The sequence below is a fragment of the Blochmannia endosymbiont of Camponotus pudorosus genome, assembly GCF_059934925.1.
This window is the reverse complement of record NZ_CP011793.1, coordinates 461,372-576,714: the sequence shown is the minus strand read 5'-3', so window position 1 is coordinate 576,714 and position 115,343 is coordinate 461,372. Positions and strand designations below refer to the sequence as shown.

The following is a 115,343-nucleotide window of genomic DNA, read 5'->3' as shown; positions in this document are numbered from 1 at the left end:
TATTATATGTGTTATAGAAATTCATTAATTCTATATTAAATTGTAATGATTTTAAATAGCAAGAGATAATATGTTGACAGTTATGGTCATGTGGGTTAATTGAAGGTTGGTTAATGAGTTTTTTGGTTAATTCTATTAATGAAATAGTCATATTATATTATATATTAATGCAATTAATGTTTAGATAATTTTTGTAATCATGTATATAATTATTCTTGTTTCAATTAATTTTTATTATATAATTTGATAAAAATATATAAATAATTGTAAAAATTTAATTTGATTTTAGTAATTTATATGATTCTTGTAATATATAATTTACAGTAAAATTGAAAAAATTGAATAATTTATGTGCTGGAGCAGATTTTCCAAATTCATTTATTCCAATTATTTTACCATACGGCCCTACATATTTATACCAAAAATCATTACTACCGGCTTCAATAGATAATTTATTTAGTATTTTTTTTGGTAATACATATTCTTGGTATGTAATATCTTGTTTATCAAAAATATTAGTGGAAGGCATAGAAACTACTTGTATTTTATATCCTTTTTCAGTAAGTATATGATATGTCTGAATTGCTAATTCAACTTCAGATCCAGTAGCAATGATTATTAAGTCAGGAATTTTTTGACAATTTTTTAATATATATCCTCCACGGGAAATATTAGTAATTTGTGTTGTTGTGTATTTTTGTTGTTTTAGTGTTTGTCTAGATAAAATTAAAGCGGTTGGGCCTTGATATTCAATTGCTGATTTCCAAGCAATTGTGGTTTCTATTTGATCACAAGGTCTCCAAACTTGTAAATTAGGAATAATACGTAAACTGGATAGTTGTTCTATAGGTTGGTGGGTTGGTCCATCTTCTCCTAATCCAATAGAATCATGAGTATAAATCATGATGTGATGATTATTCATAAGAGCTGCCATACGAATGGCGTTTCTAGAATAATCACTAAATGTTAAAAAAGTTGCTGTATAAGGTAAAAAACCTCCATGACTAGCTATGCCATTAGCTATTGCAGTCATTCCAAATTCTCGAACACCATAATGAATATAATTACCTGAGGGGTTTTTTACAATAGAAACAGACCGAGAACAAGTAGTCAGATTACTAGGGGTTAAATCAGCCGATCCTCCTAAAAGTTCTGGCAATTTTTTATATAAATATTCAATAACAATTTGAGACGCTTGACGAGTAGCAATATTTTTAGGATTTTCATTTATTTCTTTTATAATTTTTTGTATTTCTATATTCCAATTTTTTGGTAATTCATTTTTTGTTCGTCTTATAAGTTCCTGAGATAAATTAGGATAAGCAATTTGATATTGATAAAATATTTTGTTCCATTCATTTTCTTTGTTTTTTCCTGATTGAATAGCATTCCAAGCATGGTATATTTCTGGAGGAATTAAAAATGCTGTTTCTTCTTTCCAGGATAATGTACGTCTAGTTTCAGAAATTTCTGATATTCCTAATGGTGATCCATGAGCACTAGATTTTCCGTGTTTATTTGGAGATCCAAAAGCAATAATGGTTTTAAAAATTAATAATGATGGTTTATTCACTTCAGATCTAGCTTGCTCAATAGCGATTTTAATAGCATCTCTGTGATGGCCATTTATATTATCTATGACATGCCATCCGTAAGATTTAAATCTCATGGCTGTATTATCAGAAAACCATTCTTCAGTATCTCCATCAATAGAAATATTATTGCTATCGTAAAATACAATTAGTTTGTTTAAATGCATTGTTCCAGCTAATGAACAGGCTTCATGAGAAATTCCTTCCATCATACAACCATCTCCAGTAAAAACGTAAGTATAATGATCGATAATATTAAACGAAGGCCGATTGAATTGTTTTGCAAGCGTTCGTTCTGCTAATGCAAATCCTACAGCATTAGCTAATCCTTGCCCCAAAGGTCCTGTTGTAACTTCAACGCCATCGGTATGTTTGTATTCTGGATGACCGGGAGTTTTGGAATTTAGTTGTCTAAAATTTTTTAAATCTTCTATAGATAAATTGTATCCTGTAAGATGTAAAATGCTGTATAGTAGCATAGAAGCATGCCCATTTGATAAAATAAATCGATCTCTATTTATCCAATGTGGATTATTTGGGTTATGATTCATGTATTCTCTCCATAAAACTTCAGCAATATCAGCCATACCCATAGGAGCTCCTGGATGTCCAGAGTTTGCATGTTGTATGCAATCCATACTTAAGATACGTATGGCATTAGCTAAGGTTTTATATTTTTGTTCCATAGATATTTCCTCTTTTCTTATTTATTATAAAATAACATTGAATAATGTAGTTATAGTTATTTCGTAAAAAGTGTATTTAAATATTGTTGGTTTATAAAAAAATCTTTTGATATTTTCATTTAAGTTATTAATTTCCATTTTATCTTTTTTTATGTTTTAAAAAAAAGTTAATTTCAGAAGAAGGATTAAACGTTTAAGTATTTTTTTTTCAGAAGGGAATAATTGATGTTTAACAAATCTTGAATTATTGTATGATTTTCTTAATAAACTTGGAGAAATAGTTAAACGATCACAACTAGATATAGTTAAAGTTGGTTGAAATGCACGAAAACTGGTTTTCATAATCATTTTGCTATAATTGTATATTTGACAATAATGATATTTTTTACTGTCTTGATGTTAGTAGGGTTATTATCTATGCAATATGTTGTTAATAAATTATTTTTATTGCGCCAATCATAAATACGATTAATGACAGGTGATATTGAAAATATGTTACTTTTAGAGTATGTACTTGCTTGAATAAAATAGAATAATGATGTTAGCAGGTTGCATTTTGTTATAATTTTTTTTGATTTTTCAGTTGCTCTAATTTTTTTATGAGTAGATGAAATTTTTATTAATGTTAGTAATGATACATCTATATTTTTTTTTTGGTGTAATTTAATAAGTTTGTATGTTTTTTGTATTATTAAATCTTTTTTTAAAAAAAGATTTATATCTGTTTTAGTAAAAATATATTCTGTAATTTTTTTTAAAATTTTAAATCTATTATTTACTACTAATTTGTTGCTTCGATCATATATTAATTGTTGAGCATAAGTTAGATTATTTTTGAATAACGCAGAATATGTAGTAAATAATAGAGATTTTAAGGTAAGAGATAGATTAATTATAGCATATTGAGTTTTATATAATAAAATATCTTCAATATTTTTAGTGTTTACTGAAATTATAGAATTTTTTTTTAAACTATTTAATTCGTTCATTATAATTTATGAGTTCTATTGTATATGTGTAGTAGAAATCATCGAAAATCATTTAATTATTTTTTATTTATTATATATAGTATGATTAACAATTCACATGCTATAATATAATACTAGTTATTAATGTAATTAATACATTAATATAGCATATATTCATAAAAATACTAAGTGCGTTTTATTTAAAATAATAGAAATATCGTATATTAAATGAATAAATTTATTGTTGCAAGTAAAGAATTATTTTTTCAGAAATTAATTGTAAGAAATAAATTATTATGTTTAATTAAAAAGAAAAATGTATCTAATATATTTTTTATATATATAATCATATATATGTTAGTATACATCAATTATGATGTATTTTGTAATTTTAAATAAAATTTAATAAATTAATTTGTGTTGAAAATTATTTTATGTAATTGGTGTATAGTTAATTAACTAAGGTCAATTAAATTGTATTATTTATTAAATATCTACGAGATGTAAATAAATAAAGTTTGTTTATCTGTAGTTATGTATATATATTTTATGTATAGTTTTATATTGTATAAATGGACACTAGTAATAGCTAATGGCTATTATGAGTAGTAAAGGAGAGTTGTATTATATGATAAAGATCCACAGTTATAAATGAAAAATGAAATTGTTTGTGTAAGGCTATTGATACTATAATTATAATAAGTTATATATTATCTGCAAATTAGTAAATATTTTCTATTTAATTATAATTTTTATATTGAAATCCCCTATGATTGTTGTAGGTAGTTTTTTTCGAATAATAAAAATAACAATATTGTTATATTATATAATATGTACTTCAGTTTATAGTACTATTTTATTAAATAGTTCGTACGATGTGTCGAGAGAATTATTTTCAGAAATTAATTCTAATTTTATTTTATATTGGAAAAATAAACATCCTGAAGATACAGTGATTATTCGTCAGTCTCACGCAGGATCTACTAGGCAAGCAATAGCTATATTACAAGGATTACGTGCAGATGTAGTGACTTATAATCAAATTATAGATGTACAAATATTACATGATCGTGGACATTTAATACCTAAAGATTGGCAAGATAGATTACCAAATCGTAGTTCTCCTTTTTATTCAATAATGTCGTTTTTAGTTAGACAAGGAAACCCAAAAAAAATCTACAACTGGAATGATTTGACACAAGATGGATTGAAAATAGTATTTCCCAATCCGAAGACATCTGGAAATGGACGTTATACTTATTTGGCTGCTTGGAATGCTTTTTTAAAAGATAGCGATAACAACATGGAGTTTACTCGTGAAAAAATGCGAAAAATTTTAAAAAATGTAATGATATTTGATTCTGGAGGACGCTCTTCTACTGCTACTTTTGTTGATCGTAATCAAGGTGATGTATTAATAAATTTTGAGTCAGAATCAAGATTTATACAAGATCAGTTTAAAGATAATAATTATGAAATTATTATACCTAATCCAAATGTTCTCGTAGAATTTCCAGTCACTTGGATAGATAAAAATGTTTTTAGGAATGGTACTCAAAATATAGCTAAGGCTTATTTAGAATATCTTTATACTGATGAAGCTAAAAAAATTATTGGTAAATTTGGATATAGAGTTAATATGACTAATTCTACACAAATAGATCAAAATGTATTTTCTTCCATTCAGTTGTTTAGAGTAGAGGATCAATATGGAAAAGATTGGAATATTATTATGCATACTCATTTTAAACGTGGTGGAGAATTAGATCAATTATTATCATCTATAGGAAAGAATTAATTATGTTGTTTGTTGGTAGTCAAAAATTACCTGGATTTGGTATAGCTCTTGGAAATAGTCTATTATTTATTTGTTTAATTTTACTATTACCTTTAAGTGCATTAATAATTCAATTATTTCAAATTAGTTGGATTCAATATTGGAATATAATTACAGATCCTGCATTGTTAATGGCTTATAAAGTAACTTTTTTATCTGCAGGAATAGCAATGTTATTTAATTCAGTATTTGGGATAATGGTATCTTGGGTTATTGTTAGGTACAAATTTTTTGGTCATAGATTATTGGATGCCGTAATAGATTTACCTTTTGCTTTACCGACAGCTGTAGCTGGACTAACTTTAGCTGCATTATTTTCAGAGTCCGGATGGTATGGTAGTTATTTAATGACTCATTTAGGAATATCGGTGTCTTATACATGGATAGGCATTGCAATTGTAATGGTTTTTACAAGTATTCCGTTTGTGGTAAGAGCCGTTCAGCCTGTTTTAGAGGAAATTTCTATAGAATATGAAGAATCGGCAAAAATTCTTGGAGCAAATAATTGGCAGGTTTTTTGTAATATCATTTTTCCAGAATTAGCTCCAGCTTGGTTATTTGGTACAGTATTGTCATTCATACGTAGCTTAGGAGAATTTGGAGCAGTAATTTTTATCGCTGGAAATATTTCTTGGAAAAATGAAGTTATATCATTAGTTATTTTTGTTAGATTACAAGAATTTGATTATCCTGCAGCTAGTGCGATTTCTTCTGTAATATTGATTATATCGCTATTATTATTAATCTTTATTAATATATTTCAGCTACGTTCGCAACAAAGATTTAAAGGGTTTTAATAATGGTCAATGTTTTTTCTACTAGATATATTAAAAGAATAAACAATAATGTTTTTTCATCTATCGAATTAGGGAAATGGACGTTAATTTTTTTAAGTGTATTTATTTCTATAGTATTGTTAATTATTCCTTTAATTATGATTTTTATATCTGCTTTTTCAGCAGGGTTACATGTAGTAGTATTGAATCTTTTAAATAAAGATATGATTCATGCTATTTTTTTAACAATTATTGTAGCATTAATGGTAATTCCTCTGAATGTAATTTTTGGAATATTTATGGCATGGTTAATAACACGATTTAATTTTTTTGGAAAACAATTTTTGTTAGCTGTTTTAAGTATACCTATAGCTGTATCTCCTGTAATCGCTGGTTTGTTATATTTGTTATGTTATTCAAATAATAGTATTATTGGAGATTGGTTAGATTTATATAATATCCAAATTATGTTTACTTGGACTGGTATAGTATTAGTTACAATTTTTATTACTTGTCCATTTGTTGCTAATGAATTAATTCCTGTTATGATTAATCAAGGCAATCAGGAAGATGAAGCAGCTATTTTATTAGGAGCTTCAGGTTGGAGGATGTTTTGGAACGTTACTTTTCCAAGTATTCGATGGGCTTTATTATGTGGAATAATCATTACTAATGCTCGAGCTATGGGAGAATTTGGAGCATCTTCTATTGTATCAGGTTTAATTAGAGGAGAAACATATACTTTACCGTTATATATAGAATTATTATATCAGGATTATAATACTGTAGGTGCATTTATAGCTGCATCATTGTTAGCATTAATATCAATTATTATGTTGTTTGTAAAAAATTATTTTAAATACTATCATGAAAAAAATAGTATGTAGTATATTTTTTTATTAGTATAGTATTGATAAGGTCAAGAAATGAATATTGAGATTAATAAGATTACTAAATTTTTTGATTCTGAAGTGGTATTGACTAATATTTCCATATATATTAAATCTGGAGAAATAATAGCATTATTAGGGCCATCTGGTTCTGGTAAAACAACATTATTGCGTATTATAGCGGGATTAGAGAATCATAATAGTGGATGTTTACGTTTTTATGGTAAAGATGTAGGTAAATTAAGTGCTCGCGATCGTAAAGTAGGTTTTGTATTTCAAAATTATGCGTTGTTTCGGCATATGACAGTAATAGATAATATTTCTTTTGGTATTCGTATGCTTCCACGTAATAAAAGACCTGATAAGCATATTATTAGTAATAGAGTTATGCAATTGCTTAATATGGTACAATTAGATCATGTAGCGCATAGATATCCTGCTCAGTTATCCGGTGGACAAAAACAACGTGTAGCGTTAGCTCGTTCTTTAGCTATTGAACCAAGAATTTTGTTGTTAGATGAACCATTTGGAGCTTTAGATGTAAAAGTACGAAAAGAATTAAGACGTTGGTTACGTGAATTACATCGTGAGTTAAAGTTTACTGGAGTTTTTGTAACTCATGATCAGGAAGAAGCGATGGAAGTAGCCAACCGTGTAGCAATAATGAATCATGGCAGTATCGAGCAAATAGGTACTCCTGAAGATATTTGGTATATGCCAGCAACTCGTTTTGTTTTAAGATTTTTAAGTGAAGTTAATTGTGTGCATGGAATAGTGTATGGTAAGCAGATATTTATAGGTCCTTATCATTGGTTTTTGTCTTATGTGCCGAATATTCAAGGAAAGATTGAATTATTTTTTAGACCTTGGGAAATGGAATTAAAAAGAGAGTTTAGTATTTTTTCTCCATTACCAGTAAAAATTATAAATGTCAGTTTACACGGATATTATTGGCAGTTAAGTGTGGAACCTTTAGGCTGGCATGTTGATTTATTGACTGTTATTTTAGGAGTTAAAGATGTATTTGGTGTACCAAAATCTGGTATATATTGTTATGTAAGCGGACGTAATGCTCGTTTGTATCCAGAAGATCCGGTATTGAAATAATTATTATATCTATATATAAACAGATGAGTGTTATTTAATATAAATATTGAATTACCGTATTTATTACTTTTACGATATAAAAGTATATAAAAATTTTTATGTTTTAAATTTATATTGATGAATAGAAGAGATTTAATAAATTATTTTGGTGTATTCATTTTTATTCAAATTAAATAAATTTAATGATAATTAATTAAATTACTATATTTAAGCTGTTTGATAATTATTTTTGTTTTAAATAAATTATTGTATATAATGAGTTTAAACTTAAATATGTTTTTATATTTTTATGTAGTTTGAAATATTTTATTATTATAATTTTTTAGAAATTGCATTAAAGATTCTGTAGTGGAGTAAGTTAATGCTTTTTTTGCTAATTTTTTAGCATCTTTGTATTGTATATTACGTATGATGTTTTTTATTCGTAGGATAGATGTAGAGCTCATACTAAATTCATCTAATCCCATTCCTAATAGTAACGGAATAGTAAGATCATCGCTTGCCATTTCTCCGCACATAGCAGTCCATTTTCCTGCAGCATGTGATTCTTCAATGACTTTTTTTATTAAAATTAAAATGGATGGAGATACAGGATTATATAAGTGAGAAATTAATTTATTTCCTCGATCTACAGCAAGAGTATATTGAGTTAAATCATTAGTACCGATGCTAAAAAAATCTACTTCTTTAATTAAGTGATGTGAAATTATTGCTGAAGCAGGAGTTTCTATCATAATTCCTACTTTAATATTTTCATCGAATTTTTTTCCTTCATTTCGTAATTGAGTTTTTAATAAATTTAGCTCTATATTTAATTTTTGTATTTCTTCTACTGAAATAATCATGGGATACATAATGAGTAATTCACCAAAAAAAGATGCTCTAAGAATAGCTCTTAATTGAGTATGTAATATATCTTTTTTATCCATCATAATCCTAATCGCTCTCCATCCAAGAAATGGATTTTCTTCATACGGAAGGTCCATATAAGGTAAATTTTTATCTCCACCAATATCCATGATGCGTATGATAATAGATTTATTAGACATATATTCTGCTGCATTTTTATAAACTTGAAATTGTTCTTCTTCAGTAGGTAATTCATTGCGATTCATGAATAGGAACTCAGTTCTATATAAACCTACTCCTTCAGCTCCGTTTTCTTGAGCTTTAATAATATCGTGTGTAGTACCAATATTAGCGCATATACGGACATGATGTCCATCTATAGTAGTGGATGGAAAGTGTTTTAATTTTTTTAATGCATATTTTTCGGAAATATATTTTTTTTTTGATACATGTATTGTAGTGATAATGTTTTTATCAGGATTAATATAAATTTTGTTATTTAAAGCATCTAAAATAATATAATCTCCATTATTAATTTCTTTTGTTATTGAACCTGTTCCTACAATTGCAGGTAATTCTAAAGAACGAGCCATAATAGAAGTATGGGATGTTTTACCCCCTAGATCAGTAATAAATCCTAATACTTTAGTTAAATTTAATTGAGCAGTTTCAGAAGGAGTTAAATCTACTGCTATGATGATCACTTCTTCAGTAATTGAATTAAGATCAATTATTGGTATATTTAAAAGATTTTTTAATAATCTATTGCCGATATCACGTACATCAATTGCGCGTTCTTTTAAATATTCATCATCTAATTTTTCTAAAGCTTTTGCTTGAGTCTCTATAACAGAGTATACTGCAGCATCAGCACTAAGTAGTTCTTCTTTAATAAGTGTTGTGATATCTTGCTCTAGTTCTTTATCTTCTAATAATAAGATATGTCCCTCAAAAATAGTTTCTTGTTTAGGTTTTAATTCTTTTCTTATTTTTTGTTTAATTTCTTTTAATTGTTCGATAGTTTTAAATCGAGCAGAAATAAATTTATTAATTTCTTTGTTGATGGAAGATACAGAAATTTTTTTTGTGTTGATAATGATTTTTTTTTCTTTTAAAAGCAATGCTTTTCCAAAAGCAATACCTGGAGATACTGAAATCCCTGAAATTGTAATTTTTTTTGTATTCAGATTACAAGTTGAATTATTTTTCATGTTAGATTGTTATTCTAGAGTTGAGATTAATTTGATTAAATGTTGTACCGCTTGTTTTTCATCTACACCGTGAGCAGAAACAGTAATTATGGAGCCTTTACTTAAACCTAAAGTTTGTAATTTAAATAAACTTTTTGCATTGGCTTGTTTTCCATTAGAAATAATTGTAATATCTGAGCTGAAATTGTTTGCTTCTTTTACGAACTTGGTAGCAGGACGTGTATGTAATCCATTAATTGCAGTGATCATGATTTCTTTTTGGAACATTTTTATCTCCATAATTATATTTAACAATTACATATAGCATTAAAAATAATATTTTTAATTAGTATTATTTTTTATCTACATATTTTAATAAACTTCTATTTTTGTATAAATAATTTTTTATAAGGATAAACATCAATAAAAGATTATTTATTTTTATATCATTTTGATTATAACAGAATCAATATTTTATTATATAATGTAATTAATTCAATGTTTTTTAAAGATTTCATAATAAATAAAACGCACAATATTTTTGTATAAAAGTAAATATAAAAAAAGTACATTGATAGTATGTATATTTCTTTTATTTTTTATTGAAATAAAATAGTGCTTAAATATCTTTCTCCAGATGATGGTAATATTATTACAATATTTTTGTTCATATATTTTTTTTGTTTTTGTAATTGCATTGCTGCTGCTAATGCTGCTCCTGAAGAAATTCCTGATAAAATTCCTTCTTTTTTCATTAAAAATCTTGCATAATTGATTGCATCATTTTCATCTACTGTTTCCACATGATCAATTATATTTAAATCTAAATTTTTAGGAATAAATCCTGCTCCAATGCCTTGAATTTTATGTGGTGATGGTTTTATTGGTTTTCCGGACAATGTTTGAGTGATTACTGGAGAGTTTTTTGGTTCTACTGCTACAATAGAAATTTTTTTATTTTGGATTTGTTTTAAAAATCTTCCTACACCTGTTATAGTGCCTCCGGTTCCAACTCCAGACACAAATACATCTATTTCTCCATTTGTATCATTCCAAATTTCTGGTCCTGTGGTTTTTTCATGAATTTCTGGATTGGCTGGATTATTAAATTGTTGTAATAATAGATATTGATTAGGGTTGTTAGAAACAATTTCAATTGCTTTATCAATAGCACCTTTCATTCCAAGATTTCCAGTTGTTAAAACTATCTCTGCTCCTAATGCTTTTATTAATTTTTTACGTTCAATGCTCATAGTGTCCGGCATGGTTAAAATTAATTTATAATTTCTAGAAGCAGCTACATATGATAAAGCTATTCCAGTATTTCCACTGGTTGCTTCTACTATAGTGATGTTAGGATTTAATAATTTTTTTTTCTCTGCATCCCAAATCATGTTAGATCCGATTCTACATTTAACACTGAAGCTTGGATTTCTAGATTCAATTTTAGCTAAAATATATTTTTCCCCAATGTGGTTGAGACGTACTAGTGGAGTATTACCTATAGTGTAAGAATTATCTCGATAAATTTTATTCATAATTTTTATATGTCCTTTTGATATATAAAATAGAATGTTTTGTATAGATTTATTGTGTTATTGTAATGAGTATATATAATATATATGCATATGGCGATTTTCGGGTATAAATAAATTGCAATTATACACTATAGTTACAATTGATACATCATAATTTGTAAATATGTTGATTTATATAAATTTTATTGTTTTTGTAGGAAGAGATAACTGGCATGATTTTATAAATACTATATTATTATATAATTTTTCATAGTTTTCAGTATTTCGATTAGTTTGACTGTATATCACGGTATTCAAAGTGATTTAGATAAATAATTATATATTATGAAACTTATTAAAGAAAAGATACAAGATTTAATAAAAAAATTACGTCAATGGGAATATGCATATTATTTAAAAAATGAATCTGAAGTATCTGATGAAGAGTATGATAATACTTTAAAAAAATTAAGTCAATTAGAATATCAATATCCACATTTAATTACTGAAGATTCTCCTACTCAGTCTTTTGGAAGAATGCTGAAAGATGGTTTTAGTCAAGCATATCATTTAGTACCAATGTTATCTTTAAATAGTATTACGAATCAATCTCAGTTATCATTATTTAATGAGCGAATAGAATATAAATTATGTTGTAATAACAAAAAATGTAGATTTATTACATATTGTTGTGAATTAAAAATAGATGGGGTAGCAATCAGTTTATTGTATCGATCAGGGAAATTATTGAAAGCATCTACTAGAGGAGATGGAAAAATTGGAGAAGATGTTACTAAAAATGTTCGAATGATTACTTCAATACCTAAATTTTTAAAAAAAAACAGTCGTATAAAATTACCATTTTTATTAGAAATTAGAGGAGAAATATTTATATCAAAGTTATGTTTTTTAAAATTAAATCAAGATATATTGAATTCTGGAAAAAAATCTTTTTCTAATGCAAGGAATGCTGCTTCTGGTTCATTAAGGCAATTAAATCCCAATATTACTGCATCGAGATCTTTAATGTTCTATTGTTATGGGATTAGTTATTATATTGGAGATGATGAGTTACCGAATAGTCATTGGGATCGGTTACAATTGTGTTCTAATTTAGGTATACCGATAAATGATCACGCGCAATTAGTTAATGGAATTAATAAAGTTTTTCAATATTATAATCATATAAAGTGTATACGGTCTGATTTAGAATATAATATTGATGGAATAGTTGTAAAGGTAGATGATTGCAGTTTCCAAAAAAAATTAGGTTATGGGTTAAAATCGCCGTATTGGGCTGTTGCATATAAATTTCCTCCAGAATCAAAATTAACGAAATTAAATAATATAATGTTTACGGTTGGGCGTACAGGATTAATTACCCCTGTAGTTTACATTGATCCTATAATAATTAATGATGTTACTATTAGAAAAGTAAATATGCATAATATTAATGAAGTTAAACGATTTGATTTAATGCTTGGTGATACAGTTCTAGTGCAAAGATCAGGAGATGTTATTCCTAAAATTGTAAAGGTAATTACATCCAAACGTACTAACGAGATGACAGCTATAGTGTTGCCTAAATTTTGTCCAGTATGCAATACTTTACTCAAAAGATTGAAGATTAAATCTCCTATATTACGTTGTCCTGCTAAATTGACATGTTTAGCGCAACGAAAAGCAATGTTGAAACATTTTGTTTCTCGAAAAGCTATGAATATTCATGGTATGGGAGAAAAAATTATTAATCAATTAGTTGATAAAAAATTAGTATTTGCTCCAATAGATTTTTTTTATTTAAATAAAAAAAATCTATTGTTTTATTTAAATGGATACGGAATAAAATCTATAGAAAAAATATTAAAGTCTATTGAGTTATCAAAAAAAACTACTTTGATGAATTTTATATATGCATTAGGTATTTCTAATGTTGGAGAATCGGTGGCTGATAGCTTAGCCGTTAAGTATAAAACTATTGAGAATTTAATGTCTGCAGATTTTCAGTCTCTATCTAAATTGCCATATGTAGGAAATACTGTAGCTTCGAATATATATTCTTTTTTTCAAGATCCGGTAAATTTTAAAAATATTAAAGATTTAATACATCCAGATGTTGGAATTCAATGGATTTCAAAAAAATGATTAAGTTAAATTTATTGAAACTATTGCATAGAATTTAAGTTACATAATAGTAAATAATTACCTATTTAAGTATTTTTTTGATTGACTAAATATTTTTATAATTAAAATTTTGTATATAATATAAATATGGGTCGTACAGGATTCGAACCTGTGACCAATTGATTAAAAGTCAACTGCTCTACCAACTGAGCTAACGACCCCTTAGAGAAATTTAAAAAATTAAATAACATATATGGTTTTTATACAAAATAATCATTAGTAAATAAATATAGGTGATGGCGGATTTGAACCGCCGACCCTCTCCTTGTAAGGGAGATACTCTACCACTGAGCTAATCACCTATCACTTGAATTGAAATTATATAAATTCATAATGTATAGTCAATGGTTTTTATAAAAATAGTTTTTTTAATTTATTCAATATATGATATGTTAAATTATTTTTTATCAATATTCCATTAATATAGTTGGTATTATTTTTATGATTATAAAAACTCGATTTGCACCTAGTCCTACTGGTAATTTACATATTGGCAATATTCGGACTGCTTTATATGCTTGGTTATTTGCTAAACAACAGGGAGGTAAATTCATATTACGTATTGAAGATACTAATTTTAAAAATTTTGTTAATAATGATGTTGTTAAAAATATTTATTCTATAATGCGTTGGCTTCATTTAGATTGGGATGAAGGTCCTTATTTTCAAATGGACAGATTAGATCGGTATAAATATATAATAGGTGATATGTTAAAGAATAATATGGCTTATAAATGTTATTGTTCTACAGATCGGTTGAATATGATTAGGGTAAATCAAATAAAATGTGGTAAAAAACCTAAGTATGATGGTTATTGTCGTATGAAGCATATATGTTCTAATTATAATAATGGTACTAATAATAGTGATTCTTATGTAGTACGATTTTGTAATCCATTAACTGGAAAAGTAACATTTTGTGATCAAATTCGAGGTATGATTTCAATTAATAATGAAGAGTTAGATGATTTAATTATTTGTAGAGCTAACGGAGTTCCTACTTATAATTTTTGTGTTGTAATAGATGATATGGATATGAAAATTACTCATGTTATACGAGGAGAGGAACATATTAACAATACTCCACGGCAGATAAATATTTTAAAATCATTAAATGCTATGATACCGCAGTATGCACATGTACCGATGATTTTGAATAGTAATCGACAAAAATTATCTAAGCGCCATGGAGAATCAGGAGTTATTAAATATAAAAATAATGGATTTTTGCCTGAAGCAATGTTGAATTATTTAGTTAGATTAGGATGGTCTTATGGTAATCAGGAGATTTTTAGTATAGGTCAAATGAAGAAATATTTTAGTTTGAATAGAATTAGTAAATCTGCTAGTGTTTTTGATCTGAAAAAATTAATTTGGTATAATAACTATTATATAAATCATTTACCGGTGGATTGTATAGAAAAGTATTTATTAATATACATGAAAGAACAAGGTATGGATTACATGTCTATTAAATCGAAATTATCGGATATAATCAGATTGTTTTCAAAACGTTCTAATACTTTAAAAGAAATAGTGTTAAATTATTTTTCTGTGTATAAAGATTTTAATATTTTTGATAAGCCATTAATTGCTAATAAATTTTTAACTCCTTTTATTTTATCTCCGTTAGAATTTTTTAAAAAAAAGATAGGTAACATAAACGATTGGACAATAGATTCTATTAAGATAGCAATAAAGGAAACTATTGATGAGCTTAATGTGAATATGAATGTCATAGGTATGCCGTTTCGTGTTGCCTTAACTGGATCTGATAAATCTCCTGATTTAGGGGGGGTTATATATATTATTGGAAAACATCAGGTGCTACATCGTCTTAGTAAAGCAGTAGATTACATACATAATAAGTAATAATTTTTAATTCAAACTGTCTTGATTGTATGATTGCATAAAAATTTGACTAAAAATGTATTGTATATATTGTGTTAATTGTAAATATTATGTGGAATTAGATTACATATTTATATATTTAATTTTTTTATTTGGTTTAATAAAAATATTCATATGAAAGAGGATTATTATTTTTGTTGTGGTGTTGTGTTTTTTATTATTCTTAAGATAAATAATCAATTATTGTGTTATGGGGCTATAGCTCAATTGGTAGAGCACTTGTATGGCATATAAGAGGTTAGCGGTTCAATTCCGCTTAGCTCCATAGTTTTTATATAAGAAGACAATATGATTAAGAGGTGTTTTAAAATTAATAATACAAACAATATTGTTTCAGATGACATCTTTTATTATTAGCAGTGATGAAATTTGTTACTATAGTTAATTTTGAAACTAATTAAAATGAATTTATGTGTTGGTTTTGATATATATTATTATACTGTGTAGTATAAGTCTTTTATTTAATATTTAAATATTATTAGTTATAATTTTGCTATCAAAATTGAAAGATAATACTAAAATGGATAAAATTTTTATAAATTGTAGAGATAGTATTATTATGCTTAAGGTATCACGTAAAATTAATTATCATAATAAATTTTATTACAATTACATAATGCTGATGATTTTATTAAATTTAATAGAAGTATGTTTTGATTATTTTAAAGGTTATGATGCTTACTTAGAGTAAGTAGTTGTAGTTATATATAAATTTTTTGATTTTGTATAAAAATAATGCAAGATTGCATATATACTATAAATAGTGTTAGATATTTTGTATAGTATATTGGTTTGTTTATATATGTTGTAAAAACTTAATGTTTTATTATATCTTTAGTATAAGATGTAGTAATACGCTGAGTGCAATTATTACAATTATAGTGTAAATTTTTAATTTGAATTATATATTGATAATATTTTGAAAGCTATGCAATTTATAATTTGATTAAATAAGCTGATAGATTTTTTGTATTAAAAATTTTTTAATTTTCTATATTATTTATTATTTTAAAAATACTATAATTAATATATTTATTTAAATAAAATTAATTGATCTTTTAAGATTTTTATTTAATACTAATGAGTTCAGAAATAAAAATGGTAAAGTATTCAAATGTAATGTGTTAGTGAAATAAATATTTTTATGTGTAAATATTCTATTAGTAATAAATATTTATGATTTTTTAGTTTAAAATAATGTCGTTATTAAATTATAGAAATGAGTGGTATATAAATTTTTACTTAGTTTTTGAAATATGAAGTAAAATGTTTAAAAATTACCGTTGTTAAAATTGTGAAAGTTATAGTATATACATGGTGTTATGTGTTAATTTTTTATTAATTTATAATAAATAAAATAAGCTCGTATTAAGTGTTTAATGGCAGTAAATCATTGATGTGAAATTAATGATCGTATTTATAGTATTTATGTTTTGTATATAATCTGATTACGTGTTTTAATTATTAAAAGTTATAATATAGTTGTTATTTTTTTAGATGTATTGAATATAATGTATATTATATTCACAATTTATTTGAAGAGATTTTTAAAATTAATTGGGATATACTAGGTATATGTTTAAAAATAATATTTGTATTGCTGAAATTAATATATAGCAATATATTCTATATGAGAGGTTGAATGCTGAAAAATAAATCTGATGCAGCGGAAAGTTATGCTAAAAGAAAAATAAAACTTACGTTGCTTGGTCCAGCCTTTATAGCAGCCATTGGTTATGTTGACCCTGGGAACTTTGCTACTAATATTCAAGCTGGAGCTACTTTTGGGTATAAGTTGCTATGGGTGGTGGTGTGGGCTAATGTAATGGCTATGTTGATTCAATTGCTCTCTGCAAAATTAGGTATTGCTACTGGAAAAAATTTAGCAGAACATATTAGAGATCAATTTCCTAAATCTATAGTATGGATGTATTGGATACAAGCAGAATTAATTGCTATGGCAACAGATCTAGCAGAATTTATAGGAGCTGCTATTGGATTGCAAATACTGTTAGGAATTTCTTTATTAAAAGGAGCTATATTAACTGGGTTAGCTACTTTTTTAATTTTAACCTTACAGAATTATGGTAAAAAGCCATTGGAAGTGATTGTAGGTGCTTTATTATTGTTTATAGCAGTTGCATATGTGATTGAACTATTTTATTCTAAACCTGAATTGTTAGCATTAGGTATGGGTATGTTGTTTCCTGTGTTACCGAATAAAGAGTCAGTGTTTTTATCTGCTGGAGTATTAGGTGCAACTATTATGCCCCATGTTATTTATTTACACTCTTCGCTTACTCAAGATGAAGTCAATGAATCAACTAAATTAGAAAGATATGATTCTACTAAGTTAGATGTTGCTATTGCCATGACTATAGCGGGTTTTGTAAATTTATCAATAATGGCTACAGCAGCAGCAGTATTTCATTTTAGTGGACATACTGGTGTTACTAGTTTAAATGAAGCTTATTTGACTCTTTCTCCATTATTGAATCATACTGCTGCTGTAATTTTTGGATTAAGTTTAACTGCAGCAGGTTTATCATCAACAGTGGTAGGCACTTTAGCTGGTCAAGTTGTAATGCAGGGTTTTGTTCGTTTTTATATCCCGATGATGTTACGTCGTATTATCACTATGCTTCCGTCATTTATAATTATTGCTTTAAAAATTGATCCGACTCGTATTTTAATTATGAGTCAAGTGTCATTGAGCTTTGGAATTGCTTTAGCGCTTATCCCATTGTTGTTGTTTACTGGAAACATTAATATGATGAATGAGTTAGTAAATTCTTCATGGATTAATTTTATTGGTTGGATGATTACAACTGTTGTAATTGGATTAAATATATATTTATTGATAGGTATTTTTACAGAATAGAAAAATTACTATTATTATAGTAATGTAATATTATTCATATATTAATATTGAGTAGTTGTGATTGTATGAAGATTGTATCGTTATATATTAATATTAGTTTTTTGAAAAACAGCTATTTTCAATAAAAATTGTATAGAAATAAGATATAAAGTATTTCTAATAACGTAAATGTTGTGTTGTTTATAATGTTTTATATATAACGATATTTATTATATTATTGTAGTTTTACAGGTTTGTCCTCGACAGGAATCGAACCTGCAATTAGCTTTTAGGAGAAGCTTGTTATATCCATTTAACTACGAAGACTAAATGAAGAAAAATATAGTATATATTATTAAAATTTTTTGAATAGTATTTTATGATAAATAAAGCATATTAAGTAGCAGTTTATACATTTGTTAAATTTAATAAGTGTTGTGTGGATTTTAAGTAATGTTTTAAATTAGTTAAAAATAAGTGTGTATGTCCGTCCCATGTTACTAATATGATTATTTATTACCACATTGAGCTCGATACCTTAACAGATGATCCATTAATACAATGGATACCATTGCTTCTGCAATAGGAACAACCCTAATGCCTATACAGGGATCGTGTCTACCTTTTGTAGTAATTTGTATTGCTTCATTATTATTTGTTATAGTTTTTCCTGGTATTGAAATACTAGAAGTTGGTTTAATAGCTATATTTATAATAATTGGTTGTCCAGTGCTTATTCCTCCTAATATACCTCCAGAATGATTGCTTTTAAATCCTTGAGGAGTAATTTCATCACGATGTTCACTTCCACGTTTAGTGATAACTGCAAAACCATCTCCGATTTCTATTCCTTTTACAGCATTAATACTCATTAATGCATGAGCGAGATCTGCATCTAAACGATCAAATACTGGTTCTCCTAATCCAATAGGTAAATTATCTATTATTATTGTTACTTTTGCTCCAATAGAATCTCCAGATTTTTTTAAATTACGTATTAATAAATCTATTTTTTTTAATTGATCAGAATCTGGGCAAAAAAAAGGATTATTATTTATTTGATCCCAATCTTTTAAATCACAACAAATATCGCCTATTTGAGCTAAGAATCCTCGAATTTTAATATTTTTAATTTTATAAAGATATTTTTTTGCGATAGCACCTGCTGCTACTCGAATAGCTGTTTCTCGAGCAGATGAACGTCCTCCTCCACGGTAGTCTCTTAATCCATATTTTTTTTCATAAGTATAATCTGCATGACCAGGACGATATAAATTTTTTATTTTTTCATAGTCTTGTGGTCGTTGATCAGTATTTTTAATCATTAATCCTATGCTGGTTCCTGTTGTTTTACCATTAAAAACTCCAGATAAAATTTTTATGATATCTAATTCTATTCGAGGACTAGTATATTGAGATGTTCCTGGTCGTCTTCTATTTAGATCGCATTGTATATCTTTTTCCTGTAAAGGAAAACCAGGTGGTACTCCATCAACAATACCGCCTATAGCGAACCCGTGAGATTCTCCATAAGTTGTAACTTTGAAATATAGTCCAATACTATTGCCAGCCATGATGATACCTTAGTGATATGATTTATAATTTTTGTTTAAAAATATCAGTTGTTTGTAAGTTAATGCAAACACCCCTGTTCCGCCATTTTTAAGATTAAACCAATAAAATGGAATGTTTGAGTAGTATTTTTTTAATTCATTTTTTGTTATTCCTACTTCACATATTAATATACCATCAATATTTAAATAGTCAGTAATTTTTTTAAAAATTTGATGAATTATTTCTAATCCGTTTTGTTTAGCAGATAAAGATAATATAGGTTCATGGAGAAATTCTGTAGGTAAATTACATATATCTTCATTATTTACATATGGAGGGTTTATTATAATTAAATCATATTTTTTGAGTTTAGGAATATTATTAAATAAATTTGAATGTATAGGAATTATTTTGTTTTCTAAATTGTATAATTTGATGTTGTATTCTGCAATTTTTAAAGCTTCTATAGAAATATCTGAAGCATCTATTTCTGATTTTGGATATATTGTCATGGCAATAGCGATTGCTATGCATCCACTTCCAGTACACATATCAAGTATGTATTTAGGAGAAATGGGTAAAATATTATAAAAATTTGATATAATTAGTTCTCCTATAGGAGAACGAGGGATAAAGACGTGATTATTTACATAGAATTCTAAGCCGCAAAACCACGCTTTATTAGTTAAATAAGGAACTGGTATTCTTTTGTGTACACGAAGATTGACTAATTTAGTGATTAGCGATCGTTCTGTTTTAGTTAAATAAGCAGAAAACATTTTGTCTGGTGTATTTATTGGAAGTTTTATACTATTTAAAATTAAATGTAGTGCTTCATCCCAACAATTATCAGTACCATGGCCATAATATAGTTTCGTGGAATTAAATTGACTTATAGACCATCTTAGCATATCTAATATAGTACGCATTTTATCATTGTTTTTAATATTGATGTAATTAATAATTTATATTATATATGTATATAAGTAAAAAATATACAATGATATTAACCTAAAATTATATAGGTCCCAGATAATAAGAATTTTCATTTTTAAGTGATAAAGTATGTATCAATTAAACTATTATAGTTATGTTTGATATTTAATTATATAAATATCACATATTTATATATGATATAAATTATCTGTATTATTATTGTTAATAAATATAATAATATTATATGTAATCTGATTCATATAAAGTGTAATATAATTTATTAAAATTTAGGGGGTAAAAGTACACATAATAAATAGTATTAGTTATTTTTATATTTATTTGTATGTATTTAATAAATAAGTTAAATTATTTGTAGAACATAATAGTAGATTATTTTTTTTGGATGATATATATATTCTATTTTATATATTCTATAAAATAGAATATTGTTTAGTAGTGGAGAATAGTGTTGTTAATATGGAGATTATGGATAATTCTTGTAGGTTTATTTTTTTGATTAGGCAATTTTGTCGCCATTACTGGATATATTTTGTTTAAAAAGTTATATCATATATATAATATGTCTGTAATGCTCAAACTATTATTATATGAGGTATATTAAAATGAAACGTGTTGTTATTACTGGTTTGGGAATTATATCAAGTATTGGTAATAATCAAAATGAAGTTTTATATTGTTTAAAACATGGACAATCTGGCATAACTTTTTCTAAAGAATTAAAAGAATCAGGTATGCGTAGTCATGTTTGGGGAGATATTAAATTAAAAACGGAGGGGTTAATTGATCGAAAAATTGCTCGATTTATGAGTGATGCTTCTGTATATGCGTATTTATCTATGGAACAAGCTATAAAAGATTCTAAATTATCTGATGAAATGATTATGCATGATAGGACTGGTTTAATTATTGGTTCTGGTGGGGGATCTCCTCGTAATCAAGTACTTGGATCTAATGGAATGAAAATAAGAGGGCTAAGAGGAGTTGGGCCTTATATGGTGACTAAATCTATGGCTTCAGGTGTATCAGCATGTTTAGCAACTTCATTTAAAATTCGTGGAGTTAGTTATTCTATTAGTTCTGCATGTTCTACATCTACTCATTGTATTGGGAATGCATTTGAGTTAATTCAATCAGGAAAACAAATTATCGTTTTTGCAGGAGGAGGAGAAGAATTATGTTGGGAAATGGCATGCGAATTTGATGCTATGGGTGCTTTATCTACTAAATATAACACAGTTCCTACAAAAGCATCTCGTCCATATGATTTAAATAGAGATGGGTTTGTAATTTCAGGCGGCGGAGGAGTAATAGTATTAGAAGAATTAGTACATGCTTTAAATAGAGGAGCATCTATTTATGGTGAAATTGTAGGATATGGTGCTACTTCTGACGGATTTGATATGGTCGCTCCATCTGGAGAGGGAGCGGTAAGATGTATGGATATGGCATTAAAGGATATTGATGATTCTATAGATTATCTTAATATGCATGGAACTTCTACTCAAATAGGAGATTTAAAGGAGTTGTGGGCTATTCGTGAAATTTTTGGAGATAAACATCCATATTTTTCTTCTACTAAATCTATGACTGGACATGCTTTAGGAGCAGCAGGAGTTCATGAAACTATTTATTCTTTGCTTATGTTAAAATACAATTTTATTGCGCCAAGCATTAATATTGATCAATTAGATCCATATTTAAACAATATGAAAATTGTAAGAGAACCGCAATTTCTGCAGTTAAATACGGTTATGACAAATAGTTTTGGTTTTGGTGGAACAAATGCTACATTAGTTATTCGGAAGTATGTTTAAGTTTCAATAATGATCTAATGGTTAATTTTAAAGGTGTGATAAAAATTGTTATTAATTTTGATTATATTAAGATATATTACAGTGTTATTTTTTTAAATTAAAAAATATTTTTGATTAGATCAATTAACTAAAGTTATATAGAAGAATTAAATGTAGTTGATAATGTTTTTATTTTTTGATAAAGATAAAAAAATCTATGTAATTTATATATTAAATATATGATGTTAATAGTTTTTAATTTGATTGTCTAATTATATTAGATGTTGGGTTGGTAATACAACATAATCAATTTTGTATACTATTTAAGAAGATTGTTGTTAAAAAATTAATTATTGAAATATGGAGTATAATATTTGAAAATTTTAGTAGATAAAGAGATACCTTATGTTAATAAATTATTTGGATTAACTAATCAAATACAAACATATGAAGGACGTTTTATTTCTGCTAAACATGTAAAAAATATAGATATATTAATAATACGATCAACTACTAAAGTAAATTATTCTTTATTATATGATAGTTCAGTAAAATTTATTGGGACTGTTACTGCTGGAATAGATCATATTGATCACGATTATTTAAAGAAACGTAGTATTAAATATGTTTCTGCTCCGGGTAGTAATGCTATTTCTGTTGTAGAATATGTTTTTTCAGCATTATTTTGGTTAGCGAAACGTGATCATTTTTTTTTACGAGATAAAATTATTGGTATAATTGGAGTAGGACATATAGGAAATTTATTGAATCAAAGATTAAATAGTTTTGGAGTACAAACTTTATTGTATGATCCTTATTTATCAAAGACAAATATTAACAAATCATGGAAATCTTTAGAAATTTTAGTTGCTGAATCGGATATTTTAACTTTTCATACACCTTTAACTTACACAGGAAAATATCCTACTTGGCATATGGTAAATAAAGATGTGTTGGAAGCATTGCCATCTAATAGAACGTTGATTAATACTTCCCGAGGGGAAGTATTTGATAATGATGCTTTATTAAAAGTTTTACAACGCGGGAAAAAGATAAATATTATTTTAGATGTATGGGAGTTTGAACCAAAATTATTATTTCCGTTATTATTATATGTAGATATTGGAACTGCACATATTGCTGGATACTCTATTGAAAGTAAAATAAGAAGCATTATTATGATATATAATGCTTATTGCGAATATTTTAATATTTCTGATAAAATTAATGTATTAAATTTATTTCCATCTTTTGTTAATTTTGCTTCTATAAAAAAAATAGATGAATATATTATATTTAATTTAATTAAAACTTTATATCATATATATAAAGATCATATGTTATTAAAAAGTTATGCGTTAAATTTAGGAGGATTTGATATGTTACGTAAAAATTATTTTTTTCGTAGGGAGTGGTCTGCTATATTAGTAAATTCTGGAAAAGATTATATTGACGAAATATTAAAAAATTTTGGTTTTAGTATATTTTAGATTTGTATTGTAAAAATGATTATTTATTTTTATTTATATAAAAAGTGGGAAAGAGTTTTTGTTTTAGTAAAATATCATTACTTATTATTTGTTCTTATTATTATTAGTTAAGTATATAAGATATATATGCCTAAATTAGCTTTAGGAGTTGAATATGATGGATCTAGATATTGTGGCTGGCAAAAGCAAAAATATGGAACTAGTGTACAAGATTGTATAGAAAAGGCTTTAAATATCGTTACATCAGAATCGGTGACAGTATTTTGCGCAGGTCGAACAGATTCCGGTGTACATGCCTTGGGTCAAGTTATACATTTTGAAACTAATTTGAAATATCCAAAATCTGCTTGGACTTTAGGGGTGAATCGTCATTTACCTAATAATATTTGTGTACGTTGGGCTAGTTTAGTGAAAGAAAATTTTCATGCTAGATTTAGTGCGATTTCTAGACGTTATTATTATTGTATTTATAATGATGTAATGAGATCTGCTGTTTTTTTTAAAAAAACTTGGCATTACTCAAAATTATTAGATATTTGTAAAATGACTAGGGCAGCTCAATATTTATTAGGGGAGAATGACTTTTCAGCATTTCGAGCATCAAGATGTCAGTCATATTCTACATATCGAAATATATATCATTTAAGAATTGTTCGTGTAGGTTGTTATGTAATTATAGATATTAAGGCTAATGCATTTTTATATCGTATGGTTCGTAATATTGTAGGAAGTTTAGTAGAAGTGGGATGTGGAAATCAACCGGAAGTGTGGATTTTAGAATTATTAAAAAATTGTAAAAGATCATTAGCAGGAATTACTGCTCCTGCATATGGTTTGTATTTAGCTGAAGTAAAGTATCCTAACCATTTTTTTATTATTGACACTAAAAAATAGAAAATTTTTTAAAGATTAGCAAATAGAATTAATTTTTATGAATGTATTACATGTAGTGAAATATATTTTTACATAGAAATATTTTTATAAAAATAAAAAATATAGTTATTTGTAAGTTGCGATTGTTTTAGGTATAAAATGTTTTATTGAATATAGTTGAATATATTATGTCATTTAATTATACAATTGGATTTGCATTATTAGTAATAATATAATTAATTTTTAATTAAGAGTGAATAATGAGTTGGATTGAACGGATTATTCGTAAAAATAAGATATTGTCTGAACAAAAAATCAATATTCCGGAAGGAATATGGACTAAATGCAGTCATTGTTCTCAGTTGTTATATACTAAAGAATTAAAACGTAATTTAGAGGTATGTCCTCGATGTGATTATCATATGCAAATTTCTGCTAGAACTCGTTTACTTGCATTTTTAGATCAAGGTAGCGCTTTAGAATTAGGAAAGGAGTTTATACCAAAAGATATCTTAAATTTTAAAGATTCAAAGAGATATAAAGATCGATTGATTTCTGCTCAAAAGATAACTAAGGAAACAGAAGCTTTGGTTGTTATGCAGGGAACTTTGTATAATATGGTTGTTGTTACTGCTGCTTTTGAGTTTAATTTTATTGGAGGATCAATGTCTTCAGCGGTGGGATCTCGTTTTGTTAGCGGGGTGAATCAATCTTTGAGATTTAAGTGTCCGTTTATTTGCTTTTCTGCAAGTGGAGGAGCTCGTATGCAAGAAGCTTTTATATCTTTAATGCAAATGGCTAAAACTAGTGCAGCTTTATCACTTTTATATGATGAAAATTTACCATATATTTCTGTTTTAACTAATCCAACTATGGGAGGTGTATCTGCTAGTTTAGGAATGTTAGGCGATCTTAATATTGCTGAACCAAAAGCACTTATAGGTTTTGCTGGTCCTAGAGTTATTGAACAAACTGTTCGAGAAAAATTACCAACAGGATTTCAACGTAGTGAATTTTTATTGGAAAGAGGAATGATTGATTTAATTGTACGTAGGCCAGATATGCGGATAAAGTTAGCAAATTTGTTGTCCAAGTTGACTAAACAAATGATATCATATTAGATTATGATATAAAGTTATATGTTTTTAATTTTATTTAATTTCTTAAGGTGATTCATGAGTTAGAGTTAATAAGTTTTGTTGAGAGTGTAAAAAGTAATAGGTATTAAATATTTAATATATGTGTAATTACTTAAAGTTAATTAAGAAAAAGTATTCATTAAGAGAGTGGTTGGACTATGTTCAAAATTTAAGTCCTGTTTTAGTGAATTTAAATTTAGATAGAATACAAATGGTAGCTATGGCTTTAAACTTAATACCTTTTAGGTTTTATAGCATACTAGTAGGAGGTACAAATGGTAAAGGAACTACATGTTGTTTATTAGAACAGATATTGTTACATAATAATATTAAAGTAGGTTTATATACTTCTCCTCATTTATTATCTTATAAAGAACGAATTCGTGTGCATGGTAAGCAATTACCTGATGATATACATGTGAAATCAATGTCTGTAGTTGAAAGTGCACGCAATGGAATTCCTTTAACTTATTTTGAATTTATAACATTATCTGCATTATATATATTTAAACAATTTAAATTAGATTTAGTGATTTTAGAAGTTGGTTTAGGTGGTAGATTAGATGCGACTAATATTATAGATCCAGATATTTCTGTAATTACAAACATTGCAATAGATCATATTGATTTTTTAGGTGGAACTCGACATAAAATTGCTATAGAAAAATCTGGTATTTTTCGTGCAAATAAACCAGCTATAATTGGAGAATTGAATCGACCATTAATTATAGATAAAGTAGCAAAAGATCATTCATCAATTTTATTTGCTCGAGGAAAGGATTGGGATTTTTATTGCTGTAAGAATGGTACCTGGACATGGATACGATATAATAAATATCGTAGATTTTTAATAAATTTACCTATGCCTTTTTTTATTCCACTGGAAAATTCAGCTGTTGTTTTAAGCATATTGTATTGGTTACCTTTTAGAGTATCCAAAAAATCGATTAATTATGGATTGCGTAATGCTATTTTATTGGGTAGATTACAAATAATTAATCATCATCCATTGATGATATTGGATGTAGGACATAATCCTCATGCTGCTTTTTATATAACTAATAGATTATATCCAATAATTTCAAAAAGAAAAGGGATAGTAAGGGCAGTAATTGGCATGTTAAAAAGTAAAGATATTAGAAATACTGTGCGTTATTTAAGTAACTTAATTAATATTTGGTATTGTGCTAATTTGGATACACCATTTTCTGCAAATATGAAAGAGATATTTAATAGTTTTGTTATATTTGATGTTAAATATTTTGAAGATATAACTAGTGCTTGGAATCAAGCTGTTGCTGATTCTAATATTAATGATTGTATATTAGTATTTGGTTCATTTTATGCGGTTAATCCTATTATTAAATTAATGTTTAAAATGAATTAATGTATCTATACCTCTCTATATATTAGGTGATTTAATTGATGGTGTAATAATGAATTGGAATATTATATACCACATGTATGTATATAATATTTTGTTGTTATTTTTAGTTTTGTTTTAAAAGGATGAATAAGTAAATATATGCATTATTTAGGAATATTTCTTTATATAGTAAGCGCAGTATTTTTATGTATTTTTATGTTATTATGTGGATATTTTTTAGGTGGTAGATCTGATTCTCTAGCAAAAAATGTTCCTTTTGAGTCAGGTATTAAATCTACAGGACAAGTTCGGGTAAAATTTTCTATTAAATTTTATTTGATTGGAATGCTTTTTGTGATTTTTGATGCAGAAGGAATATATTTATATGTTTGGTCTATATCTATTCGAGAATCAGGATGGGTAGGGTTTACTGAGATAATTATTTTTATTTTTATTTTATTAATAAGTTTAATATATTCCATGCGTATAGGAGCATTTAATTGGATAAAAAATCCATTAAAAAATAAGAATGATGACAATATCCACATTTGTTTGAGTTTAGATAATATTTTAAAATTTCTTAAAGAGCGTGATAAATAATTATGAAATATACTTTAACATTAGCCCGTACAAAGAAAAATGATCATGATAAATATCCACTACAAGATCAAAAAGTAGTGTCTGACCCATTAAAGAAATATGTTCAAAGAAGTATCTTTTTTGGAAAATTAGCTGTTTTGTTACATAAAATGGTGAATTGGGGTAGAAGTAATTCTTTATGGCCTTATAATTTTGGGTTATCTTGTTGTTATGTGGAAATGACTACTGCTTTTACTGCTGTACATGATGTTGCTCGGTTTGGATCAGAAGTATTAAGATCATCTCCTCGTCAATCAGATTTTATGGTTATTGCTGGAACTCCATTTATTAAAATGGTTCCTGTAATTCAACGTTTATATGATCAAATGTTAGAGCCGAAGTGGGTAATTTCTATGGGTGCTTGTGCAAATTCTGGAGGGATGTATGATATTTATTCTGTGGTACAAGGAGTGGATAAATTTCTTCCAGTAGATATTTATATTCCTGGATGCCCTCCTAGACCTGAAGCGTATATCCAAGCTTTATTATTGTTACAAAAATCTATTAATAAAGAACGTAGGCCTCTTTCTTGGATTTTAAAAGATAAAGGAGTATATCGAGCAAATATGAAATCTGAAAAAGATCGAAAACACGATGTTCGTGTCAAACAAATATATCATACAGAAACTTAAATAAATTGTATATAAACAAATAAATGTTATTGTTTTTATTTCATGGCTTGTTTATGTTTAATACTAATTAATTTATGTAATTAAAATGTAAAATTATGAATGGTAATAATGAACATGTTGATAATAATTCGTTTTTTTGTAAAGAAAATTCTATATTAAATAGTTTGATTATTGAGTTTGGATCATCTAATTTCACAGTACAATTTTCTTATACTGATGCTTTGATGGTTTGGATATCACGTGAAAAAATTATACCTATAATGGTATTTTTAAAAGAAATAGAACCGCATGTTATGTTGTATGATTTACATGGAATTGATGAAAGATTACGAATACATCGTTCAAAATTGCCATCAGCTGATTTTACAGTGTTTTATCATATAATGTTTATATCAACTAATGTTGATATAATTTTAAAAGTTCCTTTGTTAGAAGGATCTATGCATGTTCCTACAATTACTTCTGTATTTATTAATGCTAATTGGTATGAACGAGAAACTTGGGAAATGTTTGGAATAAAATTTGATAATCATCCAAATTTAACTCGTATTATTATGCCGAAAAATTGGGAAGGTTTTCCATTGCGTAAAGAATATTCAGCTCGAGCTACAGAATTTTGTCCTTCTTTTACTCTTACGAAGCAGAAAGAAGATTTATCTATGGAAGAATTATTATTTAATCCAGAAGAATGGGGAATGAAAAGATATAATAATAATGAAGATTTTATGTTTCTTAATCTTGGTCCGAATCATCCATCAGTACATGGAGTATTTCGTATTATTTTACAATTAAATGGAGAAGAAATTATTGATTGTGTTCCAGATATTGGATATCATCACCGAGGTGCAGAAAAAATGGGAGAACGTCAATCGTGGCATAGTTTTATACCTTACACTGATCGAGTTGAGTATCTAGGTGGATGTATTAATGAGATGCCTTATGTATTAGCTATTGAAAAACTTGCTGGGATTGTTGTTCCGGATCGAGCAAAAGTTATTCGTATTATGTTGTCTGAATTATTTAGAATTAATAGTCATTTACTTTACGTTAGTACTTATTTACAAGATGTAGGAGTTATGACTCCAGTTTTTTTGGCATTTACTGATAGACAAAAAATATATGATGTAATAGAAGCAATAACCGGGGCTAGAATGCATCCAGCTTGGTTTAGAATTGGAGGAGTAGCTTATGATTTGCCTGATAATTGGCATGATTTATTGACGCAGTGCTTATCTTGGTTACCTAAGAGAATTTTGTTTTACATTGAAATGGCTTTAAAAAATGGTATTTTTAAAAAACGTACTTGTGGAGTTGGATCATACGGGGCAAAGGAAGCGTTAAATTGGGGGGTAACAGGAGCTGGATTACGTGCGACTGGCATTGAATTTGATGTACGAAAATTACGTCCGTATTCTGGTTATGAAAATTTTGATTTTGATGTTCCTGTAGGAAATGGTGTTAGTGATTGTTATAATAGAATTGTTTTAAAAATAGAAGAAATGTATCAGAGTATACGTATTTTAGAGCAGTGCTTGAATAATATGCCTGTAGGTCCTATTAAATCTGATCACCCTTTAACTACTCCTCCTGAAAAAACGCATGTATTGCAACATATTGAAACTTTAATTACTCATTTTATTCAAGTATCTTGGGGTCCTGTTATTCCTCCTAATGAATCATTACAAATGATTGAAGCTACTAAAGGTATTAATAGTTATTATTTAATTAGTGATGGTAATACTATGAGTTATAGAACTCGAATTCGTACTCCAAGTTTTCCTCATTTACAACAAATTCCATCAGTTATTAGAGGGAGTTTAATATCTGATTTAATTGCTTATTTAGGAAGTATAGATTTTGTTATGTCAGATGTGGATCGTTGATATAGAAAACAATAATATTTAAAGATAAAATAATATGCAGAAATTATAGTAAAATATTATCAACGGTATATTATTAATTGTTATAGAGTGAGTGAAATATTATGCAGTTAACTAAGGAGGAATTAAATATCATTCGCGCAGAGTGTGATTGTTATGAAAATACTCAAGCAGTCTCTATAGAAGCATTAAAAATAGTTCAAAAGAGTCGTGGGTGGGTGTCGGATGATGCAATTGTATCGATAGCTCAAGTATTGCATATCTCTGTATCTGATGTAGAGGGAGTCGCTACATTTTATAATCAAATTTTTAGACAACCAGTAGGTAGGAATATTGTACGATATTGTGATAGTATAGTATGTTATCTTAATGGATGTGATAGAATTAGGGAGAAATTAGAAGATATTTTAAATACAGAAATTGGAAAGACTACTAAAGATAATGAGTTTACTTTATTGCCTACTTGTTGTTTAGGAATGTGTAATAAGTCTCCTGTTATTATGATTAATGAAGATTTATATTCATGTGTTGTTTTATCAAAAATAAATAAAATTTTAGAACTATATCAATAAAATATTTCATAATGAAAAAAAAATATCAAAGTCCAGAAAGGTATCCTTTAACTTGGAGGATGAATTTAGAGAATGATGAACCGGTGTGGTTGAATGAATATCAATCTAAAAATGGATATGTTGCTTTGCGTAAAGCGATTACGTGTTTATCTAAATCTGATATTATTGAGTTGGTTAAAGAATCAGGATTAAGAGGGCGTGGTGGTGGCGGTTTTTTTACTGGATTAAAATGGTCTATGATGTCAAATAGTCAATCTTCTGTTCAAAAAGTTCGTTATTTAATATGTAATGCAGATGAAATGGAGCCTGGGACTTATAAAGATCGTTTTTTAATGGAAAGATTGCCACATTTATTATTAGAAGGAATATTAATTGCTGGATATGCTTTAAATGTTTCTGTAGCTTATATTTTTTTGCGTTATGAGTACATTTTGATTGCTAAGTATTTAAATTTTGCTATCTCTGAATTGAGATTATCAGGATTATTAGGTAAAAATATTTTAAATACTGAGTTTAGTTTAAATGTATTCTTGCATAAGGGAGCTGGTAGGTATATTTGTGGAGAGGAAACTGCTTTAATTAATGCTTTGGAAGGAAAACGAGCTGTTCCTAGATCTAAACCTCCTTTTCCTGCTCAGTCAGGGTTGTGGGGTAAACCTACTTGTATCAACAATGTTGAAACATTGTGTAATATTCCTGGAATTATAGAACATGGAGCGAATTGGTATAAAACTCTTTCTAATAGGAACAGTAAAGATACTGGAACTAAGTTGATGGGTTTTTCTGGTAAGGTGAAAAATCCTGGAGTTTGGGAGGTTCCATTTGGTATTACTGCTCGAGAGTTGTTAGAAAATTATGCGCAAGGTATGCATGATGGTTTGTTTTTAAAAGCATGGCAACCAGGCGGTGCAAGTACAGATTTTTTAACTCAAGATCATTTAGATACTCCTATGGATTTCGGAAGCATTAGTGCTGTAGGTAGCAGATTTGGTACTGGGATGGTAATAGCTATAGATAATACTGTTAGTATGGTTAGTTTAGTGCGTAATTTGGAAGAGTTTTTTGCACGAGAATCTTGTGGCTGGTGTACTCCGTGTAGAGAAGGATTGCCTTGGATAGTAAAGTTGCTTTTATCATTAGAAAAAAATAATGGTGTTTCTGGAGATATCGAGATTTTAGAGCATTTATGCGATCTATTAGGTCCTGGAAAAACTTTTTGTGCTCATGCTCCTGGAGCAATAGAGCCTTTAAAAAGTGCTTTAAAATATTTTCGTAATGAGTTTGAATGTGGTATCAATTTAAATAGTTTAAATATTGATAATAATATCAGCAGTATTCAAATTATTTAAATTAGTATTTTTATAATTAATTAATTTTTAATATTTTATATATGTGTGTCTTTGAATAATAATGGATATTAACAGATATGATAGTTCCTATTTATATAGAAGGTAAGCGATATTTTGTAAAAAAATCAAAAAATATTTTAGATGTATGTTTGTCATTGGGGTTTGATATTCCTTATTTTTGTTGGCATCCTGCGTTGGGAAGTGTTGGCTCTTGTAGACAATGTGCTGTGAAACTGTATGATAATGATAACGATACTACTGTTGTAAGTTCTGGTAGGTTAGTTATGTCTTGTATGACCCCGATAAAAAAGGATATACGTATTTCTATTTTTGAGAAAGAACTAAAGGAATTTAGAAAAAATATATTAGAATTATTAATGATTAATCATCCTCATGATTGTCCGGTATGTGAAGAAGGAGGTAATTGTCATCTTCAAGATATGACTGTAATGACTGGTCATACTTATAGGCGTTACAGATTTACTAAGCGTACTCATTATAATCAGTATTTAGGTCCATTTATTACTCATGAAATGAATCGTTGTATTACTTGTTACAGATGTATTCGTTATTATAAGGATTATGCAGGTGGTGATGATTTAGGTGTATTTGGCATTCATGATAATATTTATTTTGGACGAGTTCAAGATGGTATGCTTCAAAATGAATTTTCTGGAAATTTGGTAGAAATATGTCCTACTGGGGTATTTACTGATAAAACACAATCAAAAAATTACGCTAGAAAATGGGATGTAACTTTTGCTCCTAGTATATGTCAACAATGTAGTGTGGGATGTAACATAATCGTAGGTGAGCGTTATGGTAAATTATGTCGAGTGGAAAATCGTTATAATAGTAAAGTAAATAGTTATTTTTTATGTGATCGAGGAAGATTTGGATGTGGTTATGTTAATATTAGTGATCGACTTACAAATCCATTAAAAAAGAATAATAATCACTATATTAAAATTGATTTAGTTAACGCTATAAAAGATTCTGTGAAATTTTTTAAAAATAGTGACAAAATAATTGGAATAGGATCATCTAGAGCAAGTATTGAAAGTAATTTCGCTTTAAGGAATTTAGTTGGTGCAGATAATTTTTATTCTGGAGTTAATTCTTCTGAGCAAGAAAGATTATCATTAATATTAGAGGTATTATACAATAATGGCATTTATGTTCCGTCTGCATGTGAAGTGGAAAATTATGATGTAATATTAATTTTGGGGGAAGATATTACTCAAACTGGAGCACGTATTGCGTTATCAGTACGGCAAGCAATGAAAGGTTATTCATATCAGATGGCAGAATCTGAAGGAATTTTTAATTGGCAATCTATATCTGTTATTAATTTTACTCAAAATATTAAATGTCCATTATTGATTATTGGTTTTGATAAAACAAAATTAGATGATTTAGCTATGGTAACATATCATGATTCTGTGTTAAATCAAGCTCGGTTTGGTTTTGCTATTGCTCATGCTTTAGATAATTCATTTCCTAGAGTTAAGGATTTTAATCCTGTATTGAATGATAAATTAAATATAGTAGTACAACAGTTAAAAAATTCCCGTAAGCCATTAATTATTTCTGGAAGTAATGCAGGAAGTAAGGAATTAATTGCAGCTGCTTCTAATATTGTTTGTGCTTTAAAAAAAATAAAAAATGATGTGGGAATTCTTTTAGTTACTCAAGATGTTAATAGTATTGGATTAGCTATGATGACCACTAAAAGTTTAGATGATGCTATTGATTCATTATGTGCTGATAGTAGTAATAGTAGTACTTTAATAAAAAAATCACCAATGCGTACTAGTGTTGTGATATTAGAAAATGATTTGTATCGTTATGCTAGTATGGAAAGAATTAGTAATATGTTAAATAATATTAATTATCTGATTGTTATTGATCATCAATATAATTCAATTCAAGAAAAAGCAAATTTAGTTTTTCCAGCTGCTAGTTTTGTTGAGAGCGATGGTACTGTAGTTAATTATGAAGGAAGGGCACAAAGATTTTTTAAATTATATGATCCTAATTTTTATAATAATAATGTCAATATTTTAGAAAGTTGGAGATGGTTATATTTAATACGTGATTCATATACTAATTATGTTAGAACAAAGGAGTTACATATTGATCATGTAATAGAATCTGTTGTACGTTGTTTTCCAAAATTGATTGGAATTAAATATGCTGCTCCAGATGCTAGTTTTAGAGTACATGGACAAAAAATAGCTCAATCTACGCATCGTTATAGTGGACGTACTTCTATGTATTCAAATTTAAATGTACATGAACCTTGTGCCTTGAAAAATGATGAAACAATGTTTACTTTTTCTATGGAGGGTAATCATCGTCATCAGAAATCATTATATAATCAAGTAGCATTTGCTTGGTCTCCTGGTTGGAATTCTCCTCAATCATGGAATAAATTTCAAAAACAAGTGGGAGAAGAACTATATCCGGAAGATCCTGGGATTCGATTATTTGATGCAATATCTCACAAAGACTGTGATAATAATCATAGCAATAAAAAAATAAATTGGGTTAAATTAATTTCTTCTGAATATTTATCAGTTAATAGTAGTGATAATAATTTGCGCAGGTGGTTAATAGCTCCTTGTTGGCATTTATTTGGGAGTGAATATATGTCGCAACGTACAAAATGTATTCAAGATTGTATGCCTTCTTTATATGCAAAGATTAATGTATTAGATGCCATTCAATTAAATTTGAAAGAAGGTATGTTGATTAAGTTTGTATGTTTTGGGCATAGTTTATGTTTGCCGATAAAAATTAGCACTAATTTGCCTATGAAACATATTGGATTACCAATAGGTTTTCCTGGAATTCCTATGTTTTTTTTGGGAATGTATGTAGAAAATGTAGAAGGAGTTTTAAATCGTCATGATAGTTAGTGTTGCAGAATCGTTAAAATTTTTTGATATTTTTATTCGTTCGATATTTGTTTTATTTATTATAGTTGTATGTGGAGCATATATGAGTTTTTTTGAACGTCGATTATTAGCTCTTTTTCAAAATCGATATGGTCCAAATAGAGTGGGTTGGAAGGGATCTTTACAATTATTAGCAGATTTAATAAAAATTATATTCAAGGAAGATTGGATACCTATTTTTTCTGATCGATATATATTTGTATTAGCTCCAATGATTGCGTTTATTATATCTGTAATGATTATGCCTATTATTCCATTTTTTCCTAATGTAGTTATATTTGATTGTAATATTGGAATATTGTTTTTTCTTATGATATCAGGATTATCAATATATTCAGTATTGCTTGCAGGTTGGTCAAGTAATAATAAATATGCTTTAATTGGAGCTGTAAGAGCTATTGCACAAACATTAAGCTATGAAGTGTTTTTGGGGTTATCTTTGATGGGAGTAGTTGCTCAATCTGGATCATTTAATTTGTTAGATATAATAAAAGCTCAAGAAAATGTATGGAATATATTTCCTCAATTTTTGGGATTTATTATTTTTTTTATGTCAAGTTTAGCTTTATGCCATAGACATCCATTTGATCAGCCAGAATCAGAACAAGAATTAATTGCAGGTTATCATATTGAATATTCTGGTATGAAATTTAGTTTATTTTTTATTTCTGAATATATTAATATTATATCAATGTCAGCATTTATGGTAGTTTTATTTTTTGGAGGTTGGTCAGGTCCTTATCTTTCTCCAATAATGTGGTTTATTAGTAAAACAAGTGTTATTATATTATTATTTATATTAATTCGAGCTTCTTTGCCAAGGCCTCGTTATGATCATGTTATGTTTATTGGTTGGAAGTGGTTATTGCCTATGGCGTTATTAAATCTGTTAGCTACTGCGTTTTTTATTTTAATATAATTAATTTAATTTTCATATTGGTGAAATATATTTATGATAAAACTGAAACAATTTTTTATAAATGTTTTTTCTATAATACGTAGTGTATGGATGGTTGGAAAACAAGCATTTAATAAACGAGAGACACATTTATATCCTGATATTTCTTGTAAATTATCTCCTAGATATCGTGGGCGTATTGTTTTGACTAGAGATCAATTTGGTAATGAACGTTGTGTAGCTTGTAATTTGTGTGCAGTATCTTGTCCGGTAGGTTGTATTTCTTTAAAAAAATCGGAAACTGCTGATGGTCGATGGTATCCAGAATTTTTCAGAATTAATTTTTCTAGATGTATTTTTTGTGGTATGTGTGAAGAAGCTTGTCCAACTGCAGCTATTCAGTTAATTTCAGATTTTGAAATGAGTGATTTTAAGAGAGGTAATTTAGTATATGAAAAATCTGATTTATTAATAGAAGGATCAGGAAAACAGTCAAAGTATGATTTTTATCAAGTTTCTGGAGTAACATATGCTAATAAAGGTAAAGGAGAATCTCAAAATGAAGAAAAACCCATTAATGTTAAAACTATATTGCCTTAATTAAATATTATAATAAGGAGAATAATGTAGAATGGTAGTTTTATTTTATATTTCTGGGTGTATGGCAATATTATCAACTATTTGTGTTGTATTAAATAATAATTCTGTACATTCATTGTTATATTTAGTGTCCTCATTATTTTTTGTATCGTGTAATTTTTTTGTTTTAAAAGCTTCTTTTGCTGGAGCTATAGAAATTATTATTTATGCTGGAGCAATTATGGTGCTTTTTTTATTTGTAATGATGATGTTTAATATGAGTAATAGTGATTCTTATTGTTTCAGGAATAGAAGTTGCATATTTTTGTTTAAAAAATTTAATTTAGGTGTTTTATTTATTATGAGTAGTTTGTTATTCATTTTGTTCTATTCTGTTTTCAGAATAGAAAATCAATTTATTGATATAATAAAAACGACAATACCTATTAATTTGATTGGTACTACTTTATTTGGAGGAGAAGGAGAGTACCTACTGATTGTAGAAATAGCTTCATTGTTATTATTAAGTGCATTAATTTCTGTATTACATATAGCTCAAGAAAGTCAATCTATTTGTAATAATGTTGTTTTCATAAATAAGAATGATAAGAAAAGTAAATAAATGATTCCTTTATCGCATGGTTTAATTTTATCTATTATCCTATTTATATTAGGATTAATAGGAATAACAATCAAGAAGAATTTTTTCTTCATGTTATTAGGATTAGAAATTATCATTAATTCTTCAGCGTTAGCGTTTGTAGTAGTAGGTGCATATTTAGGTCAGGAATATGGACAAATTATATATATGCTAGTTGTCACTGTAGCTGCTTCTGAAGCAGCGGTTTCATTAGCATTATTGTTGCATTTGTATCGGTGTTATGGCACTTTAAATGCTGATGATGTAACGTAAAATTGAGATACCTAAAAAAAGATATGAATGTATTTACTTTAACTATGTTATTTCCATTATTAAGTTTTATTGCATTAATAATATTTCAGGAAAATCATGGAAAGAATATTACGGCAATAATAGGAAGTAGTGGCATTGGAATATCAGCATGCATTACTACTTTTTTAGTATTGAATTTTTATTATTGTTTGTATGATAAGGTTGATTTTGTAATTATTCAGGAGCTATGGTCATGGTTAAAAATAGATGCCATGAATATTGGGATAAAATTTAAATTAGATCGATTGTCTTTATTGATGTTATCAATAATTACTGGGGTTGGTTTTGTAATTTGTATATATTCTATTTGGTACATGCGTGAATCTGAAGGGTATGCTCGTTTCTTTATTTATATTAATTTATTTATATTTAATATGATTCTTTTAATATTGTCCGATAATTTATTATGTGTATATTTTGGTTGGGAAGGAGTAAGTTTATGCAGTTATTTATTAATTGGTTTCTATTATTATAACAGTAATAATGGATTTCAAGCCTTGAAAGCATTCATTATTACTCGATTTGGAGATATATGTTTAATGTGTGGCTTATTTATGATTTATTATCAATATCATACATTGAGTTTACATGAATTATTACAGTTATCTCCACAGTATTTATCAACTACTACTCTATCTATTTGGATTTCTGTTGCTTTTCTAATAGGAGCTATAACTAAATCAGCTCAATTTCCTTTGCATACATGGTTAGTTAGTGCTATGGTTGGTCCAACCCCTGTATCTGCTTTAATTCATTCAGCTACTATGGTGACTGCTGGAGTATATTTAATTTATCGTTTAAATAATTTTTTTTTAATTGATTCTTGTATTTTATATGTAGTAGGCGTTGTAGGAGCTATTACCTTAGTTACAGCTAGTTGTTCTGCACTATTTCAAAATAACATTAAAAAAATTTTAGCATATTCTACTGTTAGTCAAATTGGATACATGTTCTTAGCTTTAGGAGAAAAAAATTGGTATGGAGCAATATATCATTTAACAACGCATGCTTTTTTTAAAGCTTTATTATTTTTATCAGCAGGTTCTTTGATACGTTCATGTCAAGGTGAGCAAAATATTCTAAAGATGGGTGGATTATTTAAATCAGCACCTTTTCTTTATGTTTGTTTTTTAGTAGGTGGAGCATCGTTGTCTGGATTGCCTATAGTTACTTCTGGTTTTTATTCTAAAAAATTAATTTTATTGAGTATATTTAATAATCATAATTATCTTTTTTTAACTTTTGGATTAATAGGAGTGTTTTTAACTCCTATTTATATTTTTCGTATGATTTTTGTAATTTTTCATGGACATCAATCAATTAATCCGAAAATTAGTTTTGAAATTAACCAATATCTTCCTTTAATTATTTTTTTATTTTTATCTACTGCTATAGGGATAAAAATACCATCATTTTTAATAAATGATTTTTATAGTAGTTATTTTCATGAATTTGATTATAGACAAATGTATTTTCTTATAACTTCTGAAATTTTAGTATTTTTAGGGATATGGATAGCATATGTATTTTGGTTTAATAATACTATATTTACAATACGAAATGAAATCTTTAAAGGGCAATTGTCATCGGAGTTTATAACACGATATTTAATTTTATTATGTCATTATGGGTGGGGATTAGATTGGTTATATAAAACTATATTTGTGAAACCGTATTTTTATATAATAAATAAGTTACTTTATTATAATGATTTTATTGGATCTGGAATTAATGTGTGTATATCTATTTTTAATTGGTTGGGTCAATGTTTTTTATATACTGAACATAGAAAAATAAATTGGAATATATTGTCAATAAATATTGGTGCAATTATTGCGTTGCTTATGGTTTTAATGAATTCAAATATATAAGAGATATTGACAATATAAATTATAAAGTTGTATTGTTTTTGGAGATGAAGAAATATAATGTTATTGTTAATTTTAGTATTAATTCCTTTTGTTTTTGGTTTATTATCTTGGCAATCAGAGCGGATTGGTGTATTCCGTCCTCGATGGGTTGCTTTATTGGGAGCAAGTATAGAATTATTTATTAGTGTAATATTATGGTTATCTGACATGGAGTGTTTTAAATTAATATTAAATAAATTTTTAAAAAGCAATCAGTCTACTTCTTTATGGCAATTAGAATATTTATGTTCTTGGATTCCAAGATTTGGGATTAATTTTCATTTAGCGTTAGATGGTCTATCATTATTAATGTTAGTGTTATCTGGAATTTTGGGAGTTTTATCAATATTAGGTTCTTGGGATAATATACGTAAATATCAGGGTTTATTTTATTTAAATTTGTTGTGTGTTTTAGGTAGCGGAATAGGAGTTATTTTATCAGTAGATATGTTTTTATTCTTTTTTTTCTGGGAAATTATATTAATTCCAATGTATTTCTTAATATCTGTCTGGGGTTATGTAGAATGTAATAATAAAAAATTGCGAGTTATTTCTGCTACTAAGTTTGTTATTTATACTCAATTTAGTGGGTTAAGTATGTTGGTGTCTATTATAATTATTGTTTATTTTAATTATAAAATGAATGGAATTTGGTCATTTGATTATGATATTTTATCAAAAGTTATATTACCAAAAAATATAGAATATTTATTGATGTTAGGTTTTTTTTTATCTTTTGCAATAAAAATGCCAATTGTTCCTTTTCATTCTTGGTTGATAGACATTCATAGTTCTTCCCCCATGATGGGATCAGTCGATTTAGTAGGTATTTTATTAAAAACCGCAATTTACGGGTTCTTTAGATTTGTTCTTCCGTTTTGTCCTTGTGCTGTACGGGATTTTTCTTTAATTGCAATGTTTTTAGGATTATTAAATATTTTTTATGGATCTTGGATGGCTTGCGCTCAAATTGATATGAAAAAAATAATTGCATACGCAAATATATCTCATATGGGATTTATATTAATTGCAATTTATAGTAATAATCAATTATCTTACCAAGGAGCTATTTTACAAATGATTTCATGTAGTTTATCTTCAGCTGGAATGTTTATTTTATGCGGACAATTGTACAAAAGATTAAGTACTCGTAATATTACTGAGATGGGTGGTTTATGGAGCAATATGAATTTTATTCCTGCCTTTTCTTTATGTTTTGTGGCAGCAATGTTAGGTATTCCTGGAACTGGAAATTTTGTGGGGGAAGTAGTAATTTTATTTGGAACTTTTCAAGTAGCGCCATTTATTTCAATAATGGCTGCTATAGGTGGAATATTATTTGCATCTATTTATTCTTTAGTTTTAATGCAAAAAGTGTATTATGGTTCTTCAAAAAAAGTATATGGGCTATTAACAGATATAAAATTTCATGAAAAATTTATTAGTATAATATTACTTTTATGTATTTTTATAATTGGGTTATTTCCTCAGTTTATTTTAAATACATCATATAACACTACTAAATATGTATATGAAATTATAAGGATTTAATGATTCATAATATCTATTATTGTGACCTTATATTATAAAGGATAGCTATTTTATTATGATAAAAATTTGGAGCGATATAATTATTTTATCACCCATATTAATTATAGGTGTAACAATTATTATTGTTATGCTATCTATAGCATGGAATAGAGGGAATTTAAAACATGCTATGTTTACAGCAATTGGATTGATTTTATCTATGATGTTTGCTTTGAAAATAATGTCATGGATTGATATTCAAGAAAAATTAAGTATTTTTCAGTTAATACATATTGATAATTTTTCTATATTGCATGTATCGCTTGTGATATTAGCAAGTTTAGCTAGTGTTATATCAGGATATTCATGGTTGTTATCATATCCCAGTCATCGTAAAGATGAGTTTTATTTGTTATTATTACTTTCTACTATGGGTGGAGTATTATTGACGATGACGAATCATTTAATAATACTATTTTTGGGAATGGAATTACTTTCTATTCCTATGTTTGGCTTGATTAGTTATGCTGTTTTTCAGAAACGATCTATAGAATCAGGCATTAAATACATTATATTATCTGGAGTATCGTCATCTTTTTTACTTTTTGGAATAGCTTTTATATATTGTGGGTCAGGTTGTTTATCTTTTGTTGAAATTAAGAAATTATTATTAACTTATTGTAACGGTACTGAAATAATTATTTATCAATTATCACCAATACTATTAGTCATTATAGGGTTAGTAATGATGATGATTGGAATTGGTTTTAAATTATCTTTTGTTCCGTTTCATGTATGGATTCCTGATGTATATCAGGGAGCACCTACTGCAATATCTATGTATTTAGCTACTGGTAGTAAAATTGCTGTAATCTCTGCGTTAATACGATTTTTATTGATATTTCCAGATCAATATAATGAAATGATTTATGTTTTTTTGTCAGGTTCAGCATGTTTATCTATGTTATTTGGCAGTATGATGGCTATTTATCAAAATAGTATTAAGCGTATTTTGGCTTATTCTTCGATAACTAATTCAGGGTATTTATTAGTAGCGTTGATTGCATTATACATAAATAGTGCAATGACTCAAGAATCTATCAATGTGTATCTTATAAGTTATTTAGTTTCTAATATAGGAGTTTTTGGAATAATCAATGTTATATCAAATTCTTGTATAGAAAAAGAGAAAAAAAATATAGATTTGGTTTGTTCATATAGTGGTTTATTTTGGAATTCACCTGTGTTATCAATAATATTTGCAATAATGATATTGTCATTAGCAGGAATACCTTTAACGTTTGGTTTTATTGGTAAATTTTATTTATTATTATTAGGAATAAGTAGTAAATTATGGATAATGACTATTTTTATAATTGTTAGTAGTATAATTAGTACATTTTATTATTTAAAAATTTTGACTAATTTATTTTGTCATAATTCTATGCATAATAGTAATAATGTATGTATTGATTTTAATCATCTTTCTAATTGGATGTATAAAATAGAGGGATTGATGATAATAATTATGGTGATCATTATATTGTATAGTGGTTTATATCCGCAGTTTATAATTCATTTAATTCAATTAATGATATAAAAGTTGCATGAATAGAATATTTAATGTGTACAAAATATTTTTGTTAAAAAATACCATATTTATTTTTGTTCTGTTTCTGTTATTATGTAGGTTTATTAGTATTGAAAATGATTTCAAAGTAAGTATAATATAGAAGATATCATATTTTTAATATGATATCTTCTATAGGGAAACAAGAGCAAATAAAAATTTCTTCAGAAAAAAGACAAGATGCTAGAGGTTTATTATAGTATTTTATTTTTCCTTTTATTAAAGTAACTCGACAACTCCCACAATAACCCGATTTACATTGATAATTTACCGGTATATTATGGTATTTTAATATTTCTAATAAAGAGTGAAATACTGAATTGTGATAAATAAATGATATATTACGAGATGTATTATTATTTATAATAATTTTACAATTGAAAGTTATTAAATTCATCATCATCAATATTAGTATTTATTTGGCCTACTAAATAAGAACTAGATTCTACTTCTTGAGGTGCAACTTGTACATTATCTGAAGATAACCATGAATTAATCCAAGGTATGACATTTGATTTAGTATTATTAAAAGGGGCTTTTAGTCCAATTGCTTGCATACGTGTATTTGTAATATACTCTATATATTGACATAATATTTCTTTATTTAATCCAATCATAGATCCATCTTTAAATAGATATTGAGCCCACATTTTTTCTTGTTCTGCAGCCATTAAAAATAAGTTATAACTTTCTGTTTGATACATACAGCTGATATCAGCCATTTCAGGATCATCTGATCCAGAACGCATAAGATTCAGTATGTGTTGGGTTGCACTTAAATGTAAAGATTCATCTCGAGCAATAAAACGTATAATTTTAGCATTACCTTCCATGAGTTTTCGTTCAGCAAATGCAAAAGAGCAAGCAAAACTAACGTAGAATCTGATTGCTTCTAATACATTAATACTGATTAAGCATAAATATAGTTTTTTTTTAAGTTCATGTAAGTTTACAGTAACGGTATTTTTATTTATTTTATGTATTCCTGGTCCTAAAATATGGTAATAACTGGTTAATTTAATTAAATCATCATAATATATTGAGATATCTTTTGCTCGTTGTAAAATTTCTTTATTAGTTACAATATCATCAAATACTGATGATGGATGAGTTACAATATTTCGAATAATATGAGTGTAAGATCGAGAATGGATAGTCTCAAAAAATGACCAAGTTTCTACCCAAGTTTCTAATTCTGGAATAGAAATTAAAGGTAATAAAGCAATATTTGGGCTTCTTCCTTGTATAGAATCAAGCAATGTTTGATATTTTAAATTACTAATGAAAATATGTTTTTCATGATTAGGCAGAGATTGGTAATCTATTCGATCTTTAGAAATATCTATTTCTTCTGGTCTCCAAAAAAAAGATAATTGTTTTTCAATTAATTTTTCAAAAATAACATGTTTTTGTTGATCAAATCGAGCAATATTTACTGGTTGACCTAAAAACATTGGTTCTAAAAGTTGATTGTTTTTTTTTCTAGAAAAAGTTGTGTATATCATATTTATCCTTTTATCTCTTAAAATAACAGTAAGTAAAATATTTTATATTATACAAGCATCACTTGAACAGGTGTTCGACTGGCTATTATTATATTCTATTTTTTTTTGTATTTCTGAGGATCCATCTCGAGTATTATGATAGTATAATGTTTTAATTCCTAATTTATATGCATATAGTAAATCTGATAATAGTTGTTTAATTGGAATTTTAGATTCTGGAAAACAAGATGGATCATAATTCATGTTCGTTGAGATAGATTGGTCGATGAATTTTTGCATAATGCTTACTAATTCTAAATAACCTTGATTATTTGGAATATTCCATAATAATTCGTAATTAGATGATAATTTTTCATATTGAGGGACTACTTGTCTTAAAATACCGTCTTTTGATGCTTTAATGCTAATATATCCTCTAGGAGGTTCAATACCATTTGTAGAGTTAGAAATTTGTGAAGAGGTTTCTGATGGCATTAAAGCAGATACGGTAGAATTCCTTAATCCGTATTGTTTAATTTGATTACGCAATTTTTCCCAATCATAGTATAATGGCTCATTAATTATACAATCTAGGTCTTTTTTATATGTATCAATAGGTAATATTCCTTGAGCGTACGAAGTTTCGTTGAACCATGCGCAAGGACCTTTTTCTTTAGCTAGAAGATTAGAAGCTTGTAGTAAATAGTATTGAATAGCTTCAAATGTGTGATGTGTTAGTATATTTGCACTGCCATCTGAATAACGTACTCCATGTTTTGCTAAATAATAAGCGTAGTTTATTACTCCGATTCCTAAGGATCGACGGTTTATAGCGCTGTATTGCGCAGCGAGTACTGGATAACTTTGATAATCTAATAAAGCATCTAGAGCACGTACGATTAAAATTGAAAGTTCAGATAAATCATCTAAATTATTGATATTACCAAGGTTAAAAGCAGATAATGTACATAAAGCTATTTCTCCATTTGTATCATTAATATTATTTAACGGTTTAGTAGGTAATGTTATTTCTAAGCATAAATTAGATTGTCGAATTGGAGCAAGCGTGCTATTGAATGGACTGTGAGTATTACAATGATCTGTATGTTGAATATAAATTCTTCCAGTAGAAGCTCGTTCTTGCATCATTAAAGAAAATAATACTATTGCTTTAATCTTACGTTGTCGAATTTTATGGTTATTTTCATACTTATGATATAAGCGTTCGAAGATATTTTGATCGGAAAAAAAAGATTCATATAAATCTGGTACATCAGATGGACTAAATAATGTAATATATTTTCCTGTTATGAGTCGCTGATACATTAATTTGTTAATTTGCACTCCATAGTCTAAATGACGTATTCTGTTAGATTCTACTCCTCTGTTATTTTTTAGAACGAGTAGATTTTCAATTTCTAAATGCCAAATAGGATAAAATAAAGTAGCTGCTCCACCTCGTACTCCTCCTTGAGAACATGATTTAACTGCTGTTTGGAAATGCTTATAAAAAGGGATGCATCCTGTATGAAATGCTTCCCCATTTCGTATTGGGCTGCCTATTGCTCTAATTCGTCCGGCGTTAATACCAATTCCAGCTCGTTGTGCAACATATTTTACAATAGCACTAGACGTTGCATTAATAGAATCAAGACTATCATCACATTCAATTAATACACAGGAACTAAATTGGCGAGTTGGTGTGCGCACCCCAGACATAATAGGAGTTGCTAAAGAAATTTTAAATGTTGATACTGCGTTATAAAATTTTTTTATATAATTCATTCTAGTATTTTTAGGATACTTAGAAAATAAACATGCTGCAGTTAATACATATAAAAATTGAGCACTTTCATAAATTTCACCAGTTATTCGATTTTGAACTAAATATTTTCCTTCTAATTGCTTGATAGCAGCATATGAAAAATTCATATCTCTCCAATGATCAATAAATTCATCCATTTGGTTAAATTCATGATAATTATAATCATCTAATAAGTGTTTATCATATTTTCCAATTTTTACGAGTCGTAATACATGATTATATAACTTAGGAGGTTCGAATTGTCCATATGCTTTTTTACGTAAATGAAACACTGCTAAACGTGCTGCTAAATATTGGTAATCTGGCGCCTCTTTGGTAATTAAATCTGCTGCTGCTTTGATAATAGTTTCTTGAATATCAGAAGTTTTTATTCCATTATAAAATTGTATATGAGAGCGTAATTCAACTTGTGAAACTGAAATTTTTTCTAAACCCTGAGCTGCCCAGTTAATTACTCGATGGATTTTTTCTAAATTAATAGGTTCTTGATGTCCATCTCGTTTAGTAACCAATAAAGTTTGATTCATATTGATATATTTCCTTATTAAAGTTATATGGTAATAATTAATATGTGTGATTGTAATCAATAAAATTTAGTTTTTATAAAAGAGGTGATTAAATTTATTTAATTATATTCCCTTTTTTGTATAGATTTAGAATAATTTTTAGTGTTATTAATAAGTATAAGATAAATATAATTAAAAGTGTTATCAATGATGTTTAATTGAATCATTGTGTCATTATTTGATAAAAATTTTTTTAACCATAGTATCATAACAATCAATCATTGTTTTTATTTTTTGTTATTAATAATAAATTAATAACTTTATTAGTTGTAATGTTGTGAACATATATGTATTTTTTATAAAAATATTACAATGAATTTATAGTTTTAAAATTGTGTTTATTATTACTTGTTTATAATGCTTTATATGTGTGTAAAATATAGTTTATGTTTATATCTTCTGTGATCATGCAATTATTAGTAAAAGGATTATAGTATATTCCAGAAATATTATTTGCTTGTAGTGTAGTGATATCAATCCAATCTAATAATTCTGATGGTGTAATAAATTTTTTTAGAGTATGAGTGCCTTTAGGAATAATATTAAAAATATATTCAGCTCCAATTATCACTAATAACCATGCCTTGAAAGTGCGATTTAATGTAGAAAAAAAAACTGATCCTCCTGTTTTTACCATAGAAGAACAAGCATGTATTACTGATACTGGATTAGGTACATGTTCTAAAACTTCCATACAAGTTATTATATCGTAATAATTAGTATAATTAATTGAATGTTGTTCTATCGTTTCTAATATATAATTGATTATTAGGTTTTGAGATACAGCATGAGATCTAGCTATGTTTAATGAATTAAAACTTAAATCTAGTCCAGTAACTTTTGCTCCTTCTATAGCCATACTTTCTGCAAGAATCCCTCCTCCGCATCCAATATCTAATATTTTTTTCTTGAATAGTCCTCCGTTACTGTATTTAAGAATGTAATACAAACGCGTTGGGTTTATATAATGTAAAGATCGAAATATACCATTAGTATTCCACCATTGTGAGGCAGATAGATTAAATTTTTTAATTTCTTCAGGATCAATGTTTTTTATTGATTTTTCAATAAAATTTTTGTTCATTATGTAATATTTTTAATTAACTAAGATTTATACTTTATAATTTCAATTGTTTTATAGTATTGCTTTTTTTGTTATTAATTACATTTTTATTGTATAATGTATATTATTTGTTAGTAATGTATTTTTATTTCAAAAATAATACTAAATCATTCTTAATGTATTATTAAATATCAAACAAGAGTATAATATTAAAAATTGTTTTTGAAAATAGTTTATTATATACGATATATATATATCCAAGGATATTATTGTATGGATAATCGTGCTAAAGAAATTACACAGATTTATATAGAAGAAGAATTAAAACGTTCTTATTTGGATTATGCTATGTCTGTAATTATAGGTCGTGCATTACCAGATGTGAGAGACGGATTAAAGCCTGTGCATCGTCGGGTGTTATTTGCCATGCAAATTCTTGGAAATTATTGGAATAAAAATTATAAAAAATCTGCTAGAATAGTAGGAGATGTTATAGGAAAATATCATCCTCATGGAGATTCTGCTGTGTATGAAACTATTGTTCGTATGGCACAGCCTTTTTTAATGCGTTATGTCTTAATTGATGGACAGGGAAATTTTGGGTCGGTAGATGGTGATTCGGCTGCAGCTATGCGTTATACAGAAATACGTATGTCTAAAATTGCAAATGAATTGTTATCTGATTTAGAGAAGGAAACAGTTGATTATGAATTTAATTATGATGGAACTGAACAGATTCCTGAAGTATTACCTACCAAAATTCCAAATATTTTGATTAATGGTTCATCTGGCATTGCTGTGGGAATGGCTACAAATATTCCACCGCATAATCTTTCTGAAGTAATTAATGGATGTTTAGCAGTGATAGATAATGAAAATATTACTGTTAATGAATTAATGAGACATATACCTGGACCGGATTTTCCTTCTGCTGCTATTATTAATGATTGTAGTGAACTAAAAAAAGCATATGAAACAGGTAGAGGTAAAATTCATATTCGAGCTCGTGTAGAAATTGAAACTGATATTAAAACTGGTCGAGAATCTATAATAGTATATGAAATTCCATATCAAGTTAATAAATCTAAATTGTTAGAAAAAATTGCAGAGTTAGTAAAAACAAAACGAATTGATGGAATACATAGTTTACGCGATGAATCTGATAAAGATGGGATGAGAATTGTTATTGATATTAAACATGATGCTATTAGTGAAATAGTAATAAATAATTTATATTCTTTGACTCAATTGCAAGTATCTTTTGGAATTAATATGGTTGCCTTATCTCATGGGCAACCAAAAATTATGTCATTAAAGGATATTTTATCTGCTTTTATATGTCATCGGCGTTCGGTAATAACGCGTCGTATTTTATTTGAGTTAAAAAAAGCTGGCAATCGAATTCATGTTTTGGAAGGATTAGTAATAGCTTTATCAAACATAGATGCTATTATTGAATTAATTCGTTGTGCTAATAGTTCTATTAATGCTGGTTATTCTTTAATATCTAAAGTTTGGTTAGCAAATGATGTAATGGATATCAGACAAAAAATGTCTGTTGATTTATTAAATTCTGAATGGTTATCTAAAAATAATTTTACTAAAAATAATGGGTGTTATCTTACTAAAAATCAAGTACAGGCTATTTTAGATTTACGATTACATAAACTTACTACTTTGGAACGTGAAAAATTATTAATAGAATATTACAACTTATTAAAAAAAATGGAGGATTTGATTTTTACTTTGAAAAATCCAAGTTCTTTAATGAAGGTAATTCGTCAAGAATTAATTTCTATTAAAGAAGAATATAATGATGCTCGTCGAACTGAAATTAGTGATACCGTTCCTAATATTAATATAGAAAATTTAATTAATCAAAAAGATGTCATGGTAACTTTATCTTATCAAGGTTATGTAAAATATCAGCCATTAACTGATTATGACGCTCAAAAACGAGGAGGTAAAGGTAAATTAACTACTCGTATTAAGGAAGAAGATTTTATTACTCGATTACTTATAGCAAATACTCATGATACTGTTTTATTATTTTCTAATTATGGTCGAATATATTGGATGAAAGTATATCAATTACCAGAAGCCAAACGTGGATCCCGTGGAAAACCAATTATTAATTTATTACCTTTAGATATAAATGAACGAATCACTGCTATTTTGCCGATTCAAAAATATACAACAGGGTATCAAATATTTATGGCTACTAGTAGTGGTTTTGTAAAAAAAACTGCACTTATGGAATTTAGTAGACCAAGAAATGTTGGTATTATTGCGCTGAACCTTAATGAAGGAGATGAATTAATTGGAGCTGATATTACTAATGGGAATGATGAGGTTATGTTATTTACTGCTTATGGAAAGGTTGTTAGATTTATGGAAACTCAAGTTCGTAGTGTGGGTCGTTCCGCAGTGGGGGTGAAAGGTATTCATTTATTAAAAGGAGATCGAGTAGTGTCTTTAATTATACCAAAAAATAAAAGTTCTATTTTAACTACAACAAAAAACGGATTTGGTAAGCGTACAAATCAATCAGAGTACCCATTAAAATCTCGTGCTACTCAAGGCGTGATTTCTATTAAAGTAACAGAGCGTAATGGCAATGTAGTGGGGGCTGTTCAAGTTAATCAAGATGATCAAATAATGATAATCACTGATGCTGGTCGATTGGTTCGTATTCGTGCTTCTGAAGTGAATATTATTAAGCGCAATACTCAGGGAGTTATGTTGATCCGTACTGCACATGATGAACATGTAGTTGGATTGCAGCGTGTGGTAGAATCAGTAGAAACTAATTAATTAACAAGTGTAAATATTATTACCTATATAATAAAGTGATAGTTTATGTGAAAAAATTATGTTTATAATTTTTCAGTATAGATAAATTTTTTATTTTATTGCATAAAGAATAATTATTAAGATTAGGAATAGTTGTATGTTGTTAGGGAATGAGATATATTAGTATAATCAGTTACTTGAAAAGTTCTATGTTATTTAGTATGATACAAATAATGCGGTATGTAATTAAGTTAAAATATAACAACAATTATTGTTTAATAAATAAATTTGAATTTTTCTATAATGAGGGTGGTAGATATGAAATTATGGTGTTTTGTTAACCTGATTATAACTATGGTGATGGCAACAAGCGCTTTTGGAGCTTCTGAAGTTTACAATAAGAACGGAAATATATTGAGTATGTATGGGAATATATCAGGAGGTCAATTTTTTTCAAAAAATTCTGATAATGGAATTAATTATTTTTTTGTAAGGTACGGTTTATTTGGAGAAACTTGTTTAAATGGGGATAAAATTGCAGGTTTTGGAAGATGGGAGTATGAGTTTCCATTAAGAAATGTTGAAGAAGGAATTAATTTAGTGGATAATGGTCGGGCACTTCTAGGTTATCTAGGAATAAAACTAGGAAATTTTGGAAGCTTCGATTATGGAAGAAATTATGGAATATTGTATGATGTGAAATCTTGGACAGATTTATCGTCAGAATTTGGAGGTGATACGTCTTTATCCGATAATTTTTTATCTGGCAGGTCATCAAACTTGGTTACTTATCGTAATAAGAATTTTTTTGGGTTATTGAATGGATTGAATTTTGCTATCCAGTATCAAGGAAAGAATAATGTTGATCAGAAAACTGGTCGTACTGTAAAAACTGCTAATGGAGAGGGATATGGAGTTTCTGCATCTTACAATTTAAGTAATGGCATTGCGGCATCTGTATCTTACATGAATAGTCAACGTACTTTTGAGCAAAGAAGTTTAGATAGTAGTTATAATACAGATCCTGCTGAGGCATATTTTTTTGGTTTAAAATATAATGCTTATGGAGCATATTTGTCTGCAGTTTATGGAGAGACTTATAATATGACTCCTTTTGGTAACTTTAGTGATGTTTTAAATCCAGAAAGTATTTATGGTTTTGCTAATAAAACAAGAGATGTATCAGTTATAGCTCAATATAGATTTAGTTGTGGAGTAACTCCTTCTATATCTTACTTACATTCTAAGGCTAGTGATGTAGAAAATGGATATGGAAATTATTTGAAGCAATATGTCACTTTTGGTAGTAGTTATTCTTTTAATAAAAAAATTTCAGCTACTATAGATTATAGGTTAAATCTTTTAGTTAAAAATGATTTTACTAATGCTGCTAAAATTTGTACCGATGATATGTTTTCAGTAGGATTGTCCTATTTATTTTAATGAAGTTAAGATTTTTTATTACTTCATAAATAAAAGTTATTTTACAAAAAACAAAAAAAGCTTTTACTAAATTTAGTAGATTTAATTTAGCTTTTTTGTTTTTTGTAATATGTAAAGTATTATAAAACAAGTTTTGAAACAATAATTATTATTGTTAGTGCTGTTGTGATTGTTATATTATGATAATGTAGTATTGAAATATCTTGTGTATGGAATTAAATAATAAATTACGAGTTGGATTGATTTGTGGTGGGTTTTCTAAGGAACATGAGGTTTCACTGAAATCAGCAAATTATATTTTCAAGCATATAGATAGAAGTCTTTTTGAGATAGTTGTATTTTGGATTAGTAAAAATGGTGGCTGGTATGTAATTCCTAATGATATATGTTTGAATATTTTTTTTAATTCTAATAATCAACAGTATAAGTATTTTCCAATTTTAATAAAACAATTTTCTGATAAATTTGTTTTTTGTACTAACCACACTTCTAATCATGTATTTAAAATTGATGTAATTTTTCCGATAACCCATGGATTATTAGGAGAGGATGGAACTTTACAAGGATTTATTCGTATTATGACTTTACCGTGTGTTGGATCCAGTGTTTTAGGATCTGCGATTTGTATGGATAAGGACATCACTAAGCGTCTATTACGTGATGCAGGATTACCTGTGGGTTTATTTAAAACTTTTTCGAATTATGAAAGATCAAATATAAAATTTAATAATTTGGCTGATATGTTCGGAGTACCTTTTTTTATTAAACCAGTAAATCAAGGTTCTTCAATAGGGGTTTCTAAAGTTGTCAATAATGCTACTTTTAACCAGGCATTAGATATTGCTTTTTTGTATAGTAACAAGATTATAATAGAACCATGTATTGCAGGCAGGGAATTAGAATGTGCAGTTTTAGGGAATACAAAGATAAAAACTAGTGTATGTGGGGAAATTATTATTGATAATCATTTTTACACGTATCATAAAAAATATATAAGTTATAAGGTTAAAACAATAATACCAGCTGAAATTAGTGATGCAATTAGTAATAAGATTAGAAATTATGCTATGCGTGCATTTCAAATTTTAAATTGTGTTGGTATGGCTCGTGTAGATGTATTTTTAAAATCAAATAATCAGGTTATTATTAATGAAGTTAATACCCTACCTGGATTTACTAGTAATAGTATGTATCCTAAATTATGGGAAGCAACTGGTTTAAATTCTACTTTGTTATTAACTACGCTTATTAAGTTAGCTTTAGATTACTATTTAGCAGAAAAAAGATAATGCAGTTTATTTATATAGCAATAAAACAGTATATATAATATTTACAATAAGATTATAATTTAGTAATTAATTTAAATAAAAAAACTCATATAAATTATATATTTGTATGGTAGTGTTATTATTAATACTTTATTTGCATGCTATTTATTATTAAATGCACATAAAATCTATATGTATTATGTTTGGTTTGTAAGGATGGTATTGTATTTCTTTTATTTTTACAGTTAAAATTGATTTGTCACGTATTATTAATTGTAAAATATTATTTTTGTAAAAATGAACTATAGATGTAGGATGTTGTATATCTATATTACTTAATTCTATGGGTAAATTTGTAAATTTAGTATTTTTGTATACTATAGCTGGGCACTTATTTTTTTTACGCAAACGACGAACTGCAGCTGTTTTAATAGAAACACGTAATTCAGCTTGTATTTTAAACATATAACTATACACCTAATTAATATATTTATATATAAATAGAATTGGAAAGATTATACATAATATTTTAAAAAAATTCAATTTAATGCATATTAATTATGCACTGAAAATATATTATATAATATATTTTTTATTTGAAATAATTAATTTTATTACTTTGATATATATGTATTGAATAGTGAATTATATTATGTTCTAAAATATTATTTATTTTGCTTTTAAAATAGTTGATCATATTTAATAAATATTGTAATACTGTTGATTATCATGAATATGAGTATATTATTTTTATATATAGTAATAGATATAAAAAATTATTTAGAGAAAATTATATGTCTAAATTAACGCAAGAATCGTTATTAGTACGTGCTGCTTTATTACATCATGGATTAGAAAATCCTGTAATTGAATTAAATATAGATAATGAAATTCGTATGAATAAAATTAAAGATCACATAGCATCTATTATGTATCTTCTTAAATTGAATTTAAATCATGACAGTCTTTTACATACTCCAAGTCGTATTGCAAAAATGTATGTAGAAGAAATTTTCTTTGGTTTAGATTATTTAAATTTTCCTAAAATTTCAATAATAAAAAATACTATGAAAATGAATGAAATGATTACAGTACGTAATATTAATATTACTAGTGTGTGTGAACATCATTTTATTGTGTTTAATGGAAAAGCTACTGTGTCATATATCCCAAAAAATAGTGTAATTGGTTTATCAAAAATTAATAAGATAGTACAATTTTTTTCTAAAAGACCTCAATTGCAGGAGCGATTAACGCAACAAATTTTTTTAGCATTAAAAACGTTATTAGATACTAATAGTGTTGCAATATTTATTAATGCTGCACATTATTGCGTTAAAGCAAGAGGAATACACGATATTGCAAGTACTACAAATACTACAGCAATGGGTGGATTATTTAAATCAAATGAAAATATTCGAAGAGAATTTCTACATACTATTACGTATAGTAATGACTGAATGAATATATTTTAGTTTTATGTTAATTTTAGAATTTATGAAACATATTCTCTTATGTTCAACAGGGGATATATACAAGTATATGCAATATATTATTATTGATATGACATTTTATTATGTATAATCTTTTTTTAAAAAATGAAGATGGATTTAGTTCTTTTTTTTTAAAAGAAATGCTTATTAAGATTATTGATGGTTTAATAAGTTTGTTAAAGATTTGATTTGATTGTCATGAATACGATGAAATATTATTTGGAATTTATTAATTTTATGATTCGTTAAAGGAATATTAATTGTGTCCCATGATAAATGAGTGTTTAAAAATTTTTCGCTATATCTTGATAGTATAGGTAAAACAGGTTTTAAATAAGTCATTAAAATTTTAAATAGATGAATTCCCATAGAAGAAATAGATAATGCATTTTTTATTCCGCCTATTTGATGAATAGTATGCCATGGGGAATGTTTATCAATATATCGATTAGCTTCATCTGCTAATAACATAATATTACGCATAGCTTCACTAAATTCTCTATTCTTAAAGGATTTTTCGATAGAATATCGAGAATTTGTAAAGAAATTATATAGATTGGGATCTGCTATATTAGAAGATAGTTGTCCGTGATTATATTGATTTATGAAACTTGCACTTCTAGCTGCTAGATTTAATATTTTATTTATAATATCTGAGTTGATTTTAGTAGAAAAATCATTAAAATTTAAATCAATATCATTAATTTTAGATGATAATTTTGTAGCATAATAATATCTTAAATAATCTGAATTTAAGTGTGATAGATAAGTATTGACTTTGATAAAAGATCCTTTAGATTTTGATATTTTAGAGCCATTTAACGTAACGTGTCCGTGTACAAATATTCCCGTTGGTTTACGGAAGCAACTACCTTCTAAAATTGCTGGCCAAAATAAACTATGAAAATAAGTAATATCTTTACCGATGAAATGATATAATTCATTTTCTGAATTTATATCCCAAAAATCTTTGAAGGATATATTTTTATTTTTTTTACACAAATTTTGAAAAGTTCCCATGTATCCTACAGTTGCATCCATCCAAACATAAAAATATTTCGAAGCAGTATTTGGAATTTTAAAACCAAAATATGGAGCATCTCTAGAAATATCCCATTCTTTTAAACCCAATTTAAACCATTCTTCTATTTGATTTAGTATTTCTTGTTGTAAAACTCCTGAATATATCCATTTTTGTAGGTTTTTCGTAAAACTTGGTAAGTTAAAAAAGAAATGTTTAGATTTCTTTATGATTGGCGTAACACCTGAAATGACTGATTTGGGGTTAATTAAATCAAGAGGAGTATAAATAGTGCCACATTGATCACAATTATCTCCATATTGTTGAGATGAGTGGCATCTTGGGCATACCCCTATAATAAATCTATCTGGTAAAAATATTTTTTTTTTAGGATCATATAACTGAGAAATAAATTGAGATTTAATTAATCCATTATTTTTTAATTTAAAATAAATATTGTATAGTAAATCTCGGGTTTCTTTACTATGTGTAGAATAATAATTATCATAACTGATATTAAAATCACAGCAATCTCTATAGTGTTCTTTTTGAATTTTTGATATCATTATTTTTGGCGTGATATTAAGTTGTCGAGATTTTAACATAATGGCTGTACCATGGGCATCATCAGCACAAATAAAGTAAACTTCATTATTTTGCATGCGTTGATAACGTACCCAAATATCTGCTTGTATATGCTCTAGCATATGTCCAATATGCAAAGATCCATTTGCATACGGCAATGCACAAGTAACTAAAATTTTTTTTGACATGACAAATACTTATTTTCAATTACTGTAAGATTTTTATTGATTTAGTATATACTAAATCAATATGTATTTCTAGTTTATTAATTCATTAGGAGGTATAATACATTGAAATATATACACATAATAAGTATATTATTGATTTAAATCTTATGAGTATATTTTAAAATATCTGATATTAATTGATGTGTTATTTTAGTTGATTAATAAAAATTGAAGAGAAGTTTTGGGTGAATTGATTTATGTATATACAATAATATATATATTAATATATATATTGTATGTTATATTAGTATATAATTATATATGCAATATGGCCTGTATGTTCGTATATGATGATTTTATTATATAAAATATGAAAATTATTTATTTTTATAAATAAATATATAAATAGGGGTGTTTTTATGTTAGAAAAACAAGAAGTTGGTGTTATTGGTATGGGGACTATGGGTCGAAATTTGTCATTAAATATTGAAGATAAAGGTTATAGTGTTGCAATTTATAATCGTTCTTCAGAAAAAACTAAAAAAATAATTCAAAATAATTTAAACAAAAATCTTATTCCATATTTTTCTTTGGAAAAATTTGTTTTTTCATTAAAAAGACCTCGATTAATATTTTTAATGATTACTTCAGGAGTATGCGTGGATCATATGATTGAAGATTTATGTAGTTATTTAGATGATGGTGATGTGTTAATTGATGGAGGAAATTCGTTTTACAAAGATACTATTCAACGTGGTTTAAAGTTGTTAAGAAAAAAAATACATTTTATTGGATTAGGAATTTCTGGAGGAGAAGAAGGGGCTTTAAAAGGACCGTCTTTAATGCCTGGCGGATCAGAAGATGCTTATAAAATTGTGTCTTTTTTATTTAAAAAGATTGCTGCTTGTGTTGATAATGAATCGTGTGTTGAATATATAGGTCCAAATGGTTCTGGACATTATGTAAAAATGGTGCATAACGGCATAGAATATGGTGATATGCAAATAATTGCTGAAATATATTTTTTTTTAAGACAGGTGTTAAATTTAACTTATGATCAATTAGTACAAGTTTTTAATGATTGGAATAAAGGAGAATTAAATAGTTACCTTATTGATATAACCAGTAAGATTTTTTTTCAAAAAGATAAAAAAACAAATCTTCATATTTTAGACTGTATTCTTGATGTTGCAAAAAATAAAGGAACAGGAGCTTGGTCTATTAAAGATGCATTAGATTTAGAGGTACCAGTAACTATAATTACCGAGTCAGTGTTTGCGCGTTATTTATCTATGTTAAAAAATCAACGTGTTCAAGCATCTAAAATATTATCTGGCCCTATTATTAATAAGATGAATATTATTTCTACAAGTAGTATTGAGAGTTTAATTGAAAAAGCTCGACAAGCTTTGTATTTAAGTAAAATTATTTTGTATTCGCAAGGTTTTTATCAACTTAAATTAAGTTCCAAACAGTATAATTGGAATTTAAATTTTAAAAAAATTGCTAAAATTTTTAGATCTGGTTGTATTATTCGTTCAAAATTTTTACAAAAAATTATTGATATTTATTCTATGAATTCAGAAATTGAAAATTTACTATTAGCGCCGTATTGTATACATATTGCAAGTAACTATCAACAATCTTTAAGAGAAATTGTTGCTAATGGGGTTAGTTATGGTATTGCTATGCCTGCATTATCTTCTGCAATATCATACTATGATAGTTATCGTAGTTTTGAATCACCTGCAAATCTTATCCAAGCACAAAGAGATTATTTTGGAGCTCATACTTATTCTCGTCTTGATAAGTCTGGAGTATTTCATACTCAATGGAATCAATAGAGATAAAATATAGGAAGGACTACAGTTTTAATTAATTTTTTTTATTGAATATATTTATTGTATTTTTATGTAAATATATTTGATTCTTCTGTTATAGGGTATAATTAAATATATCAGTATATTCCTACACTGATATATTTTTTTACTTGTATAGAGATATTATTTTATTTTTTAAATAAAAGATTTGTAATTTTTGAAATTTAGGTTGTCTTGATAAGAAATATCTTAAATTTTTTTAAATATTTTTAGATCTATTTATATAAAATAATTTTTTAATTTGATTAAAAATGTTGTAACCATGAAAAGTTCATCATATAGATAAAAAAATCTTGAATTTTAATAAAATTGAGTTTAATTAATTTTTTTATTCTTTAAATTATTTCTATTTCGTAATTCTTGAATGATTTTATTAAAGGTTAGTGATTCATATTGCAATAAAACTAATAAATGATAAATTAAATCTGCTGATTCATTAATGAGCGCAGTTGAATTACGAGATACTGCAGCTAAAGCAGTTTCTAGTCCTTCTTCTCCAACTTTTTGAGCTATACGTTCAATACTGTTAGAATAAAAATTAGATGTATACGATGAGTCTTGTTGGGTTTTAACTGATGTATAATTATGATTTTTTTTCATAAATATAATACTTTCTAATTGATATAAAAAACTAAAATCAGTAGTTGCAGGATGAAAACAACTGTTGGTATTTTTATGACAAGTGCTACCATTAGGTAATACTAAAATAAGTAATGAATCATAATCACAATCTGGATACCAATTTACTAATTTTAATAAATTTCCAGAACTTTCTCCTTTCATCCATAATCGATTTTTGCTTCTTGAAAAAAAAGTAACATATCCACTTTTTTCTGTTGCAGATATAGATTCCTTATTCATATATCCTAGCATTAATACTTCTCCTGAAACTGAATGTTGTACAATAGCTGGAATTAATCCGTGATGTTTATCCCAATTTAATTTTTGATATTTATCATTATTTGTTAACATAATCTAATTTTTACTCCTTTGTTAAATAAAAATTCTTTTAATTCATTGATTTTGATAATTTTTTTATGAAAAACGGAAGCTGCTAGAGCTCCATCTACTTTCGAATAATTAAAAACATCTAAAAAGTGCTGAAAGGAACCTGCTCCTCCAGAAGCTATTAGTGGGATTTTACAGTATTGTCTAATTTTTAATAATTGTTGTAGATCATAACCATCTTGCATACCATCTTGATTCATCATATTTAATACAATTTCACCAGCTCCATATTCTTGTATTTTTTTAACCCAATCTAATAACTGCCATGATGTGGATTTAATGTGATGACTATCTCCACTAAAACATTTTACTTGATAAGTATTATTTATAGAATTAAACCATGCATCAACACCAACTACAACACATTGAGTTCCTAAATGATCAGCTAATTCTCGAATTAATAATGGATTTATTAAAGCTGGAGAATTAATTGAAATTTTATCTGCTCCAAAATTAAGTATTTGTTTAGCTTGATGTATAGTTGTAATTCCTCCAGCAACGCAAAATGGAATATCAATAACTTTCGCTACTTTTAATATCCATTTTTTGTTTACTACTTTATTTTGAGGAGATGCTGTTATATCGTAAAATACTAATTCATCTGCTCCTGATTTTGAATAGTATTCAGCTAAAGTTATAATATCACCCACTATTTCATGATTTTGGAATCGGATTCCTTTAATAACTTGATTATTTTTTACATCTAAGCAAGGAATGATTCGTTTTGCCAACATAATATGGCCTCATTAAGAGTAAATTTTTTTTCTAAAAAGGCTCGTCCAATAATAATGCTATTAACTCCAGCCTGTTTTAATTTGGGTATTTCAGTTAATTGAGTAATTCCACCGGAAGCTTGAAAAGATATGTTTGGCCAATTTCGGCATATTGATTTATACAGATTAATATTACTTCCTAAAAAAGCTCCATCTCTTAAAATATCTGTACATAGCACATGTTTTAATCCTACTGAGTTATAATCTTCTATTATTTGTTCTAAGTGTATATTAGTTTTTTTTTGCCATCCTTGAATTGCTATTTTTTTATTTTTATGAGAATCAATATATATATCACAAGCTAAAATTAAAATATTAGGATCAAAATATTTAAACCACTTTTTTGTTTCTGTTGGATGTGTAATAGCTGTAGATCCTAATACTATACGATTTGCTCCTAATTTTAATAGATTTTCTATATCTACAGCGCTTCTTATACCTCCTCCTATTTGTATTTTTAATTTAGTATTATTAGATATCATAATTGTTTGAATTAATTCATTGATTAATGTAATTTGTCTATTTTTTGGATTTTTCGCTCCTGATAGATCTACTAAGTGAATTATTTCAGCACCTTGTTGTATATATTTTTGTAAAATATGAATAGGATTTCCATAATTAGATTGAGTTTGATAATTACCTTGATATAATCTTATTGTGTTTCCATTAAAAATATCTAAAGCAGGAATAATCATATATATTAAATCTCCAAAAAATTTTTAAGTAATTGTTTACCGGAAGTACTTGATTTTTCTGGATGAAATTGCACTCCTAAATAATTTTTATGTGCTATAACTGAGCTAAATAATTTTCCGTAATTAGTATAAGCAATAGTTGATTGGTTTATTTTCATGATATAACTATGGGCAAAATAGAAGTAATGATTATTTTTTATTCCATAAAATAAGGGATGTTGTTTTAAAAAGATAACTTTATTCCAACCCATATGAGGTATTGCTAATTTTTTATCATAACATTGTATTCGTGTGACAGAAGTATTAATAATTCCCAAAGTTTTTATGTTATCATTTTCTTCACTTGAAGATCCAAATAATTGCATTCCTAAACAAATACCTAATATTGGTTGCGTACAATTTTGTATTAATTGAGTAAGATTTTTTTTTTCTAATTGTTGCATAGCAGCAAAAGCAGTTCCTACTCCTGGTAAAAATAGTTTATTTGCTTTTAATATGATATCAGGATTATCGGTAATTTTTGGATTACATCCTATTTTTTTTAGCATAGTTTTTACAGAGAACAAATTTGAACATTTAGTATTAATAATTACAATTTTCATATTAAGGTACCTTTAGAACTTGGTATATAATTGTCTCGTATATGAATTGCTTGGTATAATGACTGACCGAAGGCTTTGAATAAGCTTTCTGCTTTGTGATGATCATTTTTTCCAATTACTTTTAAATGTAGTGTGCATTCCATTTTTGAAGATAGCGATCGGAAAAAGTGTTCTACCATACTACTGCTAAAATCTCCAATTTTTTGAAAAGTATATTGTGCTTGATAATCTAAATATGCTCGTCCAGATAAGTCTAATATGCATTGAGCAATACTTTCATCCATTGGTAAAATAAATCCAAAACGACCAATACCTTTTTTTTCTCCTAATGCTTGTTTAAATGCTTCTCCTAAAATTGATGCAGTATCTTCAATAAGATGATGGTCATCAACGTGTAAATCTCCTTTCGCTATAATATGTATTCGTATTTTTGCATGAATGGCTATTTGTTCTAGCATATGATTAAAAAAGTTAATTCCAGTGTTAATATAATTGTTTTGACATTGATCAATCCATATTTTTATATCGATATTAGTTTCATTAGTAATACGATGAATATGAGCAAATCTATAGCTATTTTGAATTATGTAATTTTGTATTTTTATCCAGTTAAAATTTTTTTGATGATATTGTATTCCACGAATTTTCATGTTAGCGGCTAATTGCAAATCGGTATCTCTATCTCCGATAACATAACTATTAAATTTATTTAATAGTTTGTTATCTAACCATGAAGATACCAATCCAGTTTTTGGTTTACGACAATTACATTGTTTTTCAGGTAAATGAGGACAAATTAGTATTTGATCAAATGTAATGCCTTGTGATTTAAAAATTTGAATCATTGATTGATGAGGTTGATTGAATTTTTTATAGGGAAATTTAATAGTTCCTAATCCGTTTTGATTAGTGACTATTATAAATTTAAAACCAATTTTTTTTAATGTTATAAGTGCTGGAATAACATAAGGTTCTAGTGATAATTTTTTTAATGAATCAATTTGAAAATTGTCTTGTGGTTCATGAATTAAAGTACCATCTCGGTCTATAAATAATATTTTATCATTATTCATAATAACTCCGTATTTTTATTTCGTCAGATATAAAATCATTTATTTTTTAAAATAGAAATTATTTTTTGGCATTCTTTATTTGATCCAATGGTAATGCGTAAACAATCTGTTAGTCCTAATTGATAACTTTGATCTCTTAATATGATACCGTGATGTAATAATTTATTAAATACTTGATATTGAGGATAAAATCGAACCAATATGTAATTGGTGTGACTAGGAAAGATTTTCTGTACACAGGAGCATTGTTTTAAACCTTTTATTAATATATTACGATTAGTATAAATCTTTTTTATTCTCGTTTGAGTATATTGTATACCTTCAGGAGTGAGTGCTTGAGTAGCGATATCAATAACTGGAGTAGGTATTGGATAAGGAGCAATTACTTTTTTTAATAATTTTATTATTTCTGGATTAGCTAAGGTAAATCCACAACGTAATCCTGCTAACGCAAAAGCTTTTGATAGTGTTCTTAAAATAATTAAATTTGGATATACCGAGAGTAATTTTACTAAGCTAGCATTGGGACAAAAATCGATATAAGCTTCATCACTTACTAGTAAGGCTTTATTTTTAATAATTTTTAATAATTTTTTTAAGCTATGTAAATTAATAATATTGCCAGTGGGGTTATTTGGATTGCATACATATATTAATTTAACATTATTTAATTTTGATTTAATAGATGATAAATCTAATTGCCAGTTATTTATAGTAGGAATCATTTGATAATCAATTCCTAAAATTTCTGCACTAGTTTTATACATACCATAAGTTGGAGGGCAGAAAATAATAGTATCTTTATTTGGGTTGCAGAAAACTTTCATTAATAATTCAATGCTTTCGTCAGACCCCCTAGAAACTAAAATTTGATTAGTTTGTATTCCAGCATAAATTGCGTAATTATATATTATTTCTTTTGGTTGGCACATTGGGTAACGATTTAAATTATCTATATATCGGTATTTATAATGAGGAGATATAGGATACTCGTTGGCGTTTAACCATATTTTTCCTGAATATTTAAATGTTCTGGCTGATTGATACGGTTTTAAGGTCAATATTTGATTTCTAACCAAACAGTGAATATTCATGTTATTTATATTTCCTTTTTATTTTTAATATAATTTATTCGGTGTGTTATGGCATATTTATGGGCTTGTAATTGTTCAATTTGTGCTAATGTTGTAATAGTTTCTGATAATTTTAACAATCCGTTTTGAGTTAATTCTTGAACTGATATTCTTTTTTGAAAGTCAGTTACGCCTAATCCAGATGTAGTAATGGAACTTCCATATGTCGGTATCACGTGATTAGGTCCACTTGCATAGTCTCCGGCAGATTCTGGAGACCAATTTCCTAAAAATATTGATCCAGCATTAGTGATATATTTTAAATAATTATTAGCATTTTTAATTTGAATAAGTAAATGCTCTGGAGCATAATTATTACTTATTTCAAAACATTCCATAATATTATCAGTAATTATTATACATCCGTGTGTTAAAGATTTTTTAATCATATTAATACGAGAAAGTTTTTTGATCTGTTTATTTATTTCATTTCTTGTTTGTGTAGCAATATTTATATCAGTAGTAATAAGAATAATATGAGAATCTGGTCCATGTTCGGATTGAGATAAAAGATCTGCTGCAATAAAAATTGGATTAGCTGTATCATCAGCTATTATTAGTATTTCAGATGGTCCAGCTAACATATCTATAGATACATCATGTGTTCTGAAACAAATTTGTCGTTTAGCTTCAGTAACCCAAATATTTCCAGGTCCGAAAATTTTGTCTACCTTTGGAATGGATTGAGTACCAAATCCCATAGCAGCAATAGCTTGACTTCCTCCTACTTGATAGATTTCTTTAATATTACAAAGTTGAGCAGTATATAATATTATATTAGAAATAGGAGGTGGGGAGCATAATATTATTCGTTTGCATTTTGCAAGTTGGGCAGGAATTCCTAACATCATCACTGTTGAAGGTAATGGAGTGGAACCTCCTGGGACATATAGACCAATTGTGTTTAATGGTCGAATAATTTGTTTACAATACACTCCAGGTGTAGTTTCAATATTTATTTCTGAAAAATATTGTTTTTGATGAAATTGACTAATATTATTAAATGCAGAATGTATTGCTTTTTTTGTCGTGTATGATAGATATTTATTTGAATTATCGATGTCTTTTAATGGGATTTTTAAAAATTTTGTTTGAATATGATCAAAATGTGAATTGAATTGTATCAGGGCATTATCTCCGTATTGAGATACTTGATCTAGTATATTTTTTACATCTGAATATATGCTATTTTTTTTATTTTTTTGAATAGGTCGTTTAAGTAGCATATTTTTTTCAGATACAGAACAACGATTCCAATATATAGGTATGAGATAATTATTAAAATTCATAAAATTTTTATTCCATCATTTTTTCAATTGGTAATACTAGAATAGAACTAGCTCCTAAATGTTTTAAATTTTCCATAGTTTCCCAAAATAATGTTTCATTACTTACCATATATATAGCTACACGATCTTGATTACCTGCTAATGGTAACACTGTAGGACTTTCTGCTCCAGGTAGTAAATTAATAATTTCTTCTAATCGTTCAGCGGGAGCATGTAACATTATATATTTAGATTCTCTAGCTTGAATAACTCCTTGTATTCGAATCATTAATTTATTTATTAGTGATTGTTTATTATGTGATAAATGACCAGGTCGTTGAATTAAACATGCTTTAGATCTATAAATTACCTCTACTTCACGTAATCCATTAGCTTCTAATGTTGCTCCGGTAGATACAAGATCGCAAATTGCATCTGCTAACCCAGCTCTTGGAGCTACTTCTACAGAACCATTTAGTAAACATGGTTTGAAATAAATTCCTAGTTTATCTAAATATTGTTTTAATAGATTTGGATAAGATGTGGCAATACGTTTGCCTTGAAGGCATGATGGTCCATTCCATGGTTCATCTACAGGCAAAGCCATAGATAGTCTACAATTACCAAAATCTAATCGTCTTAATGAAATGTAACATGGATTTTCTCCTTGAGATCGTCTAGTTAGTAATTCTTCTTCTAAAACATTTTCTCCAATGATTCCTAAATCTACAACACCATCCATAATTAATCCTGGAATATCATCATCTCTTACTCTCATAATATCGATAGTCATATTTTCTGCAAATGCTAGCAGTCGTTGTTGTTGTAGATTAATTTTAATTCCACATCTTTCGAGTAGTTGTTTAGATTCTTTACTCAACCTTCCTGATTTTTGTATCGCAATTCTTAATCTTGATTTGTTCAACATGATGATATTTTACCTTGTGTGACAATAAAGTATGACGACAATAAAATATTCAGTAAGCGTGTGTTAGAATATGTAATATTTTTATTAAAGACAAAGTATTTAAATTAATATGTTTAATTAATTTTTTAATAAATAATATCCTATTAGACTATTTTATCGAATCTGATGACATTTGTATAGGGTTAAATATTATTTAGTTACTTTATATGATATGAACATAGTTTGCACTTCAATTAAAATTAAAAAAAATATTAATATCATACATAATATGTATGATAAATAAAAATGTGGTGTTTGAATAGTATTTATAATATTTTTTTAGTATACATAAAAGATTAATTTGACTTGAATTATTTTGATATGATAAAAGATTGTTTATTTTGCTTAAGTAATTTTTGTATTTGTTTTGGTGAAGTAATGAGTTTTTATAAGATACCCATAATTTTTGTTCTATTCTATTAAGACTGAAAGGAAAATTGCGGGCTTTATAAAAAAATAGTAATAATTTTAAACGAGTATCATTATTGTTGTGAATTTTTACTTTAGATAATTCATATATATTATTAATATTACGAATTGTCTTAATAAGTTGACGATCGAAGGAATTAAAAAATTTATAATATAATTGATTATCTACGTGAGTTTTTTGATATTTTTTTTTGAGTGTAAAATAAGATTCGATAATTGTATAAAATGTATTAATTTTGTTTTTTAAATAAGTGTAATTTATGTTTGTGCGAATAGAATGTAAATTTTTTAAACAATGTTGATAGTAAGTAAATAAATCATTTTTGTGGTAAAAGATATTTTCTTCTTTAAGAAGATTGATTGGAATTAAAATAGGGCATGCATTTAATCGAATTAATTGTAATGGGATTTGTTTAAAAATATTAGATATATTTTGATACATATTGTGATATAGATAATTTTCATTTAAATTGAATAATAAATCTGGTTTTTTATCTAAGTCGTAAGTAATAAGAATATTGTGGTTTTTAGGATGCCAAGAGATTGGGACTAAAAATTTTATAAAGCTTTTTTCATATGTATTATTTATTTTATTAGAAATAAAAATGAGAGGTTCAAGCATATTAAAATTTATTATTTTTTTTAATTGGTCTTTAGTTCGGTGGGTGTATAAAAATTGAAAAAAATGTGGATGAGTTATTTGTATTAGTTTCATTATTTCTAAAGTAGCATGTACGTCAGATATTGCATTATGTACATGTGCATGTTCTATATGATTAGCTCGAGTTAAATCAGTTAATCGAAAGCTAACTGTATTTTTATTAGTGATCGGCCAATGAATTTTTTCAGGATATATAGAGTAATAAGCTCTTAAAATAGGTAATAAATCCCATCTGGAATTTCCGTGATTATACGCCCATAAATAAGGATCGCAAAAATTTCTGTAAAAAATATGTCGGCTAAATTCATCATCGAAATGGATGTTATTGTATCCAACAATACATGTATTTGGTTTATTAAAAATATTGAAAATACGGTGTGCAAATTCTGATTCTGTTAAGCCATATTGTAAAGTATATTGGGGAGTAATTCCTGTAATGAGCACAGATTCTGGAGTAGGAAGATAATCATTTGGTATTTTACAAAAAAATTGTTTTTTTTTACCTATTAAACAGAATTTACTATTAACTCTTATTCCTGCAAATTGGGCAGGCCGATCTAAAGCTGGATTTAATCCAAAAGTTTCATAGTCATAGATAAAAAAAGTGGATTGATTTTTAAATAAAGGCATAGTATATAAACACCAGTAATTTTCTTTTAGTTTTAAAGAAAATTTTTAATAATAATTTTTATTATTATATTAACTATTATTAATACGGTAAATTTTAATTATATATTATTATATACGGAGATAAAGTGAAATTATTTTTAGTATTATATAGCAAATAAATATTATTATTATATTTAATATAAATTAATTTGGAATAGAATTATGAATCAAGATACTGTAAATAAATCTTTTTACGATGTGTTAGAGTTTGTAAGTATGTTTCGTCGTAAAAATAAACTTCAGCGTGAAATAGTTGATAATGAAAAAAAAATTCGAGATAATCAAAAAAGAGTATTATTATTAGGAGACTTAAGCAATTATATAAAATCTGAAACTTCTATAGAAGATGTTCGAGCTATCATAGCTAATATGTGCAGCGATTATGAAGATCGAGTTGATGAATATATTATAAAAAATGCAGAGTTATCTAAAGAACGTAGAGAATTATCAAAAAAATTGAAATATCTTCAAAAATCTTGTAATAATTCTGATCAATGACAGATAATAATATTTAAATTTTTTTATTTTTTAAAAGTATAATTAAGATTATTATTAATTGAGAAGTAATGTTTTTAATAGTATTAGCTAGCAAATTCATAAAATTAAATTTATATATAAAAATATTATATATATTTGCATGTTATATTTTGTGTAAATAAATTTTTTTATGATATAAGATGTGTTTAACAAATAATATTTTATGGATATATAAGATTTCATTTTAATATATTTTATGTATTGATTAATTTTAATCATTTTAATAGATTTATGATAATCTTGTTTAGGTAGATAAATTTTAGTATTTAATTTAAAGTGATAAATATTTATTTTTCACATTAATAGTGTTTATTGCCTATTTTAATAATTATTTAGAGCGATGATTAATGACAAATTATTGTTAGAGTATGCTAAAGAAACTATAAAAATTGAAATAAATGAAGCTCTACATATGTTATTTCGTTTAGATGAGAGCATTGCAGTTGCTTGTCAGATTTTATTAAAGTGCAAAGGAAAAGTTATTGTATCTGGTATAGGTAAATCTGGACATATTGGTAAAAAACTTGCAGCTTCTTTATCTAGTACTGGAACTGCAGCATTTTTTATGCATCCTTCTGAAGCTTTGCACGGAGATTTGGGTATGATAGGATCTCAAGATGTAGTAGTGTTTATTTCATATTCTGGTCGTATATATGAAATAAATGCTTTAATGCCAATATTGATAGAAAATAATATTCCTATAATTACTTTAACTGGTGATATTAAATCTCCTTTAGCTATGAAATCAAATTGTGTTTTAAATATTGAAATACAGCGAGAAGCGTGCCCTATGAGGTTGGTACCGACTGCTAGTGCAGTCAATTCTTTAATAATGGGAGATGCTTTAACTATATCTTTAATGAGATGTAAGGGGTTTAGTACAGAGAAATTTGCTCGATTTCATCCTGGTGGGAATTTAGGAGCACAGTTATTAAATTGTGTACATCATGTGATGCGTATAGGAAAAAATATTTCAAAAGTTTCTTGGGTATCAACAGTGATGGATGCTATGTTTGAGTTAATTCGTACAGGATTAGGATTAACGGCTGTATGTGATAATAACGGATGTGTTGTCGGTGTATTTACAGATGGTGATTTGAAAAAATGGATAGTACAAAAAGGAAATTCTTTAAGAGACCCTATTAGAGTTGCTATGACTAAACCTGGTTATTGTGTTTTTCAGGAATGTAGAGTTGATAAAGCTCTTAAAGTATTATATAGATTAAAAATTACTGCAGCTCCAGTAATTGATAAATCAGGAAATTTGGTTGGATCTATTCATATTGATGATTTGAATAAATTTAAGATTTTAGAGAATAAATTATTTAATTTTTAAAGAATATTTTTATATATGGCTCCCCTGACTGGATTCGAACCAGTGACATACGGATTAACAGTCCGTTGTTCTACCAACTGAACTACAGAGGATCATATAGATTTATATTATATATAGTTATATATACATATACAAGTGTATATTATGATAGGATTAGTAAATAAATTAAGGTTTTTGTTTTAAAAATAATTAATAACTATGTATGATTTCTGTATATTGATATAGTCGGGTGTTAATAGGAGAGATGCCGGAGATGGTTTAACGGAACAGTTTCGAAAACTGCTTAAAGAATACAATTAATTCTTTCAAGGGTTCGAATCCCTTTCTCTCCATATTTATCATATATAATAATTCTTTTTGATTTTTATGTATTAAAAATTTTTATAAATATAGCTATTTTTTATTAGATGTACAATTTTTGATTTATTTATATTAATTTTATTATAAATGAGCACTGAATTTTTATATGGTGAGAAAGGGATTCGAACCCTTGATACATTATAGTTAATATGTATACATGCTTTCCAGGCATGCTCCTTGAGCCACTCGGACACCTCACCGATTATTTTTACATAAGATACGTACTATATATTATATATAGTACGCACGTGATGTAATATATACTCAATATATTACAACTAAGTTTCTAGGGAATATTGTGTTCAAACAAGCACAAATTAAAGACAGATCTAAATTTTAAATGCTATAGAGTTAATTATTATTTGTCAAGTATAAATTTATTGATTTATATTACATTAACGATTTTTTGTTGTGATTGTGTTACATAAAAATATATAGAGTAAAACTTTTGTTTTAATAATAAGTTTATTTTTTTATATGATTGTGATTTTTTTTATATAATATGGATTGAAAAGAATAATATCGAAATTGATAATATAATCCTAGTAATGTGATCAAACCTATTAGGCTTAATATTATCCATGGTAATTGTGAAAAATTTAATTTTTTACCTAAATCATATAACCATCCGCTTCCGCTATATCCTAAAGTACCTCCTAAAGCTAAACTAAATTTGTTAAATCCTATATAACTGCTACGTGCTTTGTAATCTGTTAGTAAAGCTATTAATGTTTCTCTTGCTGGTTCAGCAATAATAGATCCAAAATAGAATAAACTAATTAATAATAATAGTTCATATAAATTTTTTACTAATCCGATGGGAAATAAGCTAATTATCATTATGATTAATCCCGTCATTAAGCGTGTTTCTAATCGAAAATATTTTTCAGTCCAATAAGTTATAGGGATAATAAATAATAAAGATAAAATAGCTTCTATAATATAGATATATTTTATACATGATAATTGTCCAGATATTTCATGCATTCGAATTGGTAGCATTAACATCATTTGGGCTGATAAAATATAATATCCAGTTAATGTTAAAGCATAAACAACAAACTTATGATTATTTAATACTTTTTTAATTCCATCTAATAAGGAAAGATGAGAACTAGAAATTTTATATGCAGGTAATCTCCATGCATTAAAAATACCAGCAACGAAGAACAATATTGCACCTGTAAAACATACTAATTTAAAATCGTATTGTAGTAACCATGTACCCAATGTTATTCCTATAATTGCGCATATACTATCTTCTAACATTAATATAGAATAAAATCTTCCTAATTCCCATGGACGTACTAATTTTATAACTAAAGCCGTTCTAGGAGGATCAAATAATGTACCTCCTAATGCAGATAATACACATGATAGACATAATAATATAGGAGTGTCAGCAATACTCATTATAATAAATCCTATTGTACGCATTAATAATCCAGACACAATCATAGGTTTAGCTCCTAATTTATCAGCAAATATTCCTCCAAAAATACCTAAACCTTGTTGAATAAATTGTCGTAATCCTAAGGCAAATCCGACTAAAAAAGCTGCCCATCCTAATTGTTCAACAAAATATATTGAGATAAGCGGGAAAACAACATAGAATCCCACGACTACAAACATGTTATCTATAATTAAAAAATATTTACCTAATTTTCTGGCTTTAGATATTGAATACATGAGTCACCACTTATGATATGATGTGTTTATATAGATTATTATGTGTTTATATAGGAAAATATTTATATATGATACATTACTTTTGGCGCGATGATTATATTTTTTGTATTGTTAATTTTTTTGTAATATTTAGTGAAATAAATTTTACTTTTGATTATTTTCAGTTTTATGATTATTAAGAATTGTTTATTTTATCATTAATTCATGAATTAGTTTGAATATGTATTATAAATTTATGTATGATAGTATAGTATTTATTATATAAATGTTGGCACTATTTATTTTGTAATGTTGAAATTATTTTTATTTTTAAAACAATGAATTTGTTACAGTCATTAATACGAGTTAGCTTTATAACCACATTTTCTAGGATTTTGGGATTTATTAGAGATAATATTATAGCTCGAACATTTGGAGCAAGTGTTATGACTGATGCTTTTTTTATTGCTTTTAAATTATCTAATTTTTTGCGCCGTATTTTTGCTGAAGGAGCGTGTTATCAAATTTTTTTACCTACATTATCAGAATATAAATGTTTTTATAGTATAAAAAAGATAAGAACATTTATTTCTCGTACATTTGGTTTATTAATAATTATTTTAATTATAATAATTTCTATTGGGTTATTATTAGCTCCTTGGATTATAAGAATTGCTGTTCCTGGATTTGATAATGTTTCAGAAAAATTTTATACAACTGTTTTATTATTTCGAATTATTCTTCCTTATATTTTGTTCATTTCTTTGGCATCATTTATGGGAGCGATACTAAATACGTGGAATTTTTTTCTAGTTCCTGCGTTTATTCCAATTTTTTTAAATATAAGCATGATAGGATTTATGTTGTGTTCAAAATATTTATATTTATGCTCTCCTATAGTTGGGTTGTCTTGGTCGGTTTTTGTAGGAGGATTATTGCAGTGTATGTATTGTGCTCCTTTTTTAAAAAAGCTAAATTTATTAGTATTACCAACACTCAATTTTTATGATAATAGGATACATAGAATATGCCGGTCTGTGGGGTTTATGTTAATTGCTGTTTCAAGTAATCAAATATCTTTAACAATTAACACTATTTTTGCATCATTTTTACCAAGCGGATCTATTTCTTGGATGTATTATGCTGATAGAATTATTGAATTACCTATCGGTATTTTTGGAGTTACATTAACTACTGTTTTGTTGCCATGTTTATCAAAATTTATTGCAAAAGGAAGTAATGTGGAATATTTTAATCTTATAGATTGGGGATTAAAATTATGTTGTATATTAAGTTTTCCTAGTGCTATTATTTTAGGAATATTATCTAAACCATTAATAATAACATTATTTCAATATGGTAAATTTTCGGAATTTGATGTATTAATGACTCAATATTCTGTGATAGCATATTCATTAGGATTACCTGGTTTAATTTTTCTTAAAGTATTAACTGCAGGTTTTTATTCTCGTCACGATATTAAAACTCCAATTCGAATAATTATGGTAACGGTAGTGTTTTCTCAGTGTATAAACATGATATTAATTCATATATTAAATCATGTTACTTTTGCCTTTTCTATTAGTTTAGGTGCTTGGTTAAATGCAGGATTATTGTATTGGCAATTTAGAAAAAAATATTTATTTCATTTATCTTCTGGATGGTTACTTTTTTTATGTAGATTAGCAATAGCATTATTTTTTATGTGTATAGCTATATATTATGCTCAATTATTGATTTGTGGAAGGGAATTAATTTTAAATAATATTTTTTTCAGATTGTGTAAAATAATAAGTATATTAATTTTAGGAATGAGTATTTATTTTATAATATTAAAATTATTGGGCTTTCGTATGAAAGATTTCGTTGTTTTTCATAAAGATATTATGAATTAAATTTTTATTAATTATATATATCACATATATTTCGGTGTTTTTATACCTAACAATTCTAACCCTTTTTTTAAAATATGAGCAGTAAGTAATGTTAATTTTAATCTGCTATATTTTACATATACTTCTTTTGTATCTAAAATAGGACAATTTTCATAAAATGAAGAAAATAATGCTGATAATTTATGTAAATAATTACATAATAAATGAGGAGTACCTTGTTTTGCTATTATTGTAATTGTTTCATTAAATTGTAGTAAGCAAATTGCTAAAGATCTTTCTTCTTTAGTGATTAATTGAATATTGTATTTTTTTTCTTTTAAATTGATTTGATTAGTTTTTTTAAAAATAGAGGATATTCGAGTATAGGCATATTGTATATATAAAGCAGTATTTCCCTCAAAATTTAACATATTATCCCAGTTAAATATGTAATTTGTCGATCGATTTTTTGATAATTCAGAATATTTAATTGCTCCTATGCTAATGATATGAGCAAGTTTATTTATTTTTTTATGTTCTAAATTAGGATTTTTTTTATATATTAAATGATGAGCTCTTTTTGAAGCTTCGTTTAGTAATGTGGTCAATTTTAATGTATTTCCTGATCTAGTTTTAAATGGTTTTTTGTTTGTATTGAGCAACATGCCGCATACATGGTGTTCAAATAGCATTGATTTCGGAATATAACCTGCTTTATGTGCAATTTTCCATGCCTGTAGAAGATGTTGTGTTTGTCTTGAGTCAGTATAATAAATGATCCTATCAGCATGCAATATCTCACAACGATATTTTATACAAGCAATATCAGTAGTACTATATAAATAACCTCCATCTTTTTTTTGAATAACTACTCCAAAGGAAGAGTGGCATTTATTTTTTTGATTTTTATTAAGAAATACTACAATAGCGTTTTTGCTGTTGACGGCTATTTTTTTATTTTTTAAGTCTGTTATAATACTAGGTAACATGTTTTGGTACATACTTTCTCCCATAATGTCACTTTTTTTTAAAGTAACATTTAGTCGATTATATAGTTTTTGATTATTTAAAATAGATATATTCACTAAGTGCTCCCACATTTGTCGACAATTATTATCTCCTTGTTGTAATTTTACAACATAACTGCGTGATAATTTAGCAAAATTAGGATCAATATTATATTCTTTTTGAGCTTCTTGATAATAATTTTCTAATATATTAAATGATTGAATTTTATTATATGAAGAGTAATATGGTGTTTTCTTTTTTATATACGCAATGAGCATTCCGAATTGTGTACCCCAATCTCCTATATGGTTTGCTTTAATAACGTGATGTCCTAAAAAAGATAAAATACGAGCTACACTATCTCCAATGACAGTTGATCTTAAATGTCCAACATGCATTTCTTTTGCAATATTAGGACCAGAATAATCAATAATTATAGTTTTTTGTTGTGTTGACCTAGTTCCTAGGTTGGGTAAATGAATAATATGATTAATTTGATTTTCTATCCATTTTGAGTGTAAGAAAATATTAATAAATCCTGGTTGTTCAAATTTTATTGTTTTAACAATATTTTGTAAATTAATAACTTGCATAAGTTTTTTAAAAAGTGCTTCAATAGAAATGTTTAAAAATTTTGATATAGGAATAAGCCCATTAATTTGATAATCTCCAAATTTTTTATGAGTTGATGTTTGTATTTTTATTAAATAGAAAAAAGATTCTGCATTTATTTGAATAAAAGCTTGATATAAATGTTCTGATAAAAAATTTTGAATATTCATATGATTTGTAAAATTAGTTAAATTATTTCAATTTTTTATTATTTTCTTATATGTATCTATATGCAGAATCAATGGGGCATTTTGTTATATATATTAATTTATTATCAATAAATATTATCTTGTAATGTATATAATATAACATTATTCTTTATTGTTTTATAAAGAAGATTATATATACAAATATATATTTTATAATAAGATCATGTTAAATTATACAATTATATGAAATAAATAATTTTTATTTATTTTTTAATTATAAATAGAGTATGTAAAACTAATGAGTAAGAGGTAATAATGTATGCGCACTGCTTATTGTGGGCAATTAAATGTAGCTCATGTTGGTTTAGAGATAACATTGTGTGGGTGGGTCAATAAATTTAGAAATCTTGGTAAGTTAATTTTTATTGAATTAAGGGATAGAGAGGGTTGTGTTCAAGTATGTTTTGATCCTAATGATCATCAAGAAACATATATAAGTGCTGTTAATAGTCTTAAACAAGAATTTTGCATACAATTAACAGGGATGGTGCGTGCGCGTCCTATAAATCAAATAAATAAAAATATGTCTACTGGATCTATTGAAGTTTCGGCAAAATTTTTTGTTATTCTTAATGTTTCTGAACCATTGCCATTGGATATTAATAAAAATAATATAGAAGAAAATCGTTTAAAATATCGTTATTTAGATTTAAGAAGACCTTCAATGTTATTTAATATTAAAACTCGTTCTAGGGTTATGTCATTGACTCATCGGTTTATGGAATTAGAAGGTTTTTTAAATATTGATACTCCTATTTTAACCAAATCCACTCCGGAGGGAGCTAGAGATTACTTAGTTCCTAGTAGATTATATTCGAATAAGAATTATGCTTTACCTCAATCTCCTCAAATATTTAAACAATTGTTAATGATTTCTGGATTTGATAGATATTATCAAATTACTAAATGTTTTAGAGACGAGGATTTACGTTCAGATCGTCAACCAGAATTTACACAAATTGATATAGAGGCATCTTTTGTTACTGCTCACAGAATACGAGAGCTTATGGAATTTTTTATTCGTATTGTATGGCGTGAAGTTTTAAATGTGGAATTAGGAGTGTTTCCTCAAATTTCGTATTTTGAATCGATTCGTCGATTTGGATCTGATGCTCCAGATTTAAGAAATCCAATAGAAATAACTGATGTATCTGATTTTTTTAAATCTAAAGATAATCAACTTTTATTTAAAAATATAATAATAGATACAGTTGCTGATCAAGTAATGGTTATGAAAATTCCAAATGGATTTTCTTTAACTCGTAAACAGCTTAATGAATATGAAGATTATGTTCGAAAATATGGATTGCAGAATTTTTTTTGGATTAAAGTAGAATACAATGAGCAAGGAGAAATTCATGAAATTCATGGGTCAGTCTCTAAATATTTAAATAAAATTTTATTGAAATTATTATTTCAAAAAATTGATTTTAAGAATAGTGGTATTGTATTTTTTGCTTTTGGTAAGAGTACAGATTTGTCTATGATAAATATATTAGGTTCTTTAAGGAAAAAATTGGGTATTGATTTAAATTTAATTAAAAAAAATGATTGGGCTCCGTTGTGGGTAATCAATTTTCCAATATTTAAAAAGAATAATTTTGGTGATTTAATATCAGTTCATCATATGTTTACAGCTCCTAAAGATTGTAATGATATAGAATATTTAAAAAATAATCCATTATCGATTATTTCAGAAGCTTATGATATGGTAATTAATGGACATGAAGTAGGAAGTGGATCAGTTCGTATTCATTCGTACCAGTTACAACAAGCAATATTTGATATTTTAGGTATAAAACGAGATATACAAGAAAATAAATTTGGTTGTTTAATGAATGCTTTAAAATATGGAGCTCCTCCACATGCTGGGTTAGCATTTGGTTTAGATAGATTAGTTATGTTACTAACTGGGGTTAATAGTATTCGAGATGTTATTGCATTTCCAAAAACTACTGCAGCGATAGATTTAATGATTGGTTCACCTGATTAAGAGTCTGTTATACCCAAGTCATTTGATTTTGTTGAATTGGTATTAAATAATAATATATCTTTATTTTTGTAGTAATTTTTGAGTTTAAATAAGAAGTAATTTTATTATATAATATAAATTGCTTCTTATTACAAATAGAGTTGATGTAAATATATTTAGAATTTAGTTGTTTTATTTAATGATTATTAAATAATTATATATTTGATTGATTTTAATGTAATTGTTTAAAATAAGATGATTTTTTAAATTTAATATCATGTGAGTTGTTATAGAAAGATACGACATGGGATTTATTATAAGTGTATGGTGTTGTGCGTAGTTCTGGGAGGTTAATATATCGTTGTTTATACCGACGATATACTATGATGATCCCGTTTATATTATTTTTAATCATCATTACTATCATTTGGAATATATTAGTGTCATGGGACGAATTAAATAAGGATGTAAATAATTGTAATTATGTTGTTCCCGTTAAACAGTATACCTTATATTCTTCTTCTGAAATTATAAATAATAGTAAATGCATTGATAAAAATATATTATTTTCAAATATTTTAAGAAAAAAATTTTGTCAAGATCAATCTATAAAAATTTTTGCTGTGCATGATTATTCTATATTATCTCCTAATAATACTTTAATGAAATTTTTGGAAAGATATAGTAGTAATTTTGTTAATATTGAGGAAGTTGATTTATTAGTACAACAATATCCTGTATTAAATAATTTTAATATTAGAGAATCTTTGTTTTGGATAATGGTTAATCAAAAACGATTAAAATGTTTAATTTGGGGTGTTTCTGAACAAGAAATACGTATTTATAACAATGTACATACCAATTTTGAACAAGGAATTATAAGAATATTAAAAAAATCTAACAGTGAAGATAAATTGTGCTATACAGTGTTATTTTCAGGATCATTAAATGGAACATTTGTTGATAGTGCTCGATCTTTAGGATTAGAAGAAAATTGTATAGTAGATGTAGTTAGTGCATTAAAATATCAAATAGATTTTAAAAAACTACATTCAGGGGATAAATTTGCTATATTAGTATCTTTTATTCTTAATAAGAATAATAACAATTTATGTAGTGAATTAATTGGAGCAAGAATATATACTTCAGGTCAAGATTATTATGTTTTTAGAGCAAATAATGGTCGTTTTTATAATAAAGAAGCTGTCAGATCTGTAGATAAATTTATACGATTACCAATATTAAAACCATATCGTATATCTTCTAATTTTAATATGAATCGGTTAAATCCTGTTACTGGTCAAATTTCTCAACATGCTGGAGTGGATTTTGCTGTTCCTATTGGTACTCCAGTTTTGTCTATAGGAGATGGAATTGTATTAGTTAGTAAATATAGTAAAATTGCTGGAAATTATGTTGTTATTAAACATGATTTTCAATGCATAACTCGATATATGCATCTTAAAAAAATATTAGTTAAATCGGGTCAAAAAGTAAAACGAGGAGATAATATTGCTTTATCCGGTAATACAGGACGATCTACAGGACCTCATTTGCATTTCGAAGTATGGATTAATCGTCGACCTGTTAATCCATTAACTGCAAGTATTTTGAATGTAGAAAAACTTTTAGGGAGCGAACGTGTAAAATATTTAAATCAAATAAATGAAATTATTCCACAGTTGAATTTTGATTAAAAATAATATTTGTGTTGGTATGTGTGTTACAGAGTTTTAACTAAATAAAATTTAGCGTTCATTTTATAAAAAAATGAGTAAATAACTTTGTTTCTATTGTTTTATGTATAGATATATACAAGAATATGCATTAAAATGTTTTTTGTTATTTAAGTATATTATTCAACTGATAATATACAACTCATATTATTTATGTTAGATTGATTTATTGTATTATCTTGTATTACAACTACTAATTCTCCAGAAAACAAGAATCCTTTATTTCGTAAAAAATTAGTAGAACGTCTTGCATCAATTATATTATTACCAATACAATTAAAATAAATGGGAATTACTCCTCTATATAAAGTAACTATGTTAAGAATGCTGATATGCTTAGATAACACGAAAATAGGTAATTTTGAATTAATACGGGACATAAATAATGCAATATTTTCAGAATCAGTAATGGAAATAATTGCACGTATTTTATCTAAATGATTTGCTATATACATTGTTGATAAAGCGATGGCTTCTTTTACATTTTTAATTTTTTTTTTTGATTCGTTCAATAGTGTAAATGATTGATTAATATTTGATATTTTTTCTGCTCCTAAACATACGTTAGACATAGAAGTAACAGTTTCAGATGGATATCTTCCAGTTGCAGTTTCTGAAGATAACATTACTGCGTCTGTTCCATCTAACACAGCATTGGCTACATCCATAACTTCAGCTCGAGTAGGTATAGAATTTGTTACCATAGATTCCATCATTTGTGTTGCAGTAATAACTGCTTTATTAAGAATATGTGCTCTATGTATGATTTTTTTTTGTATTTCAACTAATTTTGGATCTCCAATTTCTATTCCTAGATCTCCTCTAGCTACCATCACTGCATCAGATGCTTTGATAATATCATCTATTGTTTCATCAGATTCGACTGCTTCTGCACGTTCTACTTTAGATATAATTTTTGCATTGCTTCCAGCGTTTATGACTAATTTTCTGGCATAATTTAAATCAATACTGCTACGAGGAAAAGATATTGCTAAATAATCTACTCCTATTTTAGCAGCGGTAATAATATCTGCTTTATCTTTATCTGTTAATACTTTAGCTGATAATCCGCCTCCTAATTTATTTATTCCTTTGTTATTAGATAATATTCCTCCAATTATTACTTTAGTATAAATTTTAGTATTATTAATTTTTATAACTTGTAGTTGAATTTTTCCATCGTCTAAAAGTAGATAATCACCTGGAAATACATCTTGAGAAAGTTTTTTATAGTTGACTCCTACATATTTTTCATTGCCTTTATTAACTTCATGCATAGCATCAAGTAAAAAGTTATCTCCTGATTGTAGATGTATTTTATTGTTTTGAAAGGTTGAAATTCGAATTTTTGGTCCTTGTAAGTCTCCAAGAATAGCAATATATTTATTTAATTGAGAAGCAAGTTCTCGAACTTTATTTGCTCGATTAAAATGTTCTGAAGGTTTTCCATGAGAGAAATTTAGTCGTACTATATTGACTCCAGAAGTAATAATTTTTTTTAGATTGTTTTCTTGATCTGTAGAAGGGCCAAGAGTAGCAATAATTTTAGTTCTTCTCAATTGTTGCGGCATAATAATTCCTTATATAGTAATGACATTATTATATCTAATATTTTACTGTATAAGAAGAATATTTTTTAATATACTAATTTTTAATGATTATTATAGTTGTAATTATATAATTATTATTATTTAGTTTTATTTATAAAAATATTATAATTGATCATTAGATTATAGATTTACTTAATAATAACGTAGCAATTACAATTTTGTTTAGTAATATTTAAATAATGTATAAATTTTTAGTTATTAATGGTTTTATAGTATTTTTATAAGAAGATGTAATATATTGATATATTTGTTATATATTTTAATAAATATGTAAAATTGATTTAAATTAAATAGTTAATTTTATATTTATTATATAATATATATTGGTAAATATTTTTACATGTATTATAGATATAATGTTATTTTGTACGTTGATTTACATAAATAATGTAAATTTTATAGATAAATTAATATTAATAAGGTTTTATATAAGAAAATTTCAATATTTTAGTAATAATATTATTTATATTAGGCAGAATCTTTAATATGCAGTTAGATATACCTACAGCACATGCTTGTAATTTAATTATTTTTGGAGCTAAAGGAGATTTAGCTCGTAGAAAATTAATTCCAGCTTTATATAAATTAGAAAAATTAGGATTTATTCATCCTGATACTTGTATATTAGGGGTAGGTCGAGCAGAATGGGATACTTTAAAATATATTCAAGTCGTACGTTCTGCTTTAGAAATATTTATTCAAGGAGAATCTCTTGATGAAAATATATGGAATCGTTTTTATAAACGATTTGAATTCTGTAATTTAGATGTAGATCATACAGAGTGTTTTAATTTATTAACTAATAAATTAAAACGTTTAGATTTATTAACAATAAATTATTTGGCTATGCCTCCTCATACTTTTGGTGCTATTTGTAAAGGATTGAGTTCAATAGGATTAAATAGGAAAATGAATAGAGTAGTTATAGAAAAACCGTTAGGGACTAATTTAAATTCTGCTCAAATTATTAATTCTAAGGTATCAGAATATTTTGATGAAACTCAAATTTATAGAGTGGATCATTATTTAGGAAAAGAAGCTGTGTTAAATTTATTGGTATTACGTTTTGCAAATTCTTTATGTTTTTCTAACTGGAATAATAATACTATTGATCATATACAAATTACTGTTGCAGAAGAAATAGGTATTGAAGGGCGTTGGGGATATTTTGATAAAATAGGTCAAATGAGAGATATGATACAAAGTCATTTATTGCAAATTTTAACTATTATAGCTATGTCTCCTCCAGCTTATTTAAGTGCTGATTGTATTAGAGATGAGAAAGTTAAAATTTTACGTGCGTTACGTATGGCCGATCCTAATAAAATACATGAGATTACAGTTCGTGGTCAATATGTTTCAGGTTTAATTCAGGGTAAACCAGTGCCAGGTTATTTAGAAGAGATAGGGGCAAATCAGGATAGTACTACTGAGACTTTTGTGTCTATTAGAGTAAATATAGATACTTGGAGATGGTTTGGGGTTCCATTTTATTTAAGAACAGGGAAAAGATTAGCAAAAAAATATTCTGAAATTGTTGTATATTTTAAAAAACCGATACTTAATTTATTTTCAGATTCATATTTATGTTTACCTAATAACAAATTAATTATTCGATTGCAACCAGATGAAGGGATAGATATGCAAATTCTTAGTAAAGTACCTGGATTAGGCCATAAAAATCGTTTACAAGCCACTAATTTAAATTTATATTTTAATAAAATTTTTTCTAAAGAATATGTTTCTGATGCATATGAAAGATTATTATTAGAAGTGATGAGGGGTATTCAAGTTTTATTTGTGCATTATGATGAAATAGAAGGTTCTTGGAAATGGGTGGATTCTATTATGAAAGCTTGGGAATTGGATAATAGTATTCCTAAATTATATAAAGCTGGAACCTGGGGTCCTAAAGAATCTACTGCTATGATTCTTAAAGATAATCGTAATTGGAATGAATATGTATATTATTAGTGTTATTTTTTAAGGTTATAGTATACATAATATGTTATGAAGATATTTTTATGTTAGTGTTATTGAGAACCGTAATAATTTTAGTAAACAAGTTTATTTAATATTATATCTTTATGTATGATGGATTATTTTTAAATTGAAAGATATATATGTACATGTATTTGTAATAAAGAATTTGTTCTTTTGATGAGGATAAAGATTATATTGTTTTTATATTAATTTTGTTAATAGTATTTTTTGAAAAACATATCAGGTATGTAAAGTATTTTTAATTATTATGTATTTAATTTAGTATAGATCGTTGAGATAGTATATTAGGAGAGCTGGTGTTTTTTATTATTATGTTTATTTAAATTTTTAATATTATTTTTAATAATTACCAGGAAGCTATACGGTTAATAATTATTAAGTTAAAATTATTTGTTTATAGTTTTAGTATAGGTATTTTATAATGTAGTAGTGATGATATTTCAATAGATTTTAGGATTTAAGCTTATTAGAAATACGAATAAGAATTTATTGTAGTAGTTATAGATATTTCTATAGGTTATATTATATTTGTAGGAGTTATGATTAGTATATTTTTAATTTAAGGTTATAATTGATTCTTTTTTTATTATTTTTTGTTTCTTATAGAAAAAATTTAATTATATGGTAAATATTAGTGTTATGAAATATCATAAATATGATAATAATTACGCATAACGAGGTAATTATTTTTTATTCTACTAGGGTTAGTTTTTAATTAGTACTATTGTAATATTTTTAAATGCGCTGTTTAGTTTAATTATTTTTTATATTGTTATATAATTGTATATAGTATATATTTTATTGGATATTGACAATATTTTTATAATTTTTAGCAAAAATTTAGATATTGGTTAAATAGAGTTTTTAAATAATAATAAGTTATTTGATTTGTATTAGCATATGTTTATAAATAATTATGTTATTATTGCATATCGTTTTATGTATTAAGGATTATATTTTTATATTTAAAAATACATTAAATGATAAGTAATATGTGGGGTGTTATATATTATTAATAAATGTGATTTAATATATATTGTATAATTTAGAAGAATACCTGTTAGTAACAAGATTATATATTTTATTTTTTGAAATAGATATAAAAAAAAATTGATAATAGGTATTTTTCTGTTATTATGAAACAACTAAGTTGGTTTTTTATTATAATGATGGTAGGATATGTGAGTAAGAGAAGATAGGAGCATAGTAGTAGTTTTAGGGTAGACTAACTAGTAACAGTGTTATATAAGTATTTTATAAATAATTAAATTATAATAATAGTGACTAGTTATTTTGTTTTAAAAATTGGTAGATTTAACATTAAAAATTCTATTTTATGAAATAGAAAACGTTTAAAGGAAATATGTAAGATGGCAAAAATTAAAGGTCAAGTAAAGTGGTTTAATGAATCTAAAGGATTTGGTTTTATTACACCATCTGATGGAAGTAAAGATGTATTTGTTCATTTTTCTGCGATTCAGGGAAATGGTTTTAAAACTTTATCTGAAGGTCAAAATGTTGAGTTTGAGATTCAAGATGGACATAAAGGACCATCAGCAGTTAATGTAACAACTATATAAAATTTTTTAATAAAAAGTTTTAATAAATTTATTTTTATGTCAGAGGTGGTTTGAGAAAACTTCGAACATAATGTTGTTTATGCGGTAATAGTCTTTATTAATTAGAGTTTTTCTATAAGTAAGATAAGTAAAAGATAAAAGGGTTCTTATCTGTAAAAAGAAAAGGCACCGTAGTATTAAAGTGATTTAATTTTTACATATGTGTGTATTTTTTATTTATCATGAAATGAATTGATTTTTTGTTATAAGTATAGCAGGACACTGGATGGGCCTATTGAGCTGATCAATTATAATTGATCAGCTCAATAGGCCCATCCAGTGTCCTGCTATACTTATAACAAAAAATCCTACAATGATCCATAAAGCATTTATTTTCTTATTTAAAAGCCACATACATAAAAAAGTTAATAATAATGGAACAAAACCAGGCATTAGTTGATCTAAAATATGTTGTACAGTAGTAATAGTAGTATTACCTTTATTATCTGTGACTTTTGACAAAACAAATGGGATATTAACGTGAGTCCATTTGTTAACTAATGCTCCCATTACAAATAATCCAAGAATTGAAGCCCCTTCTGTTAATTTCTTTAATACTCCTCCTTTTCCCATATCTTTAACTATACTAATTCCTTTTTTATATCCGTAGATTATACCGTAATAACGAGTAATTAATCTAGTGGTATTAAATAAAATAAAAAATAAACATGGACCTAATAAATTTCCAGTCATTGCAATTCCTGCTCCTAATGCTGCAAATACTGGTCTAATAGTGCCCCAAAATATTGGATCTCCTACTCCAGCTAAAGGTCCCATTAATCCTACTTTTAATCCATTAATAGATGCATCATCAATAACGGTAGCTCCATTGGCTTTTTCTTCTTCCATAGCCATGGTTACTCCTAAAATAGGTGCAGCAACGTAAGGATGAGTATTAAAAAATTCTAAATGTCTTTTAATAGCCTCTTTTTGTTCTTTACTATTTTTTATATATAAACGTCGAATTACTGGAATCATGGAAAAACAAAATCCTAATGCTTGCATACGTTCAAAATTCCAAGATCCTTGAAAGAAATTAGAACGAACAAAAACAGCTCTAATATCGTTTTTAGTTAATTGAATCATTTTTTTTTGAATTTTATTGCTCAAAATATTTTTTTGATGAGAATTATTAATCATTATAATCACCTATTATTATTTATTAATCTAATTCATTATCAGGTTTATTTTTTGTGCTCAAAGTTGAATGAGAATATTTTTGTGATTCTGTTAGGTTTTTATTATAACTTGAAGATAATTGAATATATAAAATAGCCATAATTGCTCCTAATGCTCCTAATGCTACTAAATTAAAATTAGTAAAAGCTGTAATAACAAATCCTAAGTAAAAGAATGGCATTAAATATCCAGCTCGCATCATATTTATAACCATAGCATATCCTACAACTACAATCATTCCTCCAGCTATATTTAAGCCGTTAGTTATGACTTCAGGTATTGAATTAAGTGTTTGATGAACTATTTCAGTTCCTATGGAAATTCCTACAATAGTTGAAGGAATCGCTATTCTCATGGCTTGTAACATTAATGCTGTTATATGAATTAAGCTTAATGCTGTTAGATTACAGCGTTCTGCTAAGGTATCTGCAGCATGTTGAAATGCAACAGTAATAGTGCGCACAATAATAGTTAATACTTGTCCTGCTGCAGCTAATGGAATTGCTAGAGCTATTCCTGCTCCGATAGGTTGGTTTCCTGAAATTACCAAGATAGTAGAAATAATAGAAGCTAATGCAGCATCCGGGGCTACTGCAGCTCCTATATTCATCCATCCTAAAGCTATCATTTCTAATGTACCACCAATTATAATTCCAGTTTTTATATCTCCTAAAATTAATCCTACAATGGTACATGCTATTAACGGCCTATGACATTGAAATTCATCCAGTATTGAAGCCATACCTACAATACAAGAAGCAATAAATAATAGAATAATTTGAAATGTATTGATTTCCATAAATCATCCTTATATATGAAAAAACTAAAAGAGATTTTAATGAAACTTAATGTGTAACGTAATAAAAATATAAAAATTATGATTATATTAATATGTTAATTAATATTTTCTATTAATTTTATTAAATTTATTGGTGAATCTGATGGTACCTTACGTATTTCTAAGTTAATACCAAGTTGATTCAATTTTTTAAAAGCTTTAATATCTATTGAATTTATTGATACAGCATTATTAATTTGTTTTTTTCCTTTGCTAAAAGACATACCTCCAATATTTACGGATTTAATAGGAATTCCTCCTTCAATCAAACGAACTATATCTGTAGGATTTGAAAATAACATTATTATTTTGTCTTGTGCATATTTAGGGTTATTATATACTCGTATAGCTTTATCAATATCTATGACATGAGCAGTAATACCAGGAGGTGTTACTTGGGTAAGTAAATTTTTTCTAATTTCATCATTAGCAATATCGTCATTTATTACGATAATTCGATTTATTTTATATTCTTTAGCCCATCGTGTTACTACTTGCCCATGAATTAATCTGTCATCAATACGAGCTAAGCATATGGTCATATGTTTTTTTTTATTATTATTTAATAATTCGGTATATTTATCATTAGGTACTGATTTTTTATTTAATTTTTCTATGTTCGGATCAAGCAATGAGTTGTTTACCGATTTTATACTTTCAGAACCAGATTGTAACGCAATATGTACTAATTTTTTTATTGTATGGATATTTTCACGGGTTATAAATATTTCTATTAACATAGGAATGTTCACTCCAGTGACGATATCATAATTTTTTTTATTTAATATTATTTGTTGAGCAGCATTGAATGGAGTACCTCCCCATGTGTCTACTAGAAATAAGACTCCTAGATCAATATTTAAATTTGATAGTTGTATATTGTATTTTTTAATTAACATATCAGCATTTTCTGAAGGTAATAAATCAGTACAAGCAACATTTTCTTGTTTTCCTATGATCATTTCTGTAGTATGGAGTAATTTTTCAGATACAGATCCATGAGCGCTGATTATAATTGCAATAGTCATTGCATTTTCCTCAAGTAATTTAGTATTAACATTTATTATTTATTTCAATTTGTATCTTGGTTATTAATTTCATGTGCTTTATTTCTAATAAATTTTAATTTAAACAATCCATTATACTATTTTTTTATTAATAATGATATATAATGTTCATTATATAAAAATATTGATTTATTATAGTAATAAAAATGTATGAATACCTATTATAATTGTCATGTCATTAACATAACATTAGTAATTTTTATTATATTAGTTACATATTTTTGTTTGATATGAACAATCTTCCCATCCTATTATAAGATTATTATATTTAGTGATATATAGTTTTTACTTTTCATAATTTCTGTATGAAGTAATTTATTAGTATATTTTATTATTTTAAATGTAAATATGCCATGAAATATATTTATGTTTGATATTGTGAATAGGGATAATTATGGAATTTTTAACAGATTTATCAATGTGGGCAGGATTTTTAACTTTAGTTATATTAGAAGTAATACTTGGAGTTGATAATTTAGTATTTATTGCTATCTTATCAGATAAGTTGCCGAAGAAACAACGTGAACATGTTTGTATTGTTGGGTTAACATTAGCATTAATGATGCGTATAGCATTATTATCTTTAATTTCATGGATTGCAACTTTGACTAAACCGTTGTTTAAAATTACTTCTTTTTATTTTTCTGGTCGGGATTTAATTTTATTATTTGGAGGATTGTTTCTTTTATTTAAAGCAACTACAGAATTGCATCAACAGTTAGAATATAAAGTTCATAATCGACATTCTAATCGTGAATATGCTAGTTTTTGGATTGTAGTGATACAAATTGTAGTATTTGATGCTATTTTTTCTCTTGATGCAGTAATAACAGCTGTCGGTACAGTAGATTATTTGTCGGTAATGATTATAGCTGTTGTTATTTCAGTGATTATAATGTTATCAATGTCTCGTGTATTAATAAATTTTGTAAATAATCATCAAACTGTGATAGTGTTATGTTTAAGTTTTTTATTAATTATTGGATTAAGTTTAATGGCTGAAGGAATAGGGTTTTATATTCCAAAGGGATATTTATACGTTGCTATTGGTTTTTCTATATTGATTGAATCATTTCATCAAATTGCTTATTGTAATTTTATGAAGAGTCAATCTAATAAATCTATGCGCGAACGTACTGCTGAAGCAATAATGAAATTAATGGGAGGAAATATTTCATCAAAATGGGATTCTTCAGAAAAAAAATTTCCAATTTTTCCGTTAAAAACTCAGTTCGCTGAAGAGGAACGTCATATGATTACAGGAGTATTATCATTAGCATCCCGTTCTTTACGTAGTATCATGACTCCTCGTAATGAAATTACATGGCTAGATGCTCGAAAGTCAGTCCAAGAATTGTATTCTGTTTTAACGAATACTCCTCATAATATGTTTCCGGTATGCAATGGAGAATTAGATCAATTAATAGGAGTTGTGCGAGCTAAAGATTTAATGGTATCTATTTCTCAGGGAAAACCAGTTGAAACATATGCTGCTAAAAATTTGCCTGTGGTAGTTCCGGAAACATTAGATGTGTTAAATTTATTAACAGAATTAAGGCGAGCAAAAGGGAGTATGGTGATTGTTTCTAATGAATTTGGAGTAATTCAAGGATTAATTACTCCTTTAGATGTGTTGGAGGCTATAGCTGGAGAATTTCCTGATGAAGATGAGACTCCTGAAATCAAAATGATTGATGAAAAAAATTGGTTAGTTAAGGGAAGTACAGATCTACATGCTTTACAACAAGCATTAAAAACATATAATTTAGCAGATATATGCGATCATGTTGCATCTTTAGCAGGATTATTATTATCACGTTGTGACCATATCCCAAAGGAAGGTGATGTATTAGTAATTAATGAATGGCGTTTTGTTATTAAACAGATGATAGAATATCGTATTGAATTAGTGGAAGTAGAGCGTTTGTATTGTGTTAATGATGTTTCTTGTGGATCTTAATTGTAATTATCATTATCATATGTATAATAATATACATTAAATAAAAATATTTAATAATTTTTATTTACTAAAGGCATGAGTAAAGTTGATATTTTATCTTGCATTTCTTGATATTCAAATTCTTGACTACTATCAAAAATAATACCATTTCCAACAAAACAAAAAAGATATTGTCTTTCAGATAATAGTGTTCTAATAATGATATTAGTATCCATATTACCGCAACAACTTAAATATCCAATATTTCCAGACCAAATTCCACGTCGATGAGGTTCAAGTTCTTCTATGAATTTCATAGCTTGAATTTTAGGAGCTCCAGTAATTGATCCTCCTGGAAAACATGCTTTTAATAAATCCCAGGCTGAAAATTTTTCATCAAGTTTTCCTGTAATTGTACTGACCATATGATGTATTTTAGAAAATGATTGAATTTCAAATAACTTATTAACGTGAATACTTCCTGGTATAGATACCTTTCCCAAATCATTTCTTAATAAATCTACAATCATTAAATTTTCTGATTGATTTTTTGCAGACTGCAATAATTTTAGTTTTTGTTTTTTATCAGCTTGCTTGTCTTTTAATCGGAATAATGTACCTTTAATAGGTTGAGTTTTAATTATTGATTTTTTTAATTGTATAAAACGTTCTGGAGAAAAGCTTAATATAGCAGAGTTATTTGGTAATCGAATAAACGCAGCAAATGGAACTTTATTGTAGTTTAGTAAATACCGAAATATTGTCCATTCATTTCCAATATATGGAGCAAAAAAACGTTGAGCTAAACATATTTGATAACAATTACCTAATTTTAGATTTTTTTTAATAATTTGTATTTTTTTTAGATATTCAGAGTAACTAATGTTACTTTCCCATGAATTTAATAATTTAAATGATCTTGTATGATTATTATGATCATGATATATATTTTGCTTTTTGATCCAGGATAAAATTATATTTGGATGATCATGAGTTACCAAGTAATTTACCAGTAATTTATGATCTGAAATTATAGCCCATTTGTATAATCCTAAAGCCATGTCTGGTAGAAACATGTCTTTTTTTGATAAATTTGGTAGTTTTTCTATATATCTAATTAAATCATATCCAAGTGTTCCTAAAAATCCTCCTTGAAATGGTATAGGATAATTATTGTCTGATTGTAATGAATATGTTTTTATATATTTATTTAATAATAAAAAAGGATCTTCTTGAGTAATTGTATAGGATTGATTAGATGAAATGGTAGTAGTATTATTGTATGTAAGTAATGTTACTATAGGATTAGTTACTAGTATATCATAACGTCCGTCGGGATGTTTATTATTATGACCTGAATACAATAACATAGACCAAGGAATATTGGATAATGAGTTAAACAGATTTAGTGTAGCGTTAGGATGATAAGGTAATTTTATGAGAGTAATTGCCATTGAATTTAGTAGTTAGTTTTGCAATAATTAATATATTAAAAAGTATATATAATAAAAGATGATTTTTACGAAATAGAAATAAATAAAATACTATCTTAGCTGTACCTTCATGTTATAATATATTAAAGATAATATCAATAAAAATACAGATGTGATTTTTGTGTTTAGTATTATAGTATATGTGTATTTAATTATATTTAAATTTATTTGATATATAATTATAAACATATTTTATATTAGTGATTATAACTTTATATATAATATGTTATTACTGTTATCAATAGGTTTTAATATCATATATATTATGAAATAATAGTTAATAAATATGTCTATTCGAATTTTAGCATTTAATACTGTAACTGAATTATGCTCAGTTGCTTTAATGATTGATCAAAAGATATATGATTATAGTGTTTTAACTCCTCGATTTCATGCTGAAAAAATTCTATTTATGATTGATAAATTATTAATTGATTCTGGTGTTTCATTACAGTCTCTTGATTGTATTGTATTTGATCAGGGTCCTGGAAATTTTGTTGGGGTAAGAATTGGAATAAGTGTTGCTCAGGGATTATCTGTAGGAGCAAATTTACCGTTAGTAGTAGTTTCTTCTTTAGCAGTACTTGCTCAAAAAGCTTGGAGAATTTTCTCTGTTAAAAACATTATAGCGACTATTAATGCGCGTATGAACAAATTATATTGGGCGCGTTATTTATATAATAATTGTAATAATATTTGGGTTTGTAAAAATGATGAGTATCTTATTACGTTGCAGGTTGCAAGGAATATAATTAATAATACCCTAACAGATAAGTGGATGATTGTGGGAACAGGATGGAGTGATTGTCAACAGTTGCAGTATTGTATTAATAAAAATGATAAAATTGTTTTAAAAAAAATTATGTTACCTGAAGCTCATGATATGCTATTATTAGGCGAACATTCTTGGAAAATGGAGAAAATACTTACTCCTGATCAGGTTAATCCAATTTATTAATTGGATTATATAATATGTAATTTGAAAATCATTGACACTTATGTAGTATAATATACTTTTTTTTATGCATTGATTAAAATATGATATTATCATAATAATTTATATTTTTTTATTTTCAAGTAATATGTTTAGTTTTAAAATAGATGTATTTTCATCTTTTTTTTGTAGTCTTATCGACATTATTTGTGGTTCTTGCATATATTTATGGATTATTTGCAGTAATTCATGCTTAAATTGTGATGAAAAATAAAAATTAAATTTTTTTTTCATTCTGTGTTCGGTAATAATAATTTGTAATCTTTCTTTAGCAATATTAGCTGTATTTAAGTTTTTTTTTCTTGAAAAAAAATTTGTTAAAGTAATCATTAGATTTTTTTGTATCTCCTTTTAAAAAAACGGTTTAAGAATCCTTGTTTATTTTCTTTAATAAATCTCATAGGGCAAGATTTTCCCAATAATCTGTTTACAGTATCTGAATAAGCTTGTCCTGCAGAAGATAAATGGTTTAAAATTACTGGTGTTCCTTGATTAGAAGCTTTTAATACTAATGAATCTTCTGGAATAACTCCTAATAGTGGAATTCTTAAAATTTCAGTAACATCTTGCAGACTAAGCATATCTCCTTGTTTTACTTTAATAGGGTTATATCGAGTGAGTAGTAAATGTTCTTTTATGTTTTCTATTGAATTTTCAGCTCGTTTAGATTTAGAAGATAAAATTCCTAAGATACGATCTGAATCATGTACTGAAGATACTTCAGGATTGGTGGTAATAATTGCTTCGTCAGCAAAATATAAAGCCATTAAAGCTCCGCTATCTATTCCTGCTGGAGAATCACATATTATAAATTCAAAATTCATTTTTTTAATTAGACTATTTAATATATTTTCTACACCAATACGAGTTAAAAAACTTTTGTCTCGTGTTTGAGATGCAGGAAGTATGTATAAATGATCTGTATGTTTATCTTTAATTAATGTTTGATGTAAGGTAGATTCCCCTTGAATTACATTAATAAAATCATAGACTACTCTTCGTTCACAACCCATAATTAAATCTAAATTACGTAATCCTATATCAAAATCAATAACAACAGTTTTTTTACCATTCATTGCTAAACCTGTAGCAATAGCAGCACTTGATGTTGTTTTACCTACCCCCCCTTTTCCTGATGTAATTACTATTATTCGAGTCATAATAAAATACCATTATAGAATGTGTTGAATGCCAAGAGTATTATTTTTTAAATAAAACCTTGCTGATTTACCTAAAAATTCTTGTGGAATTTGATCTATTAACCAATAATATCCCCCTATCGATACGAGTTCTGGAGATAAGTTACTACAAAAAATTTGAGAGTCTTCATATCCTGAAGCTCCGGCTAGCACTCTACCTCTCATAGCACCATAAATGTGAACATTACCATCGGAAATAACTTCAGCTCCAGAGCTAACATTAGAGATAATGATTAAATCTCTATTACGAGCATAAATTTGTTGCCCAGAACGTATTGGTTTATATATGATTTGAGTTTTTAAAGTTAATAAGGAATAATTGTTATTATGTTCTTCTATTTTAGAATTATAGTTTTTTTTATAGTTTATTATAGTACTACCTTTAGTTAATATAGGTAAACCACTTTGTGTAATTATTTTTTTTAATTGATCATTATAACAACAACAAACTCCCATAATAAATAATCCAACTTCTGATATTGTTTGATATAAATTAAACCAATCGGAACTTTGTTTAATATTAGATACATTAATGATAACTGGGGTTTTTTTAGAAAAAAAACTTGGAGATTCTTTTATTTTTTTCATCAATTCTACACGAATTTTTGACGTACACGTAGTACGTACATGAATTACCAATAATGTGAAATTACTTCCTTGTAAATCAATAGAAACAATCTGTGACATTTTGTTAATGTGATGTAAGGAATGAGTGATTACATAAAGTTTTTCACCATATTTTTAATCTTTGTACAACAATATATATAATTTTTATTTATAATTCAAATACATTAATTGATTAATTACTCCGTGGTGATATGCTGGTATATTTATACATATAAATAAGATGAGAGACTATTATAAATAATACTATAAGTAAATAGCTAATAAAAATTAAAAGCATCCATTGTGATGTTTCTAATGCAAAAAAATTCCATGTATATGCAGAACAGTCTCCTACGTCTGTATTAAACATAATAGGAAACCATTTATGTAATGGTAACCAATTAGGAAATGAAATAAATAATTCACATGTAAGAAATGGAGCAGGATATAAAACTATGTTTATATGTTTTATAGAAAAAAATAAACCTTTATAAGCACTATAAAACCATATTGCTATAGCAAAAAGTCTAAATATAAAAGTATTGGGAGAAATAATCCCGATAATTCCGGAAATTGCTATTCCTATTAACGCGCATCTTTGGTAAATACATAATATACAAGGTTTTAATTCAAAAAAATATTGTTCACATAAAGCTATACTTATTAATCCAATGATACTGTATATTAAAAAAATCCAGCATTTTCTAGATTTAGAAAATATATAAAGATTATGAAACATAATAATATTTTCTCAGAGGATTAAAAATTAATAGTTACAAAATATATATAGCAATATAATTATTAATTTAATATATATATTCACAATAACTATTGTTATTTTATTTTAGACTAATAAATTAGTTTCATGTAAATTAATAATTATATTAAATTTAAAAACACATAAACTCTTCTTACTATACTTTTTGTTAAAAAGTAGGAATATTTATAATATAGGAGCTTAAGTCTATTGTTTTATTAGAGTAACCTGTTTCATTATCATACCAAGATATTAGTTTAACAAATCGATTATTTAATAACATACTAGCTTTAGCATCAAAAACAGAAGTTAATTTTTCTCCATTAAAATCACTAGATACTACATTTTCATCAGTATATCCTACAATGTTTTTAAAGGAACTTTCAGAGGCCAATTTAATTGCATCGCAAATTTCTTGATAAGATGTAGATTGTTCCAAACGTACAGTCAAATCAATTACGGATACGTTTGATGTAGGCACTCTAAATGCCATTCCAGTTAATTTTCCATCTAATTCTTTTATTATTTTTCCTAAAGCTTGCGCTGCACCTGTAGAAGATGGAATAATATTTTGGTAAGCTCCTCGACCACTTCTCCAATCTTTATTTATTGGAGAATCTACTGTTTTCTGCGTTGCAGTAACAGCGTGAATAGTAGTCATAAAACCTTCAATAATACCAAAATTATCATGTATTATCTTTGCTATAGGAGCTAAACAATTTGTAGTGCAGGATGCATTAGAAATTATTGCTTCACCTTGATATAAATGGTTATTTACTCCCATAACAAACATTGGAATATTATCTTTTGGAGGAGCTGTTAATATTACTTTTTTAGCTCCAGATTTTATGTGACCTTCAGCATGTTGTCTAGTTAAAAATATTCCTGTAGATTCAATTACAACATCGACCTGAAATTTTTTCCAATACAAATTGTTTGGATTTTTTTCAGAAGTATAATGTACGATTTTATTGTTTATTAGTAAATGATCGTCATATGATTTAATATTTCCATTAAATTTTCCATGGGTAGAATCATATTTTAACATATATTCTATATGTTCTATGTTTAATAAATCGTTAATGGCTACAACATTAATATCGTCACGTTCTTGAGCAGCTCTGAAAATAACACGTCCTATTCTACCAAAACCGTTGATTCCAATTCTAGTAATCATATATGTATGCTCCTATTTTTAATTGTTAAAAAATACAATTATTTTGTATATCCAAATAACTCAATAATTAATATTAATTATTGAGTTATTTTAAAAGAATTATTTAATTATTTCATTATCTTTATTTTTTGCAGACTTATTTTGTTATGGTATAACAGATTGTACATTAAAACTGTTCTAGTTGTAATGTACATAATTACAACAAATTGCATAACAGTGCTTCGGATCATTCCATATAAAACTTAAATCATTACCACCATTATAATTAATTTTATTAAATTTTTCAAGATTATTAAATAAAATATAATGATTTAATAAGTTTGAAAATATATAATAAATAAATTTATCTGCTTGTTGTATAATGATATCTATCCAATTTGTTTTATCTTCATACCAATTTAATTGATATTCCGTTAAATTAGCTAATTCTGCTGCTTTATTAATTGCGTCATCAAAATCTCCAATTTTATCTATTAAACCATTCTTAATAGCATCGTATCCAAGCCATATGTGTCCTTGGGCTATATGATCAATATCAATTATTGTTTTACAACGGAATTTAGCAACGGTTTTTATGAAGTATTGATAACTTGAATCAACATATAATTGCATCATGTTTTTAAATTCTTCAGGTAAAGCTTTAGTAACAGAAAGATTTGCTATAGGAGAAGTATTTACTTCATCGTTATGGATGCCAATAGCATCAAGAGATTCTTCAAATGTATTAATAATACCAAAAACACCTATAGATCCGGTGAGGGTGCTGTTACTTGCAATAATAAAGTTAGCTGGAGTTGATATCCAATATCCTCCAGATGCTGCTACATTTCCCATGGAAACAATAACAGGTTTGCCAAAATCTCTAGTCGCTATTATTTCTTGTCTAATCAACTCTGATGCTTGTACACTACCACCAGGGCTGTTAATTCGAAGTATTACAGCTTTAACTTTAGGGTTAAATCGTGCATTACGAATTTTTCGAGCTATTGTATCTCCTCCTATTGTATCAGAAGTATTATTATTTCCATGTATGATAGCGCCTTGAATGCAAATTATTGCTATTTGATTATTATTATTTGTATTTACGATAGATGTTTTAAGGTGGTAATCATACATATTAATTGCATTAAATGAAGTATTGTATTTGTTTGTGCCAAATTTTTTTTTCATTATATTCTCTATTTCAGAGTAAGATGAAATTTCATCTACCCATTTTTTTTGTAGTGCATAATACGCTGTATTTCCTTGAATTTCGTGTAATTCATTTAATATTTTGTTAATTCCTGGAAAAATTTGTTGTTTCGTCATATTTCGATTGATAGAAATTGTTTTTAAATATTGATCCCATAGTTGATTAATCCATATACTTTCTTCATGACGTACTTGTGGAGACATATTATTTCTAATAAAAGGTTCTACTGCTGATTTATAAGAACCAACTCTGAAAACGTGTGTATTAATTTTTAGATTTTTTAATAATGATTGATAGTATAATTTATAAGTAGAAATACCTCTTAAATCTACTCCACCTTGCGGAGTAATATAGATTTTATTTGCATAACTAGCGAGGAGATACTGGATTTGATCATAATGATCAGAGATTGAATAAATAGGTTTTCCAGTATTTTTAAATTCACATAGTACTTTACCGATATATTCTAATGATGATTGACTTCCTCCAGAAAAATTTTTTAATAATAAAATTAGTCCTGTAATGTTTTTATCATTTTTTGCTTGTCTTAAAATGTGTATTATATCAAATAATGAATTTTCTTGTATGTTAGATTGATTAATATTTAGTAGTTGTTTGCTAATTTTTTGAAATTTCGTACACGTAACTGGTTTATCTACAATTATTCCAGTTAAATTTAGTATTAAAGCAGAAGGTGTTGTAGGATATTTAGTATATTTTATATGAAAATATATGCCTATTCCAATAATTATGAAAATTAATAATAGGACATTTAATATAGTAACTCGTATTGTGTTTAATATATTAATAGCAAATTTTAATATTTTATAAATAATTTTCCATACAATTTTCATAGTCACTCCAATTATATAGTATTATTGTACAATAAAGATTGATAAATATGAATTGATATTATATTACAATAACTGTGTTAATTTATATTTACTTTATTTATTAAACAGGAAGGATTATGATATTAAATATTGAAATCTGACCATATTGGAGCATGATCGGAAGGATGTGACATACTTCGAATTTCGTAATTGATGTCGCTGTATGTATGTAAAGAAGCTAGTGGTGAAGTGACTAATATTAAATCAATACGTAATCCTCTGTTTTTTTTAAATCCATTGGACTGATAACTAAACCAAGAATAACTCTTGTTTTGATATGGATGTGTTTTTCGATAAATGTCTATCAAACCCCAATCAAATAGATCGTTGATCCATTGTCTTTCTTCTGGAAGAAATGCGCATTTACCTAATTTTATCCATCGATCTTTATTTTTTTTTCCAATACCTATATCTAAATCGGTAGGGCTAATATTCATATCTCCCATGATGAGCAATAATGATTTATTGTTATAAACATCTTTTATATAATTTTTAAAATTTTTATAAAATTGTTTCTTGTAAATAAATTTATAAGATCGGTTATTTTCTCCTTGTGGAAAATAACCATTTATTATTGTTAATGATCCTATTGATGTCATAATCTTAGCTGTAATTACTCTTGTTTGATATAGATCAGGATTAAATTCAAACCCTTTAGTTACCAGGATTGGTAGATTTTTTAGAAATAATGCTACTCCATAATATTGTTTTTGACCATTGTAATAAATATGGTACCCATATTTATTTAAAGTCTTTATAGGAAAGAAATCATTATGCACTTTGATTTCTTGTAATCCAAGAACATCAGGTTGTAATTTATTTATAAGTTCATCAAGTTGATGCATATGAGCTCTTAATCCGTTAATATTAAAAGAAACGAATCTCATACGTTTAAATTTATATTGTAGTATTTAATATTATACATATTTAGTAAACAAAATTATTTGTCGCTTTATCGGAAGTATACATGAATTATTTAAATTAATTCAATGTTTTTACAAAAAATTATTGTTTTGATATTATTAATTATTTTAATTTTTTATAAATTATTACAGTATGTAGAAATCTATTTTGAAAATACTAATAACATCATATTTTTAAAATAATTAATAAAATTTAATTATCGCCATGTAAATATAGAAATTTGTCTATTTTATTATTTTGATGAATGATAATAATTTTATTTTTTCTGTAGATTTATTGTGAATTTTTCAGTAACAAATTTTTTATTTCTTATTTGTTAAGAATATATTTTTGAGTGTTAGTTTTTAAAATATATGTATGTGTATACTATACACTAAACATTTAATATTTCTTTTATTGGGATTGTTTTTGATGTATTGTTGATTAACAAAGATTATGATAACACAAAATTAAACATATGATATGTTTTATTTGTAATATCTTATATGAATTTTATATGTATATTTCATATATAAGTCTTTATGATATAACATGCTTTTTTAAAAGAATGAAAGAAAAATTATGTTTATTTTTATAAATTATTATGTGCTTATAAAACATTTTATATTTATGTCATATATTATCTCAGTAATGTGTAAATTGTTTATATTAATTTTTAAATATTAATAATTATATTATATTTGATCTAATAATTATTGAAAATTTAATTGGAGTAGTTTGTATATGTCAAAACTATATTTTTATTATTCTGCAATGAATGCGGGTAAAACTACTGCATTATTGCAATCTTCTTATAATTACCAAGAACGTGGAATGCATACCTTATTATATACCGTAAAAATAAATTCTGAAAAAACTGATCATCAATATATTAAATCTCGGGTTGGATTAACTGATTGTGCAAACACTTTTAGTGATAGCACAGATTTTTTTGAACAAATATCAGTAATATTAAAAAGAAAAAATATTCATTGCGTTTTAATAGATGAATGTCATTTTCTTAGTCGTAATCAAGTATTTGGTTTAACTAAGGTAGTAGATATTTTAAATATACCAGTGTTATGTTATGGATTACGAACGGATTTTCGTGCTGAGTTATTTTCAGGAAGTTTATGGTTATTAGCATGGGCAGATAAATTAATTGAATTAAAAACTATTTGTTATTGTGGACGTCAAGCTAATAGAGTTTTAAGAATAGATAATCAGGGTGTTATAATGAAAGAAGGAGATCAAATAATGATTGGTACTAATAAAAATTATATTTCAGTATGTCGTAAACATTTTTTTGAAAAATTAAAAGTCTAAATTTTCTAAAATTCAATGAAAATTAAATGAATCTTAAATAATAGAATAAATTTGTTTTATTTTTGTATTCAGATGATTGTTGATATTAATGAATAATGTTTAATATAATGAAATTCTAATATTTTAAAGTAATTACTAATAATGATAAAAATTGAATTTTATTTTAAATGTTTTTAAGTATTATAATTATAGTAATGGACTAAAAAGATAAAATAAACGTTCGATGATTCTTTTCCAGTATGGTCGATTAGCCCATACTTTAGGGTCAATTAATTTGGAATGAGCAATATAATCTTGTTGTATTTTTTTTAAATCGTTGCTAAAAGATTTACTGTCAATTAATAAAGTAATTTCAAAATTTAGCCATAAACTACGTATATCTAAGTTTACAGTCCCTACTAAACTAATTTGTTGATCAATTAATATACTTTTTACATGTAATAATCCTGTTTGAAATTGATGAATAAAAACGCCTGCATCTAGTAATTCACTGAAGAAAGCTCGGCTAGCCCAGTTTACTAATATAGAATCGTTATTCTTTGGAATAATAATATGAACTTCTACTGATCTTTGTGCAGCTGTACAAAGAGCGTATAATAAATCATCGCTAGGGATCAGATATGGTGTTGTGATAATCAGTTGTTTTTGTGCTTTATATAATGAAGTAATTAATACTTGGTGAATTATTCCTTCTGGAAATCCTGGACCGGATGGTATAATTTGAATTGTGTGTTTATTTTTTGATAATAGGTCGGTAGATATAGGTGTTTGCTTCTTTGTTAAGTGAGTTGGAGTTATTAGATGTGGCATAATATGTTCTCCTGTTTCCATTTCCCAGTCAAATGCAAAAATTATTCCCATAGCTGAGGTTGCAGGTCCATCTATACGAATCATAATATCAATCCATTGTCCAACACCAACATTTTGTTTAAATAAGTTAGGATCTACCATATTCATACTTCCTGTATATGCAATATGATTATCAATTAATATCATTTTACGATGTTGTCTTAGATCCATTCGACGCCAAAATATTCGTAGCAAACTAATGTGTAATGCTTCTACGATATTTATTCCAGCTTGTTGTAATATTTTAGGATATGAGCTTTTAAAAAATTTTATACAACCGGCAGAATCTAAAATTAAACGACATTGGATACCTCTTTGAGCAGCTATGATTAATTTACTGGAAATGTAATCTACTAATCCACCGGGCTCCCAAATATAAAATACCATATCAATTCTATGTTGAGCTAATTCAATATCCTGAATTAAAGATATTAAAGTATCATCAATTTTTTTAAATAATCGTATTTGATTGCCTTGTAAAGCTCCTATGCCTTGTCGATGTTTACATAATTTGAATAAAGAAGAAGCGATATCGCTATTTTGGCTGTAAAATATCTCTTTGTAATATTTTTTAAGTTTTTTTATATGAAAGATACTGGATGACCATGCTATTTTACTTCTGTGTAATCGTTTTCTACCGATATTAGGCTCTCCAAATAGTAAATACATGATAATTCCAATTAAAGGTAAAGTATAGATTATTAATAACCAAGCCATAAATGATGGCACAGCTCGACGTTTTAATAAGACTCTAATAGTCACTAGGATAGTTAATCCCCAATATCCAAGTATTAAAGTATAATTAAAAATATTGTAAATCATTAATGTTATATTTATTGTTAACTCCATTTAATAATTAATTTGAATTGTTAATTAATTATATTTAGTGGTACTGTATGCGGATTTTTAATTAAATGTATATTTTTTATTTATATTTTTATTTAAAATTTAAATGTATATTTAATAAAAATTATATTTTTATACTGGTAAATGTAATAATACATGTAATTAAATATTAAGGAATATATTATGAATTAATTTTTATCAATTCATTGTGTTATTGTGATTATGTGAAAAGTAAGGTATTTTATTGAAAATAACTATTCCTGCAATTTTTTCTATTGTGTTATCGTGTAGTTTACATGTTTTTTTTATAATTATAATTATGTTTTATCATATATATTTTGATCCAATAGAGTGTGATGACTTTCATAAAAAACGTCACTACATGACAACTACAATATTATCTTCTGCTAATAATATTATAACAAATAAAACATTACAGACTGATAAAAAGTTACTGGAAACATCTGAATCACTGTCTGTTCTTAAACAACATATAGAACCTACAGTACCATCTTCTTTATCAAATAGAATATTAGAAAATCTTAAAGAGCCAATAAATGATATAGAAAATGATGTTTATATGAATAAAAAAAATGATAACAAAATATATAATGATAGTAATTCTTGTTTGAAGAAATGTGATATTAGTAATCTTAATACTAATAGTATTGGTAAAGCATCATCTAAATCCTATTTTTCTCCTATGAGATGTATATATCCTGAATATCCTCAGAATGCAAAAATATTAGGAATAGAGGGAAGTGTAATAGTTATGTATGATATAGATACAAGGGGAAGAGTTAAAAAAATACGTATATTATCTGCTGTACCTCCTGGAGTATTTGAAAAAAGTATTAAAATTGCTATGTATCGTTGGGTATATGAAATAAAAAAACCAAAAAAAGATTTAACTATTATTTTTAAATTTTCTTTAAATTCAGTGCAGATAATTAAAAATAAACAAAAGTAGCTATGGTAATGATAAATAAATGTATTTCATAAAATTAAATTATAAAATTATCATGTATCATCAAAATTAATCTCATAATTTATATGAGTTTTAATTTTCAAATAATTTATATTATTTTATAGAATGGTATTAAATATGTATAAATGTAATGTATGTATATTCATTATATTTAAAAATTAAAGTGTGTTGAAGAAATTGTTTTTTGGGACATAAACGATTAGCTATATGTTGCCTAATAATAGGTTCATTAATATATTTATCAGATTAAATTATTTTATAATCTTCATAGAAGTTTTTATTAGATGAGTGAATTGTTGTAGCTGTTCTAATAATAAATCAAGATTAAGGCAGTTATTTTCAATAATGTCTGCGATTGCAGAGCCTAAAATAACTCCAGAAGTCCCTAGTAATAGTGATTCATAGGCTTGATTAGGAGTATGTATACCAAAACCTTGTAATATTGGTAAGGATTGTTTTTGTTGTTTTATATTTTTAATTAACATATTTAATATAGTTGTATTAAATTTAGTATTATCGATACCGGTTATTCCTGGTCTAGATAATAAATAAATATATCCTTTTCCTTTATTAGTAATTTTTTTTATTAAATTTAAGTTAGCATTGGGAGGACAAATAAAAATATGTGCTATTTTATAACATATAGAAGCTTTGTAAAACAAAAAACTTTCTTCCATAGGAAGATCTGGAATTAATATAGAATCTATACCAATTTTTGAACAATTGTAGTAAAAATCATTAATTCCATTTTTAATGATTAAATTAGCATAAATTAATAGACCAATGGGTAATTGTGGATATTTAATTCTGATATCATTTATTAATTTTAAACAAATTTTAAAATTTATTCCTGATTTAAAAGCTCGATTCATACTTTTTTGTATTGCTGCTCCGTCTGCTAAGGGATCAGAAAATGGTATTCCTAATTCTAAGGCATCAGCTCCAGATGCTATTAATATATCTATAATATTCATAAAAAAAGTAGGATTAGGATCTCCTATAGTAACGAATGGGACGAAAGCTCCAAGTTTTTGTTGATGTAAGTGGGTGAATAATTCTTGATAACGATTCATGAATATATCTCTTCATTATTTAGTTTATTATGTACTGTCATAATATCTTTGTCTCCGCGACCAGACAAATTAACTATTAAAATTTGTTTTTTATGTGGCTGTTTTTTGATGATTTTTAATGCATATGCTAAAGCATGAGCAGATTCTAGGGCAGGTATTATACCTTCATGCATAGATAATTGTTGGAATGCGTGTATAGCTTCTTGATCAGATACGGAGACGTATTTCACTCTATTGATTTTTTTTAAATAAGCATGCTCTGGTCCAACAGAAGGAAAGTCTAATCCTGCGGCAATAGAATAAGAGTTTTTTATTTGACCTTCTGAGGATTGTAAAATAGGAGATTTCATTCCAAAATAAATTCCTATATCTCCACATTGTAAAGCTGCTCCGTGATATTCTGTATTCAGTCCTAATCCTCCAGCTTCCACTCCTAATAATTGAACTGATGGGATATTAATAAATTTAGAAAATATCCCAATAGCATTTGATCCGCCTCCTATACAAGCAATAATGGAATCTGGTAATTTTTGTTCATAATCTTGTATTTGTTGATATGTTTCTATTCCAATAATTTGTTGAAATTCCTTTACAATAGTAGGAAAGGGGTGAGGACCTGCCACTGTTCCTAGCATATAATGAGTATATTGATAAGTACTTGACCATTCTCGTATTGCTTCATTGCATGCGTCTTTCAATGTAGCAGAACCATGATATACAGGGATAACTTGAGTTCCCAGGAGTTTCATGCGTAATACATTAGATTTTTGTCGATTTATATCTTTTTGTCCCATGTAAATACGACATTTTAATTTTAAAAGAGCTGCAGCAATAGAAACAGCTACTCCATGTTGACCTGCTCCAGTTTCAGCAATAATGTCAGTTTTTTTCATGCGTTTTGCTAATAGTGCTTGTCCTAATACTTGATTTGTTTTATGAGATCCTCCATGTAATAAATCTTCACGTTTTAAATATAATTTACTATGAGTTCCAGATGTTAAATTTCGACATAAAGTTAAGGGAGTAGGTCGTCCAGCGTAATTGTTTAATAGTTCTTTGAGTTCTTGTTGAAAGATTGGACTACTTTGAGCAGATATAAATTCTTTTTCTAGTTCTATTAATGTTGGCATTAAAACTTGAGGTACATACATGCCTCCGAATTCTCCGAAATAAGAATTTAATTTTTTTTGTGTCATATTGATATATAATACCTATTTAATATAAATTTATTTAATATGTGCGTAATATGTGAAATATTTTTGAAATTGCTTGGTGATTTTTAACACCAGGTTTTATTTCTACTCCTGAATTAAAGTCTAAACCTAAGCAACCTATTTTAGATGCTTTTGAACAATTATGTACTGTTAAACCTCCTGCTAAAATTGATTTATTTAATTGTATTTTTGTTGTTGATAGATTTGTCCAGTTAAAAGTTTTACCACTTCCTCCTTTTTCGCTATCTAAAAGATAGCGATCTATATACATTAAAGTAGGTATAAATAATGGTTGATTATTCATGTTAATACTTTTCCATATATGACAAGTAGGTGGTAATTTTATACGTAATTCTTTAATATAATTTTGATTTTCTGTACCGTGTAATTGCACAGCATACAAATTTAATATTTTAACTATATTTATGATGTTTTGTATAGTATCGTTACAAAAAACACCAACATAACATAAATGTGGTATTGTGGATACGATGCTTTGAGCAATGTGTACGTTTATGTAACGCGGGGAATGATCAACAAAAATAAGTCCTCCATATATAGCGCCTGATTTATAAGAAATGTTTGCATCTTCAATTTGAGTAAGTCCGCATATTTTATTTTCTCCTAATATCAATTTTTTAGTTGCTGTATTTAAGTGATCTGAAGATGACATTAAGGTTGTTCCAATTAAAAATCCATGTACATAGCGTCTAAGTTTTTTTATATGATAATGAGTAGTGATACCAGATTCACTAATTTTTATGATTGAGTTAGGGATATTGACACTTAAATTAATAGTACGATTTAAATCAATAGATAAATCATGTAAATTACGATTGTTTATTCCAATAACTTTAGCATTTAAATTTATAGCTCTTTTTAATTCATTTTTATTTGTTATTTCTGTGAGGACACCCATCTTTAGTGAATGTGCAATGGAAGAAAGTTTATAATAAGTATCGTCATCTATAATGGATAATATTAATAAAATTGCATTTGCTTTATGTAAACGTGCGTAATAAATTTGCCATTCTGAAATAAAGAAGTCTTTGCATAATATAGGCTGCGTCACCATATTACTTATTTGAGTTAAAGTATTAAAGTTTCCGTGAAAAAATTTTTCGTCAGTGACTACAGAAATAATTGAAGCGTATTTTTTATAAACATGAATAATTTGAATAGGGTCAGGATGATTACAAATAACATTTTTTGATGGAGAAGCAATTTTATATTCTAATATAAAAATTGTTTGATTTTTGTTATGTAATAATGTTTTGTAAAAGTTTCTTGAGCTAATTTGTATTTTGGACTTTAAGATGTTAATAGGTATACAACGCTCTTGATTCAAAATCCATTTTTTTTTATATGATATGATTTGGTTCAGAATTGTATGTGACATATTTTCATTATGTGTATTGTTAATTTTGTTTATGTAAGCGACGAAGAAAGAGATAATAATTTTTTATAAGGAATTCCAGTATGGATTTTATCTAATGCATTTGATATATTAGAACGTAAGTCATGATATCCAAATAATTTTAATAATACTGCTACATTAGCTGCTATCACAGCAGTATGAGATGGTTTTCCTTTGCCTTTTAATACATTTATTATACTTGTATATGATTCATGTTGTGAATGTGAATATAATTCTTCTAAAGGATATTTATTTAATCCAAAATCTGATGGAGTTAATATATAATTTGTGATTACTCCGTTATGTAATTCAAATACATTTGTATGATTATGTAATCCTACTTCGTCTATGCCATCACAATGTACCACCATCGCTTGATGATAATTTAACAATTTTAATACTTGAATTATTGGAAATAATAATTCCCGTTTATATACTCCAACTAAAGTTATTGGAGGTTTGGCTGGATTAATTAATGGTCCTATTATATTAAATAAAGTAGGAATTTTTAGTTGTTTTCTTATATGACTTACGTCTTGAAATATTTTATAATACTGAGAAGCGCATAAGAAACATATTCCTAATTTGTTAAAATTTTTAATTGATTGATTAATATCTATATCTGTATAGATGTTACATTGATTTAGTAGATTTATTGAGCCACCAGTTGAGCTAGACGCATTATAATTACCATGTTTAATGATATTAATGCCACAGGTTGAAGCAACTATTGCACTGGCTGTAGAAATATTAATAGTATTTTTATTATCTCCTCCTGTACCTGAAATATCTGCAAATAATTTGTTGACTTTTGGAAAAGGTTTAGAGTGAGATAATAATACTTTTGTTGCTCCTAAAATTTCTTCAATAGTTTCTCCACGTCTTTGCATATTAATAAGAGCTTCTGAAATTTCTATTGAAGATAGTTGTTTATTTATAATATCATAAAATAATTTTTCACTCTGTGCTTGAGTAAGATTATTGCCTTGGCATAATGTTTTGAGGATATCTTTCATAATAATATATTTATTCTTTTATATTAGTTAAATTATTAGCCCATATAATAGTTTGGTGTATTAATTGTGTTCCATATGTAGTTAACACAGATTCCGGATGAAATTGAAATCCGCAGATTCGGTCAAAATCATTGCGAATAGCCATAGCTATATGATTTTTATAATAAGCATTAATTTTTAAGTTAATAGGAATGTTAATTCCTATTAATGAGTGATATCTAGCTACTAATAGTGGATTGGGAATATTAGTGAACATAGCTAGTTCATCGTGATACACTAAAGAAGATCTCCCGTGGAAAATTTCTGATGATTGTGATATGTATCCTCCATAAGATTGTATTAATGCCTGGTATCCTAAACATATTCCTATGATCGGAATATGCCCTCGTAGTTTTTTTATTAAGTTCATCATACAACCAGAATTTTGTGGAGATCCAGGGCCAGGGGATAATATTAAAATGGGGTTATCTACGTTATTGACAACATTTATAATTGCTGAATCTGACAATCGATTAGAGTATATTAGTACTTGATGATTTTTACTGCGTAATTGATCTACTAAATTATATGTAAATGAATCGATATTATCTAATAGTATTATATTCACCATTATTAAAATATTTCCTTGGAATTATGTGCTATTAAAATTGCTTGTAGTACAGCTTTTGCTTTATTTCGACTCTCATCCGCTTCAGATTGTGGTATAGAATCTATTACAATTCCTGCTCCAGCTTGTATAGTTGCTACATTGTTCACAACATAAGCAGATCGAATAATAATACACGTATCCAAACTTCCTGTTCCTGTCAAATAACCTATAGCTCCTCCATATGTATTTCTGCGTTTTTTTTCTACTTCATAAATAATTTGCATTGCTTTAATTTTTGGAGCTCCTGTTAAAGTGCCCATATTCATGCATGCCCTATAAGCATGAAGTATATCTAAATCATGACTTAATTCTCCTACTACTTTAGATACTAAATGCATAACGTAAGAATAACGATCTACTTTAAGTAAATCAGATATATAACGACTACCTGTTTTACATACTCGAGCTAAATCGTTTCTTGCTAGATCTACTAACATTAAATGTTCTGATAATTCTTTTTGATTTAATCGCATTTCAAGTTCGACGCGATTATCTGCATCTATGTCCAACGAGCCATCATCACGATATACGCGAGCTCTAGTTCCAGCTATGGGATAAATTTCAATTTTTCTAGTGTTAGAATCATATTTTAATGAACTTTCCGGTGAAGCTCCAAATAAAGTAAATATTTTGTCTTGCATGAAAAACATATAGGGACTAGGGTTATTGATCTTTAAAGCATGATATGCTGCTAATGGAGAAGGACATGGAAGAAAAAAACATCTTGATGGAACAGCTTGAAGAATTTCTCCTTGACGTATAAAATTTTGTATTTTATGTATGATCTTTTTATATGATGTATCATTTTGATTACAACTTAATTTCATATTTTGTACGGTTGTATAAGGAATAGAACATGGAGTATGGTTTATTTGTTTTTTAAGCTCATTCATTCTATTGTATAATCTATTTTTTTCTAGAGTGTCTGGTGTAAATAGTGTTCCATTTAATTCAGCAATATGTTTTTGATGATCGAAAATTAATAGTGTTTCAGATAAATAAAAACAATAATCTGGGCATTCAGGATAATTATGTAATTTAGGAATTGGCTCGAAACAAGATATTAAATCATAAGAAAATAAACCTCCTAAAAATATAGATTTTGGATCATCTGCAGGTGATTGCATTATTTTCAATAATGTTCGTAATCCGTCAAAAATAGAAATTGATTTAAGTTGACTATCTTCATCTAAATTATTTTGTATAATAGGAAATTTCAATTGTATTTTACTATATGTTTTTATAATTTTGACAGCATTAGGTAAAGCTCGAGCTAGTATAGCTAATAAGTTAGCACCATTTTGAGTAAAAGCACATATTGTCACATTAGTATCATAAGCAGAAATTCTTAGAGCACTATCAATGATCATCATACTTTCAATATTATGTTGTTTTTTAATTTCTGATGATTCTAATAATAATGTTGAATGTCGATTTCTACATAATTGGTGAAAAACTATTGTAGGATTTGGATGATAAGGAACTTGAATTTTGAAGTTTTCTATTCGTTGTCTTATGTATCCCATTATTTATATTTCCTTAAATATTTTAATTAAAATAGGATTATGTTAATTAATAATATTTATCCATTTAATATGTGTATGAAATTAAATGTTTGATTTTAAATAGCTAATATAACAATTTATAATATTAAATTCATATTAATACTAGGTTTTTCACAAAAAGTCAAATCTTCAATAATTTAAAAATTAAAGATAAAGTTATTGTCAAATAAATTGAAATTTTTATAAATATAAATTTATTTGATTCTTGTTAAAGTTCATTTAAATATATAAAATATTAATTTTTTGAATGATGTTTATTCATTTAATATGAATACTTCAAGTATATAAAAATTTATAAAATTTTTAGTATATTAGGATCCGTATATTACATTGTAACTATTATTAATTTAATTTATAGATAGATTATAGAAATACAGCAAATGTAACTATATATTTTTTATGTGTTAAATAAGTTTATAGTATTTTTATATTAAGTTTATATTTTGTTAAAGATTTATGTATGAAGTGTATTGTTATCGATAGTAGTTATTTTGATTGATAAATTTTTATTATAACTATGATCATTGTCTTATAAATAACAGGATCATACATTGTAATATATAAAGTAGCCGAGTTTGATAGTGATTATTCTTAATAATAGCAGTTGTCGTGGCAATATGTATGAATATAATTTTCAGGTATGTTTTAAAAAAAGAATGACGAATTATTGTTGGTAATGCAGATATTTATCATGGAGTAGTAATGAGTTTTATTAAAGCTATACTTATATTATAGATTTTTAATTTATAAAATATTGGTTTTTGTAAGAGTAGATATTTAAATTTAATTATTAAATTAATTTTGTATTTTATATTAAATGTGCAACATAATTATATGTTGTTATTTATGGTAAATATTAAGTAAGTGCCCTAATTTAGATTTTTTAGTATCTAAGTATTTAGAATTTTTTGAATTTCTTCCAACTATTAGAGGAATTCTTTCAACAATATTGATATTAGAATTGTTTAATACTGTAATTTTTTGGGGATTGTTAGTTAATAGACGTATCGTATGTATATTTAGTAATTTTAATATATCTGCACATATAGTAAAATCTCTTTCGTCTGCGTGAAATCCGAGATATTGATTTGCTTCTACAGTATCTGCTCCATTATCTTGTAAAGAATAGGCTCGAATTTTATTTAATAAGCCAATATTACGCCCTTCTTGACGATGATAAATAAGAATGCCTCGACCTTCTGTCGTAATATAATGTAGAGCAGTATTTAATTGAAAACCACAATCACATCGAGAACTAAATAAAACATCTCCTGTTAAACATTCAGAATGCACTCGTGTTAAGACTGGTTCTGGACCTGATGTGTTTCCATATATTAAAGCTATATGATTTTGTCTAGTACAGTGGTCTTCAAAGCCAACAATTAAAAAATTGCCCCATAGTGTTGGTAATTTTGCTTTTCCTACTTGTTTAAGTCGCATTATTGTAATCTCCTATAAATTTTTATAATTATTTATATTTATTTGTTTGTATCAGGATATTATTAATACAGGCTACTGTTTTTTAAATATTGAAGATTTAATATATATGTTTTTATATTAATAGTTGTTTAATCATTGTATTTTTTTAGTTAAAACATTTGGTTGTTATATAGTTTATTGTTATTATTAGTATTCATTACGTATTAATTTAGTTAATTACATTATTTAGTTAATTAAATTCAATTACATATTTATATACAATTTTTATTTATATTTTTAAAAATTTTTTATAAAAGTTTTTGAATTATTAATGTTAAGTTTAATGATAGAGTAATGAAGTTTAATACATTATTTATAATAACATGATTTATTTAATTTTCATTTGTTATGGAAGTTTTATTGATTATTTTATTTTTTCATGGTTATAATTATAGTATGTTAATTTAACATTTGTGAAAAATCATAAAGGTAACGTATTATGTAATGTATTTTTAATAATTTTTTAAAAAGAGAAATATTTCGGATTATAGAAGGATTAAAAATTAAAATGATGGAATTTATTTTAAGAATATGTGTTAAATGATTCATGTGATTATTAATGAATTATAGTAAGTATTAGATAATTTATATTATGAACGTATGATATAGAATTAATTGTGTTAATTGTATTTATGTAATTAAGAATAATGGGTTACCACAAAGATGGCATTATTAAAGAATAAGCGTATTTTAATAACTGGAGTAGCTAATAACAAATCAATAGCTTGTGGTATAGCTAAAGCTTTATATAGAGAAGGAGCGGAATTAGCATTTACTTATCATACTGATAAATTAAAATTAAGAGTTCAAGAAATTACTAAACTTTATTCGTTAGATAAAATAATTTTGCCTTGTGATGTTTCTTCTGATAGTGCTATTGAGCATTTATTTATTGAATTAGAAAAAAAATGGGATAAATTTGATGGTTTTGTGCATTCTATTGCTTTTGCTCCTACTGAACAATTGAGAGGAGATTATGTTGATAATGTTACTCGTGCAGGTTTTGAAATATCACATGTAGTTAGTTCTTATAGTTTTGTTGGAATAGCAAAAGCATGTAGAAGAATGTTGCGAAGAAATTCATCTTTATTAAGTTTGACTTATTTAGGATCTAATAGGGTTGTACCGAATTATAATGTAATGGGGTTAGCTAAAGCATCTTTAGAATCAAATGTTAGGTATATGGCAGAAGCAATGGGTCCAGATGGTATTCGCGTTAATGCTATCTCTTCTGGTCCTGTCAGAACGTTAGCATCTTCTGGTATTTTAAATTTTAGAAAAATGTTATCTTATTATGAACGATGTTCTCCGATTCGTCGTAATGTTACAGTTGAAGAAGTGGGGAATGTTGCTGCTTTTTTATGTTCTAATTTATCTTCTGGTATTACTGGAGAGATTGTATATGTTGATGGAGGATTCAATATTGTTTCTAATACAGATGATGTATAGCACAGTATGACAGTATATATAAAAATTATTTTTTAATTTTTGTTATTAATATAAGGTTTGTTGAGTTGTTTAGTATTTTTTCTTTTATTTTTACTACTTTAAAAGGGTTAAGATGAAATATCATATTATACCAGTTACTTCTTTTCATCAAAATTGTTCAGTAGTTTGGTGTGAAAAATCCAATGATGCAATTGTAGTGGATCCTGGTGGAGAAAAGGAAAAGTTATTGAAAGAAATAGATTATTTGAATGTTAATATTAGTAAAATTGTATTAACTCATGGTCATATTGATCATGTTGGCGGTGCTATAGATTTGAAAAAATATTATAATGTTCCAATCTTTGGCCCACATAAAGATGATGAGTTTTTAATGAATGATTTAGGATTGCAATGTCAAATTTTAAAAATTGATAAAGCTTATAATTTTTCAGTTCATCCTGATTTTTGGTTAGAAGATGGAGATATAATACAAGTAGGTTATGAGGTTTTTAAAGTTTTACATTGTCCAGGTCATTCTCCAGGTCATGTAGTTTTTTGGAATGAATTGTGTAAATTTATAATCATGGGGGATGTTTTATTTAAAAAAAATGTTGGAAGATCGGATTTACCAGGAGGTAGTTATCTTACTTTGATCGAATCAATTAAAAATAAATTACTTGTTTTAGAGGATGATGTTACTTTTTTACCAGGTCATGGTCCCATTTCTACTATTGGATATGAGCGTAAAAATAATGTTTTTTTAACATAAGTAAATAGAATGAGTATAAGGAAAAAATGAAAAGAGTTAAGAAGGTAAATGATTTAATTTAGGTTAATAGTGCTATTTTATTTGTTATATTATTTTATTTAATAAAATAAAAAGAAACCCAACAGTATTATATATTTGTTTTGGATTTTGGGTGTGTTAAAAAATTTTATATATGGATTCACATATATGTGTGATGTTATCTGTTGATACTCCTGCTAAATTTATTCTACCAGAATCTACTAGATAAATTCCTGATTGTTCGCGTAATTTAATTACTTGATCTGAGTTAAATCCCATGTAAGCAAACATGCCTTTTTGGTTTTTAATAAAATCAAAATTTTGTTTTTTATAATTTTTGTAATTATTTAAATTTTTTAAAAGTAAAAAACGCATGCTTTTAATATATTCTCTCATACATTTTAGTTCATTTTTCCATATATGTAATAACGATGGGTTCGTTAATATGGCAGAAACGATAGCTGCTCCATGAGCAGGGGGATTAGAATAATTAGCTCTAATAGTAGATTTTAACTGACTAAGTGTGCGTTCAGCATGGTTACTATTTTGTGCTATTATAGTACATGCTCCTATACGTTCGTTGTATAAACCAAAATTTTTAGAATAAGAATTACATATTATTAATTCTGGATTTCTTTTACAAAAAAGGTGTAGTCCTGTTAAATCAGATTCTAGACCAGAATCAAAACCTTGATAAGCTAAGTCAAATAAAGGTATCCATCCATTTTTTTCAGAATTTTCGGATAAAATTTTCCATTGTTCTATTGTTGGATCAATACCTGTTGGATTATGACAGCAACAGTGCAACAAAACTATATCTGAGGCTTTTACTGAAAAATTTAATGTATTTATTAATTTTTCAAAATCAAGTGAATGTTTTGATTGATTATAATATGGGTAAGAATGAATTTCTAGCCCTGATGCATGAAAAATATTTTTATGATTTATCCAACTGGGATCGCTAATCCATATGCGTTGTTTTTTTTTAGAATAAGCATTACGATTGTTAGCAATACATTCAGCAATTATTCTTAGAGCTCCAGTTCCCCCTGGGGCTTGAACAGTCCTTATACGCTGTTTTGATATGATAGATTCATCTTGTCCGAATAATAACGATTGAGTTGCATTTATGAATGAATGCATACCTTCAATGTTCAAATAATTTTTGCTAATTTCTTTTTTTAATAAGAAACTTTCAGCATGTTTAACGCTTTCTAGAACCGGAGCTGCACTAATTTTGTTAACGTATACCCCAATACCTAAATTAATCTTTTCTTTTCTAAGGTCATTAGAAAAGATTTGAGATAAACCAAGAATAGGATCAGAAGGCGCCATTAACATTGATTCAAACATAATCGCTATATCCAATGTGATAATAATATTAATGTCTTAAATTATATCAAAACTTATTATAAATAACAATTATTAATTTTAATATATATCAAAATTTAATATTTTTAAAAACTCTAGGAAAGGGAATAGTGTCTTTTATATTTTTTATTCCTGTAATATATGCCAATAATCTTTCAAAACCTAATCCAAATCCTGCATGAGGCACTGTTCCATATCGTCTTAAGTCTCGATACCACCAATAATTTTGTTTTGAAAGATTATTTTCTAATAATCGCTCGTCCAATATTGTTAATCGCTCTTCTCTTTGAGAACCTCCAATAATCTCTCCAATCCCAGGAATTAATATATCCATAGATGCGACAGTTTTATTATCATCATTCAAACGCATATAAAAAGCTTTTATATTTTTTGGGTAATTTACTATAATGATAGGAGATTTAAAATATTCTTCTGATAAATATTTTTCATGTTCAGAAGATAAATCAGCTCCCCAGTATATTGTATTTTTGAAATTTTTATTACTACATTTATTTAATAAATTTATTGCATCTGTATATTCTATATAAGCAATTTTACTATTTAGAAAATTTTCTAATCGTTCAATAAGATTATATTTTGAATGATATGAGCAATAT

Annotated in this window: 91 protein-coding genes and 7 tRNA genes (2 of these 98 running past the window's edge); 45 read left to right on the top strand and 53 right to left on the bottom strand. The window is 26.5% G+C overall.

From position 1 onward, the window contains the following. The 4 genes from dapE to Bpudo544_RS02590 form a co-directional block, all read right to left on the bottom strand. On the bottom strand, window positions 1-151 hold the start of the coding sequence (gene dapE, locus Bpudo544_RS02605) for a succinyl-diaminopimelate desuccinylase (RefSeq protein ID WP_500825225.1). It extends 1,016 nt beyond the left edge of the window; only the first 151 of its 1,167 coding nucleotides appear in the window; its start codon is at window positions 149-151; its stop codon lies beyond the left edge, outside the window. Window positions 152-274: 123 nt separating this feature from the next. Next, window positions 275-2,278, bottom strand: coding sequence for a transketolase (tkt, locus tag Bpudo544_RS02600; protein WP_500825224.1), 2,004 nt, complete (start codon window positions 2,276-2,278; stop codon window positions 275-277). Between the two features lie 156 nt (window positions 2,279-2,434). Further along, window positions 2,435-2,620 carry a hypothetical protein gene (locus tag Bpudo544_RS02595; RefSeq protein ID WP_500825223.1) on the bottom strand — a complete coding sequence of 62 codons (186 nt, stop codon included), beginning with the start codon at window positions 2,618-2,620 and terminating at the stop codon, window positions 2,435-2,437. A 2-nt stretch (window positions 2,621-2,622) separates the two neighbouring features. Continuing rightward, window positions 2,623-3,267, bottom strand: a complete 645-nt coding sequence (locus Bpudo544_RS02590; RefSeq protein WP_500825221.1) for a transaldolase family protein — start codon at window positions 3,265-3,267, stop codon at window positions 2,623-2,625. A gap of 748 nt (window positions 3,268-4,015) precedes the next feature. Between Bpudo544_RS02590 and cysP the strand changes: the two genes are divergently transcribed. Genes cysP through cysA form a run of 4 tightly spaced genes read left to right on the top strand, consistent with a single transcriptional unit; the run spans window position 4,016 to window position 7,856 of the window. Continuing rightward, window positions 4,016-5,044 carry a thiosulfate ABC transporter substrate-binding protein CysP gene (cysP, locus tag Bpudo544_RS02585; RefSeq protein WP_500825220.1) on the top strand — a complete coding sequence of 343 codons (1,029 nt, stop codon included), beginning with the start codon at window positions 4,016-4,018 and terminating at the stop codon, window positions 5,042-5,044. 2 nt (window positions 5,045-5,046) lie between these two features. Beyond that, window positions 5,047-5,880, top strand: a complete 834-nt coding sequence (gene cysT, locus Bpudo544_RS02580) for a sulfate/thiosulfate ABC transporter permease CysT (protein WP_500825218.1) — start codon at window positions 5,047-5,049, stop codon at window positions 5,878-5,880. A gap of 2 nt (window positions 5,881-5,882) precedes the next feature. After that, on the top strand, window positions 5,883-6,746 hold the full coding sequence (locus Bpudo544_RS02575) for a sulfate ABC transporter permease (protein WP_500825217.1): 864 nt from the start codon (window positions 5,883-5,885) through the stop codon (window positions 6,744-6,746). A gap of 39 nt (window positions 6,747-6,785) precedes the next feature. After that, on the top strand, window positions 6,786-7,856 hold the full coding sequence (cysA, locus tag Bpudo544_RS02570; protein ID WP_500825215.1) for a sulfate/thiosulfate ABC transporter ATP-binding protein CysA: 1,071 nt from the start codon (window positions 6,786-6,788) through the stop codon (window positions 7,854-7,856). Window positions 7,857-8,143: 287 nt separating this feature from the next. Here the strand turns inward: cysA and ptsI are convergent, their stop codons facing one another. The 3 genes from ptsI to cysK all read right to left on the bottom strand — a co-directional run bounded on the left by ptsI (window position 8,144) and on the right by cysK (window position 11,433). Further along, on the bottom strand, window positions 8,144-9,916 hold the full coding sequence (gene ptsI / locus Bpudo544_RS02565; RefSeq protein WP_500825214.1) for a phosphoenolpyruvate-protein phosphotransferase PtsI: 1,773 nt from the start codon (window positions 9,914-9,916) through the stop codon (window positions 8,144-8,146). A 9-nt stretch (window positions 9,917-9,925) separates the two neighbouring features. Further along, window positions 9,926-10,183: an HPr family phosphocarrier protein gene (locus tag Bpudo544_RS02560; RefSeq protein ID WP_500825212.1), complete on the bottom strand. Its 258-nt coding sequence runs from the start codon at window positions 10,181-10,183 to the stop codon at window positions 9,926-9,928. Window positions 10,184-10,494: 311 nt separating this feature from the next. After that, the gene (gene cysK / locus Bpudo544_RS02555) at window positions 10,495-11,433 is read right to left on the bottom strand and encodes a cysteine synthase A (RefSeq protein ID WP_500825211.1); all 939 of its coding nucleotides are present in this window, start codon (window positions 11,431-11,433) and stop codon (window positions 10,495-10,497) included. Window positions 11,434-11,757: 324 nt separating this feature from the next. Here cysK and ligA point away from each other — a divergent pair, with 324 nt between their 5' ends. After that, window positions 11,758-13,557 (top strand): NAD-dependent DNA ligase LigA, encoded by a 1,800-nt coding sequence (gene ligA, locus Bpudo544_RS02550; RefSeq protein WP_500825209.1) that lies wholly within the window; start codon window positions 11,758-11,760, stop codon window positions 13,555-13,557. Window positions 13,558-13,684: 127 nt separating this feature from the next. On the opposite strand, the gene Bpudo544_RS02545 is transcribed toward ligA, so the two are convergent. Together Bpudo544_RS02545 and Bpudo544_RS02540 are read right to left on the bottom strand one after the other, a co-directional pair. Next, window positions 13,685-13,757, bottom strand: a tRNA-Lys gene (locus Bpudo544_RS02545). 69 nt (window positions 13,758-13,826) lie between these two features. Beyond that, a tRNA-Val gene (locus Bpudo544_RS02540) sits at window positions 13,827-13,898 on the bottom strand. A 139-nt stretch (window positions 13,899-14,037) separates the two neighbouring features. On the opposite strand from Bpudo544_RS02540, the gene gltX reads away from it, so the two are divergent. The 3 genes from gltX to Bpudo544_RS02525 all read left to right on the top strand — a co-directional run bounded on the left by gltX (window position 14,038) and on the right by Bpudo544_RS02525 (window position 18,388). Continuing rightward, complete coding sequence (gene gltX, locus Bpudo544_RS02535) at window positions 14,038-15,468, top strand: glutamate--tRNA ligase (RefSeq protein WP_500825208.1); 1,431 nt, start codon at window positions 14,038-14,040, stop codon at window positions 15,466-15,468. 231 nt (window positions 15,469-15,699) lie between these two features. Then, window positions 15,700-15,772: transfer RNA gene (locus tag Bpudo544_RS02530), tRNA-Ala, on the top strand. 1,377 nt (window positions 15,773-17,149) lie between these two features. After that, on the top strand, window positions 17,150-18,388 hold the full coding sequence (locus Bpudo544_RS02525; RefSeq protein WP_500825206.1) for an Nramp family divalent metal transporter: 1,239 nt from the start codon (window positions 17,150-17,152) through the stop codon (window positions 18,386-18,388). Window positions 18,389-18,622: 234 nt separating this feature from the next. Here Bpudo544_RS02525 and Bpudo544_RS02520 read toward each other — a convergent pair. The 3 genes from Bpudo544_RS02520 to prmB all read right to left on the bottom strand — a co-directional run bounded on the left by Bpudo544_RS02520 (window position 18,623) and on the right by prmB (window position 20,850). Beyond that, a tRNA-Arg gene (locus Bpudo544_RS02520) sits at window positions 18,623-18,694 on the bottom strand. A gap of 182 nt (window positions 18,695-18,876) precedes the next feature. After that, complete coding sequence (gene aroC, locus Bpudo544_RS02515) at window positions 18,877-19,941, bottom strand: chorismate synthase (protein WP_500825205.1); 1,065 nt, start codon at window positions 19,939-19,941, stop codon at window positions 18,877-18,879. A 9-nt stretch (window positions 19,942-19,950) separates the two neighbouring features. Next, entirely contained in the window at window positions 19,951-20,850 is a 900-nt protein-coding gene (gene prmB / locus Bpudo544_RS02510) for a 50S ribosomal protein L3 N(5)-glutamine methyltransferase (protein WP_500825204.1), read from the bottom strand. Window positions 20,851-21,480: 630 nt separating this feature from the next. Between prmB and fabB the strand changes: the two genes are divergently transcribed. From fabB to Bpudo544_RS02420, 18 genes are all read left to right on the top strand, one after another. Continuing rightward, window positions 21,481-22,692, top strand: coding sequence for a beta-ketoacyl-ACP synthase I (gene fabB, locus Bpudo544_RS02505; protein ID WP_500825202.1), 1,212 nt, complete (start codon window positions 21,481-21,483; stop codon window positions 22,690-22,692). A 353-nt stretch (window positions 22,693-23,045) separates the two neighbouring features. After that, window positions 23,046-24,161, top strand: coding sequence for a 4-phosphoerythronate dehydrogenase (locus tag Bpudo544_RS02500; RefSeq protein WP_500825201.1), 1,116 nt, complete (start codon window positions 23,046-23,048; stop codon window positions 24,159-24,161). Window positions 24,162-24,287: 126 nt separating this feature from the next. Next, window positions 24,288-25,055: a tRNA pseudouridine(38-40) synthase TruA gene (gene truA / locus Bpudo544_RS02495; RefSeq protein WP_500825199.1), complete on the top strand. Its 768-nt coding sequence runs from the start codon at window positions 24,288-24,290 to the stop codon at window positions 25,053-25,055. A gap of 239 nt (window positions 25,056-25,294) precedes the next feature. Next, entirely contained in the window at window positions 25,295-26,155 is an 861-nt protein-coding gene (gene accD, locus Bpudo544_RS02490) for an acetyl-CoA carboxylase, carboxyltransferase subunit beta (RefSeq protein ID WP_500825198.1), read from the top strand. Between the two features lie 118 nt (window positions 26,156-26,273). Then, window positions 26,274-27,560, top strand: coding sequence for a bifunctional tetrahydrofolate synthase/dihydrofolate synthase (gene folC, locus Bpudo544_RS02485; RefSeq protein WP_500825197.1), 1,287 nt, complete (start codon window positions 26,274-26,276; stop codon window positions 27,558-27,560). 138 nt (window positions 27,561-27,698) lie between these two features. Continuing rightward, a complete protein-coding gene (ndhC, locus tag Bpudo544_RS02480) occupies window positions 27,699-28,139 on the top strand; it encodes an NADH-quinone oxidoreductase subunit A (RefSeq protein ID WP_500825196.1) in 441 nt (146 codons plus the stop codon). Window positions 28,140-28,141: 2 nt separating this feature from the next. Further along, complete coding sequence (locus Bpudo544_RS02475; protein ID WP_500825194.1) at window positions 28,142-28,810, top strand: NuoB/complex I 20 kDa subunit family protein; 669 nt, start codon at window positions 28,142-28,144, stop codon at window positions 28,808-28,810. Window positions 28,811-28,905: 95 nt separating this feature from the next. Beyond that, entirely contained in the window at window positions 28,906-30,693 is a 1,788-nt protein-coding gene (nuoC, locus tag Bpudo544_RS02470; protein ID WP_500825193.1) for an NADH-quinone oxidoreductase subunit C/D, read from the top strand. A 101-nt stretch (window positions 30,694-30,794) separates the two neighbouring features. Beyond that, a complete protein-coding gene (gene nuoE / locus Bpudo544_RS02465) occupies window positions 30,795-31,262 on the top strand; it encodes an NADH-quinone oxidoreductase subunit NuoE (protein WP_500825191.1) in 468 nt (155 codons plus the stop codon). An 11-nt stretch (window positions 31,263-31,273) separates the two neighbouring features. Further along, window positions 31,274-32,611, top strand: coding sequence for an NADH-quinone oxidoreductase subunit NuoF (gene nuoF, locus Bpudo544_RS02460; protein ID WP_500825190.1), 1,338 nt, complete (start codon window positions 31,274-31,276; stop codon window positions 32,609-32,611). Between the two features lie 77 nt (window positions 32,612-32,688). Next, window positions 32,689-35,532 carry an NADH-quinone oxidoreductase subunit NuoG gene (gene nuoG, locus Bpudo544_RS02455; protein WP_500825188.1) on the top strand — a complete coding sequence of 948 codons (2,844 nt, stop codon included), beginning with the start codon at window positions 32,689-32,691 and terminating at the stop codon, window positions 35,530-35,532. Then, window positions 35,522-36,490 (top strand): NADH-quinone oxidoreductase subunit NuoH, encoded by a 969-nt coding sequence (nuoH, locus tag Bpudo544_RS02450; protein ID WP_500825186.1) that lies wholly within the window; start codon window positions 35,522-35,524, stop codon window positions 36,488-36,490. Before nuoG ends, nuoH begins: the two co-directional genes overlap by 11 nt. A 33-nt stretch (window positions 36,491-36,523) precedes the next feature. Further along, complete coding sequence (gene nuoI, locus Bpudo544_RS02445; protein WP_500825185.1) at window positions 36,524-37,069, top strand: NADH-quinone oxidoreductase subunit NuoI; 546 nt, start codon at window positions 36,524-36,526, stop codon at window positions 37,067-37,069. 31 nt (window positions 37,070-37,100) lie between these two features. After that, the gene (locus Bpudo544_RS02440; protein WP_500825183.1) at window positions 37,101-37,670 is read left to right on the top strand and encodes an NADH-quinone oxidoreductase subunit J; all 570 of its coding nucleotides are present in this window, start codon (window positions 37,101-37,103) and stop codon (window positions 37,668-37,670) included. Further along, the gene (gene nuoK, locus Bpudo544_RS02435) at window positions 37,671-37,961 is read left to right on the top strand and encodes an NADH-quinone oxidoreductase subunit NuoK (protein ID WP_500825181.1); all 291 of its coding nucleotides are present in this window, start codon (window positions 37,671-37,673) and stop codon (window positions 37,959-37,961) included. 23 nt (window positions 37,962-37,984) lie between these two features. Beyond that, a complete protein-coding gene (nuoL, locus tag Bpudo544_RS02430; protein WP_500825180.1) occupies window positions 37,985-39,871 on the top strand; it encodes an NADH-quinone oxidoreductase subunit L in 1,887 nt (628 codons plus the stop codon). A gap of 57 nt (window positions 39,872-39,928) precedes the next feature. Beyond that, on the top strand, window positions 39,929-41,461 hold the full coding sequence (gene nuoM / locus Bpudo544_RS02425; RefSeq protein ID WP_500825178.1) for an NADH-quinone oxidoreductase subunit M: 1,533 nt from the start codon (window positions 39,929-39,931) through the stop codon (window positions 41,459-41,461). A 55-nt stretch (window positions 41,462-41,516) separates the two neighbouring features. Further along, entirely contained in the window at window positions 41,517-43,040 is a 1,524-nt protein-coding gene (locus Bpudo544_RS02420) for an NADH-quinone oxidoreductase subunit N (protein ID WP_500825177.1), read from the top strand. Between the two features lie 139 nt (window positions 43,041-43,179). Here the strand turns inward: Bpudo544_RS02420 and yfaE are convergent, their stop codons facing one another. From yfaE to ubiG, 4 genes are all read right to left on the bottom strand, one after another. Then, the gene (gene yfaE, locus Bpudo544_RS02415) at window positions 43,180-43,467 is read right to left on the bottom strand and encodes a class I ribonucleotide reductase maintenance protein YfaE (RefSeq protein WP_500825645.1); all 288 of its coding nucleotides are present in this window, start codon (window positions 43,465-43,467) and stop codon (window positions 43,180-43,182) included. Beyond that, window positions 43,442-44,575, bottom strand: a complete 1,134-nt coding sequence (nrdB, locus tag Bpudo544_RS02410) for a class Ia ribonucleoside-diphosphate reductase subunit beta (RefSeq protein WP_500825175.1) — start codon at window positions 44,573-44,575, stop codon at window positions 43,442-43,444. The genes yfaE and nrdB overlap by 26 nt, the downstream gene beginning before the upstream one ends. 42 nt (window positions 44,576-44,617) lie before the next feature. Beyond that, window positions 44,618-46,906 (bottom strand): class 1a ribonucleoside-diphosphate reductase subunit alpha, encoded by a 2,289-nt coding sequence (nrdA, locus tag Bpudo544_RS02405; protein ID WP_500825174.1) that lies wholly within the window; start codon window positions 46,904-46,906, stop codon window positions 44,618-44,620. A 391-nt stretch (window positions 46,907-47,297) separates the two neighbouring features. Then, window positions 47,298-48,029 (bottom strand): bifunctional 2-polyprenyl-6-hydroxyphenol methylase/3-demethylubiquinol 3-O-methyltransferase UbiG, encoded by a 732-nt coding sequence (gene ubiG, locus Bpudo544_RS02400; RefSeq protein WP_500825173.1) that lies wholly within the window; start codon window positions 48,027-48,029, stop codon window positions 47,298-47,300. A gap of 252 nt (window positions 48,030-48,281) precedes the next feature. On the opposite strand from ubiG, the gene gyrA reads away from it, so the two are divergent. From gyrA to Bpudo544_RS02385, 3 genes are all read left to right on the top strand, one after another. After that, complete coding sequence (gene gyrA / locus Bpudo544_RS02395) at window positions 48,282-50,822, top strand: DNA gyrase subunit A (RefSeq protein WP_500825171.1); 2,541 nt, start codon at window positions 48,282-48,284, stop codon at window positions 50,820-50,822. A 297-nt stretch (window positions 50,823-51,119) separates the two neighbouring features. Beyond that, window positions 51,120-52,244, top strand: a complete 1,125-nt coding sequence (locus Bpudo544_RS02390) for a porin (protein ID WP_500825170.1) — start codon at window positions 51,120-51,122, stop codon at window positions 52,242-52,244. A 209-nt stretch (window positions 52,245-52,453) separates the two neighbouring features. After that, window positions 52,454-53,533, top strand: coding sequence for a D-alanine--D-alanine ligase family protein (locus Bpudo544_RS02385; protein ID WP_500825168.1), 1,080 nt, complete (start codon window positions 52,454-52,456; stop codon window positions 53,531-53,533). 150 nt (window positions 53,534-53,683) lie between these two features. On the opposite strand, the gene rplY is transcribed toward Bpudo544_RS02385, so the two are convergent. After that, on the bottom strand, window positions 53,684-53,977 hold the full coding sequence (gene rplY / locus Bpudo544_RS02380; RefSeq protein WP_500825167.1) for a 50S ribosomal protein L25: 294 nt from the start codon (window positions 53,975-53,977) through the stop codon (window positions 53,684-53,686). Window positions 53,978-54,306: 329 nt separating this feature from the next. On the opposite strand from rplY, the gene folE reads away from it, so the two are divergent. Beyond that, window positions 54,307-54,972 (top strand): GTP cyclohydrolase I FolE, encoded by a 666-nt coding sequence (gene folE, locus Bpudo544_RS02375; RefSeq protein WP_500825166.1) that lies wholly within the window; start codon window positions 54,307-54,309, stop codon window positions 54,970-54,972. 186 nt (window positions 54,973-55,158) lie between these two features. Here the strand turns inward: folE and metG are convergent, their stop codons facing one another. Continuing rightward, complete coding sequence (gene metG, locus Bpudo544_RS02370; protein ID WP_500825165.1) at window positions 55,159-56,799, bottom strand: methionine--tRNA ligase; 1,641 nt, start codon at window positions 56,797-56,799, stop codon at window positions 55,159-55,161. A 398-nt stretch (window positions 56,800-57,197) separates the two neighbouring features. On the opposite strand from metG, the gene gnd reads away from it, so the two are divergent. Continuing rightward, the gene (gnd, locus tag Bpudo544_RS02365; protein WP_500825164.1) at window positions 57,198-58,622 is read left to right on the top strand and encodes an NADP-dependent phosphogluconate dehydrogenase; all 1,425 of its coding nucleotides are present in this window, start codon (window positions 57,198-57,200) and stop codon (window positions 58,620-58,622) included. Window positions 58,623-58,973: 351 nt separating this feature from the next. On the opposite strand, the gene hisIE is transcribed toward gnd, so the two are convergent. The 9 genes from hisIE to sbcB form a co-directional block, all read right to left on the bottom strand. Further along, on the bottom strand, window positions 58,974-59,630 hold the full coding sequence (gene hisIE, locus Bpudo544_RS02360) for a bifunctional phosphoribosyl-AMP cyclohydrolase/phosphoribosyl-ATP diphosphatase HisIE (protein WP_500825163.1): 657 nt from the start codon (window positions 59,628-59,630) through the stop codon (window positions 58,974-58,976). Then, window positions 59,624-60,400 carry an imidazole glycerol phosphate synthase subunit HisF gene (hisF, locus tag Bpudo544_RS02355; RefSeq protein WP_500825162.1) on the bottom strand — a complete coding sequence of 259 codons (777 nt, stop codon included), beginning with the start codon at window positions 60,398-60,400 and terminating at the stop codon, window positions 59,624-59,626. Before hisF ends, hisIE begins: the two co-directional genes overlap by 7 nt. Then, entirely contained in the window at window positions 60,370-61,134 is a 765-nt protein-coding gene (locus Bpudo544_RS02350; RefSeq protein WP_500825161.1) for a 1-(5-phosphoribosyl)-5-[(5-phosphoribosylamino)methylideneamino] imidazole-4-carboxamide isomerase, read from the bottom strand. The genes hisF and Bpudo544_RS02350 overlap by 31 nt, the downstream gene beginning before the upstream one ends. Before the next feature lie 5 nt (window positions 61,135-61,139). Continuing rightward, on the bottom strand, window positions 61,140-61,736 hold the full coding sequence (hisH, locus tag Bpudo544_RS02345) for an imidazole glycerol phosphate synthase subunit HisH (protein ID WP_500825160.1): 597 nt from the start codon (window positions 61,734-61,736) through the stop codon (window positions 61,140-61,142). Continuing rightward, window positions 61,733-62,809, bottom strand: a complete 1,077-nt coding sequence (gene hisB / locus Bpudo544_RS02340) for a bifunctional histidinol-phosphatase/imidazoleglycerol-phosphate dehydratase HisB (RefSeq protein ID WP_500825159.1) — start codon at window positions 62,807-62,809, stop codon at window positions 61,733-61,735. The genes hisH and hisB overlap by 4 nt, the downstream gene beginning before the upstream one ends. Window positions 62,810-62,844: 35 nt before the next feature. Next, window positions 62,845-63,903, bottom strand: coding sequence for a histidinol-phosphate transaminase (gene hisC / locus Bpudo544_RS02335; protein WP_500825158.1), 1,059 nt, complete (start codon window positions 63,901-63,903; stop codon window positions 62,845-62,847). Between the two features lie 5 nt (window positions 63,904-63,908). After that, window positions 63,909-65,231, bottom strand: a complete 1,323-nt coding sequence (gene hisD / locus Bpudo544_RS02330; RefSeq protein ID WP_500825157.1) for a histidinol dehydrogenase — start codon at window positions 65,229-65,231, stop codon at window positions 63,909-63,911. A gap of 7 nt (window positions 65,232-65,238) precedes the next feature. Continuing rightward, on the bottom strand, window positions 65,239-66,138 hold the full coding sequence (gene hisG, locus Bpudo544_RS02325; RefSeq protein WP_500825156.1) for an ATP phosphoribosyltransferase: 900 nt from the start codon (window positions 66,136-66,138) through the stop codon (window positions 65,239-65,241). 229 nt (window positions 66,139-66,367) lie between these two features. Beyond that, window positions 66,368-67,897 carry an exodeoxyribonuclease I gene (gene sbcB, locus Bpudo544_RS02320; protein ID WP_500825155.1) on the bottom strand — a complete coding sequence of 510 codons (1,530 nt, stop codon included), beginning with the start codon at window positions 67,895-67,897 and terminating at the stop codon, window positions 66,368-66,370. Between the two features lie 201 nt (window positions 67,898-68,098). Between sbcB and tmaR the strand changes: the two genes are divergently transcribed. After that, a complete protein-coding gene (tmaR, locus tag Bpudo544_RS02315; RefSeq protein ID WP_500825154.1) occupies window positions 68,099-68,434 on the top strand; it encodes a PTS system regulator TmaR in 336 nt (111 codons plus the stop codon). A gap of 379 nt (window positions 68,435-68,813) precedes the next feature. Further along, on the top strand, window positions 68,814-69,809 hold the full coding sequence (gene gutQ, locus Bpudo544_RS02310; RefSeq protein WP_500825153.1) for an arabinose-5-phosphate isomerase GutQ: 996 nt from the start codon (window positions 68,814-68,816) through the stop codon (window positions 69,807-69,809). Window positions 69,810-69,825: 16 nt separating this feature from the next. Here the strand turns inward: gutQ and Bpudo544_RS02305 are convergent. Then, window positions 69,826-69,901 (bottom strand) — tRNA-Asn (locus Bpudo544_RS02305). 146 nt (window positions 69,902-70,047) lie between these two features. Between Bpudo544_RS02305 and Bpudo544_RS02300 the strand changes: the two genes are divergently transcribed. Further along, window positions 70,048-70,141: transfer RNA gene (locus Bpudo544_RS02300), tRNA-Ser, on the top strand. A 135-nt stretch (window positions 70,142-70,276) separates the two neighbouring features. On the opposite strand, the gene Bpudo544_RS02295 is transcribed toward Bpudo544_RS02300, so the two are convergent. Together Bpudo544_RS02295 and mdtH are read right to left on the bottom strand one after the other, a co-directional pair. Beyond that, a tRNA-Ser gene (locus Bpudo544_RS02295) sits at window positions 70,277-70,369 on the bottom strand. Window positions 70,370-70,634: 265 nt separating this feature from the next. Next, entirely contained in the window at window positions 70,635-71,858 is a 1,224-nt protein-coding gene (mdtH, locus tag Bpudo544_RS02290) for a multidrug efflux MFS transporter MdtH (protein WP_500825152.1), read from the bottom strand. Between the two features lie 317 nt (window positions 71,859-72,175). On the opposite strand from mdtH, the gene murJ reads away from it, so the two are divergent. Continuing rightward, window positions 72,176-73,732, top strand: a complete 1,557-nt coding sequence (gene murJ, locus Bpudo544_RS02285) for a murein biosynthesis integral membrane protein MurJ (protein ID WP_500825151.1) — start codon at window positions 72,176-72,178, stop codon at window positions 73,730-73,732. Between the two features lie 20 nt (window positions 73,733-73,752). On the opposite strand, the gene argS is transcribed toward murJ, so the two are convergent. Continuing rightward, window positions 73,753-75,501 carry an arginine--tRNA ligase gene (gene argS, locus Bpudo544_RS02280; protein ID WP_500825150.1) on the bottom strand — a complete coding sequence of 583 codons (1,749 nt, stop codon included), beginning with the start codon at window positions 75,499-75,501 and terminating at the stop codon, window positions 73,753-73,755. Window positions 75,502-75,799: 298 nt separating this feature from the next. On the opposite strand from argS, the gene aspS reads away from it, so the two are divergent. Further along, window positions 75,800-77,533 (top strand): aspartate--tRNA ligase, encoded by a 1,734-nt coding sequence (aspS, locus tag Bpudo544_RS02275; protein WP_500825149.1) that lies wholly within the window; start codon window positions 75,800-75,802, stop codon window positions 77,531-77,533. Between the two features lie 299 nt (window positions 77,534-77,832). After that, window positions 77,833-79,209 (top strand): murein DD-endopeptidase MepM, encoded by a 1,377-nt coding sequence (gene mepM, locus Bpudo544_RS02270; RefSeq protein ID WP_500825148.1) that lies wholly within the window; start codon window positions 77,833-77,835, stop codon window positions 79,207-79,209. 158 nt (window positions 79,210-79,367) lie between these two features. Here the strand turns inward: mepM and pyk are convergent, their stop codons facing one another. Beyond that, entirely contained in the window at window positions 79,368-80,819 is a 1,452-nt protein-coding gene (gene pyk / locus Bpudo544_RS02265; RefSeq protein WP_500825147.1) for a pyruvate kinase, read from the bottom strand. A 525-nt stretch (window positions 80,820-81,344) separates the two neighbouring features. Here pyk and zwf point away from each other — a divergent pair. Together zwf and cspE are read left to right on the top strand one after the other, a co-directional pair. After that, a complete protein-coding gene (gene zwf / locus Bpudo544_RS02260) occupies window positions 81,345-82,832 on the top strand; it encodes a glucose-6-phosphate dehydrogenase (RefSeq protein ID WP_500825146.1) in 1,488 nt (495 codons plus the stop codon). Window positions 82,833-84,232: 1,400 nt separating this feature from the next. Beyond that, on the top strand, window positions 84,233-84,442 hold the full coding sequence (cspE, locus tag Bpudo544_RS02255; RefSeq protein WP_013516763.1) for a transcription antiterminator/RNA stability regulator CspE: 210 nt from the start codon (window positions 84,233-84,235) through the stop codon (window positions 84,440-84,442). Window positions 84,443-84,739: 297 nt separating this feature from the next. Here cspE and Bpudo544_RS02250 read toward each other — a convergent pair whose 3' ends face one another. From Bpudo544_RS02250 to manX, 3 genes are all read right to left on the bottom strand, one after another. Continuing rightward, window positions 84,740-85,567, bottom strand: coding sequence for a PTS mannose transporter subunit IID (locus tag Bpudo544_RS02250; RefSeq protein WP_500825644.1), 828 nt, complete (start codon window positions 85,565-85,567; stop codon window positions 84,740-84,742). A 76-nt stretch (window positions 85,568-85,643) separates the two neighbouring features. After that, window positions 85,644-86,459: a PTS mannose/fructose/sorbose transporter subunit IIC gene (locus tag Bpudo544_RS02245; protein ID WP_500825145.1), complete on the bottom strand. Its 816-nt coding sequence runs from the start codon at window positions 86,457-86,459 to the stop codon at window positions 85,644-85,646. A 95-nt stretch (window positions 86,460-86,554) separates the two neighbouring features. Then, window positions 86,555-87,526 (bottom strand): PTS mannose transporter subunit IIAB, encoded by a 972-nt coding sequence (manX, locus tag Bpudo544_RS02240; protein ID WP_500825144.1) that lies wholly within the window; start codon window positions 87,524-87,526, stop codon window positions 86,555-86,557. Between the two features lie 433 nt (window positions 87,527-87,959). Here manX and Bpudo544_RS02235 point away from each other — a divergent pair, with 433 nt between their 5' ends. Continuing rightward, window positions 87,960-89,525: a TerC family protein gene (locus Bpudo544_RS02235; protein WP_500825143.1), complete on the top strand. Its 1,566-nt coding sequence runs from the start codon at window positions 87,960-87,962 to the stop codon at window positions 89,523-89,525. Window positions 89,526-89,575: 50 nt separating this feature from the next. On the opposite strand, the gene pabB is transcribed toward Bpudo544_RS02235, so the two are convergent. Further along, entirely contained in the window at window positions 89,576-90,958 is a 1,383-nt protein-coding gene (gene pabB, locus Bpudo544_RS02230) for an aminodeoxychorismate synthase component I (protein ID WP_500825142.1), read from the bottom strand. Window positions 90,959-91,283: 325 nt separating this feature from the next. Here pabB and tsaB point away from each other — a divergent pair, with 325 nt between their 5' ends. Continuing rightward, a complete protein-coding gene (gene tsaB / locus Bpudo544_RS02225; RefSeq protein WP_500825140.1) occupies window positions 91,284-91,955 on the top strand; it encodes a tRNA (adenosine(37)-N6)-threonylcarbamoyltransferase complex dimerization subunit type 1 TsaB in 672 nt (223 codons plus the stop codon). A gap of 99 nt (window positions 91,956-92,054) precedes the next feature. Here the strand turns inward: tsaB and minE are convergent, their stop codons facing one another. From minE to xthA, 7 genes are all read right to left on the bottom strand, one after another. Next, entirely contained in the window at window positions 92,055-92,321 is a 267-nt protein-coding gene (gene minE / locus Bpudo544_RS02220; protein WP_500825138.1) for a cell division topological specificity factor MinE, read from the bottom strand. After that, window positions 92,321-93,151: a septum site-determining protein MinD gene (minD, locus tag Bpudo544_RS02215; protein ID WP_500825136.1), complete on the bottom strand. Its 831-nt coding sequence runs from the start codon at window positions 93,149-93,151 to the stop codon at window positions 92,321-92,323. The genes minE and minD overlap by 1 nt, the downstream gene beginning before the upstream one ends. Before the next feature lie 12 nt (window positions 93,152-93,163). Then, window positions 93,164-93,877, bottom strand: coding sequence for a septum site-determining protein MinC (gene minC, locus Bpudo544_RS02210; RefSeq protein ID WP_500825135.1), 714 nt, complete (start codon window positions 93,875-93,877; stop codon window positions 93,164-93,166). Between the two features lie 112 nt (window positions 93,878-93,989). After that, the gene (gene dsbB, locus Bpudo544_RS02205) at window positions 93,990-94,535 is read right to left on the bottom strand and encodes a disulfide bond formation protein DsbB (RefSeq protein WP_500825134.1); all 546 of its coding nucleotides are present in this window, start codon (window positions 94,533-94,535) and stop codon (window positions 93,990-93,992) included. Between the two features lie 187 nt (window positions 94,536-94,722). Next, a complete protein-coding gene (gene gap / locus Bpudo544_RS02200) occupies window positions 94,723-95,730 on the bottom strand; it encodes a type I glyceraldehyde-3-phosphate dehydrogenase (protein WP_500825133.1) in 1,008 nt (335 codons plus the stop codon). A 177-nt stretch (window positions 95,731-95,907) separates the two neighbouring features. Continuing rightward, on the bottom strand, window positions 95,908-97,776 hold the full coding sequence (gene sppA, locus Bpudo544_RS02195; protein ID WP_500825643.1) for a signal peptide peptidase SppA: 1,869 nt from the start codon (window positions 97,774-97,776) through the stop codon (window positions 95,908-95,910). Window positions 97,777-97,898: 122 nt separating this feature from the next. After that, on the bottom strand, window positions 97,899-98,702 hold the full coding sequence (gene xthA / locus Bpudo544_RS02190; RefSeq protein ID WP_500825132.1) for an exodeoxyribonuclease III: 804 nt from the start codon (window positions 98,700-98,702) through the stop codon (window positions 97,899-97,901). Window positions 98,703-99,462: 760 nt separating this feature from the next. On the opposite strand from xthA, the gene Bpudo544_RS02185 reads away from it, so the two are divergent. Then, complete coding sequence (locus Bpudo544_RS02185) at window positions 99,463-100,044, top strand: thymidine kinase (protein WP_500825131.1); 582 nt, start codon at window positions 99,463-99,465, stop codon at window positions 100,042-100,044. A gap of 186 nt (window positions 100,045-100,230) precedes the next feature. On the opposite strand, the gene cls is transcribed toward Bpudo544_RS02185, so the two are convergent. After that, complete coding sequence (cls, locus tag Bpudo544_RS02180; RefSeq protein ID WP_500825130.1) at window positions 100,231-101,715, bottom strand: cardiolipin synthase; 1,485 nt, start codon at window positions 101,713-101,715, stop codon at window positions 100,231-100,233. A 268-nt stretch (window positions 101,716-101,983) separates the two neighbouring features. Here cls and Bpudo544_RS02175 point away from each other — a divergent pair, with 268 nt between their 5' ends. After that, on the top strand, window positions 101,984-102,709 hold the full coding sequence (locus Bpudo544_RS02175; protein ID WP_500825129.1) for a TonB family protein: 726 nt from the start codon (window positions 101,984-101,986) through the stop codon (window positions 102,707-102,709). 269 nt (window positions 102,710-102,978) lie between these two features. On the opposite strand, the gene trpA is transcribed toward Bpudo544_RS02175, so the two are convergent. From trpA to ribA, 7 genes are all read right to left on the bottom strand, one after another. Further along, window positions 102,979-103,800 (bottom strand): tryptophan synthase subunit alpha, encoded by an 822-nt coding sequence (gene trpA, locus Bpudo544_RS02170; protein WP_500825128.1) that lies wholly within the window; start codon window positions 103,798-103,800, stop codon window positions 102,979-102,981. After that, window positions 103,797-104,996 (bottom strand): tryptophan synthase subunit beta, encoded by a 1,200-nt coding sequence (gene trpB / locus Bpudo544_RS02165; protein WP_500825126.1) that lies wholly within the window; start codon window positions 104,994-104,996, stop codon window positions 103,797-103,799. Before trpB ends, trpA begins: the two co-directional genes overlap by 4 nt. Window positions 104,997-105,030: 34 nt before the next feature. After that, window positions 105,031-106,413, bottom strand: a complete 1,383-nt coding sequence (gene trpCF, locus Bpudo544_RS02160) for a bifunctional indole-3-glycerol-phosphate synthase TrpC/phosphoribosylanthranilate isomerase TrpF (RefSeq protein ID WP_500825125.1) — start codon at window positions 106,411-106,413, stop codon at window positions 105,031-105,033. 29 nt (window positions 106,414-106,442) lie between these two features. Further along, window positions 106,443-107,447, bottom strand: coding sequence for an anthranilate phosphoribosyltransferase (trpD, locus tag Bpudo544_RS02155; protein ID WP_500825123.1), 1,005 nt, complete (start codon window positions 107,445-107,447; stop codon window positions 106,443-106,445). Between the two features lie 10 nt (window positions 107,448-107,457). Then, window positions 107,458-108,057 (bottom strand): glutamine amidotransferase-related protein, encoded by a 600-nt coding sequence (locus Bpudo544_RS02150; protein ID WP_500825122.1) that lies wholly within the window; start codon window positions 108,055-108,057, stop codon window positions 107,458-107,460. Window positions 108,058-108,059: 2 nt separating this feature from the next. Continuing rightward, complete coding sequence (locus Bpudo544_RS02145) at window positions 108,060-109,622, bottom strand: anthranilate synthase component 1 (RefSeq protein WP_500825120.1); 1,563 nt, start codon at window positions 109,620-109,622, stop codon at window positions 108,060-108,062. 879 nt (window positions 109,623-110,501) lie between these two features. Continuing rightward, window positions 110,502-111,101 carry a GTP cyclohydrolase II gene (gene ribA, locus Bpudo544_RS02140; RefSeq protein WP_500825119.1) on the bottom strand — a complete coding sequence of 200 codons (600 nt, stop codon included), beginning with the start codon at window positions 111,099-111,101 and terminating at the stop codon, window positions 110,502-110,504. Between the two features lie 702 nt (window positions 111,102-111,803). On the opposite strand from ribA, the gene Bpudo544_RS02135 reads away from it, so the two are divergent. Both Bpudo544_RS02135 and Bpudo544_RS02130 read left to right on the top strand, forming a co-directional pair. Next, window positions 111,804-112,589, top strand: coding sequence for an enoyl-ACP reductase FabI (locus Bpudo544_RS02135; protein ID WP_500825118.1), 786 nt, complete (start codon window positions 111,804-111,806; stop codon window positions 112,587-112,589). A 112-nt stretch (window positions 112,590-112,701) separates the two neighbouring features. Continuing rightward, a complete protein-coding gene (locus Bpudo544_RS02130) occupies window positions 112,702-113,337 on the top strand; it encodes an MBL fold metallo-hydrolase (protein WP_500825117.1) in 636 nt (211 codons plus the stop codon). Between the two features lie 156 nt (window positions 113,338-113,493). Here the strand turns inward: Bpudo544_RS02130 and Bpudo544_RS02125 are convergent, their stop codons facing one another. Both Bpudo544_RS02125 and asnS read right to left on the bottom strand, forming a co-directional pair. Beyond that, the gene (locus tag Bpudo544_RS02125) at window positions 113,494-114,708 is read right to left on the bottom strand and encodes an amino acid aminotransferase (RefSeq protein ID WP_500825116.1); all 1,215 of its coding nucleotides are present in this window, start codon (window positions 114,706-114,708) and stop codon (window positions 113,494-113,496) included. Window positions 114,709-114,796: 88 nt separating this feature from the next. Next, on the bottom strand, window positions 114,797-115,343 hold the end of the coding sequence (gene asnS / locus Bpudo544_RS02120) for an asparagine--tRNA ligase (protein ID WP_500825114.1). 863 nt of this gene lie beyond the right edge of the window; 547 of the gene's 1,410 nt are visible here — the last part of the coding sequence; its start codon lies off the right edge, out of view; it ends in the stop codon at window positions 114,797-114,799.

Coding starts and splice junctions, on each gene's coding strand:
- Bpudo544_RS02245 (WP_500825145.1), bottom strand. CDS start 86,459: ATGGAAATCAATACATTTCAAATTATTCTATTATTTATTGCTTCTTGT.
- accD (WP_500825198.1), top strand. CDS start 25,295: ATGAGTTGGATTGAACGGATTATTCGTAAAAATAAGATATTGTCTGAA.
- trpD (WP_500825123.1), bottom strand. CDS start 107,447: ATGAAAGATATCCTCAAAACATTATGCCAAGGCAATAATCTTACTCAA.
- Bpudo544_RS02475 (WP_500825194.1), top strand. CDS start 28,142: ATGAAATATACTTTAACATTAGCCCGTACAAAGAAAAATGATCATGAT.
- gltX (WP_500825208.1), top strand. CDS start 14,038: ATGATTATAAAAACTCGATTTGCACCTAGTCCTACTGGTAATTTACAT.
- nuoE (WP_500825191.1), top strand. CDS start 30,795: ATGCAGTTAACTAAGGAGGAATTAAATATCATTCGCGCAGAGTGTGAT.
- tsaB (WP_500825140.1), top strand. CDS start 91,284: ATGTCTATTCGAATTTTAGCATTTAATACTGTAACTGAATTATGCTCA.
- metG (WP_500825165.1), bottom strand. CDS start 56,799: ATGTCAAAAAAAATTTTAGTTACTTGTGCATTGCCGTATGCAAATGGA.
- Bpudo544_RS02525 (WP_500825206.1), top strand. CDS start 17,150: ATGCTGAAAAATAAATCTGATGCAGCGGAAAGTTATGCTAAAAGAAAA.
- ubiG (WP_500825173.1), bottom strand. CDS start 48,029: ATGAACAAAAATTTTATTGAAAAATCAATAAAAAACATTGATCCTGAA.
- nrdB (WP_500825175.1), bottom strand. CDS start 44,575: ATGATATACACAACTTTTTCTAGAAAAAAAAACAATCAACTTTTAGAA.
- Bpudo544_RS02595 (WP_500825223.1), bottom strand. CDS start 2,620: ATGAAAACCAGTTTTCGTGCATTTCAACCAACTTTAACTATATCTAGT.
- pyk (WP_500825147.1), bottom strand. CDS start 80,819: ATGCCGCAACAATTGAGAAGAACTAAAATTATTGCTACTCTTGGCCCT.
- zwf (WP_500825146.1), top strand. CDS start 81,345: ATGCAGTTAGATATACCTACAGCACATGCTTGTAATTTAATTATTTTT.
- hisG (WP_500825156.1), bottom strand. CDS start 66,138: ATGTTGAACAAATCAAGATTAAGAATTGCGATACAAAAATCAGGAAGG.
- xthA (WP_500825132.1), bottom strand. CDS start 98,702: ATGAGATTCGTTTCTTTTAATATTAACGGATTAAGAGCTCATATGCAT.
- minE (WP_500825138.1), bottom strand. CDS start 92,321: ATGATTACTTTAACAAATTTTTTTTCAAGAAAAAAAAACTTAAATACA.
- rplY (WP_500825167.1), bottom strand. CDS start 53,977: ATGTTTAAAATACAAGCTGAATTACGTGTTTCTATTAAAACAGCTGCA.
- Bpudo544_RS02390 (WP_500825170.1), top strand. CDS start 51,120: ATGAAATTATGGTGTTTTGTTAACCTGATTATAACTATGGTGATGGCA.
- hisD (WP_500825157.1), bottom strand. CDS start 65,231: ATGAATTTTAATAATTATCTCATACCTATATATTGGAATCGTTGTTCT.
- nuoF (WP_500825190.1), top strand. CDS start 31,274: ATGAAAAAAAAATATCAAAGTCCAGAAAGGTATCCTTTAACTTGGAGG.
- Bpudo544_RS02235 (WP_500825143.1), top strand. CDS start 87,960: ATGGAATTTTTAACAGATTTATCAATGTGGGCAGGATTTTTAACTTTA.
- prmB (WP_500825204.1), bottom strand. CDS start 20,850: ATGCGTACTATATTAGATATGCTAAGATGGTCTATAAGTCAATTTAAT.
- hisB (WP_500825159.1), bottom strand. CDS start 62,809: ATGAATAATGATAAAATATTATTTATAGACCGAGATGGTACTTTAATT.
- dsbB (WP_500825134.1), bottom strand. CDS start 94,535: ATGTTTCATAATCTTTATATATTTTCTAAATCTAGAAAATGCTGGATT.
- truA (WP_500825199.1), top strand. CDS start 24,288: ATGCCTAAATTAGCTTTAGGAGTTGAATATGATGGATCTAGATATTGT.
- Bpudo544_RS02150 (WP_500825122.1), bottom strand. CDS start 108,057: ATGGTGAATATAATACTATTAGATAATATCGATTCATTTACATATAAT.
- argS (WP_500825150.1), bottom strand. CDS start 75,501: ATGAATATTCAAAATTTTTTATCAGAACATTTATATCAAGCTTTTATT.
- cspE (WP_013516763.1), top strand. CDS start 84,233: ATGGCAAAAATTAAAGGTCAAGTAAAGTGGTTTAATGAATCTAAAGGA.
- trpB (WP_500825126.1), bottom strand. CDS start 104,996: ATGACACAAAAAAAATTAAATTCTTATTTCGGAGAATTCGGAGGCATG.
- minC (WP_500825135.1), bottom strand. CDS start 93,877: ATGTCACAGATTGTTTCTATTGATTTACAAGGAAGTAATTTCACATTA.
- Bpudo544_RS02185 (WP_500825131.1), top strand. CDS start 99,463: ATGTCAAAACTATATTTTTATTATTCTGCAATGAATGCGGGTAAAACT.
- cysP (WP_500825220.1), top strand. CDS start 4,016: ATGATTGTTGTAGGTAGTTTTTTTCGAATAATAAAAATAACAATATTG.
- gap (WP_500825133.1), bottom strand. CDS start 95,730: ATGATTACTAGAATTGGAATCAACGGTTTTGGTAGAATAGGACGTGTT.
- aroC (WP_500825205.1), bottom strand. CDS start 19,941: ATGGCTGGCAATAGTATTGGACTATATTTCAAAGTTACAACTTATGGA.
- folE (WP_500825166.1), top strand. CDS start 54,307: ATGTCTAAATTAACGCAAGAATCGTTATTAGTACGTGCTGCTTTATTA.
- nuoH (WP_500825186.1), top strand. CDS start 35,522: ATGATAGTTAGTGTTGCAGAATCGTTAAAATTTTTTGATATTTTTATT.
- hisC (WP_500825158.1), bottom strand. CDS start 63,903: ATGAATATTCACTGTTTGGTTAGAAATCAAATATTGACCTTAAAACCG.
- gnd (WP_500825164.1), top strand. CDS start 57,198: ATGTTAGAAAAACAAGAAGTTGGTGTTATTGGTATGGGGACTATGGGT.
- nuoL (WP_500825180.1), top strand. CDS start 37,985: ATGAATGTATTTACTTTAACTATGTTATTTCCATTATTAAGTTTTATT.
- hisIE (WP_500825163.1), bottom strand. CDS start 59,630: ATGTTAACAAATAATGATAAATATCAAAAATTAAATTGGGATAAACAT.
- gutQ (WP_500825153.1), top strand. CDS start 68,814: ATGATTAATGACAAATTATTGTTAGAGTATGCTAAAGAAACTATAAAA.
- aspS (WP_500825149.1), top strand. CDS start 75,800: ATGCGCACTGCTTATTGTGGGCAATTAAATGTAGCTCATGTTGGTTTA.
- Bpudo544_RS02130 (WP_500825117.1), top strand. CDS start 112,702: ATGAAATATCATATTATACCAGTTACTTCTTTTCATCAAAATTGTTCA.
- nuoI (WP_500825185.1), top strand. CDS start 36,524: ATGATAAAACTGAAACAATTTTTTATAAATGTTTTTTCTATAATACGT.
- cysK (WP_500825211.1), bottom strand. CDS start 11,433: ATGAATAAAATTTATCGAGATAATTCTTACACTATAGGTAATACTCCA.
- gyrA (WP_500825171.1), top strand. CDS start 48,282: ATGGATAATCGTGCTAAAGAAATTACACAGATTTATATAGAAGAAGAA.
- cysA (WP_500825215.1), top strand. CDS start 6,786: ATGAATATTGAGATTAATAAGATTACTAAATTTTTTGATTCTGAAGTG.
- Bpudo544_RS02440 (WP_500825183.1), top strand. CDS start 37,101: ATGGTAGTTTTATTTTATATTTCTGGGTGTATGGCAATATTATCAACT.
- hisF (WP_500825162.1), bottom strand. CDS start 60,400: ATGTTGGCAAAACGAATCATTCCTTGCTTAGATGTAAAAAATAATCAA.
- nrdA (WP_500825174.1), bottom strand. CDS start 46,906: ATGAATCAAACTTTATTGGTTACTAAACGAGATGGACATCAAGAACCT.
- ribA (WP_500825119.1), bottom strand. CDS start 111,101: ATGCGACTTAAACAAGTAGGAAAAGCAAAATTACCAACACTATGGGGC.
- nuoK (WP_500825181.1), top strand. CDS start 37,671: ATGATTCCTTTATCGCATGGTTTAATTTTATCTATTATCCTATTTATA.
- Bpudo544_RS02590 (WP_500825221.1), bottom strand. CDS start 3,267: ATGAACGAATTAAATAGTTTAAAAAAAAATTCTATAATTTCAGTAAAC.
- murJ (WP_500825151.1), top strand. CDS start 72,176: ATGAATTTGTTACAGTCATTAATACGAGTTAGCTTTATAACCACATTT.
- manX (WP_500825144.1), bottom strand. CDS start 87,526: ATGACTATTGCAATTATAATCAGCGCTCATGGATCTGTATCTGAAAAA.
- Bpudo544_RS02420 (WP_500825177.1), top strand. CDS start 41,517: ATGATAAAAATTTGGAGCGATATAATTATTTTATCACCCATATTAATT.
- cysT (WP_500825218.1), top strand. CDS start 5,047: ATGTTGTTTGTTGGTAGTCAAAAATTACCTGGATTTGGTATAGCTCTT.
- trpCF (WP_500825125.1), bottom strand. CDS start 106,413: ATGTCACATACAATTCTGAACCAAATCATATCATATAAAAAAAAATGG.
- Bpudo544_RS02575 (WP_500825217.1), top strand. CDS start 5,883: ATGGTCAATGTTTTTTCTACTAGATATATTAAAAGAATAAACAATAAT.
- Bpudo544_RS02350 (WP_500825161.1), bottom strand. CDS start 61,134: ATGATTATTCCTGCTTTAGATATTTTTAATGGAAACACAATAAGATTA.
- Bpudo544_RS02145 (WP_500825120.1), bottom strand. CDS start 109,622: ATGGGATACATAAGACAACGAATAGAAAACTTCAAAATTCAAGTTCCT.
- nuoG (WP_500825188.1), top strand. CDS start 32,689: ATGATAGTTCCTATTTATATAGAAGGTAAGCGATATTTTGTAAAAAAA.
- nuoC (WP_500825193.1), top strand. CDS start 28,906: ATGAATGGTAATAATGAACATGTTGATAATAATTCGTTTTTTTGTAAA.
- yfaE (WP_500825645.1), bottom strand. CDS start 43,467: ATGAATTTAATAACTTTCAATTGTAAAATTATTATAAATAATAATACA.
- tmaR (WP_500825154.1), top strand. CDS start 68,099: ATGAATCAAGATACTGTAAATAAATCTTTTTACGATGTGTTAGAGTTT.
- Bpudo544_RS02135 (WP_500825118.1), top strand. CDS start 111,804: ATGGCATTATTAAAGAATAAGCGTATTTTAATAACTGGAGTAGCTAAT.
- hisH (WP_500825160.1), bottom strand. CDS start 61,736: ATGAAAATTGTAATTATTAATACTAAATGTTCAAATTTGTTCTCTGTA.
- cls (WP_500825130.1), bottom strand. CDS start 101,715: ATGATTTACAATATTTTTAATTATACTTTAATACTTGGATATTGGGGA.
- pabB (WP_500825142.1), bottom strand. CDS start 90,958: ATGGCAATTACTCTCATAAAATTACCTTATCATCCTAACGCTACACTA.
- minD (WP_500825136.1), bottom strand. CDS start 93,151: ATGACTCGAATAATAGTAATTACATCAGGAAAAGGGGGGGTAGGTAAA.
- ptsI (WP_500825214.1), bottom strand. CDS start 9,916: ATGAAAAATAATTCAACTTGTAATCTGAATACAAAAAAAATTACAATT.
- ligA (WP_500825209.1), top strand. CDS start 11,758: ATGAAACTTATTAAAGAAAAGATACAAGATTTAATAAAAAAATTACGT.
- fabB (WP_500825202.1), top strand. CDS start 21,481: ATGAAACGTGTTGTTATTACTGGTTTGGGAATTATATCAAGTATTGGT.
- trpA (WP_500825128.1), bottom strand. CDS start 103,800: ATGAATCGTTATCAAGAATTATTCACCCACTTACATCAACAAAAACTT.
- Bpudo544_RS02385 (WP_500825168.1), top strand. CDS start 52,454: ATGGAATTAAATAATAAATTACGAGTTGGATTGATTTGTGGTGGGTTT.
- ndhC (WP_500825196.1), top strand. CDS start 27,699: ATGCATTATTTAGGAATATTTCTTTATATAGTAAGCGCAGTATTTTTA.
- Bpudo544_RS02250 (WP_500825644.1), bottom strand. CDS start 85,567: ATGATTCAATTAACTAAAAACGATATTAGAGCTGTTTTTGTTCGTTCT.
- folC (WP_500825197.1), top strand. CDS start 26,274: ATGTGTAATTACTTAAAGTTAATTAAGAAAAAGTATTCATTAAGAGAG.
- mdtH (WP_500825152.1), bottom strand. CDS start 71,858: ATGTATTCAATATCTAAAGCCAGAAAATTAGGTAAATATTTTTTAATT.
- sbcB (WP_500825155.1), bottom strand. CDS start 67,897: ATGCCTTTATTTAAAAATCAATCCACTTTTTTTATCTATGACTATGAA.
- Bpudo544_RS02125 (WP_500825116.1), bottom strand. CDS start 114,708: ATGTTTGAATCAATGTTAATGGCGCCTTCTGATCCTATTCTTGGTTTA.
- tkt (WP_500825224.1), bottom strand. CDS start 2,278: ATGGAACAAAAATATAAAACCTTAGCTAATGCCATACGTATCTTAAGT.
- sppA (WP_500825643.1), bottom strand. CDS start 97,776: ATGAAAATTGTATGGAAAATTATTTATAAAATATTAAAATTTGCTATT.
- nuoM (WP_500825178.1), top strand. CDS start 39,929: ATGTTATTGTTAATTTTAGTATTAATTCCTTTTGTTTTTGGTTTATTA.
- Bpudo544_RS02560 (WP_500825212.1), bottom strand. CDS start 10,183: ATGTTCCAAAAAGAAATCATGATCACTGCAATTAATGGATTACATACA.